General features: G+C 71.9%; 89 protein-coding genes, 1 rRNA gene and 1 pseudogene. 46 read left to right on the top strand and 45 right to left on the bottom strand.

Annotated elements, in window-relative coordinates:
• Window positions 1-2 precede the first annotated feature (2 nt).
• Window positions 3-119, top strand: a 5S ribosomal RNA gene (gene rrf / locus SYYSPA8_RS36335).
• Between the two features lie 165 nt (window positions 120-284).
• On the opposite strand, the gene SYYSPA8_RS36330 is transcribed toward rrf, so the two are convergent.
• The 6 genes from SYYSPA8_RS36330 to SYYSPA8_RS36305 all read right to left on the bottom strand — a co-directional run bounded on the left by SYYSPA8_RS36330 (window position 285) and on the right by SYYSPA8_RS36305 (window position 7,607).
• Window positions 285-1,838, bottom strand: coding sequence for a type IV secretory system conjugative DNA transfer family protein (locus tag SYYSPA8_RS36330; RefSeq protein WP_323451738.1), 1,554 nt, complete (start codon window positions 1,836-1,838; stop codon window positions 285-287).
• Window position 1,839: 1 nt separating this feature from the next.
• Window positions 1,840-3,273 carry an ATP-binding protein gene (locus SYYSPA8_RS36325; RefSeq protein WP_323451737.1) on the bottom strand — a complete coding sequence of 478 codons (1,434 nt, stop codon included), beginning with the start codon at window positions 3,271-3,273 and terminating at the stop codon, window positions 1,840-1,842.
• Between the two features lie 14 nt (window positions 3,274-3,287).
• Window positions 3,288-4,850 carry an SCO6880 family protein gene (locus SYYSPA8_RS36320; protein WP_323451736.1) on the bottom strand — a complete coding sequence of 521 codons (1,563 nt, stop codon included), beginning with the start codon at window positions 4,848-4,850 and terminating at the stop codon, window positions 3,288-3,290.
• The gene (locus tag SYYSPA8_RS36315) at window positions 4,847-6,202 is read right to left on the bottom strand and encodes a hypothetical protein (protein ID WP_323451735.1); all 1,356 of its coding nucleotides are present in this window, start codon (window positions 6,200-6,202) and stop codon (window positions 4,847-4,849) included. Before SYYSPA8_RS36315 ends, SYYSPA8_RS36320 begins: the two co-directional genes overlap by 4 nt.
• Window positions 6,192-7,064 carry a hypothetical protein gene (locus SYYSPA8_RS36310; protein WP_323451734.1) on the bottom strand — a complete coding sequence of 291 codons (873 nt, stop codon included), beginning with the start codon at window positions 7,062-7,064 and terminating at the stop codon, window positions 6,192-6,194. The genes SYYSPA8_RS36315 and SYYSPA8_RS36310 overlap by 11 nt, the downstream gene beginning before the upstream one ends.
• Window positions 7,065-7,298: 234 nt before the next feature.
• Complete coding sequence (locus tag SYYSPA8_RS36305; protein WP_323451744.1) at window positions 7,299-7,607, bottom strand: hypothetical protein; 309 nt, start codon at window positions 7,605-7,607, stop codon at window positions 7,299-7,301.
• Between the two features lie 450 nt (window positions 7,608-8,057).
• Between SYYSPA8_RS36305 and SYYSPA8_RS36300 the strand changes: the two genes are divergently transcribed.
• The 3 genes from SYYSPA8_RS36300 (at window position 8,058) to SYYSPA8_RS36290 (ending at window position 11,033) form a co-directional block, all read left to right on the top strand.
• Window positions 8,058-8,888 (top strand): SAM-dependent methyltransferase, encoded by an 831-nt coding sequence (locus SYYSPA8_RS36300; protein WP_323451733.1) that lies wholly within the window; start codon window positions 8,058-8,060, stop codon window positions 8,886-8,888.
• Between the two features lie 107 nt (window positions 8,889-8,995).
• A complete protein-coding gene (locus SYYSPA8_RS36295; protein WP_407706164.1) occupies window positions 8,996-9,973 on the top strand; it encodes a C40 family peptidase in 978 nt (325 codons plus the stop codon).
• 286 nt (window positions 9,974-10,259) lie between these two features.
• Window positions 10,260-11,033 carry a phosphatase PAP2 family protein gene (locus tag SYYSPA8_RS36290; protein ID WP_323451732.1) on the top strand — a complete coding sequence of 258 codons (774 nt, stop codon included), beginning with the start codon at window positions 10,260-10,262 and terminating at the stop codon, window positions 11,031-11,033.
• 81 nt (window positions 11,034-11,114) lie between these two features.
• On the opposite strand, the gene SYYSPA8_RS36285 is transcribed toward SYYSPA8_RS36290, so the two are convergent.
• Window positions 11,115-11,369 carry a hypothetical protein gene (locus SYYSPA8_RS36285; protein ID WP_323451731.1) on the bottom strand — a complete coding sequence of 85 codons (255 nt, stop codon included), beginning with the start codon at window positions 11,367-11,369 and terminating at the stop codon, window positions 11,115-11,117.
• A 367-nt stretch (window positions 11,370-11,736) separates the two neighbouring features.
• Window positions 11,737-11,922, bottom strand: coding sequence for a hypothetical protein (locus SYYSPA8_RS36280; RefSeq protein WP_323451730.1), 186 nt, complete (start codon window positions 11,920-11,922; stop codon window positions 11,737-11,739).
• A gap of 140 nt (window positions 11,923-12,062) precedes the next feature.
• On the opposite strand from SYYSPA8_RS36280, the gene SYYSPA8_RS36275 reads away from it, so the two are divergent.
• Both SYYSPA8_RS36275 and SYYSPA8_RS36270 read left to right on the top strand, forming a co-directional pair.
• Window positions 12,063-12,992, top strand: a complete 930-nt coding sequence (locus SYYSPA8_RS36275; protein ID WP_323451729.1) for a hypothetical protein — start codon at window positions 12,063-12,065, stop codon at window positions 12,990-12,992.
• Window positions 12,993-13,067: 75 nt separating this feature from the next.
• The gene (locus SYYSPA8_RS36270; RefSeq protein WP_323451728.1) at window positions 13,068-13,259 is read left to right on the top strand and encodes a hypothetical protein; all 192 of its coding nucleotides are present in this window, start codon (window positions 13,068-13,070) and stop codon (window positions 13,257-13,259) included.
• 78 nt (window positions 13,260-13,337) lie between these two features.
• On the opposite strand, the gene SYYSPA8_RS36265 is transcribed toward SYYSPA8_RS36270, so the two are convergent.
• Window positions 13,338-13,709 carry a metal-sensitive transcriptional regulator gene (locus tag SYYSPA8_RS36265; RefSeq protein ID WP_323451727.1) on the bottom strand — a complete coding sequence of 124 codons (372 nt, stop codon included), beginning with the start codon at window positions 13,707-13,709 and terminating at the stop codon, window positions 13,338-13,340.
• 251 nt (window positions 13,710-13,960) lie between these two features.
• On the opposite strand from SYYSPA8_RS36265, the gene SYYSPA8_RS36260 reads away from it, so the two are divergent.
• Window positions 13,961-14,581 carry a DUF47 domain-containing protein gene (locus SYYSPA8_RS36260; RefSeq protein WP_323451726.1) on the top strand — a complete coding sequence of 207 codons (621 nt, stop codon included), beginning with the start codon at window positions 13,961-13,963 and terminating at the stop codon, window positions 14,579-14,581.
• Between the two features lie 5 nt (window positions 14,582-14,586).
• Entirely contained in the window at window positions 14,587-15,585 is a 999-nt protein-coding gene (locus SYYSPA8_RS36255; protein WP_323451725.1) for an inorganic phosphate transporter, read from the top strand.
• Window positions 15,586-15,811: 226 nt separating this feature from the next.
• Here SYYSPA8_RS36255 and pstB read toward each other — a convergent pair whose 3' ends face one another.
• The 5 genes from pstB to SYYSPA8_RS36230 form a co-directional block, all read right to left on the bottom strand.
• On the bottom strand, window positions 15,812-16,588 hold the full coding sequence (pstB, locus tag SYYSPA8_RS36250; RefSeq protein WP_323451724.1) for a phosphate ABC transporter ATP-binding protein PstB: 777 nt from the start codon (window positions 16,586-16,588) through the stop codon (window positions 15,812-15,814).
• 29 nt (window positions 16,589-16,617) lie between these two features.
• Complete coding sequence (gene pstA / locus SYYSPA8_RS36245) at window positions 16,618-17,694, bottom strand: phosphate ABC transporter permease PstA (RefSeq protein ID WP_323451723.1); 1,077 nt, start codon at window positions 17,692-17,694, stop codon at window positions 16,618-16,620.
• Entirely contained in the window at window positions 17,691-18,695 is a 1,005-nt protein-coding gene (gene pstC / locus SYYSPA8_RS36240; RefSeq protein WP_323451722.1) for a phosphate ABC transporter permease subunit PstC, read from the bottom strand. Before pstC ends, pstA begins: the two co-directional genes overlap by 4 nt.
• 107 nt (window positions 18,696-18,802) lie before the next feature.
• Entirely contained in the window at window positions 18,803-19,933 is a 1,131-nt protein-coding gene (gene pstS / locus SYYSPA8_RS36235) for a phosphate ABC transporter substrate-binding protein PstS (RefSeq protein WP_323451742.1), read from the bottom strand.
• A 597-nt stretch (window positions 19,934-20,530) separates the two neighbouring features.
• Window positions 20,531-20,947, bottom strand: a complete 417-nt coding sequence (locus SYYSPA8_RS36230; protein ID WP_407706163.1) for an NUDIX hydrolase — start codon at window positions 20,945-20,947, stop codon at window positions 20,531-20,533.
• A 35-nt stretch (window positions 20,948-20,982) separates the two neighbouring features.
• Here SYYSPA8_RS36230 and SYYSPA8_RS36225 point away from each other — a divergent pair, with 35 nt between their 5' ends.
• On the top strand, window positions 20,983-21,414 hold the full coding sequence (locus SYYSPA8_RS36225; protein ID WP_323451721.1) for an NUDIX hydrolase: 432 nt from the start codon (window positions 20,983-20,985) through the stop codon (window positions 21,412-21,414).
• Between the two features lie 285 nt (window positions 21,415-21,699).
• On the opposite strand, the gene SYYSPA8_RS36220 is transcribed toward SYYSPA8_RS36225, so the two are convergent.
• The 4 genes from SYYSPA8_RS36220 to SYYSPA8_RS36205 all read right to left on the bottom strand — a co-directional run bounded on the left by SYYSPA8_RS36220 (window position 21,700) and on the right by SYYSPA8_RS36205 (window position 24,756).
• Window positions 21,700-22,818: a methyltransferase domain-containing protein gene (locus tag SYYSPA8_RS36220; protein ID WP_407706162.1), complete on the bottom strand. Its 1,119-nt coding sequence runs from the start codon at window positions 22,816-22,818 to the stop codon at window positions 21,700-21,702.
• A 314-nt stretch (window positions 22,819-23,132) separates the two neighbouring features.
• Window positions 23,133-23,390 carry a hypothetical protein gene (locus SYYSPA8_RS36215; RefSeq protein ID WP_323451719.1) on the bottom strand — a complete coding sequence of 86 codons (258 nt, stop codon included), beginning with the start codon at window positions 23,388-23,390 and terminating at the stop codon, window positions 23,133-23,135.
• 86 nt (window positions 23,391-23,476) lie between these two features.
• Window positions 23,477-23,671, bottom strand: coding sequence for a hypothetical protein (locus tag SYYSPA8_RS36210; protein ID WP_323451718.1), 195 nt, complete (start codon window positions 23,669-23,671; stop codon window positions 23,477-23,479).
• A gap of 890 nt (window positions 23,672-24,561) precedes the next feature.
• Window positions 24,562-24,756 carry a hypothetical protein gene (locus SYYSPA8_RS36205; RefSeq protein WP_323451717.1) on the bottom strand — a complete coding sequence of 65 codons (195 nt, stop codon included), beginning with the start codon at window positions 24,754-24,756 and terminating at the stop codon, window positions 24,562-24,564.
• A 131-nt stretch (window positions 24,757-24,887) separates the two neighbouring features.
• On the opposite strand from SYYSPA8_RS36205, the gene SYYSPA8_RS36200 reads away from it, so the two are divergent.
• On the top strand, window positions 24,888-25,718 hold the full coding sequence (locus tag SYYSPA8_RS36200; protein WP_323451716.1) for a helix-turn-helix domain-containing protein: 831 nt from the start codon (window positions 24,888-24,890) through the stop codon (window positions 25,716-25,718).
• Window positions 25,715-25,924, top strand: a complete 210-nt coding sequence (locus SYYSPA8_RS36195) for a DUF397 domain-containing protein (protein ID WP_323451715.1) — start codon at window positions 25,715-25,717, stop codon at window positions 25,922-25,924. Before SYYSPA8_RS36200 ends, SYYSPA8_RS36195 begins: the two co-directional genes overlap by 4 nt.
• Before the next feature lie 316 nt (window positions 25,925-26,240).
• Here SYYSPA8_RS36195 and SYYSPA8_RS36190 read toward each other — a convergent pair whose 3' ends face one another.
• The 9 genes and pseudogenes from SYYSPA8_RS36190 to SYYSPA8_RS36150 form a co-directional block, all read right to left on the bottom strand.
• Window positions 26,241-27,074, bottom strand: a complete 834-nt coding sequence (locus SYYSPA8_RS36190) for a recombinase family protein (RefSeq protein ID WP_323451714.1) — start codon at window positions 27,072-27,074, stop codon at window positions 26,241-26,243.
• 982 nt (window positions 27,075-28,056) lie between these two features.
• The gene (locus tag SYYSPA8_RS36185; protein WP_323451713.1) at window positions 28,057-29,001 is read right to left on the bottom strand and encodes an AAA family ATPase; all 945 of its coding nucleotides are present in this window, start codon (window positions 28,999-29,001) and stop codon (window positions 28,057-28,059) included.
• Window positions 29,002-29,621: 620 nt separating this feature from the next.
• Window positions 29,622-31,313 carry a recombinase family protein gene (locus tag SYYSPA8_RS36180; protein ID WP_323451712.1) on the bottom strand — a complete coding sequence of 564 codons (1,692 nt, stop codon included), beginning with the start codon at window positions 31,311-31,313 and terminating at the stop codon, window positions 29,622-29,624.
• Window positions 31,314-31,353: 40 nt separating this feature from the next.
• Window positions 31,354-31,464, bottom strand: a pseudogene (locus tag SYYSPA8_RS36175) (DNA mismatch repair protein MutT); the annotation flags it as partial.
• A gap of 64 nt (window positions 31,465-31,528) precedes the next feature.
• Complete coding sequence (locus SYYSPA8_RS36170) at window positions 31,529-32,602, bottom strand: CHAD domain-containing protein (RefSeq protein WP_323451711.1); 1,074 nt, start codon at window positions 32,600-32,602, stop codon at window positions 31,529-31,531.
• Window positions 32,589-34,817, bottom strand: a complete 2,229-nt coding sequence (locus tag SYYSPA8_RS36165) for an RNA degradosome polyphosphate kinase (RefSeq protein WP_323451710.1) — start codon at window positions 34,815-34,817, stop codon at window positions 32,589-32,591. Before SYYSPA8_RS36165 ends, SYYSPA8_RS36170 begins: the two co-directional genes overlap by 14 nt.
• 521 nt (window positions 34,818-35,338) lie before the next feature.
• Window positions 35,339-36,262 carry a mycothiol synthase gene (gene mshD / locus SYYSPA8_RS36160; protein WP_323451709.1) on the bottom strand — a complete coding sequence of 308 codons (924 nt, stop codon included), beginning with the start codon at window positions 36,260-36,262 and terminating at the stop codon, window positions 35,339-35,341.
• A gap of 123 nt (window positions 36,263-36,385) precedes the next feature.
• Window positions 36,386-37,759, bottom strand: coding sequence for a serine hydrolase domain-containing protein (locus SYYSPA8_RS36155; protein WP_323451708.1), 1,374 nt, complete (start codon window positions 37,757-37,759; stop codon window positions 36,386-36,388).
• Complete coding sequence (locus SYYSPA8_RS36150) at window positions 37,756-38,985, bottom strand: serine hydrolase domain-containing protein (protein ID WP_323451707.1); 1,230 nt, start codon at window positions 38,983-38,985, stop codon at window positions 37,756-37,758. Before SYYSPA8_RS36150 ends, SYYSPA8_RS36155 begins: the two co-directional genes overlap by 4 nt.
• 501 nt (window positions 38,986-39,486) lie before the next feature.
• Here SYYSPA8_RS36150 and SYYSPA8_RS36145 point away from each other — a divergent pair.
• Window positions 39,487-41,292, top strand: a complete 1,806-nt coding sequence (locus SYYSPA8_RS36145) for a bifunctional metallophosphatase/5'-nucleotidase (protein ID WP_323451706.1) — start codon at window positions 39,487-39,489, stop codon at window positions 41,290-41,292.
• 208 nt (window positions 41,293-41,500) lie between these two features.
• The gene (locus SYYSPA8_RS36140; RefSeq protein ID WP_323451705.1) at window positions 41,501-41,812 is read left to right on the top strand and encodes a nuclear transport factor 2 family protein; all 312 of its coding nucleotides are present in this window, start codon (window positions 41,501-41,503) and stop codon (window positions 41,810-41,812) included.
• A 95-nt stretch (window positions 41,813-41,907) separates the two neighbouring features.
• Here the strand turns inward: SYYSPA8_RS36140 and SYYSPA8_RS36135 are convergent, their stop codons facing one another.
• A complete protein-coding gene (locus SYYSPA8_RS36135) occupies window positions 41,908-42,627 on the bottom strand; it encodes a GntR family transcriptional regulator (protein ID WP_323451704.1) in 720 nt (239 codons plus the stop codon).
• Between the two features lie 187 nt (window positions 42,628-42,814).
• Between SYYSPA8_RS36135 and SYYSPA8_RS36130 the strand changes: the two genes are divergently transcribed.
• A complete protein-coding gene (locus SYYSPA8_RS36130) occupies window positions 42,815-43,435 on the top strand; it encodes a hypothetical protein (protein ID WP_323451703.1) in 621 nt (206 codons plus the stop codon).
• Window positions 43,436-43,463: 28 nt separating this feature from the next.
• Here the strand turns inward: SYYSPA8_RS36130 and SYYSPA8_RS36125 are convergent, their stop codons facing one another.
• The 4 genes from SYYSPA8_RS36125 to SYYSPA8_RS36110 form a co-directional block, all read right to left on the bottom strand.
• Window positions 43,464-44,864 (bottom strand): sensor histidine kinase, encoded by a 1,401-nt coding sequence (locus SYYSPA8_RS36125; RefSeq protein ID WP_323451741.1) that lies wholly within the window; start codon window positions 44,862-44,864, stop codon window positions 43,464-43,466.
• A gap of 5 nt (window positions 44,865-44,869) precedes the next feature.
• Entirely contained in the window at window positions 44,870-45,598 is a 729-nt protein-coding gene (locus SYYSPA8_RS36120; protein WP_323451702.1) for a response regulator transcription factor, read from the bottom strand.
• A gap of 92 nt (window positions 45,599-45,690) precedes the next feature.
• The gene (locus tag SYYSPA8_RS36115; RefSeq protein ID WP_323451701.1) at window positions 45,691-46,689 is read right to left on the bottom strand and encodes a S1C family serine protease; all 999 of its coding nucleotides are present in this window, start codon (window positions 46,687-46,689) and stop codon (window positions 45,691-45,693) included.
• 212 nt (window positions 46,690-46,901) lie between these two features.
• Window positions 46,902-47,561 (bottom strand): polysaccharide deacetylase, encoded by a 660-nt coding sequence (locus SYYSPA8_RS36110; protein WP_323451700.1) that lies wholly within the window; start codon window positions 47,559-47,561, stop codon window positions 46,902-46,904.
• A 270-nt stretch (window positions 47,562-47,831) separates the two neighbouring features.
• On the opposite strand from SYYSPA8_RS36110, the gene SYYSPA8_RS36105 reads away from it, so the two are divergent.
• The gene (locus SYYSPA8_RS36105; protein ID WP_323451699.1) at window positions 47,832-48,110 is read left to right on the top strand and encodes a hypothetical protein; all 279 of its coding nucleotides are present in this window, start codon (window positions 47,832-47,834) and stop codon (window positions 48,108-48,110) included.
• Window positions 48,111-48,181: 71 nt separating this feature from the next.
• Here the strand turns inward: SYYSPA8_RS36105 and SYYSPA8_RS36100 are convergent, their stop codons facing one another.
• Together SYYSPA8_RS36100 and SYYSPA8_RS36095 are read right to left on the bottom strand one after the other, a co-directional pair.
• The gene (locus tag SYYSPA8_RS36100) at window positions 48,182-49,204 is read right to left on the bottom strand and encodes a LacI family DNA-binding transcriptional regulator (RefSeq protein WP_323451698.1); all 1,023 of its coding nucleotides are present in this window, start codon (window positions 49,202-49,204) and stop codon (window positions 48,182-48,184) included.
• Window positions 49,205-49,228: 24 nt separating this feature from the next.
• Window positions 49,229-50,005, bottom strand: coding sequence for a response regulator transcription factor (locus tag SYYSPA8_RS36095; protein ID WP_323451697.1), 777 nt, complete (start codon window positions 50,003-50,005; stop codon window positions 49,229-49,231).
• Window positions 50,006-50,573: 568 nt separating this feature from the next.
• Here SYYSPA8_RS36095 and SYYSPA8_RS36090 point away from each other — a divergent pair.
• From SYYSPA8_RS36090 to SYYSPA8_RS36080, 3 genes are all read left to right on the top strand, one after another.
• A complete protein-coding gene (locus tag SYYSPA8_RS36090) occupies window positions 50,574-50,828 on the top strand; it encodes a MoaD/ThiS family protein (RefSeq protein WP_323451696.1) in 255 nt (84 codons plus the stop codon).
• A gap of 10 nt (window positions 50,829-50,838) precedes the next feature.
• Window positions 50,839-52,374, top strand: a complete 1,536-nt coding sequence (locus SYYSPA8_RS36085; RefSeq protein ID WP_323451695.1) for a hypothetical protein — start codon at window positions 50,839-50,841, stop codon at window positions 52,372-52,374.
• A gap of 143 nt (window positions 52,375-52,517) precedes the next feature.
• The gene (locus tag SYYSPA8_RS36080; protein ID WP_323451694.1) at window positions 52,518-53,267 is read left to right on the top strand and encodes an LmeA family phospholipid-binding protein; all 750 of its coding nucleotides are present in this window, start codon (window positions 52,518-52,520) and stop codon (window positions 53,265-53,267) included.
• A gap of 189 nt (window positions 53,268-53,456) precedes the next feature.
• Here SYYSPA8_RS36080 and SYYSPA8_RS36075 read toward each other — a convergent pair whose 3' ends face one another.
• The gene (locus SYYSPA8_RS36075; protein ID WP_323451693.1) at window positions 53,457-54,095 is read right to left on the bottom strand and encodes a TetR/AcrR family transcriptional regulator; all 639 of its coding nucleotides are present in this window, start codon (window positions 54,093-54,095) and stop codon (window positions 53,457-53,459) included.
• Window positions 54,096-54,358: 263 nt separating this feature from the next.
• On the opposite strand from SYYSPA8_RS36075, the gene SYYSPA8_RS38445 reads away from it, so the two are divergent.
• The 4 genes from SYYSPA8_RS38445 (at window position 54,359) to SYYSPA8_RS36060 (ending at window position 56,259) form a co-directional block, all read left to right on the top strand.
• Complete coding sequence (locus tag SYYSPA8_RS38445; protein ID WP_350962106.1) at window positions 54,359-54,439, top strand: putative leader peptide; 81 nt, start codon at window positions 54,359-54,361, stop codon at window positions 54,437-54,439.
• Window positions 54,440-54,599: 160 nt separating this feature from the next.
• Window positions 54,600-55,445: a sulfurtransferase gene (locus tag SYYSPA8_RS36070; RefSeq protein WP_323451692.1), complete on the top strand. Its 846-nt coding sequence runs from the start codon at window positions 54,600-54,602 to the stop codon at window positions 55,443-55,445.
• Window positions 55,446-55,497: 52 nt separating this feature from the next.
• The gene (locus tag SYYSPA8_RS36065; protein WP_323451691.1) at window positions 55,498-55,785 is read left to right on the top strand and encodes a DUF1416 domain-containing protein; all 288 of its coding nucleotides are present in this window, start codon (window positions 55,498-55,500) and stop codon (window positions 55,783-55,785) included.
• Between the two features lie 213 nt (window positions 55,786-55,998).
• Window positions 55,999-56,259: a DUF3099 domain-containing protein gene (locus tag SYYSPA8_RS36060; RefSeq protein WP_323451690.1), complete on the top strand. Its 261-nt coding sequence runs from the start codon at window positions 55,999-56,001 to the stop codon at window positions 56,257-56,259.
• A 16-nt stretch (window positions 56,260-56,275) separates the two neighbouring features.
• Here the strand turns inward: SYYSPA8_RS36060 and SYYSPA8_RS36055 are convergent, their stop codons facing one another.
• Complete coding sequence (locus tag SYYSPA8_RS36055; RefSeq protein WP_323451689.1) at window positions 56,276-56,638, bottom strand: DsrE family protein; 363 nt, start codon at window positions 56,636-56,638, stop codon at window positions 56,276-56,278.
• Window positions 56,639-57,036: 398 nt separating this feature from the next.
• On the opposite strand from SYYSPA8_RS36055, the gene SYYSPA8_RS36050 reads away from it, so the two are divergent.
• The 3 genes from SYYSPA8_RS36050 to ygfZ all read left to right on the top strand — a co-directional run bounded on the left by SYYSPA8_RS36050 (window position 57,037) and on the right by ygfZ (window position 59,158).
• A complete protein-coding gene (locus tag SYYSPA8_RS36050) occupies window positions 57,037-57,630 on the top strand; it encodes an FABP family protein (RefSeq protein WP_323451688.1) in 594 nt (197 codons plus the stop codon).
• A gap of 106 nt (window positions 57,631-57,736) precedes the next feature.
• Window positions 57,737-58,174, top strand: coding sequence for a Fur family transcriptional regulator (locus tag SYYSPA8_RS36045; protein ID WP_323451687.1), 438 nt, complete (start codon window positions 57,737-57,739; stop codon window positions 58,172-58,174).
• Window positions 58,175-58,192: 18 nt separating this feature from the next.
• Window positions 58,193-59,158 (top strand): CAF17-like 4Fe-4S cluster assembly/insertion protein YgfZ, encoded by a 966-nt coding sequence (gene ygfZ / locus SYYSPA8_RS36040; protein ID WP_323451740.1) that lies wholly within the window; start codon window positions 58,193-58,195, stop codon window positions 59,156-59,158.
• Between the two features lie 33 nt (window positions 59,159-59,191).
• Here ygfZ and dtd read toward each other — a convergent pair whose 3' ends face one another.
• Complete coding sequence (dtd, locus tag SYYSPA8_RS36035; protein WP_323451686.1) at window positions 59,192-59,629, bottom strand: D-aminoacyl-tRNA deacylase; 438 nt, start codon at window positions 59,627-59,629, stop codon at window positions 59,192-59,194.
• A 149-nt stretch (window positions 59,630-59,778) separates the two neighbouring features.
• Between dtd and SYYSPA8_RS36030 the strand changes: the two genes are divergently transcribed.
• From SYYSPA8_RS36030 to SYYSPA8_RS36020, 3 genes are read left to right on the top strand one after another with little or no spacing between them, the layout of a single operon-like run.
• Window positions 59,779-60,570, top strand: coding sequence for an RsiG family protein (locus tag SYYSPA8_RS36030; protein ID WP_407706160.1), 792 nt, complete (start codon window positions 59,779-59,781; stop codon window positions 60,568-60,570).
• 49 nt (window positions 60,571-60,619) lie between these two features.
• On the top strand, window positions 60,620-61,579 hold the full coding sequence (locus SYYSPA8_RS36025; RefSeq protein WP_323451684.1) for an asparaginase: 960 nt from the start codon (window positions 60,620-60,622) through the stop codon (window positions 61,577-61,579).
• A 24-nt stretch (window positions 61,580-61,603) separates the two neighbouring features.
• On the top strand, window positions 61,604-62,848 hold the full coding sequence (locus tag SYYSPA8_RS36020; protein ID WP_323451683.1) for a GNAT family N-acetyltransferase: 1,245 nt from the start codon (window positions 61,604-61,606) through the stop codon (window positions 62,846-62,848).
• An 18-nt stretch (window positions 62,849-62,866) separates the two neighbouring features.
• Here the strand turns inward: SYYSPA8_RS36020 and SYYSPA8_RS36015 are convergent, their stop codons facing one another.
• The gene (locus tag SYYSPA8_RS36015) at window positions 62,867-63,883 is read right to left on the bottom strand and encodes a transcriptional regulator (protein ID WP_407706159.1); all 1,017 of its coding nucleotides are present in this window, start codon (window positions 63,881-63,883) and stop codon (window positions 62,867-62,869) included.
• A 168-nt stretch (window positions 63,884-64,051) separates the two neighbouring features.
• On the opposite strand from SYYSPA8_RS36015, the gene SYYSPA8_RS36010 reads away from it, so the two are divergent.
• The 4 genes from SYYSPA8_RS36010 to SYYSPA8_RS35995 all read left to right on the top strand — a co-directional run bounded on the left by SYYSPA8_RS36010 (window position 64,052) and on the right by SYYSPA8_RS35995 (window position 69,524).
• On the top strand, window positions 64,052-65,329 hold the full coding sequence (locus tag SYYSPA8_RS36010; protein ID WP_323451682.1) for a helix-turn-helix domain-containing protein: 1,278 nt from the start codon (window positions 64,052-64,054) through the stop codon (window positions 65,327-65,329).
• A 923-nt stretch (window positions 65,330-66,252) separates the two neighbouring features.
• Window positions 66,253-66,438: a hypothetical protein gene (locus SYYSPA8_RS36005; RefSeq protein ID WP_323451681.1), complete on the top strand. Its 186-nt coding sequence runs from the start codon at window positions 66,253-66,255 to the stop codon at window positions 66,436-66,438.
• Window positions 66,439-66,484: 46 nt separating this feature from the next.
• Window positions 66,485-67,132 (top strand): TetR family transcriptional regulator, encoded by a 648-nt coding sequence (locus SYYSPA8_RS36000; RefSeq protein ID WP_323451680.1) that lies wholly within the window; start codon window positions 66,485-66,487, stop codon window positions 67,130-67,132.
• Window positions 67,133-67,250: 118 nt separating this feature from the next.
• The gene (locus SYYSPA8_RS35995; protein ID WP_407706161.1) at window positions 67,251-69,524 is read left to right on the top strand and encodes a HelD family protein; all 2,274 of its coding nucleotides are present in this window, start codon (window positions 67,251-67,253) and stop codon (window positions 69,522-69,524) included.
• On the opposite strand, the gene SYYSPA8_RS35990 is transcribed toward SYYSPA8_RS35995, so the two are convergent.
• The gene (locus SYYSPA8_RS35990; protein WP_323451678.1) at window positions 69,514-70,623 is read right to left on the bottom strand and encodes a selina-4(15),7(11)-diene synthase; all 1,110 of its coding nucleotides are present in this window, start codon (window positions 70,621-70,623) and stop codon (window positions 69,514-69,516) included. The genes SYYSPA8_RS35995 and SYYSPA8_RS35990 overlap by 11 nt on opposite strands.
• Before the next feature lie 948 nt (window positions 70,624-71,571).
• On the opposite strand from SYYSPA8_RS35990, the gene SYYSPA8_RS35985 reads away from it, so the two are divergent.
• Entirely contained in the window at window positions 71,572-72,375 is an 804-nt protein-coding gene (locus SYYSPA8_RS35985; RefSeq protein ID WP_323451677.1) for a hypothetical protein, read from the top strand.
• A gap of 157 nt (window positions 72,376-72,532) precedes the next feature.
• A complete protein-coding gene (locus SYYSPA8_RS38440) occupies window positions 72,533-72,721 on the top strand; it encodes a hypothetical protein (protein ID WP_407706158.1) in 189 nt (62 codons plus the stop codon).
• Here the strand turns inward: SYYSPA8_RS38440 and SYYSPA8_RS35975 are convergent.
• Entirely contained in the window at window positions 72,696-73,193 is a 498-nt protein-coding gene (locus SYYSPA8_RS35975; protein ID WP_323451676.1) for a nucleotidyltransferase domain-containing protein, read from the bottom strand. The genes SYYSPA8_RS38440 and SYYSPA8_RS35975 overlap by 26 nt on opposite strands.
• Before the next feature lie 190 nt (window positions 73,194-73,383).
• Between SYYSPA8_RS35975 and SYYSPA8_RS35970 the strand changes: the two genes are divergently transcribed.
• The 4 genes from SYYSPA8_RS35970 to SYYSPA8_RS35955 all read left to right on the top strand — a co-directional run bounded on the left by SYYSPA8_RS35970 (window position 73,384) and on the right by SYYSPA8_RS35955 (window position 75,511).
• The gene (locus SYYSPA8_RS35970; RefSeq protein WP_323451675.1) at window positions 73,384-73,755 is read left to right on the top strand and encodes a VOC family protein; all 372 of its coding nucleotides are present in this window, start codon (window positions 73,384-73,386) and stop codon (window positions 73,753-73,755) included.
• Window positions 73,756-73,860: 105 nt separating this feature from the next.
• Window positions 73,861-74,430, top strand: a complete 570-nt coding sequence (locus tag SYYSPA8_RS35965; protein ID WP_323451674.1) for a helix-turn-helix domain-containing protein — start codon at window positions 73,861-73,863, stop codon at window positions 74,428-74,430.
• 24 nt (window positions 74,431-74,454) lie between these two features.
• Window positions 74,455-75,051, top strand: a complete 597-nt coding sequence (locus SYYSPA8_RS35960) for a hypothetical protein (RefSeq protein WP_323451673.1) — start codon at window positions 74,455-74,457, stop codon at window positions 75,049-75,051.
• 109 nt (window positions 75,052-75,160) lie between these two features.
• The gene (locus SYYSPA8_RS35955) at window positions 75,161-75,511 is read left to right on the top strand and encodes a DUF2516 family protein (RefSeq protein ID WP_323451739.1); all 351 of its coding nucleotides are present in this window, start codon (window positions 75,161-75,163) and stop codon (window positions 75,509-75,511) included.
• 171 nt (window positions 75,512-75,682) lie between these two features.
• Here the strand turns inward: SYYSPA8_RS35955 and SYYSPA8_RS35950 are convergent, their stop codons facing one another.
• The 3 genes from SYYSPA8_RS35950 to SYYSPA8_RS35940 form a co-directional block, all read right to left on the bottom strand.
• Window positions 75,683-76,927 carry a PP2C family protein-serine/threonine phosphatase gene (locus tag SYYSPA8_RS35950; protein ID WP_323451672.1) on the bottom strand — a complete coding sequence of 415 codons (1,245 nt, stop codon included), beginning with the start codon at window positions 76,925-76,927 and terminating at the stop codon, window positions 75,683-75,685.
• 743 nt (window positions 76,928-77,670) lie between these two features.
• Window positions 77,671-78,909: a C40 family peptidase gene (locus SYYSPA8_RS35945; protein ID WP_323451671.1), complete on the bottom strand. Its 1,239-nt coding sequence runs from the start codon at window positions 78,907-78,909 to the stop codon at window positions 77,671-77,673.
• Between the two features lie 224 nt (window positions 78,910-79,133).
• The gene (locus tag SYYSPA8_RS35940; protein WP_323451670.1) at window positions 79,134-79,922 is read right to left on the bottom strand and encodes a class I SAM-dependent methyltransferase; all 789 of its coding nucleotides are present in this window, start codon (window positions 79,920-79,922) and stop codon (window positions 79,134-79,136) included.
• Between the two features lie 384 nt (window positions 79,923-80,306).
• Here SYYSPA8_RS35940 and mshA point away from each other — a divergent pair, with 384 nt between their 5' ends.
• The 5 genes from mshA to SYYSPA8_RS35915 all read left to right on the top strand — a co-directional run bounded on the left by mshA (window position 80,307) and on the right by SYYSPA8_RS35915 (window position 87,324).
• Window positions 80,307-81,653: a D-inositol-3-phosphate glycosyltransferase gene (mshA, locus tag SYYSPA8_RS35935; protein WP_323451669.1), complete on the top strand. Its 1,347-nt coding sequence runs from the start codon at window positions 80,307-80,309 to the stop codon at window positions 81,651-81,653.
• Window positions 81,646-82,221 carry a type III secretion system chaperone family protein gene (locus SYYSPA8_RS35930; RefSeq protein WP_323451668.1) on the top strand — a complete coding sequence of 192 codons (576 nt, stop codon included), beginning with the start codon at window positions 81,646-81,648 and terminating at the stop codon, window positions 82,219-82,221. The genes mshA and SYYSPA8_RS35930 overlap by 8 nt, the downstream gene beginning before the upstream one ends.
• Window positions 82,222-82,397: 176 nt before the next feature.
• Window positions 82,398-84,074, top strand: a complete 1,677-nt coding sequence (locus SYYSPA8_RS35925) for a glycosyl hydrolase family 28-related protein (protein ID WP_323451667.1) — start codon at window positions 82,398-82,400, stop codon at window positions 84,072-84,074.
• 257 nt (window positions 84,075-84,331) lie between these two features.
• Entirely contained in the window at window positions 84,332-85,993 is a 1,662-nt protein-coding gene (locus SYYSPA8_RS35920; protein WP_323451666.1) for an MFS transporter, read from the top strand.
• Window positions 85,994-86,295: 302 nt separating this feature from the next.
• Entirely contained in the window at window positions 86,296-87,324 is a 1,029-nt protein-coding gene (locus SYYSPA8_RS35915) for a trypsin-like serine peptidase (RefSeq protein ID WP_323451665.1), read from the top strand.
• A gap of 98 nt (window positions 87,325-87,422) precedes the next feature.
• Here the strand turns inward: SYYSPA8_RS35915 and SYYSPA8_RS35910 are convergent, their stop codons facing one another.
• Window positions 87,423-88,754, bottom strand: coding sequence for an MDR family MFS transporter (locus SYYSPA8_RS35910; protein WP_323451664.1), 1,332 nt, complete (start codon window positions 88,752-88,754; stop codon window positions 87,423-87,425).
• Window positions 88,755-88,974: 220 nt separating this feature from the next.
• On the opposite strand from SYYSPA8_RS35910, the gene SYYSPA8_RS35905 reads away from it, so the two are divergent.
• On the top strand, window positions 88,975-89,733 hold the full coding sequence (locus SYYSPA8_RS35905) for a phosphoglyceromutase (protein ID WP_323451663.1): 759 nt from the start codon (window positions 88,975-88,977) through the stop codon (window positions 89,731-89,733).
• Window positions 89,734-90,159: 426 nt separating this feature from the next.
• On the opposite strand, the gene phoU is transcribed toward SYYSPA8_RS35905, so the two are convergent.
• The gene (phoU, locus tag SYYSPA8_RS35900; protein ID WP_323451662.1) at window positions 90,160-90,837 is read right to left on the bottom strand and encodes a phosphate signaling complex protein PhoU; all 678 of its coding nucleotides are present in this window, start codon (window positions 90,835-90,837) and stop codon (window positions 90,160-90,162) included.
• Window positions 90,838-91,034: 197 nt separating this feature from the next.
• Between phoU and SYYSPA8_RS35895 the strand changes: the two genes are divergently transcribed.
• Window positions 91,035-92,444, top strand: a complete 1,410-nt coding sequence (locus tag SYYSPA8_RS35895) for a sensor histidine kinase (protein ID WP_323451661.1) — start codon at window positions 91,035-91,037, stop codon at window positions 92,442-92,444.
• The gene (locus SYYSPA8_RS35890; protein WP_323451660.1) at window positions 92,441-93,121 is read left to right on the top strand and encodes a response regulator transcription factor; all 681 of its coding nucleotides are present in this window, start codon (window positions 92,441-92,443) and stop codon (window positions 93,119-93,121) included. The genes SYYSPA8_RS35895 and SYYSPA8_RS35890 overlap by 4 nt, the downstream gene beginning before the upstream one ends.
• Window positions 93,122-93,463 lie beyond the last annotated feature (342 nt).

The raw sequence follows: 93,463 nt of genomic DNA, 5'->3' as shown, positions 1-93,463 counted from the left end.
GTTTCGGTGGTTTTAGCGTTAGGGAAACGCCCGGTTACATTCCGAACCCGGAAGCTAAGCCTTTCAGCGCCGATGGTACTGCAGGGGGGACCCTGTGGGAGAGTAGGACGCCGCCGAACAAATTTTGAGAGAGGCCCCGCACTGTTTGGTGCGGGGCCTCTCTGCTTTGTATATATGGGCCCCGGTTTCCCGGGACTGCCTTCCTTGCATGGAGGGTGGTGTCGGGGAGCCGGGGCCTTTTTCATGCCCACCCACAGGCCCACCCCTCGTCTGCCGGCCTGTCGTCAGCCGGGCAGGGGATCGGTCCAGCGGGCCCGGGCCTGTTCGGGGGAGCGGAGGAGGGCCAGGGCGGGCAGGCCGTACTCATGGCCGGACGCGAGCAGTTCGGGAAGGTGGGGGAACGGCGCGACCGCTGCCACATCGTCCAGGACGAGGGTCAGTGGTGGGTCGAGCCGGCCGGCGGATGACCGTGCGGCCATGCGGCGGCCGTGCTCGACCACGTCTGCTGCCAGTGCCGTGAGCAGTGGCATCGCTCCGGGGCGGGATCGGGGGTCCTCCAGGGACTCTCCCACCAGATAAAGGGTTCCCCCTTCGTCCGCAAATGATTCCAAGGTGAGCGCATCAGTTCGGTTCGGTGTGCACGCTTGGCGGATATGCACCGATGACAGGGCCGAGAGCGCGCGGGCCACGAGCTGCTGGGCGATCTCCCGGCGCTCGGGGTGGGCGGTCAGCGCGGCCTCCAGGAGGCCGGCGAGGCCGGCCGTGGCCCTGGGGTGCGTCCGCAGGATCCGTACGGCCTCCTGGGCTCCGCCGCCCTGGGCCCAGCGGAGAACCTGCCTGAACGGGCGGCCGTCGACGGCCGCCGCGTGCAGCCAGCAGCGCAGCAGGGCCTCGGCGTTGTCGGCCATCGCGGCGTCCAGGAGGGCGCGTGGGCGGACGGGGGCGAGGAGCGCGGTGGCCCGGGTGGCGGCGGTGTCGGCGTTCTCGCAGTGGGCCGTGGGGGACCAGCGCATACGGGCGGGGGTGTCGCAGAGATGGCCGGGATCGTAGACCAGGACGGGGCCCAGCTTGGCCCGCGCGTCCTTGGTGTCCGCCCAGACGCCGGGGTCGGAGGTGATGACGAGCGCGGGGCCCTCGGCGTCCAGGACGGCCCGTACGGCGGCGGGCCGGCGGACGGCCGGGCCCCCGTAGAACAGACCCCGGTCGCGGGGCGGCGGTACGGCACCAGGCGACGGCACAGCGACAGGAGGGGCCGGGACGACCGGCGGTGGTGGGGTCGGTGCCGGGGCCGTCGCCGGTGCGGGCCGTTCGGTCGGGGGGATCCGCACGGCGTCCGGGATGGTGTCGGGCGCGGGTCCGGGCGCGGGTCGTGGCGGGGGTGTCTTCAGCAGCGGGTCGCCGACCGGCGCAGGGGCTGCGGGAGCTGCGGGAGCCTGCTCCGGGCGGTGGTCGGGGCGCTTGTTCCCCCGTACCGCCTTCCAGCGGGCCAGTGTGCCCACCGCGAAGACGCCCAGTACGCCCAGCACCATCAGCTCGCCGATGGCGAGCCCCCAGAAGAGCCCGTACCCCGACAACTCGCCCGCGGGGGTGCCGGGCCAGGCGGCCGGCAGGTCCTGGGGGGCGGTGATCAGGGAGCGGATGGCCGGCGGGGTGTCCATGAAGGCGACCCCGGCGGGCCAGGACCCGTGGGCGAACAGGGCGGCGAGGCCGGTCGCGGTCCAGACGACGAACAGGACGCAGACGCTCAGCGCGAGCACGCCCAGCAGCAGGCCGTCAGGGACGCCCCCGGTTCCGTTCCGGCCGGGGCGGTGCTGCCGATGGTCGTGCCGGTCGTGCATCTCAGGCGACCGTGGACTCGGAGGACGCGGGGTCGGCGGGCCCGTACCGGTGGCGTTCCATCAGGGCGGCCCGCTGTTCGGTCTCCCACTCGGCGGCCTGCAACTCCTCCGGCAGCAGCGGTTCGTCGGGGGTGGAAGACTCGGTCATGGCGCGGTCGGTGAAGACCAGCGGCCGTTCCGCTTCGGTGATGAGGTGTTTGACGACCTGGACATTGCCGTTGACGTCCCAGACGGCGATGCCGGGGGTCAGCGTCGGGATGATCTCCACGGCCCAGCGGGGCAGCCCGAGGACCCGTCCGGTGGCCCTGGCCTCGTCGGCCTTCTGGGCGTAGATGGTCCGCGTGGACGCCATCTTCAGGATCGCGGCGGCTTCCTTGGCGGCGGCGCCGTCGACCACGTCGGAGAGGTGGTGGACGACCGCGACGAAGGAGAGGCCGAGCCGGCGGCCGAACTTCAGCAGCCGCTGGAAGAGCTGGGCGACGAAGGGGGAGTTGATGATGTGCCAGGCCTCTTCGACCAGGAAGATGCGCTTCTTCCGGTCGGGGCGGATCCAGGTGTGCTCCAGCCAGACGCCGACGATCGCCATCAGGATCGGCATGGCGATCGAGTTGCGGTCGATGTGGGAGAGGTCGAAGACGATCAGGGGGGCGTCGAGGTCGATGCCGACGGAGGTGGGGCCGTCGAACATGCCCCGCAGGTCGCCGTCGACCAGGCGGTCGAGGACGAGGGCGACATCGAGGCCCCAGGCCCGGACATCGTCTATGTCGACGTTCATGGCCTCCGCGGACTCGGCCTCGGGGTGGCGGAGCTGTTCCACGATGTCGGTGAGGACGGGCTGCCGGTTGGTGGTGGTCTCGTTCACATAGGCGTGCGCGACCTTGAGGGCGAAGCCGGCGCGTTCGTCCAGGCCGTGGCCCATGGCGACCTCGATGATCGTGCGGAGCAGCGCGAGCTGGCCCGTGGAGGTGATCGAGGGGTCCAGGGGATTGAGCCGGATGCCGCCGTCGAGCGCGGTCATCGGGTCGAGCCGGATGGGGGTGATCCCCAGCTGCTGGGCGACCAGGTTCCATTCGCCGACGCCGTCCTCGCCCTGGGCGTCGAGGACGACGACCTGGCGGTCGCGGAACCGCAGCTGGCGCAGGACGTAGGTCTTCTCCAGCGCGGACTTGCCGTTGCCGGACTCGCCGAGGACCAGCCAGTGCGGGGCCGGCAGCTGCTGACCGTAGAGCTGGAAAGGGTCGTAGATGTAGCCCTTGCCGCTGTAGACCTCACGGCCGATGATCACTCCGGAGTCGCCGAGGCCCGGGGCCGCGGTCGGCAGATAGACGGCCTGGGCCTGTCCGGTGGAGGTGCGGACGGGCAGCCGGGTCGTCTCCACCTTGCCGAGGACGAAGGAGGTGAACGCCTCGGTGACGACGGACAGCGGATCACGCATCAGGATCAGGGCCCCTAACGGCGGATGCCGGTCGCGAACGGCAGGGTGTTCACAAAGGCCCGGTGGTGCTCGCGGTCGCACCATTCCAGCTTGAGATACGACTTTCCGGCGGAGGCCCTGATCGTGCGCTTGTCCCGGGCCAGGGCCTCGGGGGAGCGCGACGACACCGTGATGTACCCGACGAGGTTGACCCCCGCGGCGCCGCTGGCGAGGTCTTCGCCGCGCTGGTCGAGGCGTCCGTGGGCGGCGATGTCGCGGGGGTCGACCGTGCGGTTCATCTTGGCGGCGCGGCTGGCGTCGGCGGCGTCGTTGGTCTTCTCGGTGAGCATTCGCTCGATGGCGACCTCGGTGGGCTCCAGATCCATGGTGACCGCGACCGTACGGATCACATCGGGGGTGTGGACGAGGAGCGGGGCGAGGAAGTTGACGCCGACGGGGGTCATCGGCCACTCCTTCACCCAGGCGGTGGCGTGGCACCAGGGCGCGCGGGTGGAGGACTCGCGGGTCTTGGCCTGGAGGTAGGTGGGCTCCATGGCGTCCAGCTCGGCGGGCCAGGCGTTGCGCTTGGTCATCGCCTGGATGTGGTCGATGGGGTGGTCCGGGTCGTACATGGAGTGCACCAGGGACGCCAGCCGGCTCTGGCCGAGGGGCTGGCGGACGCGGATGTCGGCCTCGGCGAGGCGGGCGCAGATGTCGGTCAGCTCGCGGGCCATGACGACGGCGAGCCCGGCGTCCTTGTCGAGGCGGCGGAACCGGCCGCCGGCGGAGGAGGTGCGGGCGGCGCGGGCCATGGCCTGGGCCTCGGCGGCCAGCTCGCGGGTGTAGTGCATACAGGCGACGAGATAGGCCCGGTGCTGCTCGCTGGAGGTGGAGACCATGGACTGGAGCTGGTCGTAGGAGTCGCGCAGCCACTCGGGGGAGTGGGCGTCGCCGCGCTGGGCGACGTCCTTGGCGTGGGCGTCGGGGTCGGCGGGCAGGGTGCGGGCGAGCATCTGGAGCCGGGTCACGAAGCCGTCGCCGTTGGCGACGTGCTTGAGGAGGGTGCCGAAGCGGTCGACGAGGGCTTCCTGGTCCTCGCTGTCGCGCAGGCCGACGCCGGGGCCCTCGATCTCGATGGCGGCGGTGACGGTGCGGCGGTCGGCGTGCAGGAGGACGGCGATCTCGTCGGGGCCGAAGGGGGCGGAGAGCCAGTTGATGCGGCCGATGCCGGGCGGTGGGCCGATCTCGATCTCGCGGCCGTCGAGCCGGGTGCCGGCCTCGGCGGCGCCGGAGCGGTAGGCGGCGTTGGCGCGGACGGTGCGCTTGAAGCTGCGGTTGATCTCGAACCACTTGTAGAAGGTGCGGCCCTTGTAGGGGACGTACACGGCGGCGAGGCCGAGCATGGGGAAGCCCGTCAGCAGCACGATCCGCAGGGTGAGCACGGGGACCAGCAGTCCGCTCATCATGCCGAGGAACGCGCCGACGACGATCAGGGCGATCTCGCCGGTCTCACGGTTCTTGCCGATGATCGCGTTCGGTCGGGCCCGGCCGATGAGATAGGTCCGGCGGGGCATGAGGGGATGGGACTGGGTCGTCAACGCCCTCCTCCTCCTGTGCTGTTGCGGTTGCTGTGCGGGGTGCCGGAGGTGGGTCCGGCGGTACGGGGCGGGGGCGCGGCGGGGGCGGGTGCGCTGCCGCCGCCGCTGTCACCGGCGCGGCTGCTGTGGGCGGCGACGCCGCCGCTGACGGGGTTGGCCGGGCGGGGGGCGGTGGAGCCGCTGCCTCCGCTCTCGCCCCCGCCGGGGTTGCCGCGGGCGCTGTGGGTCTTGATGCCCTGGGAGACGAGGGCGGCGGGGGAGCTGATGACGGCCGCGGCCCGGTTCTCGACGCCGCCCTGGATGCGGTTGTTGCGGGAGGCGACGATCTCGTCGCCGAAGCCGGGGACGAAGCGGTAGATCATCGCGGAGGCGACGATGGCCAGGATGATGATCGCGAGGCCGGAGACGATGGAGGATATGGCGTCGTTGTCGGCGGAGTTGGTGAGGGCGCCGGCGAGGCCGAGGACGATGGCGATGACCGGTTTGACCAGAATGATCGCGATCATGATGCCGGCCCAGCGGCGGACGTTGCCCCACATGTTCTTGTCGACGAGCCCGGAGTAGACGACGACGCCGAGGAGGGCGCCGACGTAGAGCACGATCGCGCGGATGAACAGTTCGAGGTAGAGGACGCCGGCCGCGACGATCGTGACGAGCGAGACCACGATCTGCATGATCGGCCCGCCGCCGATGCCGTTGCCCTGCTTGAGGGCGGCGGAGAAGTCGCCGAAGAACTGGTCGGTCTGTGCGTCGGTGCCGCCGGTGATGACCTCGGTGACGCCGTCGGTCGCGGAGACCAGCGTGTAGAGGATCAGCGGGGTGAAGGCGGAGGCCAGCACGGTCAGCCAGAGGAAGCCGATGGCCTCGGAGACGGCGGTGGTGAAGGGGACGCCGCGGATGGCGCGCTTGGCGACCGCGAGCAGCCACAGCAGGAGGGTGAGGACGGTGGTGGCGGCGAAGACGACGGCGTACTGGGAGAGGAAGGTGGGGTTGGTGAAGTCGACGGTGGCGGTTGATTTCACGGCCTTGGAGAGGGTGTCGACGGTCCAGGACGCGGCGTCGGTGCAGGCGCGGCCGAGGGCGCCGAGGGGGTCGGCGGCGTCGGTGGGGTTGAGGCCGTTGCTGCGGCTGGTCCCGCCGCCGTCGCCGCAGTACTCGCGGGCGGGGCCCTCGACCAGCTCGCAGCGGTCGTTGCCGCTCGGGCTGGGGCTGGGGCTCGCGCCCGGTGTGGTGCCGGGGGACGGGGTGGGCGTCGGGGCCGCCACGGCCCGGGACGCCAGCAGCACCGCCGTCACCTGGAGGGAGGCGAGTGCGGCGGTGATCGAAAGGACGCGGCGTCGGCTACCGGGCATAGGTGTAACCGCCGAACTGCTGCACGGCATCGGCCATCTCCTTGGCGCCGGATGCGGTCTGGTCACGGCCGACCGGTACGGGGCCGTCCTTCTGGGTGTACTCGGTGACCTTCCAGTCCCCGCCGGTCCAGGTCAGCTGGAAGGTGTACGTGTACCAGCTCTGGGTGACGGGGGTCTTGGACGTCTCGCCGGCGAGGCCGAACAGCGCGGTGTGCCAGACGGAGACGGTCGCCGAGGTGTCGCTGAAGCGGTCGACCTTGGAGCCGAGCGGGGTGAAGCGGCTGACGAAGGTCAGACCGGGCGGGGCCGTGCCGTCCTCGCGCAGCCCGATGTCGGTGAGGAACTGCTCGGTGTAGACCTTGTCCAGGGCGCTGCGGCGGGCTTCGGCGACCGCCGGCGCGTACACAGTACTGACGACCCGTCGGCGCTGGTCCTGGTCGTACATGCGGTCGGAGCCGAGTGCCGCCGTGAAGTTGGCGGCGGCGCTCTGCGCGCCCTGTTCGTCGCGGGCGTAGCCGGTCGGGATGCCCTCGGTCTCGCCCCGCACGGGCTTGACGCCGGTGGCCGCTGTCGCGGCGGCAGCGCCCGGGCGGGGTTTCGCGGTGTCGGAGGGGTCGTCGCCGGTGTCGTCGCCCCGGTTCACGAACGCGATGGCGGCGACGAGCAGGACGACGACCGCCACCACCGCGATCATGGAGCGGGAGCTGCGCGGAGGGCGGCGTCCTGGGTGGTTGTCGGGGTCGGCGGAGTTGGGCAGCCGGGTACGGGTCTGGCCCGTGCCGCCGAAGCCGTCGGGTCCGAGGCCGTCGTGTCCGCGGCCGCCCGCGTCGCCGCGGTATCCGTGCTCGTCACCGAGGCTCATCTCGGGTCTTTCCCCTCGCTCGGCCGGGGCGGAAGCCCTCCCCCGGCCAGGTGCGGTCCCGTGCCGGATGACACGGAGTCATACGACGACGGTAGCCGCGACGCTCGCCGCGCGGGCGCGGTGTGGTGACTCGACATCGGGGAGACGCAACCTCTGGGGGTGGGCCGGGCACACGGCGGGGGAGGAACGGTCGGGGGGAAGGAGGCGGAGGGGGTGGAGAGGGGTGAGGTGCGGTCAGACGGCCATCCCGTACACGATGGTGAAGAGCGTGCCCAGGGATCCGATGATGAACACCCCGGTCAGTCCGGCGACGATCAGGCCCTTGCCCTGTTCGGCGCTGAAGGTGTCGCGCAGTGCGGTCGCGCCGATGCGCTGCTTCGCCGCGCCCCAGATCGCGATGCCGAGGCAGATCAGGATGGCCACGGCCATCACGACCTCGATCATGATCCGGGCTTCGTTGCCCAGGTCGCCGAAAGGCCCCCAATCCGGGGCGATTCCGCCAATGATGGTATTGATGTCGCCCTCTTCGGCTGCCAGCATCATCTGTAACTCACCGCCCTTGTCGGGTTGTTCGCCGCCCGCGCCCCTCGGCATGGGCCATATCTCTCTATCTTCGCTGATGAAACCGCCCGCGTATGCCGACTTGGCGGGTCTCTTTACCCGATCTCCGCACGTATGACCGAACGCGCTGCCCTGACCTGCGGAGAAGTGGGGTCGATCAGTTGCGGGGGGCTCATTCGTCACTCTGTGTATCACGGGGTGTGACTACGGGCAATAACTGTTGTTGTCCCGCCTTTGGGGTGCTCCTCACGTTTCGGGCGCGCTGTGCCCCTGTTGGTGGAGGGTGCGCCCGTTCTGTCCCGGGGTCTTGGGGGTTCTCGGGGCGCCCGCGCCCGGTGGTCCGGGGTGGTCGGTGCCAGTGGGAGGGCGGGGCCGGGCGGGAGGCCGCGGAGTTTTCCCCAACCCCTGTCGCACGGTGCGTAGTTGGATACCGTGATCCGTGTGACTGGTTACGAGGACTTACGGGGCAGGATCGACAGCACCCGCCCGCACACCGCCCGCATCTGGAACTACTGGCTCGGCGGGAAGGACAACTACCCCGTCGACCGCGAGGCGGGGGACCAGATCAGGGCGATCCATCCCGGCATCGGCGCCTACGCCCTCGCCGACCGGCTCTTCCTCGGGCGGGCCGTGCACCATCTCGTCGCCGAGGCCGGCGTGCGGCAGTTCCTCGACGTCGGGACCGGGCTGCCCAGCGCGGACAACACCCACGAGGTCGCCCAGCGGACCGCGCCCGAGGCCCGCGTGGTGTACGTGGACAACGACCCGCTGGTCCTCACCCACGCGCGGGCGCTCCTCGCCAGCACCCCTGAGGGGCGCACCGACTATCTCGACGCCGATCTGCGCGACGTCGACACCATCCTGGAGCGCGCCGCCGGGACCCTGGACCTCTCGCGGCCCGTCGCCCTCATGCTGCTCGGCGTGGTGATCTTCGTCGAGGACCACGAGGAGTCGTACGGCATCGTGCGCCGGCTGATGGACGCGCTGCCCGCCGGCAGCCATCTGGTGCTCTCCCACACGATCACCAGCCCCGCGATGCCGGAGGTGGACGCGGCGGTCGCGTTCTGGAACGAGCACGGCACACCGCGGCTGACCCAGCGCACGCCCGAGCAGGTCGAGCGGTACTTCGACGGGCTGGAGCTGCTGGCGCCCGGGGTGGTCTCCTGCTCCCGCTGGCGCCCGGGGGCCCCGGACGGCGAGGAGCCCGAGGAGCCGGAGGAGGTCGCGATGTTCTGCGGGGTGGCCCGGAAGGCACCCTCCTGACCGGGGGCCTCCCCGACCTACACTGGCGCGGGACGTAACGACTCCCCGGGTGGGAAAGGCGGTTGACGGTGCGTAGGGCGTGGCTGGTCGCGGGTGTGTCCATCGGTATGGCCCTGGCGTTCGTCGCGCTGCTCGTCGTCGGTACCTTCACCGCCGCCGCCGGCCTCTTCGGCACCACCGACGGGCGCAACGGGTCCGTCGGGCTCGCCCAGGGGGCCGTGCCCGCGCGCTACCAGTCGCTGGTGCAGCGGTGGGGCAATCTCTGCCCGGCGATCAACCCCGCGCTGCTCGCCGCCCAGCTCTACCAGGAGAGCGGCTGGAACCCCCGGGCGCAGAGCCCCGCCGCCGCGCAGGGCATCGCCCAGTTCATCCCCGGCACCTGGGCCGTGCACGGGGTCGACGGGGACAACGACGGGGACCGTGATGTGTGGGATCCGGCCGACGCGATCCCGTCGGCCGCGTCCTACGACTGCGCGCTGGCCGGATATGTGAAGAAGGCCCCCGGCGATCCGACGAGCAACATGCTCGCCGCGTACAACGCGGGCCCGTACGCGGTCATCCGGTACGGCGGGGTCCCCCCGTACCGGGAGACGCAGAACTATGTCCGGATCATCCGCACCCTGGAGAAGAGTTTCGCCCGGCCCGTGGGGCGGGTGGAGCCCTCGCGGCAGGCGGCGGGCGCGATCAACTTCGCCCAGCGGCAGCTCGGCAAGCCGTATCTGTGGGGCGGCACCGGGACCGCCGCGCAGGACGGCCGTTTCGACTGCTCCGGGCTGAGCCAGGCCGCGTACCGCGAGGTCGGCATCGAGCTGCCCCGGGTCGCCAACGACCAGTACAACGCGGGGCCGCATCCGGCGCGCGACGAACTGCTCCCCGGGGACCTGGTCTTCTTCTCGGACGACCTCACCAATTCGCGGGCGATCCGGCATGTCGGCATCTATGTCGGCGGCGGATATATGATCAACGCTCCCCGCACCGGGGCCGTGATCCGCTTCGACAAGATCGACACCCCGGACTACTTCGGGGCCACCCGGGTCACCGAGGAAGGCGCGAAAGCGCTGCCCACCCCGCCTCCGGAGGTCTGACGGAGCACCGGCCCGCGGCCGGAGCACCCCGCCCGGCCAGGGCCCTGGAGCCGTCCGGCGTATCTCTCTTCGATAACGTCATGGTGATCGTTCCGTGGAGAGTGGAACGTCTGGGGGAGGAGAGCCGTTCCCTGGACGGAGCAGCCGTGCCGGCGAAGCGGCCGTCGCGGAGAGCGGCGGAGACGGTACGCCTCCAGGAGCGCGGACCGTGCCGGGTGGACCAGGCGCGGGGGCGCGGACGGACACAGCAGTTGTCAGGGCGAACAGAGGCAAGGGGCCGGAGCAGATGGCTGGACTCGCAAGGGGGGCTCCCCCCGCGGAGCCGGGGACAGGGCTGACGCTCGCTGAGGCGGGCGGGGGATCGGGCCCCGATCTCACCCTGCTCTACGAGATCAACGGCCTCTCCAAGGCCGCCCCGCCGTGGTTCGACAAGATCATGGGCTTTGTCGGCGAGTACGGGATCATGCTCGGGCTCGCCGTCGTCGGGCTCTGGGCCTGGTGGAGCGTCCGGCGCAGCGCCACCGTGGACGACGCCGTCGCCTCCGTCGCCGGACTGGCGTGGGCGCCGCTGGCGGCCGCGGCCGCCGTGGTGGTGAACATACCCATCCGGGGCTTCGTGGAGCGGCCGAGACCCTTCGTCGACCATCCCAAGGAGCTGGAGGTCCTGGTCGAGGGGAAGACCGACTTCTCCTTCGTCAGCGACCACTCCACGATGGCCATGGCGCTCGCCGTCGGCATCTTCCTCGTCCACCGCAGGCTCGGCTTCGCCGCCCTCGGGCTCGCCTTCGCCGAGGGCTTCCTCCGTATCTACATGGGCGTGCACTACCCGACCGACGTCATCGGCGGCTTCGCGCTGGGCACGGCGGTGACCCTGCTGCTGGCCCCGCTGGCGCTGGCGCTGCTGACGCCGCTGGTGTCGGCGATCGCCGGGTCGAAGCTGGGGGTGCTGGTCGTGGCGAAGCAGCCGCGCGGCGGCCGGGGCGCGGAGCGGCGCGGTGGCTACGGGGTTCCCGGGCCGCGCAACGAGGACGGCGGCGGCGAGCGGGGACTCGCGGCTTAGGGGCTGTCCGGCAGGACACGTGGCGACGGGCCGTGGGGGCGAACCCCACGGCCCGTCGGCGTACCCGGGGCGGTGGGGTGCTCAGCGGCGGTGGCGATTGCGGCGCTGGTGGCGGCGGAGTATCACGGCGGTACTGGCGGCGGCCAGGGCTCCCGTGCCGAGGACCGACAGCGAACTCTCGATCGGGCCCTCCGGTTTCGCCGGGCCCGCCACGGGGTGCGGGTCGGCCGGGGCGGCGAGGGCCGTGGCGGTGGGCAGGGCGAGCGCGACGGTGAGCGCGGCGGTCGCGGTGACGGCGGCGAGCCGGCCGCCGCCGGCTATGGAACGGTGCGTCATGGCGGTGCTTCCTCGGGGTCGGACGGATCGTTTCCCCCAGCGCACCGCCGCCGCGCCCCGGCGGCCATCCGGACGCCCCCGTACGGGTCATCCAGGCCCCCGCCGGGCCGGTTAGGGGGTGTCTGACGGATCTTGCTGGGGCTCGCGTGCCCTGGCACCGCGCCTCGCCGCGTTGTCGTCGGTCGCCGCTGGCCCCCTGGGCCTGGCGGCCCGGGTGGGGGTGCCACCGGCGGAGCCAGGGGGAGTACCCCCACCGCAGGGACTCCATCCTCCGCCTTGCGATCCGTCCCCTCGGCCCTGGCGGGCCTGGGGAGACCCCATGCACCAGACCCCGCTCCCTGACTCAGCCTGATCCGTCAGACACCCCCTAGCCCTCGATCGGCGCGGCTTCGGGGAGCGTGTGCGTACGGGCGTCCGTGCGGGCCCGTTCCCGGGAGCGGCGGGCCGGGCCGGACCAGCCGCAGGAGCAGCGGGCCAGGGCGAAGGCGCCGCGTTCGGTGGTGACCGTGACATGTGCGGCCGGAGCCGGGCCCGGTCCTGGTGGCGAGAGCACCCCACCACGGTAGCGGGACGGACCCGCCGGGCGGCAGCCGCGTGACGGGGCGCCCGGGATCTCGTTAGGCGGGGCGGGCGGAGCCTCCCGCGAGCGGGAGCCGTACGCGGCAGTGGTCCGGTGTTGGGGGTTGGCAGACGATGGTGGTGCGAGGGCACAGGCCGACAGCCGCGGCGGTCGCCGCCGTGGCCGTCCTCGTCGTGATGGCGGCCGGGGGCTGCGCCGGCGGGGACGGGAACGGCGGCGGGAGCGGCGGCGGCCCCCTGGCGGCCGCCCCCGGCGACGGCGGCCACGGCGACCCCACCGGGACCGCCGCCGCCCGCAGCCGCCCCGACGGGCCCGGGTCCCCGCCCGGCCGCCCCCCGACGGCCCTGGCCGAGGTCCGGGGCGCCGCCGACACCCTGATCGCGCTGGGCAGCGCCCGTACCCGGACCGCCATGGAGACCGCCGCGGGCGGCACCCGGGTCACCATCCGGGGCGAGGGCGGCTACGACTTCCGGCGCCGCATGGGCCGGCTCACCCTCGTACTCCCCGAGGGCCCGGCCGGTACGGACGTCCGCAGCCCCGTCACCGAGCTGCTGACCCCCGGCGCCCTCTATATGAAGAACCGGGGCGCCGGGGTGCCCGCCGACAAGTGGGTCCGCGTCGACACCACGGCGCTCCCGGACGGCAATCTCGTCACCGGGGGTGCCACGGACCCGCTCGCCGCCGCCGAGCTGCTGCGCGGCGCCGGGGACCTGGTCCGGGCCGGGGAGGAACGGTTCGCGGGCATCCGGGTGCGCCACTACCGGGGCACCGCCGACATCGGGCGGGCGGCACGGGAGGCCCGGGAGTACGCGCGGGACGCGCTGAGCGCCGCGGCGAAAGGGTTCACCACGGACACGGTCCCGTTCGACGTCTATCTGGACGAGGAGGGCCGGCTGCGCGGGGTGCGGCACCGTTTCACCTTCGCCCACCGGGGCGGCACCTCGGTCGTCGTCTCGACCACGGTCTTCCACGGCTTCGGGACCCCGGTGCCGGTCCGCCTCCCCGACCGGCGGGACATGTACACGGGAAGGATCAGGGGCTAAATGGTCCGGACGTGCCATGCGCGGCCCGTTCATCACTCCCTACGCTAGGAAGCCGGTACCGGCAGGAAGAGGTGAATGCACGTGGCTCCGCCCAGTACGACATTGGTCCAGGACCACGTGGCACTCGCCGAGATCGAGCTGTGCGGCGATCTGATCATCGCGGCCTCGGACGCGGACGGGGAGCGGCTCAGCTCCGCCCGGATCGACGAGGTGCTGAAGGTGGCGGCGGAGCCCCCGGCGCTGCGGGGCGCCTGCCGTACGGCCTGAGACCCCCCGGGACCGTACGCACGGTCCGCCCCCGTGCCGTCCGGGGAGCCGGGCCCGGACGGCGGGGGCTGTCGCCGCTCAGGTGCGCAGCAGCCGGGCGATCGCCTTCGTGGCCTCCTCGACCTTCGCGTCGATCTCGTCCCCGCCCTTGACGGCGGCGTCGGCGACACAGTGGCGCAGGTGCTCCTCCAGCAGCTGGAGCGCGAAGGACTGGAGGGCCTTCGTGGACGCGGAGACCTGGGTGAGTATGTCGATGCAGTAGACGTCCTCGTCGACCATCCGCTGAAGGCCCCGGATCTGCCCCTCGATCCGCCGCAGCCGCTTGAGGTGCTCGTCCTTCTGGTGGTGGTAGCCGTGGTGCCCGTGGTCGTGGCCCTGCCCGGTGACCGGGCCGTCCGCCGCGGCGGTGGTGTCCGTGACCGGCGCGCCGGCTGCCTCGGTGGTCGTCATCGGTTTCCTCCCGTTGTCCTGCTGTCGTCCTGCGGTGTGTGTCCGAAAATGGTCTGCCCAAACGCCGGGGGTGCATACCCCTCATGGGTATATGGTACCGAACCCCGTGCGACGGGGTCGGCAGATGCCGTCGGGGGCCCCTGCTCATCGGGGCATTCGATGGGCGACACTGAGGAACACCGGTTGGCCGTGGCCGGATGAATGCGCCTAGCATCAGCGTGTCCGAACCCTGAGCATCCTGAGGACCCCACGTGCGATTTCGTCTGACCCCCCGGGAGACGAGCTTCTACGACATGTTCGCCGCGTCCGCGGACAACATCGTCACGGGCTCCAAGCTCCTGATGGAGCTGCTCGGGGCCGAACCGTCCGCACGTGCCGAGATTGCGGAGCGCATGCGGGCGGCGGAGCACGCGGGCGACGACGCCACCCATGCCATCTTCCACCAGCTGAACTCCTCGTTCATCACTCCGTTCGACCGCGAGGACATCTACGCCCTCGCCTCCTCCCTCGACGACATCATGGACTTCATGGAGGAGGCCGTCGACCTGGTCGTCCTGTACCAGGTCGAGGAGCTGCCCAAGGGCGTCGAGCAGCAGATCGAGGTGCTGGCACGGGCGGCGGCGCTGACGGCGGAGGCCATGCCGCATCTGCGCACCATGGACAATCTCACCGAGTACTGGATCGAGGTCAACCGCCTGGAGAACCAGGCCGACCAGATCCACCGCAAGCTCCTCGCCACCCTCTTCAACGGCAAGTACGACGCCATCGAGGTGCTCAAGCTCAAGCAGATCGTGGATGTGCTGGAGGAGGCCGCCGACGCCTTTGAGCATGTGGCCAACACGGTGGAGACCATCGCGGTCAAGGAGTCCTGAACCACGTGGACACGTTCGCCCTGATCGTGACCATCGGTGTCGCGCTCGGTTTCACCTACACCAATGGCTTCCACGACTCGGCCAACGCGATCGCCACCTCGGTCTCCACCCGGGCGCTGACCCCGCGGGCCGCGCTGGTGATGGCCGCCGTGATGAACCTCGGCGGGGCTTTCCTCGGGCAGGGGGTGGCCGAGACGGTCAGCGAGGGGATCATCGCCACCCCCGAGGGCAGCAAGGGGATGGGCATCCTCTTCGCCGCGCTCACCGGCGCGATCGTCTGGAACCTGATCACCTGGTACTTCGGCCTGCCCTCGTCCTCCTCGCACGCGCTCTTCGGCGGCATGGTGGGCGCGGCCCTGGCCGGCGGCACGGAGGTGATCTGGTCCGGGATCCTGGAGAAGATCGTCATCCCGATGTTCGTGTCGCCCGTCGTCGGCCTGGTGGTCGGCTATCTGGTGATGGTCGCGATCCTGTGGATCTTCCGGAACGCCAATCCGCACAAGGCGAGGCGCGGCTTCCGGATGGCCCAGACGGTCTCGGCGGCGGCGATGGCGCTCGGCCACGGCCTCCAGGACGCGCAGAAGACCATGGGCATCGTGGTGATGGCCCTGGTGATCGCGGATGTGCAGCAGAGCGGGGACGAGATCCCGGTCTGGGTGAAGGTCGCCTGTGCGGTGATGCTCTCCCTGGGGACGTACGCGGGCGGCTGGCGGATCATGCGGACCCTCGGGCGCAAGATCATCGAGCTGGATCCCCCGCAGGGGTTCGCGGCGGAGACCACCGGCGCCTCGATCATGTTCGGGTCGGCGTTCCTCTTCCACGCGCCGATCTCCACCACCCATGTGATCACCTCGGCGATCATGGGCGCGGGCGCGACCAAGCGGGTCAACGCGGTCCGCTGGGGGGTCGCGAAGAACATCGTCCTGGGCTGGTTCATCACGATGCCGGCGGCGGCGATGGTCGCGGCGCTGAGCTATGGCGTGATCTGGCTCGTCTTCGGCTGACCGGGACCAATCCCCGTCCGCCCTTCTCTCCCGACCTCGTCTGAGACGGTCCCGGGGCGCTCCCTGGAGCTGTTCCTGCTCCGGACGGCAAACCTCAGCCCCCTGCCCAAAAAAAGGGGGCCCGCCCCCAGGGAGAGGGGCGGGCCCTGCGCCTCGCGGTGGCACCGCCATGCAGCACCGCCAGGACGTGGGTCGGCCGGGGTGTTGTGCCCCGGCCGGGGGTCGGTCAGCCGAAGCGGCCCGAGATGTAGTCCTCGGTGGCCTGCACGGACGGGTTCGCGAAGATCCGCTCGGTGTCGTCGATCTCGATCAGCTTCCCCGGCTGGCCGACGGCGGCCAGGTTGAAGAAGGCGGTGCGGTCCGAGACGCGCGCGGCCTGCTGCATGTTGTGGGTGACGATGACGATCGTGAAGCGTTCCTTCAGCTCGCCGATCAGGTCCTCGATGGCCAGTGTGGAGATCGGGTCCAGGGCCGAGCAGGGTTCGTCCATGAGCAGGACCTCGGGCTCGACCGCGATGGCGCGGGCGATGCACAGCCGCTGCTGCTGACCGCCGGAGAGCCCGGAGCCGGGCTTGTTCAGCCGGTCCTTGACCTCGTTCCAGAGGTTGGCGCCGCGCAGGGACTTCTCGACGACATCGCTGAGCTGGTTCTTCTTGTACGAGCCGTTCAGCCGCAGCCCGGCCGCCACATTGTCGAAGATCGACATGGTGGGGAAGGGGTTGGGGCGCTGGAAGACCATGCCGACCGTGCGGCGGACCGCGACCGGGTCGACCTGCGGCCCGTACAGGTTCTCGTCGTCCAGGAGGACCTTGCCCTCGACGCGGCCGCCGGGGGTGACCTCGTGCATCCGGTTCAGGGTGCGCAGGAAGGTGGACTTGCCGCAGCCGGAGGGGCCGATGAAGGCCGTCACCGAGCGGGGTTCCACGGTCATCGAGATGTCCTCGATGGCCTTGTGGGAGCCGTAGTAGGCGGTCAGTCCGCTGACGTCGATTCGCTTGGCCATGTTCTTAGATCACTTCCAGAGGGCCGCGGTCAGCGGCCGGTCTTCGGGGCCTTCCAGCGGGCGATGCCGCGGGCCACCAGGTTGAGGAGCATGACGAAGACGATCAGGACCAGGGCGGCGGCCCAGGCGCGGTCGTACGACGCCTCGCTGCCGACCCGGTACTGCTCCCAGATGTAGAAGGGGAGCGACGACTGCGCGCCTTCGAAGGGGTTGGTGTTGATCAGCTGGCTGCCGAAGACGAGCAGCATGATCGGTGCCGTCTCGCCGGCGATGCGCGCGATCGCGAGCATCACACCGGTGGTGATGCCTCCCAGTGCGGTCGGAATGACCACTTTGAGGATGGTGCGCCACTTGGGCACGCCGAGGGCGAGCGCGGCCTCGCGCAGCTCGTTCGGCACCAGCTTGAGCATCTCCTCGGTGGAGCGGACCACGACCGGGATCATCAGGATCGCCAGGGCGAGGGCGCCCATCAGCCCGGAGGGCTGGAGCTGGAACATCAGCATGATCGACAGGACGAAGAGGCCCGCGACGATCGACGGGATGCCCGTCATGACGTCGACGAAGAAGGTGACGGCGCGGGCGAGCGCGCCCTTGCCGTACTCGACCAGGTAGACCGCGGTGAGCAGGCCGATCGGGACCGAGATGGCGGTGGCGAGGCCGACCTGCTCCAGGGTGCCGACGATGGCGTGGTAGACGCCGCCGCCCGCCTCGAAGCCGGGGACGCCGGCCATGGAGTGGGTGAGGAAGTAGACGTCGAGGACCTTGATCCCGCGGCTCACGGTCACCCAGATCAGCGAGAGCAGCGGGATGACGGCGAGGATGAAGCAGACCCAGACGATGCTGGTCGCCAGCCGGTCCTTGGCCTGCCGCTTGTTCTCGACGATCGTGGTCACCACGTACGAGATGACGACAAAGAAGAGCGCGGAGACCAGGCCCCACTGGGTCTTGCTGTGCCAGCCGGCGAGGGCGCCCAGGCCGCAGCCGAGGGCGAGCGCGGCGGCGGCGAAGCCGGCGGGGGCCCAGCGGGGCAGCGAGCGGCCGGTCAGCCGGGAGGCCGGGGGCGGCGGAGTGGGGCTCGGCCGGTTCTGTACGGCGGTCTGGCTCATGCGTTGGCCCCCGAGTACTCCTTGCGGCGGGCGATGATGATCCGGGCCGCGCCATTGACCAGCAGGGTGAGGACGAAGAGGACGAGGCCGGAGGCGATGAGGGCGTCCCGGCCCAGCTCATTGGCCTCGTCGAACTTGGCCGCGATGTTCTGGGCGAAGGTGCCGCCGCCCGGGTCGAGCAGATGCAGCGAGATGACGAAGCTGGGGGAGAGGACGGTGGCGACGGCCATCGTCTCGCCGAGTGCGCGGCCGAGGCCCAGCATCGAGGCGGAGATGACTCCGGAGCGGCCGAAGGGGAGCACCGACATCCGGATGACTTCCCAGCGGGTGGCGCCCAGGGCCAGGGCGGCTTCCTCGTTCATCCTCGGGACCTGGAGGAAGACCTCGCGGCTGACGCTGGTGACGATCGGCAGGATCATGATCGCGAGCAGGATGCCCACGGTGAACAGCGACCGCGCGACGCCGACCTCGGTCTTGTCGAAGACGTACGTCCAGCCGAAGTAGGCGTCCAGCCAGAGGTTGAGGCCTTCGAGGTAGGGGACCAGGAAGAGCGCTCCCCAGATGCCGTAGATGATCGAGGGGACGGCCGCCAGCAGGTCGACCACGTACGCGAGGGGCGCGGCCAGCCGGCGCGGCGCGTAGTGGGAGATGAACAGCGCGATGCCGACCGCGATCGGCACGGCGATCACCATGGCGACGAGCGAGCTGACGACGGTGCCGAAGAGCAGGACGGCGATGCCGAAGACCGGCGGGTCGCCGGCCGGGTTCCAGTCGAAGGTGGTGAGGAAGTTGCCCTCGTCCTGGGAGATGGCGATGGACGCGCGGTACGCGAGGAACGCGGCGATCGACGCCATGATCACCAGCAGCAGGATCCCCGAGCCCCGGGAGAGCGCGAGGAAGACCTTGTCGCCCGCGCGGCCGGTGGAGGTGGTCTTCCGCTGCTCCGGGGCCTCATGGGTCCGCGTCGGAGGAGGTGAGTCTATGGGTGTGGTGGATGCCATGGTCTTTCCGGTCTGTGTGGGGGAGAGCGGCGGCCTCCCCTGGCGGCGGTGCACCGGAGGCGACGGGCGGGCGGGAGCCGGTGGGCCCCCGCCCGCCCGTCGCGTGCTTACTGCAGACCCGCGACGGTCTCGCGGACCTTGGCGTTGATCTCGGCGGGGATCGGGGCGTAGCCGTGCTGCGAGAGCACCTGCTGGCCCTCGGCGCTCGCCGTGTAGGTCAGGAAGGACTTGACCGTGGAGAGGGTGTCGGACTTGTTGCCGGTGTCGCAGACGACCTCGTAGGTGACGAGGACGATCGGGTAGGCGCCCTCGGCCTTGGTGGTGTAGTCCAGCTCCAGGGCCAGGTCCTTGCCGGTGCCCTTGACCTTGGCGGCGGCGATGGCCTTGGAGGCGTTCTCGGAGGTGGCGGCGACCGGGGCGGAGGCGCCGGTGGCGATGCTCACGGTCGGGATGGACTGCGAGGTGGCGTAGGACAGCTCGAAGTAGCCGATGGCGCCGTCGACCTGCTTGACCTGGGCGGCGACACCGGAGGAGCCGGACGCGGCCTGGCCGCCGGGGGCGGGCCACTTCTTCTCGGCCTCGTAGGGCCAGTCCTTCTCGGCGGTGGCGCCCAGGTACTTGCCCAGGTTCTGGGTGGTGCCGGAGTCCTCGGAGCGGTGGAACGCCTGGATCGGCTTGTCCGGGAGGTTCTTGCCCTCGTTGAGCTTGGCGATCGCCGGGTCGTTCCACTTCTTGATCTTGTCGTTGAAGATCTTGGCGATCGTGGGCGCGTCCAGGACCAGGCCGTCCACGCCGGAGAGGTTGTAGCCGATCGCGATCGGGCCGCCGACCATCGGCAGGTTGATGCCCTGGCCGGTCTTGCAGATCTTCTTCGACTCCTCGACCTCCTCGGGCTTGAGCGCCGAGTCGGAGCCGGCGAAGCCGACCGTGCCCTGGTTGAAGGCGACGATGCCCTCACCCGACGAGGACGACTTGTAGTTGATCTCCACGCCCGAACACGCGGCCATGTAGTTCTTGACCCACAGGTCCATGGCGTTCTTCTGGGCGCTGGAACCGGAGGCGAGCAGCTTGCCCTTGGCGCCCTCGCACGAGATGTTCGAGGCGGCGGCGGACTTCCCGTTGCCGGTGCCGGCGCCACCGGTGTTGTCGTCGGAGCCGCACGCCGTGAGGACCAGGGCGCCGGAGACGGCGAGGGCGCCGAGGGCGGTGGCGCGAAGCCCGTTCTTGCGCTGAAGCAGCTTCACTTTCCAGTGTTCCTTCCAGAAACCGCCGGGATGCCTGCCCCTGGCCGGGGTGTGCGCCGGCGGCGTGGGTCGGGGGTGGCGGCACCGGCCCGGTGCCGGTTACCGCATAAGGCCGAAATTAAGCAGATCAGGTGACGGGGCTCATGGGGGTGAGTGAACGGCAGGTGAACCGTGTCGGGCGGTCGGGTGCCCGCTCCGGACCGGGTCGAAAACGGGTTCGGTACGGCCTGTGACGGCTGGGGCGGGCCGCCGTGCCCCGGTCCCGAGTGGGGGGTGCGCCCCGGGAGGTCCGGCGCCGGGAGGGGTCGTACGGGCCCTGCGGGCGTGCGCGCCGGGGCCCCGGGTACGGCGGGCGCGTGGCACGGCGGGCGGGCCGGAGCGGCGCCGGCGCGTGCGGCGGGTCCGGCCGGTCTCAGCCGGTGCCGGATATGGGCGGGACCGGGCCCGGACGGTGACCGTCCGGGGCACGCCGGTCCCTGCGGCGGGGGTGACATACGCGCATGACCCGGGACCGTACACCGATCGGACGGGTACGTGGCGCCGCCCGCCCTGCCCCGCGTCCTCTTCGGCCATCGGCCCCGGCAGCCGCCGTCAGTGGGGGGCGGCCCCGGAGTCCGCCGGGCGCAGGGCGGCGAGGAAGGCGGTCACCAGCTCGCGGTCGCGCTGCTGGGTGAGCCGCCCGCGCGCCGCGCCCGGGGAGAGCCACACCACCCGGTCCACCTCGTCGTTGGGGGTGAACGGGGATGGGTCACCGCCACCGTCACCGCCACCGTCGCTGCCGCCACCGCCGGTGGCCTCCGCCGCCCAGTAGCGGACCTCCTTGGGGCGCCCCTCGACCGGATAGCGCACGGTGGGCAGCTCGGGCCCGAGCGCACAGTGGGCCCCGGTCTCCTCCAGCACCTCGCGCCGTGCCCCCGCGCGGGCGTCCTCACCGCGCTTCAGCTTCCCCTTGGGGTGCGACCAGTCCCTGTATGAACACCTATCACAGTGAAGAGACGCCCAGGTCAGAGCAGGACCGGCCCTCTACGGGGTACAGAGCAGGCATGACGGATGCACCGATCGTTCGTGCTGCGGGGTGCGCCCTCTGGCGGCGCGCGTCCTCCGGCCACGGCGTCGAGCTGGCCTTGGTTCATCGGCGGAAGTGGGATGACTGGTCCCTGCCCAAGGGGAAGCTGAAGCGGGGCGAGCCTGCCGAAGCGGGCGCGCTGCGGGAAGTCCTGGAAGAGACGGGGTACCGGTGCGCACTCGGTGCCCCGCTGTCCGAAGCCCACTACACCGACGCGCAGGGGCGGCCCAAGGAGGTTCGCTACTGGGCGGCCGAGGCGACGCACGGTGAATTCGTGCCGAACCGGGAAGTCGATGTCCTTCTGTGGCTCTCCCCCGAAGAGGCCAGGGAGCGCCTGTCGTATACCCGTGACAGGGAACTGGTGCGAGAACTCCTGTCGGTGCTCGACGTGCCGGGGGTGGACCGGTGACTGCCCCGGCAAGAACACAAGGATGGAATGGCCGCGCCACTGTCAGCCTGGACGACTGGATAGCCGCAGAGCTGGAGCGGGCGCCGGAGCCTTCTCCCGCACAGCGGAGAGCCCTTGAGCAGTTGTTCGGGTGGCCGGTAGACGACTCCCCGTTTGGGGGCGATGGCGGGGTCTGAGGTCTCCGCAATCGAGCAAGCCCAGTAGGGCACTGAGAAGCGGCCAGACAGTCACTCTGTCTGGCCGCTCTCGTGTTTCCGGCAGGGCCGCGACCGTGCGGCCCCTCCCTCAGACGGGCCAGGATTGGCCGGGGTCGTCCAGCCATGCGGCCTGTCCGTCCCTGGTGACCGTGAGGCCGAACCGTTCGTGTCCCGGCTTGCCCTCCGCTTCCCACCACTGGTAGGCGGCTTCCGCCTTGTCCCAGAGGCGGCGTGGTCCGGACTGCCAGACGCGCGCCTTGTCTCCGTCCCGGAACATCACGCACGCCCATGAGCGGTCGGTGAGTCCGTAGAGCCACACCGGCCGCGCGCCGTCCCGCTTCTCGGCGATCACGTGGTGGCAGTGCGGCATCCGAAGACTGACGGCGAACCGCTGGGGACTGAACCGCTCCCCCAGGAACGCGTCCTCCGTGAGACCGGTCGATGATGCGTCCCGGGTCTCCGGTCCGCCCGTCACGTAGTCGCTGTGGACGACGGGCGACAGCCGTTGCGCCCGGAGCTTCATGAACTCCACCGGTCCCGTGAAGGACCCTGACGCGCTCTCTCCGTCCCGTGCGACGGCGAGACGGGCGACGGTGTCCCCGTTGCCGTAGTGCGTTCCCCAGGGGGCGACGATCAGCCCACCCGGCCGGGTCTGCTCCACCCAGGCGAAGGGGATGTGACGCACCCCGGCGGTGACAATGATCCGGTCGTACGGAGCACCTTCGGGAAACCCCTCGTACCCGTCCCCGTGGACGACCCGCGCCGCCGTCCCGAACGTTTCCAGGGCGGCCCGTGCCCGTTCGGCGACGGCCCCGTCCACCTCGACGGTGACGACGTTGTCCGCGCCGGTCCGATGGGCGAGGAGAGCGGCGTTCCACCCGGTCCCGGTGCCGACCTCCAGCACCCGGTCACCCGGGCGTACGTCCAGGTCCCGGAGCATCCGGAACACCACGCTCGGCATCGACGCCGACGACGTGGAGACCTGCCCGGGTTCCCGGCCGGTGTGCCGCCCGTCGTCCCACTGGGTGACCACGGGAACATCCGCGTCCGCGTACCCGTACCAAGCGTCCGGATCGTCCGCCCGCGAGACGGCGGCACTCGTGCCCGCGTCCATGTCGAAGGGCCACATCAGGTCGGGGAGGAACGCCGACCGTGGCACGGCCTGGTAGACGGGTGCCCAGTCGGGGGAGAGGGCACCGGCTGACATGAGGACACGCCCCAGCTCTGTGCGGCTGGGGCGTTCCCGGTGTGCGCTGTCGGTCACGGGGTGGCTGCCTGCTTCGGCTTCGGGGGGTTGGGGACCCCGGGGCCACCGTCAGGGGTGGGCGGGGCGGGCGGTCCGGGCCACGGCTGGCCGGGCAGGCCGTCGCCCCCGTCCCCGCCGTCGTTGCTCGGAGCGGTGTGGACCATGTCCTTCTCCTCTGCTCGTCGCTGTCCCCCTCGGCCCGGACGGGCCCCAGGGGTTTCCCCGCCCCGCTGGACCCGCTGTACGCCTGTCTGCGGGGCGGGAAGCCTATGTGTCTACCACTTGCGCCGCCGGGGCCTGAGGCGCTTGTCGCCGGTCTGCTGTGCCCACGCCAGCGCTGCCACCTGAGCACGGGTCCGCCGGGGCACGCCCCAGGCGGCGAGACATCCCGCGAGCCATTCCGGATGCACGCCGTACTCGCGGGACAGCGTGGCCATGGACTCGTTGCCCTGGTACCGCTTGATCACGGTCTCCCTGTCCCTGAGGACGTTTCCCCGTGCGGTGACGGTCTCCGGTGACAGACGGCGTGGCAAGGGTCTTCTCCTTGTGAGTGGTGAGCCCGCCCCCGCTGTGACCACCGTGGGGCGCACGGCCGTAGGTCGGACAGCGGGGGCGGAGATCAGTGGGCGGCGCGTGCCGCCCGGGTCGCTTCGGACCGGTCCCGTACGGGGACCTCCCAGACTTCGAGCGTGGCGCGGAGCCACTTGTGCGAGACGCCGTACCGGGCTGCCAGAGTGCCGAGCGGCACCTTGGCGAGGTAGAGACGGGTCACGGTCTCCCGCGCCTTGTGCACGGCGTCCTGAGCCGCTTCCACTTCCTTGGCCGTCCGCCGGACTGTACGGCCGGCATCGGTTACACGGGGCTTCTTCAGGGCGGGTTCCCGGGCGGCGCTGCGCCCCGCGCTCTCGTGCGCTCTGGCCTCGTGCAGTTCCCGGAGACCCTGAGCGGCGAGCACGCCCTCGTAGTCACCTGCGGCGGCTCTCGCGCGGATTTCCGACCGCACCGCATGGCATGGGGTGCACTGCTCCGACGGCGGCCCTGGCCGTGGGGCGGAGAGTTCTTCGAGGGTGATGGTCATGGTGGTGTTCTCCGGTAGAGGGTGGCCCCGGCCGCGACCCATGGGGGTGCGGTCTGTGGCCGGGGCCGGTCCGCCCCCGCGCCGAACCTGGCCTGGCCGGGGGAGCCGTGGCGAACAGATATCCGGCAGGGGCGGAGTCTTCAGAGGCTGTTCCTCGCGAGCATCACCAGGAGCACGGCGACCGTCGTGTAGGCGGCGGCGTAGCCGAGTGCGACGGCGTAGGAACGGAGTCTGGTCATGTCATTCCTCAGCCTGTGCGGCGGTCATTGTCCGCCCGTACCCGCGCCCTCAGGGCGGTGAGTACGGGACTGTCGGGCGGGGACTCGGCAGGCTCCGGGACCCCCAGGATTTCCGCCGGCTGCGGGGGGCCACGGTCGGGACAGTCCTGGTTGGGGCACTGGCACGGAGGGAACCTGAGGGGGTTGTCGTCGCGGCCGGTACGGCGCTCCCCTTCCGGCCCGCCGGTACGGCGGTGGGGGTGGGTCGCGATGATGCCGCTGAACTTCCGCACCCCCGCGAGATCGCCCCGCTGTCGACACCTGTCGCGTGCGGTATCGGCCGCACCGCACGGCGTGCACCCTTCCACGGGGACGGGCTCCAGTTCGGGGGCGGGTACCGCCAGGGGTTCACTTCTGCTCACGGTCGACCACCTCTTTCAGGTACCGCTGGAGTCCCGCTTCCGTGCGCCTGAGTACGTCGGGTGTCCCGGCGGTCCACCCCTGCATGGGTTCGAGGACGACCCACTGCCAGGGGCCGTTGCCCCGTAACCGGGCGACCATGACGGCGAGGTCTTTGCTCTGCTTCTCGCTGCTGGTCTTCACGGTCGCCGCCCCTTCCCGGCCGGGGTCACTCCTGTGTGTGACTTCCTAGTCACAGGATCGGCGCAGAGGGCTACGCTCAACAGACCGGAACATTGGACAGCCACAACTGTCCAAAGATCGCGAGGGGTTGTATGACCGTCGAATCCGAGAGCGGTGAGCCGATCGACTCCACAGCTTCACCGCTCGCCTACTTCGGGAGCGAGGTCAAGTTGGAGCGGGAAGCGCTGGGCATGTCCCGCATCGAGCTGGGCAAGGAGGTCGCCTGTAGTCAGTGGCTGGTAGCCAAGATCGAGACCGGTGAGCGGGTCCCTCAACTTGCCTTCGCCGAAGCCTGTGACCGAGTCTTCCCCCACTCCCGGGGACGCTTCGCCCGGCTGTGGCCCTTGGCCATGAGGTATGCCTTCCCGCCCTGGTTCCGCAGGTATGTGGAGCTGGAGTGGACAGCCACGACGGTTCGCATGTTTCACCCCCTGCTCCTGCCGGGATTGGTGCAGACGCGGGAGTACGCGACGGCCATACTCAAAGAGGGGCGACCGGAGAACCTGGAAGACCTGATTACGGCACGGCTCGAACGGCAGCACATCTTGCAGCGGGAGCGCCCCGCTCGCCTGTGGCTTGTGCTCCATGAGCGCGCGCTTCGGAACGTGGTCGGGGACAGGGAGGTGATGCGCAAGCAGCTTGGGCGGCTGCGGGAACTTGCCGAGACGCCGACGCATCGAGTGCAGATCATCCCTGACGACGGTCGTCAGCAGGGTCCGATGGCAAGCCCCTTCGGACTTCTTGGGTTCAGCGAGGGGGCAGACGTAGTGCACGTGGACGGCTTTCCCCGGGGGTACGTCCTGGCGGAAGCGCCGGACGTGGCGGAAGCGCACGATGCCTATGATCTTCTCAAGACCATGGCCGCGCCGCTGAGTGAGTCGGCAGCACTGATCGACTCCATTTCAAAGGACTGTTACTCATGATCCTTCCCCCGATTCCCGCACCGGACTGGACGAGTTCGAGCTACAGCCAGGGCAACGGCGGCGAGTGCGTTGAGTGGGCCCCCGGCTACGCGTCCACCACGGGTGTCGTTCCCGTCCGGGACAGCAAGGTGACTGACGGGCCGGTCCTCATGGTGTCCCCCACGGCGTTCGCCGGACTGGTGACGCTCGCCCGGACCCGCATCTGAACGTCCCTCCTGTGGCCCTCACGAGCCCGATGTGAACCCTCGCTCCTTTCCGGGCGGGGGTTCTGTCATGAGGTCGCCCACGGCCCGCCTGCGCCCTCTGTGCCCCTGTGTCGACACGAGGAACGACGGGCCCCGCACGGGATACCCGGGGTCATGATGTGGGCCGGTGAGCCCGGCCGCGCTGGCCGCGTACGTCATCACCCCGACTGGTACGTCTCCCACTTGACGTACGGGCGGCACATGCCCCCGGGAACGACGAACGGCCCCCGGGTGGGGGCCGCTGTCCGTGATGCCGCCAAGGGGATGTGTGCCTGTCTCAGGCGCTTTCTCCCAGGTGGCGGTACAAGGTGGTGCGCCCGATGCTCAGGGCCTTGGCGATGGCGGTGACGCTCTCGCCCTTGGCGTACCGGGCACGGGCCACGGCTAGCTTGTCGTCGTCCATCACGGACGGCCGTCCGCCCACGTTGCCCTTGCGGGCCGCAGTGTCCAGACCTTCAAGGGTCTTCTCCCTGATGCCCTCCCGCTCGACCTCCGCACTGACGGCGAGGACGGCGAACACGATCGCCCCCGCCCCGTTCGGGTCGTACACACCCGTGAGGGGGCCGGAGAGCAGTTCCAGTTGGATGCCGTCCTTCTGGAGCGTGGACGAGAGGGTCATCAGTTCAGCGGCGCTCCGGGCGAGACGCTTCATCTCCACCACGGTGAGGATCACCGGCTGATGGGGGGCGGCGGTCTTGAACTCCCTCGCCAGGGTGAGCGCCTTCTCAAGCTCCGGGCGTTCCTTGATCCGGCTGCTGATCTTCTCTGAGAAGACGCGGGTGCAGTCCGCGCGGGCAAGCATGTCCAACTGGGACTGGAGTTCCTGCCCCACCGTCGAGCAGCGGGCGTAGCCGAGTCGTATGGCTGCGCCCGGTACGGGGGCGGGTGCCTGCACTACGGGTGCGCCATGCACCCACGCCTTGCCCGGGTGCCTGTCGGCAGGGGCCTTCACCGACAGCTCTGCCTTGAGTGAGGGCACCAGGATGAAACGGGCCGTGTGGTAGCTGGTCGCCACCTTGCCCGCACCTGTGCGGCAGGGGCTTCCTGCGGGGGCCGTGCACTTCGGGCAGGGGTGACGCTCGACCTGATCGGCCGGGGTGTTCGTGTTCATGATCGGGACTGTTCCATAAACGTGTACCGAAAGCTAGATCCGGAGAGGATCTTTCGGGACGGGTTTCGGGACGCCAGAGAGTGGGCGAACCGGACATGATCCCGGGGCGTGCCGAGCGTCCCGATAACGAGGGTTTACGGGACACCCCTCCGCGCCTCTTGCTCGTGGTCCTGGTGCTCATCCTCACCACCTCCGAACGGGGGGTGCAGACGCGCCCCCACCTGCACCTCACCGTGAGCCCGTGCGCCTGCCTGAGGGTCCGCCGTACCCCGTCCCACCCTGGCCTGCCGTGTGGACTGTCGGCCCCGGAAAGGGGGGTACAGCCGCATACCTGAGGCGACGGTGGAGAGCAGAAGAGAGAGGGCGAGAGTCCCCGGCCAAGACCAGGGGCGAGAGGCGACGGCGGTAGGGGGTGGGGTATGACCCCCGAAGGGGGCCTTGCCGGACCGCTGTGTCTTAGCAGCTCTGGTTCTGCCACGGTTCCAAGGGTCGCCAGAGCAGCGGCGAACCGAAGTAACGACAGGAGGCCCGCAGGTCACAGCCCTAGAGAAGGCGTGACGCGGCGGCGAGCGACTGCAAAGAATGAGGTGTTTCACCCCTTGCCCCCGCCGGCTGCGGGGCACAGTCAAGCCTGAGTGACGCGACGGCGAAGAGAAGGGGCAAGCGCCAAGCCCAGGGCTTACAGCCTTCCCTCTGCACCCCCGAAGGGGGGTGCCTTCTCGTAGACCCCTTGTCCTTGGGTAAGCCGTCTTCACGATGTCGGCCCCGGAAGGGGCCGCCTTGTCGAAGACCTGAAGACTTCTTCGCCGCTGGAGACTCGCGGGCTTGTAGTCCGCCAGAGGTCTGCGGGCTGGTCGGCCGTAGGCCGCCAGTGCCAGAGGGCTGACGTACTTATGAGGGAGAGCGGAGCGAGGCTTGCCGAGCGGAGCGAGGTTGGTGGTGGTGGTTCTCTCTATAAGGGGGCATCACCACCACCAACTTTTCAGGTCGTCTGCCAGCGCCCTGCGGTGTGCGTCAGCAGGGGCGCGAGGGTCTTGCGGACATAGTCCGGGGTCTTCCCCAGTGCGGGCGCGTAGCGCTTGGCGAGAGCGTTGTGAGTTGTCTCGTCGGGCTGCTCTCTGACGATGCGGGCCGCGAGGTCCGCACTCCACTTGTTCGCTTGTGGCAGGGGGGTGGGCTTGAGCCCTTCCCCTTCTTTCTCCCAGACGGGTACTTCGCTGTCCGTGCTGGCGCGGCGCACGGTGACCCGTAGGTCAAGATCTTCCCTGGCCCGGTTGATCGCGGTCTGTATGCGCCGCCCGTGCTTGGACGACTTCCGCAGGGCGATGACTCCCCGGGCTCCGCCCGCCATGGCACGTCCCCCGATGGGGGCGGACGCGGTCGATGTTCCTTCGCCGGTTCCCTTGGGGGTGTGCGTGATCACGAGGACGGGGATTCCGGCACGGCTGATCGGCTTCAGGTTGTCGATGACGCGCTGCGCGGTGACGGATGAGGCTATGTCCTCCCCGGACGCGAGGGACCCCACCACGTTGTCGAGGACGAAGAGGTCCGCCCCGATGGAGACCAGGTCGTCCAGTACCCCCGCCCAGTAGCCGGGCTCCCCGGTGTGCTCCACGGGGAAGATCGTCACGCTGTTGTCGGGCACGGTGTCGAGGAGACGTTCCTTGAGTTCCTCTTCTGCACCGTCGTCGGTGAGACCGAAGACGACATGCCGCACGGGGCGGTGCACGGGCAGGCCGAGGAACGTGGTTTCCCCGTTCACGAGGGCGGTGACCATCCCGGCGGACAGCAGAGTCTTGCCCGCTTTCGGTTCTCCGGCGAGAACGGTGATCCGGTTGGTGAGCAGGTCACCGATGAGAAAGGCGTCGTTGTAGGAGACGCGGTCGATCTGCTGGAGCTTCCGCCCCTTGTCCCTGATGGCTCCCAATGAATGGGTGTCCTTTCCTGTGTGGCGCACACGGGTACGCCGAATCCCCCGCCGGACGGCGGGCCATGTTTCTCCCTTCTTCGCGGGGTGGACCGGCCATGGGCGGCACGGTCTCTTCACAGGTGTGGCCCGGGGCATGAAGTGAAGCCCCTGACTCGGCCTCTTACGGTCGGGAGGGACTGCGACGGCCTGTCAGGCAGGATACCCACCCGTAATGGATCACCCTCGTCAGGGTGCGCGAGAGGCGCTGTGTGCCCCTGTGAGGCCGCTCAACGGCCGTCAGTGGCGGACAGGTATTACGGAAATGGAAATGCTGGATTTTTGTGGGAGATCTGTCACTCCTGAAATCCAGACTGCATTGCTGCTTTCCCTTGCCGTATTGGGTAGGATCGAAACTGATCGTGCCACCTGTAGGGAAGGTAATCGCTTGGCCGTCAACTCGAATCTTGGATCTGTCCAACCTGTGGGAGATTTTCCCATCGCCCCCGGTGGTGTCGATTGGGGCTTGGAAACGGTGAAGCCCTCCGCCTCGATCGGAGCGAAGGGATTCACCGGTAGATCAACGATGTCGGTTGATGAATGGGCGGCTATGGAGCTGGCATCGGCTCCTGCGCCTGGTCCTAGGCAGCGATCGGAGCTGTGCCGTCTGCTTGGTCTCCAGATTGCTGCGTAGATTTCTGTCCTGCCTCTTTGCGCCATACGGGCTTGAGTAGGGCCGGATTGAATGGCGCCTTATCGCTGACGCCTTGCGGTATGGGCATCACGATCACTGCGGCTAGTACCTGCCCTATTGCGCGCTGCCTCTGCTCGAAGTCGAAGGATTCCCACTTCTCCCGGCTCCAGCCGCGAAGTAGGTTTCGATCCGCCTCTTTCCGCACGTGCTCCTTCTCCTCCTCTTCCAGGGTTTTGATGTTCCGGTTGAGGCGGAGAAGGAGATCGTGCACATCGCCCCACTCGGCCGTTCCGTCGGCGACGGAATCTTTGACAGATTTCCTCTGGACCTTGAGGGCTTTGAGCTTCTCCTTGCCCCTCCAGGGAATGGGTATCGCGACGGTACCGGCGAAGTGCTTCTCAAGGTAGGCGAGGGTCAAGCCGTCAAGGTAGGTGTCCACAGCCTCAGCCTGACGGCTGATGCCTTTGCAATTGGCGTCCCCGCAACGGTAGTGGTCTTTATTCTTCCCACTGCCCTTGTTTCCGGTCATCTTCGAGTAGCACGTTTCGTCGAGTTCGTTGTCACGGCCGCAGCGAAGAAACCCGGAATACTTGTACCTCCTACCCCTGCGGTCATCCTCGGTCGGGTTCCTCTTGGGTTGAGACATTCCCCTGTGGAGTCGATTGGCTTCCACTCCCGCCATGACGACGAGCCACTTTTCGTAAGTGATTTCCTCCGGGGTTTCCCAAGAACCGGTGATGGGATCTCCGGTTTCCTCGTCCACGATGATCTTCCCGTCGAGGACGCGGCCACCCCAAAGAGCGGGATTTGTGACCAGGCTCTTAACCGCCTGCTCCGTCCATCTGTTTCCCCGTGCAGTGAGGACGCGGCGGCGGTTCATCTCTGCCGTGATACTCCGCCATGACTTTCCTTCGTGACGCATCAAGAACTGATCCACCATGTGGGGGAACTCTTTGGGGTCCAGGTATTTGTTTCCCGGACGTCCGGATTCCTTGTCCGCCCCCAGCCATCCGAACCTTCGTGGGCCGCCGTACAGCTTTCCCTCTTCGGCGCGGTCACGGGCATTCCGCGTTGTCCGCTTCCGGATCTTCTTGACTTCGGCTTCGCTACTCCCGGACGTTGCGAGTGCGGCGATGATCGCGCCGTCGTCATTGACGAGGTCGAGCCTGCTTTGCTCCTCGATGTAGATGCCCGTCCCGTTCATGATCAGGGCATCCTGAAAGGCGACGAAATCGCGGGGCATCCGCCACACGCGCTCCCGCTCCACGGCTATGCACCCGTGGACCGGTATACCTGTCTCCTCCTCTTCGCCGTGAGTGATGTCCCGGACCATCTGAATGAACGCGGGGCGCCTGACTTCGCGCTTGGCCGCTGTGATGTTGTTGTCCTCGTAGTGGACGACGACGGCGCACCCGTGCTTGGCCGCGTTCCGAGTGTTGTTCTTGTGCTGGCGCCCTACGCCGATGGCCTCGCCGTCGAGCAGATCGGCGGAGATCCGGGCCATGGACGCGATGGGCGTGCGGCCCGCCAGCCAGCTCTCGACGGAGCCGCCCCCGTCCAGATGGGCCTGGAGCGGGGGCGCTATGTACGAGCGGGAGAAGGTCTTCGACGGCCGGTCAGGGTCCCGTGTATCGATCATGGCAGGACAGCGTAGTGCACCGTGATAGTCGTTGTTACGATTCGTCGTACTTCGGCCGGTGGACAAGACAGATCTCCACGTCACCGCCGCCCTGCGGGGTGCGCCGCCAGAGTACGCACCCGGCCGCGCGGACCGTTCCGTTCGCTGCCATGGGGCCTCCCTTCAGCCCTGGGTCGTGCCGTGTGGTCCTGTGTCCCGTCGTGCGGTCCTGTGTCTCACAGGGCCGCCCGTACCGTGCTGGAGCCCTGCCAGACCTCCTGGAAGGCGAAGCGGGCGGCCTCCACCTCGTGGCGCTGGTCCGCGTGGAGCACCCCCAGCGCGTACGCCGTCGCCGGGGCGATCCGGGGGGTACGGGCCGCTCCGGCGGCGGCGTACGCGGCCTCGGCGGCGTCCCGGTGCCGGTCGAGCAGGCCGCCCGCCTGCCGCAGCAGCGGATCGGTCTGCGGGCCCAGCACCTCCAGGGCGTACCGGTGCAGCCGCAGCAGCCGGCGGACCCGGTGCCAGGGGGCGTCCTGGGCCTCCTCGGCGGGGGCGCCCGCGAGCCCGGAGAACAGGGCCTCCGCGTTGTACGGGTGGCCCGCCCGGCCCAGGGGCAGCGCCGCCACCGCGTCCAGCAGCCGCCGCTCCGCGTCCCCGGCGGCGGTCGGGAGCGTGCCGGGGGCCGGGACCACCGGTGCCTCGGAGGCGAGGACGGCGACGGCGTCGGCGACCGCGTGGAAGCGGGCGGAGCCGAGTGCCTGGAGCGCGGTGGAGTGCGCCCGGGTCCTGGCCAGCGTCAACTGCCGCTCCAGCAGGGCGGCGGCGCGGGCCGCGCCCATCGAGAGCTGGCCGCGCTCCGCCGTGCCGTCCGCCCTGTCCGCCGTGCTTGCTGTACTTGCTGTGCCCGTCGTGCCCGAGAGCCGTGCCAGCGCCCCCAGCAGCCGGGTCAGCCGGACCGTGCAGGCGTACTCCTGCGCCAGCGTGCCGGAGAGCCAGGACAGCTCGGCCCGCAGCCCGTCCGCCCAGACGGGATCCAGCCGTGGCCGGAAGGTGTGCAGCGTCCCCGCGATCCGCCGGGACGCCATCCGCAGCGAGCGGGCGGCCAGGGCCGCCGCCTCCGTGTCCGAGCCGCTCTCCTCGTGCTGCCGCAGACTGCGCAGGAAGTCACCGGCGCGCGCGTGCAGATACCCGGCGAGCGCGTCCCCGGCGGCCGGGTCCCCGCCGGCAAGGTCTCCCGCCGTGGGGAACCCCGCCGTGGGGAACCCGCCCGTCTGCGGCGGGACGCGGAACGGCGGTTCAGGGTTGTGCACGCTTTCGCCTCCGGGCGTCAATGAGCGTCTCCTGGACATTGCGCAGCGGCTGGCCCTCCGCGTCGGTCGCGTGGCGGGTCCAGGCGCCGTCCGGCCCCAGGTGCCAGGACGAGGTGGAGTCGGCCATCCCGGTCTCAAGGAGCCGGGTGAGCGCCGCGCGGTGGGCGGGGTCGGTGACCCGGACGAGCGCCTCGATCCGGCGGTCGAGGTTGCGGTGCATCATGTCGGCGCTGCCGAACCACACCTCGGGCTCGCCCCCGTTGCCGAAGGAGAAGACCCGGGAGTGCTCCAGGAAGCGGCCGAGGACCGACCGGACCCGGATGTTCTCCGAGAGGCCGGTGACCCCGGGCCGGATCGCGCAGATGCCGCGTACCCAGATGTCCACGGGCACGCCCGCCATCGCCGCCCGGTAGCAGGCGTCGATGATCGCCTCGTCCACCATGGAGTTGACCTTGATACGGACATAGGCGGGCCGCCCGGCGCGGTGGTGCGCGGCCTCCTTGTTGATCCGGGAGACCAGCCCGTCGCGCAGCGACTTCGGGGCGACGAGGAGCCGGCGGTAGGTCTCCCGCCGGGAGTACCCGGACAGCCGGTTGAACAGGTCGGAGAGGTCCGCGCCGACCTGCGGGTCGGCGGTGAGCAGCCCCAGGTCCTCGTAGAGCCGCGCGGTCTTCGGGTGGTAGTTGCCGGTGCCGACGTGGGAGTAGCGGCGCAGCATCTCGCCCTCCTGCCGGACCACCAGGGAGAGCTTGCAGTGCGTCTTCAGCCCGACGAGGCCGTAGACGACATGGCAGCCCGCCTCCTCCAGCTTCCGCGCCCACTTGATGTTGGCCTGCTCGTCGAACCGGGCCTTGATCTCGACCAGGACGAGGACCTGCTTGCCGGACTCGGCCGCGTCGATCAGCGCGTCCACTATCGGCGAGTCGCCGGAGGTCCGGTAGAGCGTCTGTTTGATCGCCAGGACATCGGGGTCGGCGGCGGCCTGCTCCAGGAACGCCTGCACGGAGGTGGAGAAGCTGTCGTACGGGTGGTGCAGCAGGACGTCCCGCTCGCGCAGCGCCATGAAGATGTCGGGCGCGGACGCGGACTCCACCTCGGCGAGGTCGCGGTGGGTGCCGGCGATGAACTTGCGGTACTTCAGCTCGGGCCGGTCCAGCGAGGCGATGCCGAAGAGGCCGGTCAGGTCGAGCGGCCCGGGCAGCGGATAGACCTCGGAGTCGGAGATCTTCAGCTCCCGTACCAGCAGGTCCAGGACGTACGGGTCGATCGACTCCTCGACCTCCAGCCGCACCGGCGGCCCGAAGCGGCGCCGCATCAGCTCCTTCTCCAGGGCCTTCAGCAGATTCTCGGCGTCGTCCTCCTCGACCTCCAGGTCCTCGTTCCGCGTCACCCGGAACATGTGGTGCGCGAGCACCTCCATGCCGGGGAACAGCTCCTCCAGATGGGCCGCTATGACGTCCTCCAGCGGGACGTACCGCTGGGGCGAGGCCTCCAGGAAGCGCGAGAGCAGCGGCGGGACCTTCACGCGGGCGAAGTGCCGGTGGCCGCTGACGGGGTTGCGGACGACGACGGCGAGGTTGAGCGAGAGCCCCGAGATGTACGGGAAGGGGTGCGCCGGGTCGACGGCCAGCGGGGTCAGCACCGGGAAGATCTGCTGCCGGAACAGGGTGAAGAGGCGGGCCTGCTCCTTCTCGGTGAGGTCGGGCCAGCGGATGAGGTGGATGCCCTCGTCGGCGAGGGCGGGCGAGACGTCCTGCTGGAAGGTGGCCGCGTGCCGGGCCATCAGCTCGCGCGAGCGGGTCCAGATCAGGTCCAGCACCTCGCGGGGCTGGAGGCCGGAGGCGGAGCGGGTGGCGACGCCGGTGGCGATGCGCCGTTTGAGGCCGGCCACCCGGACCATGAAGAACTCGTCCAGGTTGGAGGCGAAGATCGCGAGGAAGTTGGCGCGCTCCAGGAGCGGCGTCGTGGGGTCCTCGGCGAGTTCGAGCACCCGTTCGTTGAACGCGAGCCAGCTGCGTTCCCGGTCCAGGAAGCGGCCCTGGGGCAGCTCGGTCCCGGGGGCGCCGCGCTCCTCCTCGTACCCGTCGAGGTCCGCGTCGAGGTCGGGCTCCAGATCGGAGACCGTGGCGGCGACGGTGTGCGGTCGGTGCGCGGCTATGGAACCGATGGACGGCTGGGGGTGCTGGACCGATGCCTCGGCAGGCTGCTGACTCATGAACCCATTCTTCCGCGTAAGGGCGGCAACGGGCGCGTCGGAGGGCCCCGAGGCGATCATGCCGATACGGAAGGGGCCGCGCGGGCGGCGGCGGGGTTCCGGGTCGGGCGCGGCGGGCTGCATGGTGCGAGGGTCCCAGCGCCGTCTGAATGGCCGGTAACGACGGGGTGACCGGAAGGAAGCGGGACGGGGTGCGGATGGCGGCTCGGGGGGACGGGGGTCTGAGCTGCGGGGCCGCTGGGAGGGGTGGGACGGCCGGGGAGAAGGGCGATCTTGGGGGTACGGGTCGGGTACGGGCCGGCTGTCCGGAATACGGCGCTGCCGGGCACCTGCCGCGCGGGGCCGGGCCCTGTCCGGGGCGGGACACCGGGTGCGCCGGGTGCGCCGGGTGACCGGAGAGCCACCCGGCGTTCCGGCCGGCGTTTCCCGGCCGCGACCGGCCGGTGGGGTCAGGACTCGACCGGCCGGTGGGGTGGCCGGTGGGGTCGGGACTCGACCGGCCGGTGGGGTGGCCGGTGGGGTCAGGACTCGGTGCGGTACATCAGGTCCACCTCGTACGTGGTGAAGCCCAGCCGCTCGTACACGGTGACGGCGGCCGTGTTGTCGGCGTCGACGTACAGCATCGCGGTGGGCAGCCCCTCGGCGGCCAGATGCCGCAGCCCGATCGCGGTGAGCGCCTTGCCGAGGCCGCCGCCCTGGGCGTCCGGCCGGATCCCGACCACGTACACCTCGCCCAGCTGCTCGGCCGCGTGCGTCTTGGTCCAGTGGAAACCGACGATCTCCCCGTCGCGTTCGGCGAGGAAGAAGCCCTTCGGGTCGAACCAGGGTTCGGCGATCCGGTCGTCCAGGTCGCGCTGGGCGAGGGAGCCCTGCTCGGGGTGGTGGGCGAAAGCGGCGGCGTTCACCGCGAGCCACGCGGCGTCGTCCCGGCCGGGCACGAAGGTGCGGACGGAGACCCCCGGCGGCAGCACCGGCTCGGGGATGCCGAGCGGGGCCAGGGGGCGGCGCAGCTGCCGCAGTTCCCGGAAGAGGGTGAGCCCCAGCACCTGCGCGAGATGCCGGGCTGCGGACCGGCCGCCGTGCGCCCACACCCGCAGCCGCTTGCCCGACGCGGCGAGCAGCGCGCTGCCGAGGGCCCGGCCGTGGCCCCGGCCCCGGTGCGCCGGGTGGACCACCAGCTCGGCCGCCGGTGCCTCGACCGGGTCGGTGTCCTCCAGCTGGGCGTAGCCGGTCAGCTCCCCGCCGGCCGTGAGCAGCAGATGCCGGACGCCCTCGCGCCGGCCGCCCCGCAGCTGGAGCCGGCCCTGCTCGGAGACGGCCTGGGTGCCGTCCGCCTCCGCGGCTGCCGCGAGCAGGTCGAGAACGGCCTCCGCCTGCTCGGCGGTCAGCTCGTCCAGGGTGTCGATCCGGCGGCCGGGCTCCGGGATCACTGCGTCAGTCGTCATGGGGGAAGCCTACGGCGGCGGGCCGGTCGGGCGGCGGCTTGCTGCGCTGCCCTGATCTGGCCGGACGCCCCGGGCGGGGGCACGGGCGGGTGGGCCCGTGGACCCGCCCGGGGCGGGAGCCGGTCAGCGCGTACGGCCCGTGGAGGGGTGGTTCTTGAACGTGTGGTCCTGGGACGTGTGGTCCTGGGACGTGCGGTTCTTGAACGTGTGGTCCGTGGACATGTGGTTCCTGACCGGGCCGGTCTTGGCCGGGCCCGTCTTGATCGAGCCGGTCTTGGCCGATTCCGTCTTGACCGCGCGTCCGCAGAACTCGGCCTCCGCGACGTTCCGGCCCCCGTCGGCCCAGTCGCCGTTGAGGTTGAACGCCAGCTGCCGCCGCCCGTCCTCCGTGGTGTACGCCCCGGAGAGGGAACCGGCGATCCCGCCGCCGTGGGACCACAGCCGGATGCCGCAGCTGGTGTCGGCGCGGGTGATCCCGAGGCCGTAGTGGGCGCCGGCGTTCGGCATCCACACCGTGGTCTTCATCGCGGCGAGCTGCTTCTTCGGCAGCAGCTTCCCCTTCATCAGGGCGCCGAAGAAGCGGTTGAGGTCCCCGGCGGTGGAGATGATGTCGCCGTCGCCCCAGCCCTGCGACCCGTTCATCTCGGTCACGTCGTGGATCTTCGCGTCCGGCCCGGGGAGGAACAGCGTCGAGTACGCCCGGCTGCTCGGCCGGGGCAGGTGGATCCCGTTCCGGGGCTGGCTGGTGCCCCGCAGCCGCAGCGGCTCGATGATCCGCTCGCGCACCTCGTCCTCGTAGTCGCGGCCCGCGACGCTCTCGATGACCAGCGCGGCCAGGACGTAGTTGGTGTTGGAGTAGGAGGCGTCGGCGCCGGGGGCGAAGAGCGGCGGGTGCGCCAGCGCGACCCCCACATGGAACTCCGGCGCCAGGGTGTCGTGGCGGTGGCGGAGGAAGCCGTCGCCGATCAGGTACTTCTCGGCGTACGCCGGGTCCGCCAGATAGTCGAACAGGCCGCTGGTGTGGTTGAGCAGCTGCCGTACGGAGATCTTCCGGCCGTCGTTGCCGTTGCCGTGCACCAGGCCGGGGAGGTGCGTCTCGACGCTGTCGTCGAGGTCGAGCCGGCCCTCGGCCTCCATCTGGAGCAGCACCGTCGCCACGAAGGTCTTGGTGATGCTGGCGATCCGGAACCGGTCCTGCGGGGAGCGGGGAGCGCCCGTCGTGCGGTTGCCGACGCCGACGGTGGTCCGCCAGGTGCCGTGGCGGTCGTCCCGGGTCGCCGCGACGACGCCGGGTATGCCGGCGGCCACGACGGCTTCGAGCGCGCGGCGGGTCTCCTGGTGCCCGGTCGGCGGCCCGGAGACGCTGTCCGTGGCCGAGGGCGGGGCCGGGGCCGCCTGCGCGGGGGCGGTGAAGGCGGTGGCGGTGACGGCCGCGGCGGCGGCCAGGGCGATCACCCCCGTACGGGCCCTGCGGGTGGCCGGTGGGGCGGTCGTCATGCGGCCTTCCTCCCCTTTGCGGCGGCGCCGGTGCCGCAGAACCCGGAGTCCAGCAGCTCCTTGAACCCCTGCCCGCTCCAGTCGCCGTTGAGGTTGAAGGTGAGCTGGCGGCGGCCGTCCTCCGTGGTGAAGGACGCGGACATGCTGCCGATCCAGCCGCCGGTGTGCCCCCAGATCTCCGTACCGCAGCTCGTGGTCTCCTTCCCGAGCCCGAGGCCGTAGCCGGAGGTGCCGTCGTCGGACTGCGGAGTGAGCGCCTTCATCTCCTTGAGCTGCTTGTCCGGCAGCAGCTTCCCCCGCAGCAGGGCGCGGTAGAAGCGGTTCAGATCGTCCGATGTGGAGATCATGTCGCCCTCGGCCCAGGACTGGGACGCGTTCTGGAGGGTGACATCGCGGATCGTGCCGCTGCCGTCCTCGGTGAGCGTGGAGTAGGCGCGGCTGCTCCGCTTCGGCATGGCCGAGCTGTTGCCCGGCGCGCTGGTGCCGCGCAGCTTCAGCGGCTTGACGATCCGCCGGTGGACCTCGTCCTCGTACCGGTTGCCGGTGACCTTCTCCATGACCAGCGCGGCGAGGATGTAGTTGGTGTTGGAGTACCGGTACTCGGCGCCGGGCTGGAAGTACGGGGCGTGCGCCAGGGCGGTGTCGATGGCGATCTGCGGCGGGCGGTAGTCGTAGCGGTGCTTGAGGAAGCCCTTCTCCATCAGGTACTTCTGCCGGTACGCGGGGTCCTCCAGGAAGTCGTAGACCCCGCTGGTGTGGTTGAGCAGCTGCCGGACGGTGATCTTCCGGCCGTCGTGTCCGTTGCCGCGCACCAGGCCCGGGAGGTGTTTGTCGACGCTGTCGTCGAGGTCGAGCCGGCCCTCGGCCGCCAGCTGGAGCATGACCGTGGCGACGAAGGTCTTGGTGATGCTGGCGATGCGGAAGTGGTCGTGGGTGCCGCGCGGCTTGCCGGTGCGGCGGTCGCCGATGCCCGACGCCCCGTTCCAGGCGCCGTGCCGGTCGCGGGCCTGGGCGGTGACCCCGGGTATGCCGGCGGCCACGATGGCGTCCATGGCCCGCTGGGTGGCGGGCCGGGTCGGGGCGTCCGGGGCCGGGGCCGCCTGGGCGGGCGCGGTGAAGACGCCGGCGGTGACGGCGAGCGCGGCGACGCCGACCGCCGTGGCGCGCAGCCGCGGTCGTCCCGTCCGCCGCGCGGCCGCTCTGCCTGCGTCCGTGTACGTGCTCATGGTGGGTGTCTCCTCACTCCGCCCCGCGTGCGCGCGGGTGTTGCCGGTACTGCCGGATGCCGCCGGGCCGCCGTTGTCGGCTGGGTTTGGGGACGAGCGGGAGAAACGGCCGGAAGGTGCCGTGCGGCGTGGTGCTGTTGTGTGCTGTGCGCCGGCCGGGCCCGGTGGTCCGGTCGATCCGGTGGGTGGCTGGTCGCTGTTCGATCGCTGCCGGTCCGGGGCGGTGTGCGGTGAAGGTCCGTGACCGTGGCCGTGACCGCGCGGCCGCTCCGGACCGGCATCGACTGAAGTGACCCCGCACGGCCCCGGCTGGTTGATCGTCCGCACACCGATGGCCGAATATCGCCCTTCGGCCGAAAAGGGCCGCTTTGGGCGGGGGTGGCGGGGGTGGGACAAGCCGACGGCAATCAGGTCGTAACCTCACCCCCCTGTCGCGCTACGCGCGTTGACCTTAGGCTGCGGCTCGCAGCCCGCATATCGGCGCTACCACCAAGGGGAGCGATGTCAGCCAGATCGCACAGCACGCGCAGGACGGGAGGCCGCCGCATACTCGCGGCGGTCGCCGGACTGACCACCATCGGCGCGCTCGTCGCCGCCATGCCCGCGGGGTCCCCCGCCGCCCAGGAACGCAGCCATGGGCACGGCCGGCTGGTCGATGTGCAGCTGCTCTCCTTCAACGACTTCCACGGCCATATCCAGCCGCCGTCCGGCTCCGGTGGGCGGGTCACCCACACCAACCCCGACGGCACCACCCGCACCATCGACGCGGGCGGCGCCGAGTACCTGGCCACCCATCTGCGCGAGGCCCGCAAGGGCGAGCGGTACTCCGTCACCGCCGCCGCCGGCGACCTGATCGGCGCCACGCCGATGCTCTCCGGGCTCTTCCACGACGAGCCCAGCATCGAGGCGCTGAACAAGCTCGACCTGGACGTCTCCTCCGTCGGCAACCACGAGTTCGACGAGGGCGCCAAGGAACTGGCCCGGATCCAGAACGGCGGCTGTCACCCCACCGAGGGCTGTTACGAGCAGGGCCGGAAGTTCAAGGGCGCCGACTTCCCCTATCTGACCGCCAACGTCACCCACGAGAAGAACGGCCGGCCGCTGCTGGACCCGTACTTCGTCTGGCAGAAGAACGGCGTCCGGATCGGCTTCATCGGCGTCACCCTCGAAGGCACCCCCGACATCGTCAACTCCGAGGGCATCAAGGGCCTGAAGTTCCGCGACGAGGTCGAGTCGATCAACAAGTACGCGAAGATCCTGGAGCGCAAGGGCGTCAAGGCGATCGTCGCGCTGCTGCACGAGGGCGGCTCGCCCGCGTCCACCTCGTACAACTACGACTGCGACAGCCCCGGCCCCGGCGACGGCATCTCCGGCCCGATCGTGGAGATCGCCAAGAACGTCAGCCCCCAGGTCGACGCGATGGTCACCGGCCACACCCACCAGGCGTACGCGTGCAGCATCCCGGACCCGTCCGGCAAGCCGCGCATGGTGACCTCGGCCGCGTCGGCGGGCCGGCTCTACACCGACACCACGCTCACCTACGACCGCCGCACCCGTGACGTGGTCCGCACCTCCGTCGACTCGGTCAACCGCGTCGTCACCCGCGATGTCCCCAAGGCCCCCGACCTGACGCAGCTCATCGACCGCTGGAACACGCTGGCGGGCCCGATCGCCGGCCGTCCCGTCGGACACATCTCCGCCGACATCGACAACCCGTTCACCGAGGAGCGCCCGCTCGGCAACCTCATCGCGGACGCCCAGCTCGACGCGCTCTCCCCGGCCGACAAGGGCGGCGCCCAGCTCGCCCTCATGAACCCGGGCGGCATCCGCGCACCCCTGGTCCGCGCGGCGTCCGGCGCCGAGGGCGACGGCGTGGTGACCTACGGCGAGGCGTTCACCGTCCAGCCCTTCACCAACATGATGAACGTGGTCGACCTGACCGGCGCCCAGCTGCTCACGGCCCTGCGCCAGCAGGTCAGCGGCTCCAACCAGGCCTCCCCGAAGATCCTCCAGGTCTCGAAGGGCTTCACCTACACGCTGGACCTGACGAAGGCGGGCGCGGACCGGATCGTCACCGACTCGGTGAAGCTGAACGGCGAGCCGATCGACCCCGCGAAGACCTACCGCGTCGCGATGAACGAGTTCCTGACCGGCGGCGGCGACGGCTTCTCCGTCCTGCGCGAGCACACCAACAAGCTGGTCGGCGCCTCCGACCTGGATGTGTTCATCGGCTACCTCGGCAAGTACTCCACCCCCGCCGCCCCGCTGGCCCCGCCGGCGCTCGGCCGGATCACCGTGGTGAAGTGACGCGCTGAGCCCTCCGGGGTACGCGTGCACGGGGGCGGTGGGTCATGGACCCGCCGCCCCTTCGCTGCGGGTGCGCGACGCCCGGGCCGGCCGTAGGCTCGCAGCGCCGGAGCGCCGAATGCGGCGACCGGTGCGAAATCGTACGCATGCGGCGAGGAACGGAGCGAGACCGATGGCGGAGGACCAGGTCGGCCGCAATCTCCAGGGCATGGACAAGCTCGATTTCACCGGCTGGAACAGGGCCGACTGGGACGGTGTGTTCGCCCACCACCACACCGACGACGTCCTGGTGGACTGGAAGGGCCAGCCGCCGACCCATGGGGTCCAGGCGCACATCGACGCGATGAAGGCCTATGTCGCATCGGCGGGTGGCACGCCGCCGCAGATCGCCTCGCATCCCATTGCCTTCGGGTCGGGTGAGTGGACCTGCGTCATCGGCGAGTTCGAGGGCGGCGGCCGCATGGTGACCGTTGCGAAGTGGCGCGACGGGGCGATCGCGGAGGAGTACATCTGGGCCTAGCGGTATCGAGGGGTACGCGTGGGGGCGGCGGGTTCCGCGACCCGCCGCCCCTTCGCCGACCCTCGGCCCCCTGCCCCGGCGCCCTGCCTCCGGGCTCACACCAGCGGCGTGGACCATTTGAGGGCGGTCGCTCCCGAGGCCACCTTGACCGCGACCTCGATGACTCTGCCGTCCGTGAGGGAGACGGTCCGGATCACCTGGGTGACGATCACGCTGCCGGTGAGGCCGAGTGCCTGCTGCTCCGGCTCCGTGGCGAGTCGTGAGGTGACCTCCTCCAATACGTGCGCCTGCGGCACTCCCAGGCGCTCGGCGGCGAGTTCGCGGGACGCGCCGGTGGAGACCAGTTCCGTCAGCTCCGGAGTGACGCCGACCACGAACGCCGGGTAGTACGACGACGACAGATGCACGGGGACGCCGTCCCGGGAGACGACGCGCCGACGGACATGGACCGGCGTTCCCGGCTCGATGTCCAGCCGTACCGCGATGGCCTCGTCCGCGCCCACGGTCCCGACCTCGGTGATACGGGAGGTCTCCCCGGCGGAGAGGGCCCGCCCGGTGTCGGTGTACGTCCGCACCCGGCCCGCGATGTTGTCGCTGACGGACGCGGCGACCACCGTGCCCACGCCCGGCTTCGGAAGGGTCAGCCCTTCGTTCTTGAGCATGCGGAACGCCCGGTTGGCCGTGGTCTGGGCGACTCCGAAGTCCTCGCACACCTGACGCAGGGACGGCAGTGAGTCGCCGGGCTTCAGAACCCCTTCCCGGATCGTCTGACGGAAGTGCGCGGCGATATCCGCGTACCCGCTCGCCTCGCTCATGAGTGCTCCTCGGTCGTAGTGCCGCGCTCCCTCCGAGCGCGGCTCCCTGCCACAGACGGTAGACCACGGGTGAAAATGAGCGCTACCACTAGCGATTGTAAGGTGTAGTGCTCTACTTTCCGGGGGTGGCCCTTCATGGCCATCAGACTCTCGCCCGGGGCGATCCCCGTCGCGGAAAGGACCCCGTATGCCCTCGCCCGGTTCCTTCCCCCTCTCCCACAAGGGCTTCCCCGTCCCCTACATCACCGCCTGGAGCGCCGAGACCGCCGACGACCGCCCCCTCGTCGCCCACCAGGGCCGTCTCCAGTACCACCCCTCCCTGCCCGGGGACTTCGACTCCCATGGCGTTCTCTGGCTGCACCAGCGCATCGCCCCCGGTGCCGGGACGCCCCTCTTCTCCACCGTGCACACCCCGCGCCAGCGCCGCGCCATGCTCCGGTTCCTCTGCCAGATCTGCGGCGAGCCCGCCGACCGCACGGCCGAAGGCATTCTGTGGCTGCTGCCCGGCCCCATCACCGGGGCCGTCGAGGGGGAAGTCACCACCCACCCTCCCGTCTGTGCCGGCTGTGCGCCCATCGCGCTGGCCCACTGCCCGAGCCTGCGCCGCAACGTCACCGCCCTGCGGGCCCGGCGGCCCGAGGCCGACCATCTCTACGGCACCTTCTACTGCCTCACCCCGGGCGGGCCGGTCGCGACCCGCCATGCGCACACCGTGCGCGAGGGCTACCCCCAGCCCTGGTTCCGGGCCGCGCACATCGCCGTCAGCCTGAACGGCGTCACCCCGGTACGGCTCACCCGGCTGCGCTGAGCAGGCGAACAGGTGAACAGCCGGGTCGTCAGAGCAGCGCGGGCGGCGGCACGGCCGCGCCCGGGAGGGTGATCACCGCGCGGGTGCCGCCGCCGGCGGCCGGTTCCAGGCGGATCTCGCCGCCCGCCTGTTGGACCGTGCGGGCCACGATCGACAGACCGAGTCCGGAGCCGGGCAGCGCCCGTGCCGACGGGGAGCGCCAGAACCGTTCGAAGACATGGGGCAGCTCGTCCGCCGGGATGCCGGGGCCGTGGTCGCGGACCGTCAGCGTCCCGCCTCGCAGCACCACATGGACCGTGCCGCCCGGCGGGGAGAACTTCACCGCGTTGTCCAGGACGTTGACCAGCGCCCGTTCCAGCGCGGCCGGCTCGGCCCGGACGTACCAGGGGGAGAGATCGGTGGCGAAGGTCAGCCCCGGGCCGCGCAGCCGGGCCCGGCCGAGCGCCGTTTCCAGGGTCTCGTGCAGCGGCACCACCGTCAGCGGCCCGCCCTGCGCGGCGTCCGGCCGGGACAGCTCCTGGAGATCGCCGATCAGCGAGGCCAGTTCGGTGGTCTGCGCCTGCACCGACGCGAGGAGGTCCCTGCGGTCGTCGGGCGGGATTGCCCGGCCGGTGCGCTCGCTCCGCGCCAGCAGCTCGATGTTGGTGCGCAGCGAGGTCAGCGGCGTACGCAGCTCATGGCCCGCGTCCGCGATCAGCCGGGCCTGCCGGTCCCGGGAGGACGCGAGCGCGGCGGTCATCGAGTTGAAGGAGCGGGAGAGCCGGGCGATCTCGTCCTCGCCCTCGACCGGGATGCGGACGGTCAGGTCCTCGGTACGGGCGACGTGCTCCACGGCCTCCGTCAGCCGGTCGACCGGCTTCAGCCCGGCGCGCGCGACCCACAGGCCCGCCGCGCCCGCGCCGAGCACGCCGACGCCCGCGAGCCCGGTGAGCAGCAGCGCCAGCCGGTTCAGCGAGGTGGTGATCTCGTCCAGCGGCCGGGAGACGGAGACGGCGACCTCCTGCCCGTCGCCCAGGCTCGTCCGGGTGGTGTGCGTCCGTACGGGGGTGCCGCTGTCGGTGACGCTGTTGTGCAGGGTGCTCTCCAGCAGGCCCCGCGCCACCCCGACGTCCGACTTGTGCACCTTGACCGGGGTCGAGTACGGGGCCACGCACCGGTCCCCGTCGGGCAGGACGACCTGGGCGTACGCGAAGTCGGGACTCCGCACCGTGGTCGGGGCCGGGTCCGGGTCGCAGCCCGCGAGGGCCTGCTTCACCAGCAGCTCGGAGGCGCGGCTGTTACGGAGGGAGGTGTTCAGCTCGTCGTAGAGCTGGCCCCGGGTGAGCAGCCACGACACGACGGCGACGGCCGCCACGGCGACGGCCACCGCCGTCGCCACCAGCAGCGCCAGCCGGGATCTGAGGGGCAGCGTGCGAAACCGGCTCACCAGGCCGGTCACCCCTCACCGCCGCGCAGCACATAGCCGACCCCGCGCACGGTGTGCACCAGCCGGGGTTCGCCCCCCGCCTCGGTCTTGCGCCGCAGGTACATCACGTACACATCCAGGGAGTTCGACGTGGGTTCAAAGTCGAAGCCCCAGACCGACTTGAGTATCTGCTCGCGGGTCAGCACCTGACGGGGGTGCGCCAGCAGCAGTTCGAGCAGGGTGAACTCGGTACGGGTCAGCTCCACCGTGCGCCCGCCCCGGTGGACCTCGCGGGTCGCCAGGTCCATCCGCAGATCGGCGAAGGACAGCACCTCGTGGTCGTCCCCGCCGTCGGTGGCGCCGGCCGCCGACGCGTAGGAGCTGCGCCGCAGCAGGGCCCGGATCCGGGCGAACAGCTCGTCCAGCTCGAAGGGCTTGACCAGGTAGTCGTCCGCCCCGGCGTCGAGGCCGGTGACGCGGTCGCCGACGGTGTCCCGCGCGGTCAGCATCAGGATGGGCACGGTCGAACCTCCGGCGCGGATCCGGCGGGCGGCGGTCAGTCCGTCCATCCGGGGCATCTGGATGTCGAGGACGATCAGGTCGGGCTGGTACCCCTCCGCCTTGGCGAGGGCGTCCAGGCCGTCGACGGCGCTCTCGGTGGCGTAGCCCTCGAAGGCGAGGCTCCGGTGGAGCGCTTCGCGGACGGCGGGCTCGTCGTCGACGATGAGGATGCGTTCGCCTTCACGGGGAGTCGTCATGAATCCAGCCTCGCACGGCTCCGGGCGGCCGGAGCGCGAGTCTCCGGGGGCCTCCGTATCGTCCGTATCGATCATGCCGACCCCGTGCCGGGTCAGGCGTCCCCGTCGCGGAGGTCGTCCAGGACGCCCGCGACGGTGTCGGAGGGGATCGCGAAGCCGAGGCCCACGCTGCCGGCGGCCGAGCCGGTCGCGGCGGCGGGGGAGTACATGGCGGAGTTGATGCCGATGATCTCCCCGCCCATGTTGACCAGCGCGCCGCCGGAGTTCCCCGGGTTGAGCGACGCGTCGGTCTGGATCGCCCGGTACGTGGTCTTCTCCGCGCCGGTGTCGCCGTTGAACTGGCGGCCGCCGAACTCGAAGGGCCAGCTCTCCTGCTGCCGCTCCTCGCGTCCGGGCTCGCGGGCCACGGTCACCTCACGGTCGACGGCGGAGACGATTCCGCTGGTCACCGTGTTGCTCAGGCCCTCGGGCGAGCCGATGGCGACGACCTGCTCACCGATGGCGAGCTTCTCCGAGTCACCGAGGGTGGCGGCCTTGAGCCCCTTCGCGTTCCGGAGCTTGATCAGCGCCAGGTCCTTGCCGGGGTCGGTGCCGATCACGTCGGCGGTGTAGGGGCGGCCGTCGCTCAGCCGTACGGAGACGGTGTCCGCGCCGGAGACGACGTGGTTGTTGGTGATGACCTCGCCGTCCCCGGTGATGATCACTCCGGAGCCGGTGGACCCGCCTCCCGCCGCGTTCGCACGGATCTCCACGGTGCTCGGCATCACCTCACGGGCCACCGCCGCGACGCTGCCCAGGCCCTCGGCGGAGACCGGGGTGCCGTTGACGGACGAGCCCGCGCCGGCCGAGGCGGCGCCGGGCTCACCGGTCGCGCGGTCCAGCACGGTGGCGACCCCGCCACCGAGCGCGGCCGCGAGCACGGCGACGGCGAGCACCAGCGCGACGGGCCGCCGGGCCCGCACCGGAGCCGGCGCGGCCGCCGGGGCGTGCGCGGGCGGGGCCGGCCAGGCGGTGGCGGGGTGGGCCTCGTGGGCCCCGGAGAGGGGGTACGGGGAGTGCTGGTCCGGCTGGTCGCGATAGTGGTCCGTCATGCACACGACTCTCGCGGCCCCGGATGAGAACCGTCTGAGCCGGTGCTGAGAAGGGGCACAGAACCGGGTGGGAAGCTGCTGAGCAGGGACTGACCCGTACCCCCCGGGGGGCCCGGAAGGTACGGGTCGGAGCCGGCGGGTCGGACCCTGGCCGGACCCGGGTCAGAGCCGGCGGGTCGGACCCGGGTCAGAGCGGGCGGGTCGGACCTGGGTCAGACCCACACACTGATGGCTTCGAGACGCCGGTGCTGGCCCGTCGTCCCGACCACCACCGGGTTGCCGTACTGCGTCGCCGTCCAGCCGATGTCCTGCACATGCCCCTGCGCGGCCAGCGGCCCGGTGCCGACCTGGATCCACAGGGCCTCCATCCGGCGGGACTGCCCGGTCGTCCCCACCGTCACCGACGCGCCGTTCCCCGCGCAGTGCGTGCCCTGCCAGCCGTGATCCGCCAGATGCGCGTTGGCGCAGACGCCCCCGGTGTCCGAGGTCGCGATCTCCACCGCCTCGACGGCCTTGTGGTACCCGGCCGACCCGGCGGGCGCCCCGTTGCAGGCCGTGCCCAGCCAGCCGAAGTCCGCGACGTGGGTGCGGTAACAGACCACCCGGGCCCGCACGCCCGCCCCGTCGCGCCGGGACAGCTCGGTTCTCAGCGCCTGGGCCGCCGTGACGCTGGCCGGATATCTGGTCTCGCCGGGCGCGTCGGCCCGCGCCCCGCCGCCCTGGCCCGTGGCGCCCGCGACCGCTCCCGTGCCCTGGGCCTGCGCCGTGCCCATGCCCGCCAGCGTGAACGCGCCCACGGCACCGAGCGCCAGCAGCGCCCGCACTCCCCGCACTCCCCGCCGGACCGTTCCCCTGTTCTCCGTCGTGCTCATGGTGACCCCTCCCGCAGTGCTCCGGATGGACTGCGGAGGTGTCTAGCAAGCGGCCCGGCGGCTGACGAGGGCTGGGTCACCGGCTGTCCTGATGTCCCTGGCGGATGGCCGAAACGGGGGCGGGGGCGCGGATTCCGCACCCGCCCCGCCCCTGTTCCGCACCCGTCCCGCCCCCACCCCGACGAGTGAATGCCGGTCGACCGCCCCGCGCCCGGCCGTCCGGCGGCGCATGATCGGCACCACCCCCGTCGTTCGGCTGAGTGGGTGGAAATGGCCTGGTTCTGTCCCCGGTGCAAACGTCCCGAAGCGGTCGCCCATGTCGAGAACCCGGACGGGCTGCACCCCTTCCCCTGCCTCTTCTGCGACTGCTCCACCCTCTTCGGCCCGGAGCTGGGGACCCGCGAGGCGAGCGGCGTCTGCGCGACCCCCCGGTGCGGTGGGGTGGTCACGGAGGTCTTCGGGTACGACGGGGTGGGGCGGCTGGCCGGTGTGGACCGGCGGGGCTGCCCGCACTGCGGATCGCTGCGGATCGTGGACAGCGGCCTGTGACCCGGCCGGGCCGCCCGTACGGAATCGTACGAAACCGTACGGCCGACTCCCCCGTACGGCCGGCCGGCCGGTCAGCCGCAGCCGCAGGAGCGCCTGATCACCAGTCCGGAGGGGAACTGACGGACCCGCTCGCGCCGTGAGCCGGCCAGCCGCAGGCTCTCGTCCAGGACGAGATCGACGGCGGCCCTGGCCATGGCGGGCCGGTCCGAGGCGACCGTCGTCAGCGGCGGGTCGGTGAGATGCGCTTCCTTGACGTCGTCGAAGCCCGCCACCGCCAGCTCCCCGGGGACGTCGATCCGCAGCTCGCGGGCGGCGCGCAGCACACCGATGGCCTGGTCGTCGGTGGCGCAGAAGATCGCGGGCGGCCGGTCCGGGCCCGCCAGCAGCTTCAGGGCGACCTGGTAGGCCTCGTACCGGTTGAAGGGGGCCTTGACGAGCCGGCCCTCGACCGACCGGCCCGACTCCAGCATCGCCCGCCGCCAGCCCTCGACATGGTCCGTCACCGGGTCGCCGACCGGCGGCGTCGTGTCGGGCCCGCCCAGGCAGAGCACATACGGATTGCCGTGCTCCAGCAGATGGCGGGTGGCGAGCTGGGCGCCGCCGATGTCGTCCGTGACCACCGCGACGTCGTCCACCCCCTCGGGCCGCTCGTGCAGCAGCACCACCCGGGCGTCCCACGCCTCGATCTCCTGCGCCGCCTGCTCGGTGAGGCCCTGGCTGACCAGGATCAGCCCGGCGACCCGCATCCCGAGGAAGGCCCGCAGATAGTGGACCTCGCGCTCGCGGCGGTAGTCCGAGTTCCCGACGAGGACCATCTTCCCGCGCTCGGCCGCCGCCTGTTCGACGGCGTGCGCCATCTCCGCGAAGAAGGGCTGCCGGGCGTCCGGGACGATCATGCCTATGAGGTCGGTGCGGCGGGACGCCATGGCCTGGGCGACCCGGTCGGGGCGGTACCCCAGCTCCTTGATCGCCGCCAGTACCCGCTCGCGCGTGGCCGGGGCGACCGGCCGGGGTCCGTTGTTGATGACGTAGCTCACGACGGCGGTCGAAGTCCCCGCCAGTCGCGCAACATCGTCCCGCGTCACCTTGGCCACGCGCGGCAGTCTACGCGGGGTGACCTACCTCTGGGCAGGGCGTACGGGGGTCTTGTGCCGCCCCGCGCCCTCCGCCGAACGGGCCACGGTCGCCGCCGCCTTCGACACCTCGCGCTCCACCTTCTCCGGCTTCTCCGGCGAGACGAACCGATATCCGACATTCCGGACGGTGCCGATCAGCGACTCGTGCTCCGGGCCCAGCTTGGCGCGCAGCCGCCGGACATGGACGTCGACCGTGCGCGTGCCGCCGAAGTAGTCGTAACCCCAGACCTCCTGGAGCAGCTGGGCCCGGGTGAAGACCCGCCCCGGGTGCTGCGCCAGATACTTCAGCAGCTCGAACTCCTTGAAGGTCAGGTCCAGCACCCGGCCCTTGAGCTTCGCGCTGTAGGTGGCCTCGTCCACCGAGAGATCGCCGTTGCGGATCTCCAGCGGGGAGTCGTCCACGCCGGTCTGCCGGCGGCCCATCGCCAGCCGCAGCCGCGCCTCGACCTCCGCCGGTCCCGCGGTGTCGAGCAGGACGTCGTCGATGCCCCAGTCGGCGGTGACGGCGGCGAGCCCGCCCTCGGTCACCACCAGGATCAGCGGGGAGCCGGGCCCGGTGGAGCGCAGCAGCTGACAGAGGGAGCGCACCTGGGGCAGGTCGCGCCGCCCGTCGATCAGGATCACATCGGCGCCGGGGGTGTCGACCAGCGCCGGCCCCTCGGCGGGGGCGACCCGCACGCTGTGCAGGAGCAGCCCGAGGGCGGGCAGCACCTCCGTGGACGGCTGGAGGGCGTTGGTCAGCAGCAGCAGTGCGCTCATCGCACACCACCCGCCCGGGTCAGGGGCCCGGCCCCGTGGATCCTTCGGCTGTGCACGGTTCGCTCGCCCATTGCGTCGGTTCCTCCTCGGTCCCCGCGAGGACATGGTGCCGCTGGCCCTGCTTCGTACGGTTGGTTCACCTGCCTGTAACAACGAGCAGGAAACACAAAAGGACCCGGGGGCTGCGTCGCCCGGATCCTCTTCCGGCCACCATAACGCAGATGACGTCCCGCGCCAGAGGGCCGATGGGTACTCCGGATCCGGGGGCGCGCCCCGATGGCTCTCCGTACAAACCACTCGTACCACCCTTAATACCTCGGATGACGGCCGGAGCGAAGTGGTCGGCCGGACTCGGACACGGGTGCCCGGTCAGCGAACGGGCCGGGGCCCGGCCGGGGACGGGCCCGGGACGCCCGGCGGTGCCCCGCTCCCGGTCCCGCTCCCGGTCCCTGTCCCGGTCCCTGTCCCGGTCCCTGTCCTGGTCCGCTCCTGGCCCGTTCCTGCCCCGTTCCTGGCCGGGGGAGCGCCGGTGATGGCCCATGATGGATCCCGACGAAGGGAGTCGCGCATGCCGGTGGGGACGATCCGCTACTGGGCCGCCGCCAAGGCCGCGGCCGGTACGGCGGAGGAGCCGTACGCGGCGGGGACGCTCGATGAGGCGCTGACCGTGGTGCGCCGGCGGCACCCCGGGGAGCTGACACGCGTCCTCGCCCGGTGCTCGTTCCTGGTCGACGGGGACCCCGTCGGGAACCGGGCGCATGAGACCGTACGGCTGGCCGACGGCGGCACGGTCGAGGTGCTCCCGCCGTTCGCAGGAGGGTGAACCGCACAGCATGAGCAGCGATCAGCAGTATCCGTACGGCGGACAGTACGACGGACAGTACGGCGGACCGTACGACGGGCAGCCGTCCTACGGGGAACACGGTGAGCACGGGGAGCAGGCACCCGCTCCGGGGCCGTACGACCCGTATCAGCAGCAGGCGTATCCGCCGCAGCAGCCGTATCCGCCGCAGCACCAGCAGCAGCAGCACCAGGCGTACCAGCAGCAGTTCCCGTACGAGGGACAGCGGCCGCAGGGGCCCTACGCGGGGCAGGCACCGGCGTACCCGGCGGGGCCCGGGGCCGGATCCGGCTACCAGGACCCGGGATACCGGGACCCCGGGTACGCCCCGGCCGCGTACCAGGACGCCGGTGCGGCCGCCCCCCAGGACGGAGCCGCCCAGACCTGGGAGGGCGAGACCTGGGACACCTCGTACCAGCCCGTCATCCCGGCGGACCTGCCCGCCGCGCCGCACGGCGCCGAGGAGACCGCGTATCTGCCGCCGGTCCGGGGCCAGGCACCGCCGCCGCCCGCCGGGGCCGGTTACGGGCCCCCGTCGGTGCACGGAGCCACCGCGCCCCGGCCCGCCGCACCCGCCGCGCCTGTCGCACCCGCCCCGCCCGCCGCACCTGCCGTGCACGGGCCCACCGGGTCCGTGCCGCTGCCGCCCGAGGCCCCCGCCCCGCGGCGGCACGCGGCCGCGGCGGCACCCGCCCCGGCTCCGGCCCCGGCGTCGCCCGACGGCGGCCCCGAAGGCTGGAACGCCCCCACCACCAGCGGCAGCGTCCGCCTCACCGCCGCCCAGCGGGCACGGGCCGAGGGCCGTTCACCGATCATCCCGCCGGGCATCGAGCCCGCCGCCGCGACCGCCGGGCTCGCCCTGCTGCTCGCCGGGGGCGCCGCCGTCCACACCTACGCCCTGCTCCTGCCGCTGGTGCTGCTCCAGGCCGTCACGGCGGCCGGCTGGTTCCGGCTCAACGGCATGTGGCCCGCCCGCCAGGGCATCGCGCTCGCCTTCGCGGGCGGTCTCGTCGCCGACGCCGCCCTGCTCGCGGCCGGCCGGGAGAACGCGCCCGGCGCCGTCCTCGGCACGCTCGGCGTCTGGGTCCTGATCACCCTCGTCCTCCAGCTGCGCAGCCGCGCCGGGGCGGACGAGCGGATGTACGGGCTGATGGCGACGGTCGTCTCGGCGGCCCTGGCCGTCCTCGGCGCCGTATATCTCGCGGCCCCCGACGACGCCGTGGTCGCGGGCGCCTTCGCGGTCGCGGGCGCGGCCGTGGTCCGGGCGCTCCCGCTGCCGGGGCCGGTCTCCGTGGCGGCCGCGCTGCTGGCGGGCACCGCCGCCGCGCTGGTCTCGGCCGGACCGCTCTCCCTGAGCGCTTCCGACGGAGCCGTCCTGGGCCTGGCCTCGGCGGTCCTGGCCCTGGTCGGACTGCGGGTGGCGAGCTACGACTACCCGTCCCGGTTCGTCCACTTCACCGCCGGCGTGGCCCTTCCGCTGACCGCCGCCGCACCGGCCGTCTATGTGCTGGGGCGTGTGCTGACCTGAGCGTTCTCCCCCAGGGGCACCGGAACCGCAGCCCCCGTCCGGGCGTCGATGAATAGCGGAAGCGTCGTCGTCCGGATCAGGTCCGGAAGCCGGGGGGAGGGGGCGCGTACACGACGGACGAGCGAGGGTGGGTCCACCGGACGATGCGTGCACTGCGAATAACACTGATCACCGCCGTGGTCCTCGGCGGGCTCTTCGTCGCCGCCGACCGCGTCGCGGTCACGGTCGCGGAGAACGAGGCCGCCGACCGGATCCGCACCACCCAGGGGCTCTCGGCCACGCCCGACGTCTCCATCAAGGGCTTCCCCTTCCTCACCCAGATCGCGGGCAAGCACCTGGACGAGGTCGACATCAGCGTCAACGGCCTCGACGCCTCCGCCGGGGGCCACACGGTCGAGGTCTCCGAGGTCCGCGCGGAGCTGGACGACGTCGAGATCGCCGGCAACTTCACCTCGGCGGTCGCCGCCCGCGCGGAGGGCTCCGCCCGGGTGTCGTACGCGGATCTCACCAAGGCCGCCCCCAAGGGCGCCACGGTCGGCTACGCGGGGCCGGAGCGCGCCGCGAAGGGGCAGGTCAGGATAGACGGCCCGGTGCTCCAGCTGCTGGAGGGCGCGGGCATCGAGGTCCCGGCGCACATCAAGGGGATGCTGGGGGACGAGGAGATCACCGTCCACAGCACCGTCGAACCGGCCGAGGGCGGCACGGTCCGGCTGAAGGCGGAGGACCTGCCCGACATGCCGGTGGCGGGCTTCGACGGCCAGCTGCGGCGGGCCGTCGACTACGACATGCAGATCGACGGGCTGCCCGCCGGGATCCGGCTGGACCGGGCCGAAGCGGACGAGAGCGGCCTGACCTTCCTCGGGACGGGCACGGACGTCTCCCTGGTCGGCTGACGCACCTGCACACACCTGCACGCCTCTGCACGCACCTGACCCGGCTGACTCGGCTGATTCCCGACGGCCGGGAGTCGGCCGTCCCGGGTGGTTTTCACGGCATGAGCACAAAGATCCGTACGAACGCTGCGAACGGACCGGCCACGGCGGGCCCCGGCCACCCGGCTGCCGCCAGGACCGCCGGGACCGTCAGGATCCGGCGGGAAGCCCTCCTCGGAGGCTGAGAGCGATCAGCCGGGCGAGCTGCTCCCCGGCCACCAGCAGCGGGCGCTCGTCGCGGGAGACCTGGGCGGACAGCTCCGCCCCCTCCAGCGTGCAGACGACCATGCCCGCCAGGTCGGCGGCCTCCTCCTCGGCGATGCCGGCCGCGCGCAGCATCTCCGCGACGATCCCCTCCCAGCCGGCGAAGGCGCTGCTCGCCGCCCGCTGGATGTCCGGGAGCCGCCCGGCGGTGCCCAGGGCGGTCGCCGTGACGGGGCAGCCGTCGAGCCAGTCGGAGGCCCGCAGCCCCTCGGCGAGGCTGCGGGTGACGGCGACGACGGCCTCGGCCGGGCCGGGCTCGCCGTCCAGGATCTCCCGCAGGATCCCGGCGAACTCCTCGTCGCCCCGGCGCACCGCCGCGACGGCCAGCTCCTGCTTGCCGCCGGGGAAGAAGTGGTAGACGGAGCCCAGGGTCGCCCCGGCCTCCTGGGAGATCTGCTTGATCCCGGTGCCGTCGTACCCCTGCCGCTGCATCAGCACGGAGGCCGCCCGGACGATCCGCTCACGGGTGCCGGGGGTGGCGTCCTGGTCCTGGCCTGCGGGGTCGTGGCGCGTCCTGGTCTTCATCCCGTCGAATCTACCCGCCCCCGGCGATGTATGGAACGTCCGTTTTAGAACGGGGTACCGAGCCGGTCCGGGGGCTCTCCGGACGGTCTGGCCGCATGGTGAGACGGCTCTGTCCGATGGGCAGGAACGCGCGCCGCGCCGACCCGCGCCGACCCCTTCCCGCCCGGCCCGCACGGCACTCCTTTCCCGTATATTGGACGATCCTGTCTCAGTATCCGACACACCGGTGACATGGCGGCCGAGTCCTCCCTACGATCGGACCCATGAAGCGACAGGCGGATCTCACGAAGCGGCGGGCAGTCGACCTGTGCCGTGTCGCCGCCATGCTCTGTCGCGCCGTCTGAGCGGGACCCCGTACGACGAGCGGGAAGTCCCACGCGCTCTCTCCGTCCCTGGCCCTTCGATCTCTGTTCAGGGCCGTCCCCGCGCGGTACGCCGCTTCTGACGCGTACTCGCGCAGCCTCTACGCACCACCGCCGCATACTGCCCCGGAGGAGAAAAAGCATGAGCCGCAGCGACGTCCTGGTCGACGCCGACTGGGTCGAGGCGCACCTCGACGACCCGCAGGTCGCCCTTGTCGAGGTCGACGAGGACACCTCGGCGTACGAGAAGAACCACATCCGGAACGCGATCCGGATCGACTGGACGAAGGACCTCCAGGACCCGGTCCGCCGCGACTTCATCGACCAGGAGGGCTTCGAGAAGCTGCTCTCCGCCAAGGGCATCGCGAACGACACCACCGTCGTCCTCTACGGCGGCAACAACAACTGGTTCGCGTCCTACGCCTACTGGTACTTCAAGCTCTACGGCCACGACAGCGTCAAGCTGCTCGACGGCGGCCGCAAGAAGTGGGAGCTGGACTCCCGCGACCTCGTCGACGGCGACCAGGTGCCCGAGCGCGCCGCCACCGAGTACCGCGCCCAGCCGCAGAACCTGGCGATCCGCGCCTTCCGTGACGACGTCGTCGCCGCGATCGGCGCCCAGAACCTGGTCGACGTGCGCTCTCCCGACGAGTTCAGCGGCAAGCTGCTCGCCCCGGCGCACCTGCCGCAGGAGCAGTCGCAGCGCCCGGGCCACGTCCCGACCGCCCGCTCCATCCCGTGGTCGAAGAACGCCAACGACGACGGCACCTTCAAGTCCGACGACGAGCTCAAGGCGCTCTACGAGGGCGAGCAGGTCGACCTGGCGAAGGACACCATCGCGTACTGCCGTATCGGTGAGCGCTCGGCCCTGACCTGGTTCGTGCTGCACGAGCTGCTCGGCGTCGAGAACGTCAAGAACTACGACGGCTCGTGGACCGAGTACGGCTCCCTGGTCGGCGTCCCGATCGAGCTGGGCCCGGCGAAGTAGCCCCGTACCCCCGGCACCGCAGAACCGACCCGTTGGACATTTGGAGAACTGTATGTGTGGAGCGAAGGCCGGCGGCCCCGACGCCTCGACGATCAAGCCCGGTGAGACCACGATCCAGGGCCAGGTGACCAGGAACGGCGAGCCCGTGACCGGATACGTCCGGCTGCTGGACTCGACGGGCGAGTTCACCGCCGAGGTCCCGACCTCGGCGACCGGACAGTTCCGGTTCTACGCGGCCGAGGGCACCTGGACCGTCCGGGCCCTGGTGCCCGGCGGCACGGCGGACCGTACCGTCATCGCGCGGACCGGCGGTCTGGCCGAGGTCGCGATCGCGGTCTGATCCGACGGCGCGCGGCCGAGGCCGCGCGGACGCGGACGCGGTCCCATCGGGACCGCCATGAGACGGCCGGAGGGCCGCACCCCCGGGGGTTGGACGCCACTGGATCCGGGGTGCGGCCCTCCGGCTCACTTATGTACGGAGGACGGGGGACGGCGTACGGGGAACGGCGTACGGAACGGGTCCGCCGGCCGCTCCCGGTCGTACGCTGGAGACATGTACGCGCGGCGGCGGCGTGCCTATTTCGTCCTGATGGGCATCTGCCTGTTCCTCTTCGTCTCCGCCTGGTCCTACGTCCGGCTCTTCTCGAACGAGGCGGCGGTGGCGCTGTGCTTTGTCGCCATGGTCATCCCGCCGATCGCGGCGATCGTCGCCAACCGGAGGGGGCCGGACGACCGCTGGTGGGACGATCCGTCCGGCGACCCCGAGTCCGATCGCTGGTGGGACGAGCTGGACGGCAAGAACCGCCGCCCGTAGACGTGGACAGGGAGTGTCAGTAGACGAGGGCCTGGACGCCGTCCGCCATGATCTCGCTGACGAAGACCTGCGCACCGGCGATCCGCACCCCGTCGAGGACATCGTCCTCCGTGATCTCCCGCCGGGCCGCGCACTGCGTGCACAGGGTGATCCGCCCGCCCGCCTGGATCGACTCCAGCAGGTCCGGCAGCGGGGCCGCGTGCGGCAGCTCGAACTCCGCCGCCCGCCCCGGCAGGGCGAACCACGAGGACTCGCCGGTCAGCCAGAGCGAGACCTCGACTCCGCTGGCGACGGCGACCGCCGCCACGGTGAAGGCCTGGGAGCAGCGCTCCGGCGCGTCGGCACCGGCGGTCACCTTGATCACGAGCTTCTTGTCCATGGTCCGCACTGTAGGACCCGCGCGGCCGGGCGGGCGGTCCGGGGCGGAGGTGCGATCACGGCGGCGCGATCACGGCGGCGCGATCACGGCGGCGCCCTCGCCAAGAGCGCCGGGGCCCCACCCATTAGGCTGGGGACCTGGGGCGTACCCGCGCCCACCGCACACCGCCCACCGCTCACCCGAGGAGCACTCCGTGCTTGAGCTTTTCTTCGAAGCCCTGCTGGTTCTGGTCTGCATCGGCGTCGGCGCCTTCGCCCTGCTGACCGTGAAGAAGCTCTACCAGGGTCAGCGCTGAGGTCCGTGGGACGTCCCGTCCGCCGGGCCCCTCTTCCGACACACTGCCTTCCGACGCATCGCTTTCCTACAGATCGCCTTCCTACAGATCGCCTGAGTCGCTCATGATCGAGATTCCGTCCGACCTCAACCCGGACCTGGTCCCCCTCGCCTTCCTCCTCGGTACGTGGGAGGGCGCCGGCGTGTCCGACTTCCCGGGCGCGGAGAAGTGCAACTTCGGCCAGTCCGTCACCTTCAGCCACGACGGCCGTGACTTCCTGGAGTACGCCTCGCACTCCTGGGTCCTCGACGCCGAGGGCAACAAGGTCCGGCCGCTGGAGAGCGAGCACGGCTACTGGCGGATCGACAAGGACCGCAAGGTCGAGATCGTCATGGTCCGCGACCAGGGCATCGTGGAGGTCTGGTACGGCGAGCTGGCCGACCAGAAGCCGCAGATCGACCTCGCGACGGACGCCGTGGCCCGTACCGCCGCCTCCGGCCCGTACAGCGGTGGCAAGCGGCTGTACGGCTATGTGAAGGGCGACCTGATGTGGGTGGGCGAGAAGGCCACCCCCGAGGTCGAGCTGCGCCCGTACATGTCCGCGCACCTGAAGAAGGTCACGGCGACGGAGCCCCGGGTCGTCACCGCGGAAGAGGTCGAGTCCTGGGCGAAGGACCTCGGCGACCTCCCGGACGACGGGATCACGTTCTTCAAGTAGGCCGCGTTCTTCAAGTAGGCCGTGTACGGCACGGTGTCCGGCCCGGCGCCCCGGAGGTCCCCGCGACCCCGGGGCGCGCTTGCTCCCCCCGCCTACACTGGGGGACGTGGTGAGCACCGACTGGAAGAGCGATCTCCGGCAGCGCGGCTACCGGCTGACGCCGCAGCGCCAGCTGGTCCTGGAGGCCGTGGACGCGCTGGATCACGCGACCCCCGACGACATCCTCTGCGAGGTGCGCAAAACCGCCTCCGGGATCAACATCTCCACCGTCTACCGGACCCTGGAGCTGCTGGAGGAGCTGGGCCTCGTCTCCCACGCCCACCTCGGGCACGGCGCCCCCACCTACCATCTCGCCGACCGCCACCACCACATCCACCTCGTCTGCCGGGACTGCACCGGCGTGATCGAGGCGGATGTCGCCGTCGCGGCCGACTTCACGGCGAAGCTGCGGGACACCTTCGGTTTCGACACCGACCTCAAGCACTTCGCGATCTTCGGCCGCTGCCGGGACTGCACGGCTGACGCTTCAACTACCGAGTCGTAGGCTTTGACCATGGCCACTGTGAAGAGCCCTCTGCTGTCCCAGCCCGGCGCGGTCCCCGCCGAGGGCGCCGACGAAGGCGTCGCCGCGCACTACGGCGACCTCTTCCGGGAACAGCGCGCACTCGCCGCCGGCACCGGCCTGGTCGACCTCTCGCACCGCGGAGTGGTCGCCGTCACCGGTGAGGACCGGCTCTCGTGGCTGCATCTGCTGCTCACCCAGCACCTGACCGAGCTGCCGCCGGGACAGGCGACCGAGGCGCTGATCCTCTCCGCGAACGGGCACATCGAGCACGCGCTCTACCTCGTCGACACCGGGGACACGGTCTGGGCCCATGTCGAACCCGGCTCGCAGGAGGCGCTGATCGCCTATCTGGAGTCGATGAAGTTCTTCTACCGGGTCGAGGTCGCGGACCGCACCGGGGACACCGCCGTGGTGCATCTGCCGGCCGGTTCCATCGCGCCGGTCCCCGAGGGGGCCGTGGTGCGCGAGACCGCCCACGGGCGCGACCTCTTCCTCCCCCGGGAGCTGCTGGAGCCGTACGCGGCCGAGCACGGCCCGCTCGCGGGGATCCTGGCGTACGAGGCACTGCGCGTCGAGGGCCACCGCCCCCGCGTCGGCTTCGAGACCGACCACCGGACCATCCCGCACGAGCTGGGGTGGATCGGCACCGCCGTCCACCTCCAGAAGGGCTGCTACCGGGGTCAGGAGACCGTCGCCCGGGTGCAGAACCTGGGCAAGCCGCCGCGCCGGCTGGTCTTCCTGCACCTGGACGGGAGCGAGGTGCACCTGCCGGCGGCGGGCACCCCGGTCCGGCTGGCGGCGGACGGCGAGGACGGGCGGCAGCTGGGGTTCGTGACCACGGCGGTCCGCCACCACGAGCTGGGCCCGATCGCGCTGGCGCTGATCAAGCGGAATGTGCCGGTGGACGCGGCGCTGACGGTGGGGGGCACGGCGGCGGCGCAGGAGACGGTGGTCGAGCCGTAGGGCCCGAAGGGCCGGGGCCGTGGCCCCGGCTTCTCACATCTCCAGCAGTACGGTGAACGGCCCCTGATTGGTCAGGGACACCCGCATACTCGCCCCGAACCGTCCCGTCTCCACCCGGGCGCCCAGCTCCCGCAGCTGCGCCACCACCTCGTCCACCAGCGGCTCGGCCACCGGCCCCGGCGCCGCCGCGTTCCAGGTGGGGCGGCGGCCCTTCCGGGCGTCCCCGTAGAGGGTGAACTGCGAAATCACCAGCAAGGGCGCATTCGTCTCCGAGCAGGACTTCTCACCTTCCAGGATCCGCAGGGTCCACAGCTTCCGGGCGAGCTGCGCCGCCTTCGCCGGTGTGTCGTCGTGGGTGACCCCCACCAGCACACACAGCCCCTCGCCGAAGATCTCGCCGGTGGTCCCGGCGCCGGCGCCCTCCGTCACGGCGACGCTCGCGCCGTCCACCCTCTGCACCACTGCACGCATACAGACCAACCTATCTGGGGCTGAACGGGTGCAGAGCGCCTGCGTCGGGAGCGTCCGGAATGGCACGATGCAGGAAGGCGGTGCGACCCCCGGCCCCTTCGACCCCCGGGGGAGACCCAGGCACCGGTCGAGGGGACGGACGCAGGCATATGAGCACATCTGGAACCGGGCAGCCGGCCGGTCCCGTACCGACTTCCGGGCCCCCGCTGCCGACGGTCCGGGCAGAGCGGCCCGCCGCGCCACAGCCGGTCGTACCGCACGTACTGCCCGTACCGCATGTACCGCCCGTGCCATCCGTGCCGGGCGGCGCCATGACCACGGCCGTCGCGGCGCTCGCCCACGCGGTGACCGGGGCCGCCCAGCGCGCCCCCCAGCAGCGCGCGACCACGGACCAGCGCGTGACAACGGACCAGCGCGCGACCATGGACGCCCTGGCCGATCCGCCGCCGTACGACCTGCGCGCGCTGCGCCTGCCGGAACTGCGCTCCCTGCGCCGGGACTCGCAGCGGGACGAGGCCGACCTCAGCTATGTACGGCGGATGCTGCACGGCAGGATCGACATCCTCCGCGCCGAGCTGGCCCGCCGTACGGACGCTCAAGTTCCGGTGGTGCGCGGACTGGTCGTGGACCGGCTCTCGGAGATCCTCGCGGACCCCCCGTCCCCCCATCGCAGGCCCACACGCCATGTGACGCTCTCCACACCACAGCGTGAGGAGTACCGCCGGATCGCGGCGGACATGCTGGCCGACGTGGAGTTGTCCGACCTGTCGGCGAGGACCGACGACGAGCTGCACACGGGCATGGGACGGCTCGTCCGGTACGAGCGGCAGGTGTCCCGCCGCCGGCAGCTGCTCCAGCGCACGGCGGACGATTGCAGTGCGGAGATTGCCCGCAGGTACCGTGAAGGAGAAGCACATATCGACGATCTGCTGACCCGCTGACCTGAAGCGATCCTTCGGAGCGGGTTCCCCCCACCGCACCCGGAGGCCGATGATGACCCCTGCTGCCGCCATATCCCCGGTCCTCGCCGAGGTCGTACGCTCCGGCTTCGTCGAGGGCCACCACCGGGGCTCGCTGGTCGTCCTCGCGGCCGACGGCAGTGTGGAACTGGCGCTGGGGGATCCGGCCGCGCCCGTCTTCCCGCGCTCCGCGAACAAGCCCTTCCAGGCCGCCGCCGTCCTCCGCGCCGGACTCGACCTCTCCGGCGAACGGCTCGCGATCGCCGCCGCCAGCCACTCCGGCGAGGACTTCCACCGCGACCTCGTCCACAAGATGCTCACCGAGTGCGGGCTCACCGAGGACGACCTCCAGACCCCGCCCGACCTGCCGCTGGACCCCATCGAGGCCGAGCACTACCTCTCCCGGGGGCTGGTCCGCGACAAGGTCACCATGAACTGCTCCGGCAAGCACACCGCGATGCTCGCCGCGTGCGCCGCCAACGGCTGGGACCTGGGCGTCTATCTCGACCAGGACCACCCGCTCCAGCGGCTCGTCCGCACCACGCTGGAGGAGGCGACGGGAGAGCCGGTAGCGGCGGTCGGCACCGACGGCTGCGGCGCCCCCCTGATGGCGATCAGCCTCACCGCACTGGCCCGGGGCTTCCGCTCCCTCGTCCTCGCCGATGAGGGCTCCCCGGAGCGGCGGGTCGCCGACGCGATGCGCGCCCACCCGGAGTACGTGGCCGGCAGCCGCCGCCCCGACACCTGGCTGATGCGCGAGGTCCCCGGGGCCCTGTCCAAGATGGGCGCCGAAGCAGTCCAGGCGGTCGCGCTCGCCGACGGCCGGGCCCTCGCCTTCAAGATCACCGACGGCTCCGACCGCGCCGTCCGCCCGGTGCTCGCCCGGGGCCTCGCGCTCCTCGGCGTCGACTCCCCGGTACTCGACCGGATCGGCCGTACGCCGCTGCTGGGCGGCGGCGCCAAGGTCGGGGAAATTCACGCGACTTTCTGAACGGGGTGCGCCTAGCGTGGGCGCATGAGCCCTGAGATCCGTACGGTCACGGAGTCCGAGTACCCCGACTGGATGCGGGCCCTGGCCACGGGGTTCCTCATGCCGCCCACGCCCTCCGAGCAGGACTTGAAGGTACGGCGCTCCGGCACCGACCTGGACCGTACGCTGGGCGCCTTCGACGGCGGCCGCTGTGTCGCCACGTACCGGACGCACCCGCAGTGGCTCTCGGTCCCCGGCGGCGCCCGGGTCGACGCGAACGCGATCACCAACATCACGGTCGCGTCCACCCACCGCCGGCGCGGACTGCTGAGCCGCATGATGGCCCGCGACCTGGCGGTCGCGAAGGAGCGCGGGGACGTGGTCGCCACGCTGACCTCCGCCGAGTACCCGATCTACGGCCGCTTCGGCTTCGCCCCGGCCACCTCGATGGCCGCGTGGACCGTCGACCTCCCGCGCACCGGCCTCGACCGCCGCGCCACCGGGCCCGCCTGCGGCGGCCGGATCGACCTGGCCGACATGGCGGACATCCGCGCGCTGGGCCCCGCCCTCCACGAGCGGGTCGCGGCGCTCACCCCGGGCATGGTCAGCCGCAGCGAGCGCTGGTGGCAGCTGGCCACCGGGGTGCTCCAGGTCTCCAGCGACCCCTGGACCGAGCCGCTGTCGGCGCTGTACCGCTCGGCGTCGGGCGAGGTCGAGGGCCTGGTCGTCTACGCCGCCGACGGCAAGTGGAACGACGCCCAGCAGCCGCTGAACACCCTGACCGTACGGGACCTGCTGGCGCTGACCCCGGCCGCCGAGCGGGCGCTGTGGCACCACGTCTGCTCCGTCGACTGGGCCACCGGCGTCGAGGTACCGCGCCGGGCCCCGGACGACGTCCTGCCCCTCCTCCTGCCGGACCCGCGCGCGGCCCGCACCACCTCGATCATCGACGGCATCTGGCTGCGGTTCCTGGACACCCCCAGGGCCCTCGCCGCGCGGACGTACGGCACGACGGCGAGCCTGGTCCTGGACATACGCGACGAACTGGGCCACGGCGGGGGCCGCTTCCTCCTGGACACCACCCCGGAGGGCACCACCTGCACGACGACGACCCGCACCCCGGACCTCACCCTGCCCGCGCCGACCCTGGCCCGCCTCTACCTGGGCGACGAGTCCCCGCACCGCCTGGCGGCCCTCGGCCTCCTGGAGGAGAACAGCGCCGGCGCCCTGACCCTGGCGGATCACGCCTTCCGGACACCGCGCCGCCCGTGGTGCCCGGACGTCTTCTGACGGTTTCCGAAGGCCGCGTCAGGCGGCCCGGAGCACGCGCACCCGCTCGGTGAAGTCGGTCACCAGCGGGTGCGGGCCGAAGGGGACCATCCGCCGCTGGACATCCCGTACGGCACCGACCGCGCGGGACGACGCGACCCGCGTGGCGAGACGCAGCGTCCGCACCCCGGCGGCGTGGGCGCCTTCGAGTTCGCCGCGCTGGAGGTACGACACCGCGAGCGCGGCCTGCGACAGCGCACCCCGCCGGGCCCGCCGCTGGGACCGGGCGTGCCGGATGGACTCCCGCGCGTGCTCCGCCGCCTCCGTGGGCCGGCGCAGGTCGCGGAAGGTGTTCGCGTACTCGCCGTGCAGATAGGCGGGGTCGATGAACGTCGCCCAGAGCGGTTCGCGGCCGCCGTCGACCCGCCCGAAGGCCGCCTCGGACGCGCGAACGGCCCGTACCGCCGCCGTGCCCTCCCCGAGGACGGCGAGCGCACGGGCCTCCAGCGCCCACAGATCGGCCTCACACGCGGGCGACTCCACCCGGGCGAGCCCCTGCCGCCCCGCCTGCGCCAGCCTCCGCCCCTCGGCGGGATCGCCGGTCAGGGTGGCCTGATCGGCCAGGCCCGCGAGCACATGCGCCCCGAGCGCCGCGTCGCGCGCTTCCTCCGCCAGCCGCAGGGCCTGGATCAGGAACCGCTGGGCGGTGCCCTGTTCGCCGTCGTCGAAGGCCATCCACCCCAACAGATACGTCTGTTCGGCGGTGGCGGCACAGAGCGCCCGGCGGACCTCCTCCGCGTAGGCGCGCCGCAGCAGCGGGTAGACATGCCCGTTGAGATAACGGGTCAGCATCCGCCGCCCGGCGCCGCCGCCCCGCATGACGTCCGTGTCCTGGAACGTCGCGAACATGTTCCGTACCGAGGTGACGTCTTCGAGCCGCACCCGTGGGCCGGGCGGGGGCTCCTGGTCGAGGGTGTTGAGGAGCCAGTCCCGCGAGGGGCCGATGCCGGCCGATGCGGCGAAGGGGGCCGCTGCCAGGAATTCTCTGCGATCCATGTCCGCTCTCCCGGGTTGGGTGACCGACTCGACCGTCGCCGCCCACGATGCGTGGTGGGCCGAAGCGCGGTCAAGGGCGTACGGGGTGACACGCCGTCCTGAGGTGGGTTCACCGAGTGCTGCGGGTATGACCGGTTCGGGCCCCTGTGGCCCCGGATGCTCCCTACCATGGGCACGGAAGTGGGTGAGGTTGTGTCGACCGAGCTTGCCAGGAATGTGAAGAAGCAGCGCCGCGCTGCCGGGATGACCCAGGAGGCCCTGGCGGAAGCGGCGGATCTCTCCGTCAGTACCGTCCAGAAGGTCGAACAGGGCGGCACGGCACGGACGCAGACCCTCCACGCCATCGCCCGAGGGCTCGGTGTTCCGACCTCGCGGCTGTTCGTGGCGGACTCACCCGCGCCCGTGGTCGACGACGATGCCACCCGCAGGAGTCTGGTGCCGATCCGCATGGCGCTATGCCCCCCCGTCGGGTTGGACGGCGTACTGGCCGGGCCGGGCCTCGTCCCCGACGACCCGGCCGATGTGCGCCGGAAGGTCATCACCGTCCACGACCTCTACCGGGCCGACCAGTTCGGCGAAGTGGCCAAGGCCCTGCCGGGACTCCTGGAGGAGACCGGGGCGGCCCTGTCCGTGGCCCGCGAGGGCGATGAGCGCCGCGCCGCGATGAAGGTGCGCTCGCTCGCGCTCCAGGTCGCCGGGAAGTACCTGACACAGGTCCGGCAGTACGACCTCGCCTACCACGCGGTCGAGGAAGGCATCCGGCTCGCCCGGGAGGCCGGGGCGCGGCGGTACGTCGCCACGGGGATCATCGGACTCGGCTGGGTGCTGCTGCGCCAGGACCGGTTCGACGAGTGCTACCGGCTCGCCGTCACCACGGCGGAGCAGATGGAGCCGAGGATCTCGGAAGGGGACCGGGCGCGGGTCCAGCTCTGGGGCGAACTGTGGATGCGCGCCGCTTCCGCCGCTGCCCGGGACAACCGCCCCGACGACACCCGGGACGCCCGTCGGATGGTGGCGCGCGCGGCGGGCGGAATGGACCGGGAGGACCCCTCGTTCCCCACCACCTGGGGCGGGTTCGGGCCGGTCACCGCCGAGATCAGGGTGATCGAGGACTTCCTGGTCCAGGGGGACTCGCACGCGGACGCGCGGGCCGTGCTCAGCCGGTCCGGCGAGGGTGTGATGGCGGAGTCCGCCCTGAAACGGCTGGGAAGGCCGCAGGGTGCCAACTGGGCCCGCCACAAACTCGACGTCTGCCGGGCCCACGCCCTGCTGGGCGCCCACCAGGACGCCATGGACGAGTTGATCGGCATCAGGTCGCTGTACCCCGAGTGGATCCGGCACCAGGCCCTGGCGCGCGGCATCATGACGGACATTCTCGGGTCCCGTAAGCGGATCCTCACCCAGGAAATGCGGGACATGGCGGCTTATCTGGGGGTTGTGGAGTAGGCCCTGCGTTCCGTACGAGTCCGATCACGTTCCGTGCGGAAGTGGTGTGATCCGCTCGTGGTCCGGCGGGACCGTGCGGCCTACGGTCGTCGTGTCCCGCCCGACGACCCCAGGGGCCACGATGACCAGCCGACGCCGCACCGCCGAGGGTGCGTGCCCTCCGTACCGGGCCGCTGCCTGGGCCACCCCCACCGAACCCCTGCTCCACGAGGTACTGGCCGGACTCCACTGGTGCCGGGCCGCGCTGCCCGGCGGTCGGATATCCCCCACCGCCGCCGGTCGCGGCGACACGTTCCCGTACCCCGAAAATCCCCGTACCCCCACGGAGGTGGGCAGTGGGCCAGCCCCCGCCCCGGGATTCCCGTTACCCGGACTACCCGGACTACCTGGACCACCCGGACCACCCGGACTACCTGGACCGCCCGGAATTCTCCGCGTTCCCGGAAATGAACACCCTCAGATATCCGCCGTGCGCATGCCCGGACCCCGGCTGCGTGCTCAAGACCCCGGCGAATGCGCCGCCCGATTCCCCCGCCCTCGCCCGGCTCCGGAATCAGGTGCGGGCGGATCTCGAAAGGCGCCGGAACTTCGGCACCTTCGGGCGGGACGACTCCTCGCCCGGGCTCTCCGGTCCTGCTTGGTGACGGTGACCGGATTCTCCGCGCTCGGTCTGCTCACCGCGGGCGTCGCGGAACGACTCTGAGATCCCCTCGACCGCCGTCCGCCGCGTACCGGCCCGGGAGTGCGACCACGCCTCCGCGCCCCCGGCGCCCGGCGGACGGCTCCCTCGGCCACCCCCGGGGCCGAGGGGCACGGGCCCCGGCCGCCCCTCCCGCAGGGCGGCCGGGGCTCTCCCGTCCGTACACTCCCTCGAAGGATGTAACGGTGCATCAACGGACACATCGGGCGGATACCCTCCCCGCATGCCCACCATCGAGCCCCCGCGCTGCCCCAACTGCCCGGACCGGCCCTGGGTGTGGCGGGACATGACCACGGCCGTCCCGGAGCGGCCGGACCTCTGGTACTGGTACTGCGCCGGCTGCCGGGGGTACTGGGAGCCGGTCCCCGAGTGCCGGGCGGTGTTCGCGCACGGGGTGCCGGTGGTTTGAGGGGTGGGCGGCGTGCTGAGGGGCCGGGTCGCCGTAGGCTCGCCGTATGAGCGACGGGAGTGACGGGAGCGGCGGCGTCCGGGCGGAAGGGCTGCGGGAGCGCAAGCGGCGGCAGACGCGGCAGGCCGTGTCCGACGCGGCGGTCGCGCTCTTCCTGGAGCGCGGGTTCGACGCTGTCTCCGTCGCCGAGGTCGCCGCCGCGGCGGAGGTCTCGAAGCCGACCCTCTTCCGCTACTTCCCCGCCAAGGAGGACCTGGTGCTGCACCGGTTCGCCGACCACGAGGGGGAGGCGGCCCGGGTGGTCGCCGGGCGTCCGGGCGGGGTGTCGCCGCTGGCGGCGCTGGAGCGGCACTTCATCGAGGCTCTGGACCGGCGCGACCCGGTGACCGGATTGTGTGACGCGCCCGAGGTGCTGGCCTTCCACCGGCTGGTGTACGGGACGCCGAGCCTGGTCGCCCGGTTGTACGCGTTCCAGGGCCGGTCCGAGCGCGCGCTCGCCGAGGCTCTGGGCGGCGGGGTGCCGGCCAGGCTCGCCGCCGGGCAGATCGTGGCGGTGCTGCGGATCCTGGCCGAGGAGAACTGGCGGCGCATCGCGGCGGGGGAGAGCGCGGACCGGGTCCGCCCGGACGCCGGGGCCACCGCCCGGCTCGCCTTCGCCCGGCTCGCGACGGGGATCGACGCCGACAGAAAATGAGACTCGGTTAAAAAAGTTACCGAGTTGCTTTATTCTGGGGAGAGTGAGCGACGATCTCAGCCATGCGCTGACCCAGGAACGCGCCCATGACCGGGCCTGCCGCGCGGCGCTTGCCCGGATGGCCGACGCGGCGGACGACCAGGTCCGCACCGGCGAGCACGCCTTCGCCTCGGGTGCCGACGCCGAAGTGCTCGGCCGCCATCTGCGCGGCCGGGCCAGGGAACTGCGCGAGGAACCCGAAGGGCCGGCCTTCTTCGGCCGGATCGACTTCGCCCGGGACGGACCCCCCGGAGCCGCCGGACCACCCCCGTACGGAGAGATCGGCACCGGCACCGCGGCCCCTACCGGATCCCCTACCGACGGACCGGCAACCGGAGAGATCGGCACCGAGTCCCGTACCGGCCGACCGGCAACCGGAGAGATCGGCACCGAGTCCCGTACCGGCCGACCGGAAACCGGGGAGATCGGCACCGAGTCCCGTACCGGCCGACCGGAAACCGCGGGCCCGGGCACCGCCGCCCCCGCTCCGGACGGCCACCAGGGGCAGAGCTACCACATCGGCCGCCGCCGCATCGCCGCCGATCCCCTCGCCCCGCCCCTCGTCATCGACTGGCGTGCCCCCGTGGCCCGCGCCTTCTACCAGGCCACCGCCCGCGACCCGCTGGGCCTCGCCGTCCGCCGCCGATTCGGCTGGGCCCGGACCGCGCCGGACGGCGGCCACGAGCTGACCGGCCTGGAGGACGAACACCTCGCCCGGGACGGCGGCGCCCCCGCCGGCTTCCTCGCCGAGGAGATCGAGCGCCCCCGCGTCGGCCCCATGCGGGACATCGCCGCCACCCTCCAGCCCGAGCAGGACGACATCGTCCGCTCCGGCCCCGCCGTCTCCCTCTGTGTGCAGGGCGCCCCCGGCACCGGCAAGACCGCCGTCGGCCTGCACCGGGCCGCGTACCTCCTCTACACCCACCCCCAGCGGTTCCACCGCACCGGCCTGCTGGTCATCGGACCCAACCGGGCCTTCCTCGCGTACATCTCCGAGGTCCTGCCCGCCCTGGGCGAGCGGAGCGTCCGGCAGTCCACCCTGGAGGACGAGATCGCCCGCCACGCGGTCCGGGCCCGCGACACCCCCGCCGCGGCCGCCGTCAAGCACGACATCCGGATGGCCGGGGTGCTGCGCCGCGCGCTGTACGCCCGGGTCGTGCCGCCCGCCGGGGGGATCACCGTTCCCGACGGCTCCCACCGCTGGCGGGTTCCGCACGCCGAACTGGAACGGATCGTGGCCGGGGTGCGCGCGGAGGACCTTCCGTACGCGGTCGGCCGCGAACGCGTCCGGGGCCGGGTGGTCCGCGTGGTCAGGGACCTGGCGGAGCGGCGCTCCGGGCCCCGGGGCGAGGGCTGGATCCGCCGGACCGGGCGCACCCGTGCGGTCACCGCCCTGCTGGACGCGGTCTGGCCGCCGGCCCGGCCCGAGGAGGTGCTCGCCGCCGTGCTGACGGACCCGGCGGACGACGCCCTCGCCCCGCACGAGCGGGCGGCCGTCCGCTGGGCCGTGCCGCCGCGTTCGTACCGCACCGCCCGGTGGACCGCCGCCGATCTGGTGCTGCTGGACGAGGTCGCGGGGCTGATCGAACGCCCCGCCGGTTACGGCCATGTCGTCGTGGACGAGGCCCAGGACCTGTCACCGATGCAGTGCCGGGCGATCGCCCGGCGGTCCGTGTCGGGTTCGCTGACCGTGCTCGGCGACCTCGCCCAGGGCACCACCCCCTGGGCCGCGCGCGACTGGGCGGGCCTGCTCGCCCACCTCGGCCGGGCGGACGCCCCCGTGATCCCGCTGACGAGCGGTCACCGGGTGCCGGAGGCGGTGCTGGAGCTGGCCGGGCGGCTGCTCGTGCGGATCGGTGCCGGTGTTCCGGCGGTGCGTTCGGTCCGCCGGGGCGGCGAGGTGACGGTGCGCCGGGCCGACGATCTGGTGCCGGCGGTGGTCGGCGCGGTCCGGTCCGCGCTGGAGCGGCCGGGTTCGGTCGGGGTGATCGCCGACGGTCGGGCCGTCGGCGATCTGTACGAGGCCCTGGCCGCCGGGGGTGTGGCGGCGGCCCGCCTCGGCGACCCGGACGATTCCGAGGACGCCGAGCACGCCGAGGACGCCGAGGACGCCGAGGGCACCGATGCCCTGGGTGCCCGGGTGACCGTCCTTCCCGCCACCGCGGCCAAGGGGCTGGAGTACGACCACGTCGTGGCCGTCGAACCCGCCGCGATCGTGGCGGCCGAGGACCGTGGCCACCAGCGTCTCTACACCGTCCTGACCCGGGCCGTCTCCCGGCTGGACGTCCTGCACCGGCTGCCGCTGCCCGCAGCCCTGGAGCGGCCCCCGGCCCCGGCCCGGGTCAGGCGGTGACCGCCGCCCGGTCCGGGGCCGGGAGACCTGCGGGCGCCGGGCGGACGGCCAGTTCCGGCAGGGACCACCACCAGCCGATGACCGGGATGTCCAGCGGCGCGGTGCCGTCGTCCGACGGTGTGTCGCTGAAGGAGTCCGGCAACGGCGCCGGGTCGTGCGGCGTGGTGTAGCGCAGCGAGCTGATGCCCCAGTCCTGGGAGCCCCGGATGAAATGGGCCAGGCTGTCGAGATACCGCCGCAGCTGCGGGCTCGCGCCCGGTGCCAGTGCCTGGCGCAGCCGCAGGAAGAGGCACAGCACCCGGTCGCGCTGGGCGACGGCCGTGGTCAGGGCGGCCGCCGGGGTGAGGCCGTGGTGGTGTTCGAGGACCCGCAGCACATTGAGCCAGTAGCCCGTGCCCCGGCTCTCCTTGTGGTGGGAGAGGATGTCGTTGTCCCAGGTGATGACGAACGACGCCATCTCGGCGGCGGCCCGGGTCGCGTGGCTGTCGCGCTCGTGCGGCTGGAGTTCGTAGCCGTGGCCCATCTCCAGGAGCGGCAGCACCACCGTGGTCGCGCCGTCGTAGAGGCGCATCAGGGTGTAGTCGGTCAGGTCGGGCACGGTACCGGCGCGCCGGTGCTCGGCCTCCCAGACGACGGAGAAGAAGTACTCGCGCAGGGCGTCGATCCAGCGGGCCGTCTGCCCGTGGGTGCCGTAGCGGGAGACGCGGGCGCGCAGATCGCGTACGCCCATGGCCAGCGGATCGTCGGTGAGCAGCGGGATCTCGGGGTTCTGGGCGATCCGCAGCAGCCGGTGCAGCACCGCGACCAGCTCCCCCGGGCGGTGGCCGATGTCGCTCTCCTCGCAGCAGCCGTCGTCCACGCCGAACAGCCAGAGCACGAAGTCCGCGAGGAGGGAGACGACTTCCTCGCGGCCCTCGGGAAGGATCCTGGCGGAGAAGGTCCCGATGTCGTGGCGGACCAGCCGGGCGCGCAGTTCGTCGTTCCCGATGCCGAGTGCCTCCGCCCAGGCGGCCGTGCGCGCGTCGATCGCGGCGTGCCGGGGATGGATGGCGGGCGGTATCGGGGAGAAGAACGGCGGAACGGTCAGTTCGGGCCCCACCTGCGGCCACCTCTCTGCTTCTCGGACGAACGGTCGGACTGGCCCCGGCGATGTCTGAAGAAACGGTTCTGCATGGACGTCGGCAGCCGGAGGGCTCTGTGCGGGCACGGGCCCGGCGGGGTTCTCGGGGTAGCGCGGACTTTGCGGGATGTGCGGACGGAATCGCCGATGACCGGTGCCCGGACGGAGGGCCCGAGCGGTGCGACCGATCAACTACGGGGGATAGTACTCAGCCGTTATCACCCTTCCAACAGGCCCTTCGCGCCACATGGGACCCGGTGATGGCCCCTCGCACCAGCGTCCGACGGCCTCCGGAGGGGGCGACTCCGACGCCCTTCGTGCTCTCGTGTGCAACGACCTGGAGGCCGGATTCCCTGCTGGCGGGCGGCTGCGCCGGGCCGCCCGGTCGCGACACGCCCGGCGCGTGACGGCGGGTCAACGAGGAGTCAAGAGTGGGTCAAGGAGGGCCAAGGGCGGGAGAGGGGGAGTCGTACGGCAGTGGGCCGGCGCGTGGGACGGATCGGTGCGAATCATGGGGTACGGGGCAACTCGCCGCACCCGTGCCGCTCGCCGCCGCCGCATGTGACGGCGTGTCGCCCTGGTGCGCCCGCCACCGGGTGATCGGGAATGGCTAAAAATCGACGTTTGGCGTGGAGTTGCCGTATCACTGGGTTCGCCGCCGGTGTCGTGTGCCCCGCTTCCGCCCCATCCGCCGGGCTCGCCGGGCCCCATCACGCGGTGATCGGCCCACTCGGGTGATCACCGCGTGATCACCACGTGAGGGAGACCGGCCGGGCCGCTTCACCCATGACGTTCTCGGAATCCGGTACAACCATCTGTCGTCGTCCCCTGTCTGGATGTAAGAGTCGGGCGACTCGACAAGCCCGCCGGGCCCGCGGACCGGGTGCGGACCACCGCACCCGCCGACCCTTCGACACTGGGATGTACATGCGCTCTCGTGTATCGGCCGCCGTTCTGACCGGCGCCCTGGCTCTGGCCGCGCTCGCCGTTCCCGGGGCGCAGGCCGACACCCACCCGGGCGCGCCCCGCCCGGCGAGCGCGTCCGCCCAGCTGCCGAAGGCCTGGGACGTGGTGGTCAACGGAGGCAAGCCGGTCGTGCTCGGGACCACCGCCCCGAAGAAGGTCACCGTCACCTTCAAGGCGTCCCACCCCGACGGTGTCTTCGACGCCGCCGCCGAACTCTGGCACGGCAGGTCCTGGGACGAGCAGGACGTGTCCATCCCGTCCGACGGGTCGTCCGCGTCCTGCACGTCCGGAGCCACGGCCACCTGCCGCGCGACCTTCAGCGTCGACCCGGCCCGGTACATGGACCACAACGGCATCGCCGGCGACCGCTGGAAGGCCGGCCTGTCGGTCGTCGCCAACGGCGGGAAGATCCTCAACCGCCCCGAGGCCAAGGGCTTCGCCATCCAGCGCGCCTCCCGCCTCACCGTCAACGCCGCGCCCGAGCCGGTCCGGGCCGGTGCCGCCATCACCGTCACCGGCGCCTTGACCCGCGCCGACTGGGAGGCGTACAAGTACTCGGGCTACTCCGGACAGCCGGTGAAGCTCCAGTTCCGCAAGGCCGGGACGGACTCGTACACCACCCTCACGTCGGTGCGGAGCGACCGCGCCGGCAAGCTGACGACCACGGTGAAGGCCGTGACCGACGGCTACTTCCGATACAGCTTCGTGGGGACCACGTCCACCACGGGGGTGAACGCGACGGGCGACTTCGTCGACGTTCGCTGAAACTCCCCGGGCCACGGCCCCTGAGCGCGCGGGGGCGTCCAGGGACCGTGGCCCGGGGTTTCTCTTCTTCGGTGACCGGGCGCGCTGCGGCGGCGCCGGTCGTCAGGGCTCCGGTGATTCGGTTGACGCGGCTTACGCGGCTTACGCGGTTTATCCGGTGCGCAGCCGGAACAGCGCCCCCGACGCCCCCACCGGCACCGTGAGGATCCCCGCGCACCACGCCGGCGCCACCCACGGCGCCGAGCCGACGGACACCGACTTCCGGTTCGGCCTCGAACGGATCCTGGACGGGGTGGAGTCGCCGGCCCTGCGGCGCCCCGCTAGCGGTGACTCTCCGGCACGGTGAAGCCGTACGCCGCCGCGAGGGCCCGCACGTCGGCGCGGTCCTTCTCCCGGGGCGGGTAGGCGGTCTTGAAGGCGAACATCCACTCGGGCGCCACGCACGACACCTCCCGCCCGGCGAGGACGCCGGTGCCGGTGAGGGAGCCCCAGGGGTACTCGACGCCGTACACGATCACGCCGTGCTCGTCGTAGGCGTAGACGTGTACGTCGACCGGATCGGCGGAGGCGCCCCGGCCGTCGGTGAGGACGAAGCTCCAGTCCGTCGTATCGCGGTCGGTGCGCACCTCGTACCCCCAGCGCGCGAACAGCTCCCGGAGCCGGCCGGCGTGCGCGCGGTCCACGGCGATGTCGAGGTCGGGGTGGTCGCGCGTCTGCCCGCCGAGCAGCGCGTCGACGCACCAGCCGCCGTCGATCCGGACGGGGACGCCCTCGGCGGCGAGGGCGTCGTACAGCCTCAGAACGTCGGCGGCTTCCATCCGGGCAGCGTAGGCGTAGGAGTGGCGGCCTGGCGCCGTCACCCGGGGCCGGTGGCGGGCCGCTTCGGTCCTGGCCCCGCGACCGGAGACCCGCCCCCCGGCCGGTCATCACGGCAGGTGGGCGACTCCCGTGGGCGGCTGCGTCTAGGGTGCGCATCGCGAAGATCCGTCCAGGCGAACCGGAGGTTCCATGTCCCCACTGCTGAAGTTGAGCGCGATCAACCTGGACTGCCCCGACCCGCTGGCCCTGGCGGCGTTCTACCAGCAGGCCACCGGCCTCGAACCGCACCCGGAGTCGGACGCCGACTTCGCCGGTCTCACCGGCGAGCACGGACTCTTCATCGGATTCCAGCGGGTCGACGACCACCGCGCCCCGAGCTGGCCCGACCAGACCGTCCCCCAGCAGCTCCATATCTGCTTCGACACCGATGAGGACTTGGACGAGGCCGAGGCCCGGCTGCTGGAACTGGGCGCGGGCAAGCCGGAACACCAGCCGCAGGCGGACCGGTGGCGGGTCCTCACCGATCCGGCCGGGCATCCCTTCTGCATCCTCAGGAGCTGACCGGGAAGCCGCCGGGGGTCGGGGCGGGCGGGTGCGTACGTGGCATGGCGCACTTTTGCAAGCGAGTGCTTGCAATAGTTAGCGGGGCTGGGCATCATCGAGGGCATGGCATCACTCAACGTCGGCAATCTCGGTGAGTACCTGCGGGAGCAGCGGCGCACGGCCCAGCTCTCGTTGCGGCAGCTCGCCGACGCCGCCGGGGTGTCCAATCCGTATCTGAGCCAGATCGAGCGCGGGCTGCGCAAGCCGAGCGCGGAGGTGCTCCAGCAGGTCGCCAAGGCGCTGCGGATCTCCGCCGAGACGCTGTACGTGCGGGCCGGGATCCTCGACGAGCGGGACCGGGACGAGCTGGAGACGCGCGCCGTCATCATCGCCGACCCCTCGCTCAGCGAGCGGCAGAAGGCCGTACTGCTCCAGATCTACGAGTCCTTCCGCAAGGAGAACGCCGCCGAGGCGGCGGCCGGCGCGGAGGGGTCCGGCGAGGCGGGATCCGGGCACATAGCGGGCGCCGGAGCGGACTTCCGCGACTCCGGCGACTCCGGCGACTCTCCCGGCACCCGTGGTTCCTTCGAGAAGGCGGACACGGGTACCGATACCGACACCGACACGGACACCACGGCGAGCGGGCCCCGCACCGCGGGCGGCCCCGGCGACGCCGGCGCACCCTCACACTGACCAGCGTTCCCAGGAGGACCACCCATGGCCATCACCGATGACCTCCGCAAGACGTTCACCGACCCGACCCCCCTCTACTTCGCCGCCGGTACGGCCGACCTCGCGGTCCAGCAGGCCCGGAAGGTGCCCGCGCTCATCGAGCAGCTGGCCGCCGAGGCGCCCGGCCGCTTCGAGGCCGTCCGCAACGCCGACCCCAAGGCCGTCCAGGAGAAGGTGACCGTCCAGGCCAAGGAGGCCCAGGCCACCGTCCAGGCCAAGGTCACCGAGGTGATCGGCGGCTTCGACACCGATCTGAAGAAGATCGGCGAGACCGCCCAGGACCTCGCGCTCCGCGGGGTGGGCGTCGCCGCCGAGTACGCCGTCAAGGCCCGGGAGACGTACGAGAAGGTCGCCGAGCACGGCGAGCAGACCGTGCGGGCCTGGCGCGGGGAGGCGGCCGAGGAGATCACCGAGATCGCCGTCGCCGTCGAGCCCGAGGCGCGGGAGCCGAAGGCCGCCGCGAACCCGGGCCGCGCCCGGCAGCCCAGGGCCGCCGCCGACGGTGCCGCCAAGCCGGCCGCCCGAAGGGCCGCCGCCCGCAAGCCGGCCGCGAAGAAGACCGCTCCGCCCGCACAGCAGTAGCGTGGGAAGTACGGGGGCCGGGCAGCTTTCGCAGTGCCCGGTCCGTTGCCCAGGTAACGTGGCTGGGCGGATCGCTCCCCTCACCCACAATGTCTAGGCGGTGCTGACGATGCTGCATCTGGAATTCCAGAACAGCCTGATGCTGATCCTTTCGCTGATCTTCCTCGTCACCTCGGTGACGGCGTTCGTCATGGCGCTCCTCACCCGCGAGGACGCCTTCCGCGCCGCCGACAAGCAGACCAAGCCCTTCTGGCTGATCGTCCTGGGCGTCGCGGTCGTGGTGAATCTGCTGCTCAACATGTTGATCCTGTCCCTGGCCGGGCTGGTCGCCGCCATCGTCTTCTTCGTCGACGTGCGGCCCGCGCTCGCCCGGGTCGGCGGCCGTGGACGCGGTGGGCGTGGCGGGCGCGGCGGATCCAGCAGCGACGGCCCCTATGGCCCGTACAACGGCGGACGGTAGAACCACCGCGCCGCCGGGGGCCGGGGGCAGGGCGCCGCAGAGCGCGGGGCGGCGGGACGGGCGGACGGGTCGACGGGCGGGATTTTTCGGCGATGGCGGCGATGCCGGCGTGGCCGGCGCGGTGCCGGGGCACGCGGCCACGCGGGCCCGGCAGGATCCGCCGGGCAGACCCTAGCCGCGGCTCAGCAGCAGGACCGCCAGGTCGTCGGTCAGCTCCCCGCCGTTCAGCGCCCGCACCCCGGCCACCGCGGAGTCCAGCAGCGCTTCCCCGGCCAGCCCCGCCGCCACCTGCTCATTGACCACGGCGAGCATGCCCTCGTCACCCAGCCGGCCCCGCTCGCCCGGCCCCGAGCGGCCCTCGATCAGACCGTCGGTGTAGAGCATCAGGCTCCACGCGTCGCCCAGCTCCACCTGGTGGCGCGGCCAGCGGACGCACGGCAGCAGCCCCAGCGCCGGGCCGGTCTCGTACGGCAGCAGCCGGGCGGGGCCGCCGTCCCGGGTGAGCAACGGGGAGGGGTGGCCCGCGAGACACAGTTCGGCCCGGTCGCCCTCCGGCGTGATGTCGACCGTGCAGAGCGTCGCGAAGATCTCCTCGCTCTCCCGCTCGTGCTCCAGCACCCGCTGGAGCGTCGACAGCAGTTCGTCCCCGCAGAGCCCCGCGAAGGTCAGGGCCCGCCAGGCTATGCGCAGCTCGACACCGAGCGCCGCCTCGTCCGGGCCATGGCCGCAGACATCGCCGATCACGGCGTGAACCGTCCCGTCGGGGGTGCGGACCGTGTCGTAGAAGTCCCCGCCGAGCAGCGCCCGCGAGCGGCCCGGACGGTAGCGGGCCGCGAACCGCAGCGGGGAGCCCTGGAGCAGCGGCGTGGGCAGCAGACCGCGCTCCAGCCGGGCGTTCTCCTGGGCCCTGAGCCGGGACTCGGCCAGCTTCCGCTGGGCGGTGTCGGCGCGCTTGCGCTCCACCGCGTACCGCACGGTGCGGCGGACCAGCCGGCCGTCCAGCTCGTCGCGGAACAGGTGGTCCTGCGCGCCGAGCCGTACCGCCTCGGCGGCCCGCTCGGCGTCGTCCGACGTGGTGAGGGCGAGGACCGCCTGCCGGTCCGCGAGGCGCAGCACCCGTTGGAGCGGGTCGAGTCCTTCGCCCTCGCCGCCGCCCGTGAGCGCCAGGTCGACCAGGACGCAGTGGACGTCGTCCGTGAGCAGCCGCTCGGCCTCGGTGAGGTTGCGCGCGCTGCGGACCCGGACCCGGGAGCCGGGCGAGTTCAGCAGCTCCGGCACGGCGAAGGTGCCGGCCGGGTCGTCCTCGATCACCAGCAGCGTCAGATCGCCGGTGCCCTGCCCGCCGGTGACGGTCTCCACGGCGGCCTCCACGGCAGCAGCGCTCCGCTGGAGCGGTACGGATACGGGTCCGGGCATGGGTGACGGGTCCTTCCCTCCCCCCGGGGCGCGGCGAGGCGACGATCGACGCCTCGCCCGTCGGGGACCTTAGCGGTAGGCCCGGCCGCAGGGGAACGAGAAGCGGTACCGGAGAGGCGATATGCCGGGCATCGGCAGGCACTTGACGCCCTCGCCATGACGAACATCACGCCTCCGGGACGCTGTGCGGTCGCCCCGGCATCTTCCGTGATGCCCCGGCGAGGTCCCGCGCCCCGCCCCGGCCCACCGTGGCATCCCCCCGTGTCCTTCCACCCCGCTACCGTCCCGTGGGCCGCCTGCCGCTCCCGGCCCGGGGCGTGTCGTATGGATCGTGCCGGGCTCGCGCGCCCCGGTGCTGCACTCCCCCTGGGCCTGGCGGCCCGGCCGGGGGTGCCCCCGGCGAGCCAGGGGAGTCACCACATCCTCCGGCCGTGCGATCCTTCCCCTCGGCCCTGGGGCCTGGGGAGACCCCACCCCCTCGGCCGCTGGGGGCCTGGGCAGACCCCACTCCTCGGCCGCCGGCCGGCTCCGGGGAGATCCCATGGACCAGACCCCGCTCCCTGGATCCAGCCCGATCCACAAGACCCGCCCGCGCGGCTTCGCGAGCCCGTCCCTCCGGCACCCCGGCCCGCACCCCGGTCCCGGCGCCCCGGCCCGGCCTCCGCCCCGGCACCCGGCCCGCAGGCCCCGTCAGGCCTGCGCGGGCTCCGGCCCGGCGCCCCCGGACGTACCCGGCCCGACGGCTACGCGTCCGGGCGGACCACTCCGAGGATCTTCATCGAACCCGCCCCCGCCACGGTGACCGTGCGGCCCGGCCTGGGCGAGTGCACGATCCGGCCGTCGCCTATGTAGATCCCGACATGGCTCGCGTCGGCGTTGTAGACGATCAGATCGCCCGGCCGCAGCTCCTCGACCCCCACCCGGGTCAGCCGCCGCCACTGGTCCTGCGAGGTGCGCGGTATGGTCACGCCCCCGGCCGCCCACGCCTGCGACGTCAGCCCGGAGCAGTCGAACCGGTCGGGGCCCTCGTCGCCCCAGCCGTACGGCTTGCCCAGCTGCGCCTTGGCGAACGCGACCGCCTTCGTGCCCTGCTCGCCGGAGCCCTCGCCCGAGTCCGGACCGTCCGGGCCCGTACCGCCCGTACCTCCTGACGTGGACGGCCGGTCCCCGCCGCCCCCGTCCCCGCCGTCGCTGCCGCCAGTGCCGCCGGTTCCGTCGTTCAGCCGGGTGGTCCGCAGCCACTCGGCCTGTGCCCGCGCGGCCGCCTCCCGCTCCAGGGCCAGCAGCCGCTCGCGCTCCTCCTTCGCCAGCCGGCCCTCCAGCCGGCGGGCCTCCTCGACCCTCGCGTTGATCTCCTGCTTGGCCTTCTCCCGGGCCCGCCGGTCGGCCTCCAGCCTCCGCCACTCGGCGCTCGCGTCCCGGGTGTACGTCTCCAGCTCGGACTGGGCGCGGTCCAGCTCGGTCAGCAGGTCCCCGGTCGCCTTCAGGCTCTGGCGGAACCGGTCGGCGCCGTCCAGGAACATGCCGGGGTCGTCGGCGAGCAGCAGCTGGGCGCTGGAGGGCAGGCCCCCGCCCCGGTACTGCTCGCGCGCGGCCGCCCCCGCCTGTGCCTGGAGCCGGTCGATCCGCGCCCGGCCCCGGTCGATCGCCTCCGTCAGGCGGGCCATCTCCGCCGACTGCCGCTCGGTCCGCTCCTCGGCGCGGTTGTACGCGTCCGTCGCGGACACCGCCCGGTCGTACAGCTCCGCTATCTCCAGCCGCACCCGCTCCAGGGACGACGGCGACGACGGCGAGGTCTCCGGCGGGAGTCCCGGCGGTCCGGGCGGCCCCGGCGGCTCGGGGGCTCTGGGCGCTCCCTGCGGCAGAAGGGCCGAGGCGCCCGGTCCGGCGGGCGGGGCGGCGAGCGCCGTGCCGGGCGCGGCGAGCACGGCCAGGGCGCAGACCACCGTGAGCGCCGCAGTGGCGCAGCGGCGTCGGATCACGACTCGACTCCCCCTCCAGGACCGTGCGGGCTCCGGGGAGCACCGCACGCCAGCCGATCAGCCAGCTGATTTACCGTCAGTAACTTACGAGTGCTGCCGCGATGGTGCCACGGCCTCCTCCGAAGCGACAGGGGCCGTGTGGCCACCGCCTCCATCCGCCCTGACGAACGGATCCGTCCCCGCGTTCCCCGAACGGCCGGTCGAGCCGGGATTCCCCGCCGGATTCACCCGTGTGAGGGAGCGAGCGCCGACCACTCCACGGTCACTTCGCCCTGCCGCCACCGCCGGTGGTCGTCGGCCAGCGGCCAGTCCGTCCCCAGGTCGCGCACGGCCCTGATCCAGCGCTGCCGGGCGCTCAGCGGGGCGTACGGAGCCGCCGCCGCCCACGCCCGGTCGAAGTCGCGCAGGAAGGCGTGGACCGGCTCGCCCGGCACATTGCGGTGGATCAGCGCCTTGGGCAGGCGTTCCGCCAGATCGGACGGCCGGTCCAGGGAGCCGAGCCGGGTCGCGAAGGTGACCGTGCGCGGGCCCCCGGGCCCCAGCGCCACCCACACGTGCCGCCGCCCGATCTCGTCGCAGGTGCCCTCGACCAGCAGCCCGTCCGGCGCCAGCCGCCCGCACAGCAGCCGCCAGACGGCGGCGACCTCGTCCTCGTCGTACTGCCGCAGCACGTTCGCCGCGCGGATCAGCAGCGGCCGCTCCGGCAGCGGGATCTCGAAGCCGCCGTGCCGGAAGCTGAGCCCTTCGCGCTCGTACGGCCGGGCCGCCTCGACCCGCTCGGGGGCGATCTCGATCCCGACCACCGCGCAGCGCGGATCGGCGGTCCGCAGCCGCCGCAGCAGCTCCAGAGTGGTCCAGGGAGCCGCCCCGTACCCCAGGTCGACGGCGAGCGGACGGTCGCCGCGGCGCAGCGCCGGACCGTGGACGGCGGCGATCCAGCGGTCCATCCGGCGCAGCCGATTGGGGTTGGTCGTCCCGCGCGTGGGGGTGCCGACGGGGCGGGAGCGGGTCATGTGTACGAGCCTATGCGCCCCGGACCTGGGCCTGTGCGCCCGTACGCCCCCGCGGACACGCCCCCGATCCGCCCCGATCCGCCCGCCCTCTCCCGTGCCCGCACCCGTGCGCCCGTCCCTCCCGTCACACACCCCCGAACACCGGCCCCGAAGCCGAAGGCCCCCGACCCCGCCCGGCCCCTCATCCCCTCCTTCGGTAACAATTGGGCAAAGTGCCCCACCCCGGGGAAGGGAACCCGGACCTCCGCCGTTGTCTGCCGTGGAGAACGGGCCCGGCGCCGGTGCGGCATGCCCCGAGCCCGCCACCGCCTTGCCCGCCCTGCCCGACCCGCCCACCCGTCCGGCACCCGGCCCCGCCCGGCCGGATCGAGGAGGAACGCCGACGTGAGCCATTACGGCCAGTACGTCTCCCGTCTCGGCACCGGCTTCCGCACGCCCCGTATCTCCTTCCCCGGAGCACCCCGCAGACCACGCCGGATAGCGATGCTCAGCGTCCACACCTCGCCGCTGCACCAGCCCGGCACCGGCGACGCGGGCGGCATGAACGTGTACGTCGTCGAGTCGGCCCGGCGCCTCGCCGCCCTCGGCATCGAGGTGGAGATCTTCACCCGCGCGACCGCCGGCGGACTGCCCCCCACCGTGGAACTCGCCCCCGGCGTCCTCGTCCGCCATGTCGACGCCGGCCCCTACGAGGGCCTGGCCAAGGAGGACCTTCCCGGCCAGCTCTGCGCCTTTACCCACGGGGTGATGCGCGCCTGGGCCCGGCACCGCCCCGACCACTACGACCTGGTCCACTCCCACTACTGGCTCTCCGGCCACGTCGGCTGGCTCGCGGCCGAACGCTGGGGCGTCCCCCTCGTCCACGCCATGCACACCATGGCCAAGGTCAAGAACGCGGCGCTCGCCGAGGGCGACACCCCCGAGCCCCCCTCCCGGGTCATCGGCGAGACCCAGATCGTGGGCGCGTCCGACCGGCTGATCGCGAACACCGCCGAGGAGGCCGCCGAACTGGTCTCCTTCTACGACGCCGACCCGGCGAAGGTCGCCGTCGTCCACCCCGGGGTCAACCTCGACCGCTTCCGCCCCGCGGACGGCCGCGCCGCCGCCCGCGCCCGCCTCGGCGTCCCCCAGGACGCTTTCGTGCCACTCTTCGCCGGCCGGATACAGCCGCTGAAGGCCCCCGACATCCTGCTGTACGCGGTGGCCCGGTTGCTGGAGCGCCACCCGGAGCTGCGTCCCCGGCTCCATGTGCCCATCGTCGGCGGCCCCAGCGGCAGCGGGCTCGCCCGCCCCGAGGGACTCCAGAAACTGGCCGCCCGGCTGGGAATCGCGGATGTCGTCCACTTCCACCCGCCGGTGCGCCAGGAGGCGCTGGCGGACTGGTTCCGGGCGGCCTCCGCCCTGGTCATGCCCTCGCACAGCGAGTCCTTCGGCCTGGTCGCCGTGGAGTGCCAGGCCGTCGGCACCCCGGTGGTCGCGGCCGGCGTCGGCGGTCTGCCGGTCGCGGTGCGCGACGGCGAGAGCGGCATCCTCATCGACGGGCACGACCCCGACGACTACGCCGACGCGCTGCACCGGCTGCTCGCCGACCCCGCGCTGGCCGACCGGATGGGGGCCGCGGCCGCCCGGCACGCCGCGACCTTCGGCTGGGACCGTGCCGCCGAGGCGACCGCCGCCGTCTACACGGCGGCCCTCCAGGAACACCGCCGGGTACGCTCGCACCATGGCTGACGACGCACAGCGGGACGCGCCTCCTCCGGGCAGGGCCATCGCCACCGCCACCGGCAGCGACGGAGTGCAGGCGGTCATCGAGCACACCCTGACCGACGCCGAACTCGTCTGGGAGAGCCCCGAGCCCGGCGCGTACGTCGTCACCCTCCCCGGCACCCGCAAGCTGGCCACCACCTGCTCCCTGCGCGTCGGCCGGCACTCGCTCTCCCTCAACGCCTTCGTCATCCGCCACCCCGACGCGAACGAACCCGCCGTGCACCGCTGGCTGCTGGAGCGGAACCTGAAGCTGTACGGGGTGAGCTACGCGATCGACCACCTCGGCGACATCTACCTCACCGGCCGGCTCCCGCTCGCCGTGGTCACCCCCGAGGAGCTGGACCGGCTGCTCGGCTCGGTCCTCGAAGCGTCCGACGGCGTCTTCAACACCCTGCTGGAGCTGGGGTTCGCGGACGCGATCCGCCGGGAATACGCCTGGCGGCTCTCGCGCGGCGAGTCCACCCGTAACCTCGACGCGTTCACGCATCTGACCAAGCGGCAGCCCGAGCCGCAGCAGACGCCCGACGCCTGAACCCGCTCGTACCGGCCCTCCGCCACCCGCCGTACGACCCCTTCCCGCATGCCCGCCACCCATGGCATGCTCACACCACGCACCGACGCACATATGAACATCGTTCATATCCATGAAAATGGACGTGCGGTCCCCAGGAGAGCAGCAGCCAGGAGAGCGCGGAAGGCGGGCCCGGGATGGAGAACGTTCGGCGCACCCTCAGCAGACGCACCCTGATCGGCAGCGCCACCGCCGTCGCGGCGGCCTGGGTCACGGGGACCCCGCCGGCCGCGGCGGCCCCACCGGGCCGGGCCGGTGCCGAGCCGCCCGTCGCCGCGCTCTGGGAGGAGTACCGGCGCACCCCGTACACGCATCCGCAGATCCCGTACGTCGGACGGGCGGGCAGCCGCAGCCTCCGCCGCCGGCACCGGGCGCGCACGGTGAGCGCGCTCGACCACGGGGCGGTCCCCGGCGGGGCCGTCGACTGCGCCCCCGCGATCAACCGGGCCCTCGCGGCCGTGGGCCGGCGCGGCGGCGGCACGGTCACCCTCCCGCCGGGCACCTTCCGCGTCGACGACGTCATCCGGATCGGCCACAGCGGCGTCGTCCTGCGGGGCGCGGGCAGCGGCCGCACCACCCTGTACGCGACCCGCCATCTGACCGAGCTGATCGGCCCGTACGGCAGCCGGTACGGCGGCGACAAGTCCTCCTGGTCCTGGGCGGGCGGGCTGATCTGGCTCTGCCCCCAGGGCCGCTGGACCTCGCTGACCGACGCGATCAGGGCCCGGGACTGGCCGTTCGAGGGCTGGACCGGCAACCGGCGCGACGAGTGGCGCACCCTCACCGCCGTGCGGCAGGCCCGGCGCGGCGACTGGACCGTCACCGTGGCCGACCCCGGGGCCCTGCGCCCGGGGCGGCTGGTGCTGCTGCGGATCGCCGACGACGACCGGCACACCCTGCTCCAGCACATGGCGGGCGGTGGCCCCGGCCCCGAGGCGTACCAGTGGGCCGACAAGACCAAACTGACCAGTTATGTGCCGTACGAATGGCCGGTACGCGTGGTCGCGGTGAAGGGCGCCCGGGTCACGCTGGAACGCCCGCTGCCGCTGGACCTGCGGCCCGAGTGGGACTCCCGGCTCGTCACCCCCGTCGACCCGCTCACCGACGCGGGCGTCGAAGGGCTGACCCTGGAGGCCGTCGAGACCCCGCAGGCGCCGCACCTCCTCGACCGGGGCTACAACGGCGTCACCTTCCAGTGCGCGTACGACTGCTGGGCCGACGACATCACCGTCCGCCACGCCGACAACTCCTTCGGCCTGGTCGCGGCCTCCGCCTGCACGCTGAGCCGGACCCGGGTCGAGGGCCGGGGCAGCCACCACCCGTACTTCTGCCGGGAGGGCGCGCACGACAACCTGGTCGAGGACTTCACCATCGCCCGCGCCACCGTCCCCTTCCCGGCCGGCACCCAGCTCCACGGCATCAACGTGGAAGGGCTCTCCAGCCACAACGTCTGGTCGCGGGGGGTGATGGAGATGGGCACCTTCGACACCCACCGGGGCATGCCGTTCGCCAATGTGCGCACCGGGATCACCGTCCACAACGACGGCCGGCACGGGGGCGACGCCACCGCCGGACCGCTGTACGGGGCCCGCTTCACCCATTGGAACGTCACCGTCACCAACGGGCGGGCCGGGCTGGTGCGCATCGACGGGGTGGCCCCCTGGAGCGCGACCGTGGCGATCTCCACGGTGCGGGAGTTCGACCAGGTCGACCGGCCGGACTTCACCGGCCCGCTCAACGCGCGGCTGGAGGCGTACGGAGCGCCCGGCGGGGTCCTGCCGTTCAATCTGCACCAGGCGCAACGGGCCTTCTGACCGACCAGGGCCGACCAGGGACCGGCCAGGACCGGCCAGGCGCGGAGTGGCTCGTTCATGACCAGGACCAGCCATGCGCGAGGTGGCTCGTTCACGACCTGGACGGGCTGTGCGCGAGGTGGCTGGTTCACGACCCCGGCGGGCCGTACGCAGGGTCGCCCGTTCGGCGGCGTCCCCCTTCCGCTTCTTCTCCTCGCCGGGTGTGCTCCGGGTGTGCGCCGGCACCCGCCGAGGTGAAGAATCCCACTATGAGTCATATGTCGGGTCAGTCGGGTCAGGTGGGCCCCGAGCCGGGCCGGGACCCCGCGCCCACCCCCGGGAAGCGGGCCCCGGCGCCCGGACCGGCCGGTGCCGCCGCCGGGACCAACCGGACGCTGGCGCTCGCCGCCATGATGTTCGCGGTGGCGATGACCTTCATCGACCAGACGATCGTCGCCATCGCCGCCCCCGACATCACCGACGAACTCGGCCTCACCACCTCCGGTATCCGCTGGGTGGTCAACGCCTATCTGCTCGCCCTCGCGGCCTGCTTCGCCCTCGGCGGCCGGCTCGCCGACATCTTCGGCCACCGCCGGATCACCCTCATCGGGACGCTGATCTTCGTCGTCGCCTCGGTGCTCTGCGGCTGTGTCCCCGCCGGAGACCTCGCCCAGGCATGGATGATCGTCTTCCGGGCGGTCCAAGGCGTCGGCGCCGCCCTCCTCTTCCCCGCCGCGCTCGCCGTGGTCACCGCCGTCTTCCCGGTACGCCGCCGGGGCCGCGCGCTCGCCCTCTTCTTCGGCCTCTCGGGCGCCCTCACCGCCATCGGCCCGCTGATCGGCGGCGTGCTCACCGCCTGGACCTGGCGGGCCATCTTCTGGGTCAACGTCCCGGTCGCCCTGATCGCGGTCGTCCTGACGGTGCTCGCCCGCATCCCCGACACCGGCCGCCGCGAACGCCTCGACATCCCCGGCGCAGCGCTGGCCGCCCTCGGCATGGGGCTGAGCGTCCTCGGCCTCCAGCAGGCCGCCGAGTGGGGCTGGGCCTCCGCCGCCACCTGGGGCTGCATCCTCGCCGGCGCGGCCCTGCTCGTGTTCTTCTGCTGGTACGAACTCCATGTCCCCGACCAGCCGCTGATCAAGCTGCGGGTCTTCCGGGACCGGGCCTTCGCCGTCGACACGGCGGTGCTCTTCTTCGCGATGCTCGCGTTCGTCCCGCTCTTCTTCTTCGCCTCCGTGTACGCGCAGGTCTCGCTCGGCAAGTCCCCGGACGAGGCCGCGCTCTACCTCCTCTACTTCTTCCTCGGCTTCGTGCTCGCCTCCCAGGCCGGCGGCCGGATGCTGGACAAGCGCGGCGCCCGCCCGCCGCTCGTCGCCGGGTCCGTGCTCGCCGCCGCCGGATTCGCCCTCTGGGCGGCGCGGCTGACGGATCTGTCCATCGGGGCGCAGTGGCCGTACGTGGTCCTCTCCGGCGCGGGCATCGGGCTGCTGCTCGCCCCGGCGTCGACGGACTCGGTGAACCGCGCGATCGACGCCTCGTACGGGGAGGTCACCGGCATCACCCAGACCGTGCGCAACTACGCGGCGGCGGTGGGGCTCGCGGTGTACGGGACCGTGCTCAGCCGGATCACCGTCGACCGGGTCACCGGGACGCTGGAGGAGCGGGGCGTGCCCGATGCCGTGGCCGGGGAGGCGGCCCGGGGCATCGCGCAGGCGGTCGCGGGCCACGGCGGCGGCCGGGGGCCCGTCGCGGGGGAGGGCCCGGTGGGGTCGGCGCTGCGGGGCGCGGGGGACGCGATCCGGCGGGATTTCGCCGAGGCGAATCAGTGGGTGCTCTACGGGATGGCGCTCGCGCTGGTGGCCGCGTTCCTCTGCGCGCTCGCCCACCCGGGGACCCGGGTGACGGAGGCCGGTTCCGGCCCCACACCGACGGACGGCTGAAAGTAGCTGATCCCCAACTACCCGGAATCAGACATTCGGATCGGTGTACGGGCCGGTCGTCCTCCGCCGGCAGGGCGTCCGCCCCGGCGGCGGTTTCAGCGCCCCGCACAGGCCAATGCCGTCCGACCAGCGCCAGGCGCCGATTCCTTCAGCTCTGGCGCATACCCGACCCGGGAACACCCGCGCTCTTTACGGCCGTACGCATCCGGTGGACGATCGGTCGCCGACGGGATCCCGTCGTGACGACCAGTGCGACCGAACCCTCTCCTTCCCTCGGCCCTCCGGCCGGAAAGGTGTGCCCTGTGCGCCAGTTACGCCGTACCGCCCTGCTCTCCCTCGCCAGTCTCGCAAGCCTCGCCCTGATCGTCGGATCGGGCGGGGCTTCCGTCGCCCAGCCGACGGGAGGGGCCCGGCCGGGTGGGGCGGACACGGTCGCCTCGGCCGCCCGGCTCTCCGACGGCACGGGCGTCGCCTCCCGCAAGGAGACCGACCGGCTGGAGAGGTACTGGACCCCGGAGCGGATGGCGAACGCGATCCCCGCCGACCTCCGCGGCCCCGCCGCCCGGCTCGCCGGGGACCCGGCCTGGCAGCCGGGCCCCACGGGACGGCCGGGCACCACGCCCGCCGCGGCGCCCGCACGGCGCGACGGCCGGGCGGCCCCCCGGGTCAACGAGTCCGCCGCCGTGGGGAAGGTGTACTTCCGCAATCCCGTCAATGGCCTCGACTACATGTGCTCCGCCGCCGCCATCAACAGCCCGTCCAAGCAGATGGTCACCACCGCCGGGCACTGCGTGAACACGGGCGGCGTGAACGGCGCCGCCGGCCAGTGGATGCAGAACTGGGTCTACATACCCCGCTACCGCTCCGGCGCCCGCCCCTTCGGCACCTACGCGGCCCTGCAGTACCGCGCCTTCACCAGCTGGGTGACGCACAGCGACTTCACCCGGGACGCCGCCATGGTGACCACCTTGCCGCTGAACGGGACGAAGGTCGTCAACGCCACCGGCGGCCACGGACTGAGCTGGAACTTCAGCCGCAACCAGCCCATGGCCGTCATGGGCTACCCCGGCAACCGGGACTCCGGCGAACTCCAGTGGATCTGTCAGGGGACCACCCGGCAGTACGGGTTCTTCGACCCGCGCATCGAGCTTCAGTGCGACTTCGGCGGCGGCTCCAGCGGTGGCCCCTGGCTGCGCGAGTTCAACGCCGCCAACGGGCTCGGCTCGCAGAACGGCGTGATGAGCACCATCGGCGGCGGTGGCTGGAACCAGAGCCCGTACTTCGACGACGCGGTCAAGGCGATGTTCGACGCCCAGGGCAGCGTCACCTGACCTGTCCGGAACCCGCCCGTCTGAAATCCGCGCCCGTCTGAAATCCGCGCTCGTCCGGAACCTGCCTGTCTGGAACCTGCCTGTCCCGAACCCGCCCGTCAGGATCCGGTACGGCTGGATTCGGTACGGGCGGATTCGGCCCGGGGCCGCCGCGGGGCCTCCGTGGCGGCGGACCCCCTGTCGGACCCCTTGTCGTTCCCCTTGCCGGCCCCGCCGGCCACCACGCTCGCGGGCAGATTCCGCATCAGCGCCCAGTACCCGGCACCGGCGACCGTGCCCAGTACCGCGCACAGGGCCCACAGCCACGCCTGACCCCAGGCGTCGATCATGAATCCGGCGCCCAGCGGCGCGACCAGGGTGGCCACCGACCAGGACAGCGAGTACACGCCCTGGTAGCGCCCCCGGCCGTGCACCGGCGACAGCCGCACCACCAGACCGGTCTGCGTCGGCGCGTTGACGATCTCCGCCAGCGTCCAGACGGCCACGGTCACCGCGTAGAAGGCGACCGACCCGGCGAACGCGGAGAGCCCGAAGCCGTACCCCGCGAGCAGCGACGAGACGATCAGCAGCCGGCGCGGGTCGCGGTGCTCGATGAAGCGCGTGACGGGGATCTGGAGCACCACGACGAGCACTCCGTTGAGCGCCATCACCAGACCGAAGTCCGAGGTCGACAGCCCGTCGTCGCCCATCGCCAGCGGCAGGCCTACATGGCCCTGCATGAAGATCAGCGCGATCAGGAACGACAGCCCGACGACGCCCATGAACCGCCCGTCGCGCAGCACGGTCAGCAGACCGGGCTCCGGTTCGACCACGCCGCTCGCCGACAGCTCGCGCTCCGGCCGGGACTCCGGCACCTTCACATAGACGAAGATCGCGCAGATCAGGGTCATCAGGGCCTCGCCGAGGAAGCCCGCGAGATAGCTGTACTCGGCGATGAAGCCGGCCGCCACGGCGGAGATCGCGAAGCCGAGGTTGATCGCCCAGTAGTTCAGGGAGAAGGCCCGCACCCGGTCCTCGGGCGGCACGATGTCCGCCAGCATCGCCTGGACGGCGGGGCGGGAGGCGTTCGTCGCCATGCCCACCACGAAGGCGACCGCCGCGATCGCCACCGGGTGGTGCACAAAGCCGAGCACGGCCACCGAGAACGCGGTCGACGTCTGCGCGATCAGCAGCGTGGGCCGCCGCCCGAGCCGGTCGGCCATCACCCCGCCGCCGAGCGACGCGACGACCCCGCCGAGCCCGTAGAGGGAGACGACCAGACCCGCGTAGGCGGCGGAGTGGCCCTGGTCGGCCGTGAGGTACAGCACCAAAAACGTCGCGACGAAGCCGCCGAGCCGGTTCACCAGCGTGCTGGTCCACAGCCACCAGAACTCACGGGGAAGCCCCGACACGCTCTCTCTCACCGCGCGGCGCAGAGCGGCAGCGGACATGCGATCCCCCCAGGACGTTCACCGGACTGTGCGAGCTCCGGACTGTGTAAGTGGTGCAAGCAGTATCGGCACCTTACGTAGATCACCTTCCGGAACGCCACTGGATTGACGCACTCCGTCAACCGACCGGGAACGGGAACCGGAACCGCAACCGGCACGGAGCGGCACGGCACGGGACCGCGAACCGCGTGCCCGACCCTGTTCGATTAGGCTCTGAACCATGGCCGACGCACCGTACAAGCTGATCCTCCTCCGCCACGGCGAGAGCGAATGGAACGCGAAGAACCTGTTCACCGGCTGGGTGGACGTCAACCTCACCGAGAAGGGCGAGAAGGAGGCGGTCCGCGGCGGTGAGCTGCTGAAGGACGCCGGCCTGCTCCCCGATGTCCTGCACACCTCGCTCCAGAAGCGCGCCATCCGCACCGCCCAGCTCGCGCTGGAGTCGGCGGACCGCCACTGGATCCCCGTCCACCGCTCCTGGCGGCTGAACGAGCGCCACTACGGCGCCCTCCAGGGCAAGGACAAGGCCCAGACGCTGGCCGAGTTCGGCGAGGAGCAGTTCATGCTCTGGCGCCGCTCCTACGACACCCCGCCGCCGCCGCTGGCCGACGGCACGGAGTTCTCCCAGAGCGACGACGCCCGCTACTCCGACATCCCGCCGGAGCTGCGCCCGCGCACCGAGTGCCTGAAGGACGTCGGCGTCCGGATGCTCCCGTACTGGTACGACGGCATCGTCCCGGACCTGCTGGCCGGCCGGACCGTCCTGGTCGCCGCCCACGGCAACAGCCTGCGCGCGCTGGTCAAGCACCTCGACGGCGTCTCCGACGAGGCCATCGCCGGTCTGAACATCCCCACCGGCATCCCGCTCTCCTACGAGCTGGACGCCGACTTCAAGCCGCTCACCCCGGGCGGCACCTACCTGGACCCGGACGCGGCCGCCGCCGCGATCGAGGCGGTCAAGAACCAGGGCAAGAAGTAGCACCCGGAACTGCCGAGGGCCCCTGTCCGTGCCGGATGATCCGGCCGGTCAGGGGCCCTTTCGTACGAGATCGCGCACGGTCGGAGTCGGAATCGGCGCCGCCGCCGGCACGGGTGCCGACCGCGGTCCGTTCGGGCCGGGTGTCAGCCGCAGCCGCCGCCGCACTGGCACGAGCCGCCGGACTGGCAGCCGCAGGAGCAGCCGGGGCCGCACTGGCAGCTGGAGATCGGGGCGAGGCCCGGTGGGGTCTCACTACGGGATACGGATGCGCTGGATTCGGCCATGGGTCCCTCCTCAGGAGCGTATGAGCCATGACGGAGCGGACGGCGGGTGCTTCGGAAGGCCGCCCCTGGCCATTGGACGCCCGGCGCGGCAGGCGCATCAACAGCGCGCGGAGGCATGTGGCCACTTTCCGGTTTGCCGTGGCTATGCGCCCTCCTCCGGGGTGCTCGGCTGGATCTCGTTCGCGTGCTCCCCCGTCACCAGGTACACCACGCGCTTCGCCACCGACACCGCGTGATCGGCGAAGCGCTCGTAGTAACGGCCCAGCAGAGTGACATCCACGGCCGTCTCGATGCCGTGCTTCCAGCGGTCGTCCATCAGATGCTGGAAGAGGGTGCGGTGCAGCAGATCCATCTCGTCGTCGTCGGTCTCCAGCTGGAGCGCGAGATCGACATCCTTGGTGACGATGACCTCGGCGGACTTCGCCATCAGCCGCTGGGCCAGCTGGCCCATCTCCAGAATGGTCGCCTGGAGGTCCCTCGGCACCGGCGAGTGCGGGAAGCGCAGCCGGGCCAGCTTCGCCACATGCTGGGCGAGGTCGCCGGAGCGCTCCAGGTCGGCGCTCATCCGCAGCGAGGTGACCACGATCCGCAGATCCGTCGCCACGGGCTGCTGCCGGGCCAGCAGGGCGATGGCCCGCGCCTCCAGGTCGTGCTGAAGGTCATCGACCTTCTGATCTGCCGCAATGACGCTTTCGGCCAACTTCAGATCCGCGTCGAGCATGGCCGTGGTGGCGCGCCCTATCGCCGACCCGACCAGTCGGGCCATCTCGACCAGGCCCTCGCCGATCGAGTCCAGTTCCTCGTGGTACGCGTCCCGCATCGACTTCCCTTTCGACAGGTGAACGGGTGTCCGGATGGTTCTCGGACCCCACGCTCCCACGGTGGATCCGCAACGCGACCGGGGCCTCCCGGCCAAATGAACCGGCCCCGTCCCCGCGGTGAACTCTGGGCGACGACTCTCCGTGGCGATCCCCGATCGGCTGTGAGCATGTCCGTGGCCCCGCATAACCTGGATGCATGGACGTGAACGCGGCGGTCGCCGCAGTGGCGGCGATCGCCGGTCTCCTGACCGGTGTCATCGCCATGCTGGCGTTCCGCTGGAGCGAACGGGAGCAGCGCAGGCCCAGCCGGACCTCGCTGCACACCGACGCCGTACTGCCGCCGGGCGTCGACACCGTCCTGTCCGTACTGCGCTCCTCCGCCGTCGTGCTGGACGAGAGCGACTCCGTCGTCAAGGCCAGCTCCGCGGCGTACGCCCTGGGGCTGGTGCGTGGCGGAAAACTGACGGTCGACGCGATGCTTCAGATGGCCAGGGACACCCGCCGGGACGGCGAGATACGCCAGGTCGAACTGGATCTTCCGCGCCGGGGCACCGGCCGGGGCGAGGCGCTCGCCGTCTCCGCCCGGGTCGCGCCCCTCGGCTCCCGGCTCGTGCTGCTGCTCGTCGAGGACCTCACCGAGGCCCGGCGGATCGAAGCGGTCCGCCGCGACTTCGTCGCCAACGTCAGCCATGAGCTGAAGACCCCGGTCGGCGCGCTCTCGCTGCTCTCGGAGGCGGTCATGGACGCCGCCGACGACCCGGAGGCGGTCACCCGCTTCGCCGGGCGGATGCAGATCGAGGCCACCCGGCTCACCAATCTCGTCCAGGAGCTGATCGACCTCTCCCGGGTGCAGAACGACGACCCGCTGGAGGACGCCGAGCCGGTCCGGGTCGACGAGCTGGTGGCCGAGGCCATCGACCGCTCCCGGCACCCCGCCTCCACCAAGCAGATCACCATGGTCAGCGGGGGCACCTCCGGGCTGCACATCTGGGGCAACCGCGGCAAGCTGGCCGCCGCCCTGGGCAACCTCGTGGAGAACGCGGTGAACTACTCCCCGGCCCGCACCCGGGTCGGCATCTCCGCCCGCCGGGTCCCCGGCCCGGGGAACGGCTCCGCCGGCTTCATCGAGATCGCCGTCACCGACCAGGGCATCGGGATATCCGAGAAGGACCGCGAGCGGATCTTCGAACGGTTCTACCGCGTCGACCCCGCCCGCTCCCGCGCCACCGGCGGCACGGGACTGGGGCTCGCCATCGTCAAACACGTGGCAGCCTCCCACGGCGGCGAGGTCACCGTGTGGAGCACCGAGGGCCAGGGCTCGACCTTCACCCTCAGGCTTCCCGAAGCGCGCGCGGCCCGGGACCGCGCGACGGGGGAGCGGGACGCACACCCCGCCCCCGACAGACCCGCCGGCCCCGCCGCATCCGCCTCCGGCCCGGACTCCGCCCCCGACCCGGCCCCCGGGCCGGAGGCGTACCCCGCCCCGGCCCCCACCCCGGCGGCCGTCGCCCCCGGGGCCGGCACCCGCTGGCCCCGCCCCGGCGGCGGCCGGCACCAGACCACCGAAACCGAAACCGACATCCCTGCCCCGGAGGTCCTTCCGTGACCCGAGTGCTCGTCGTCGAGGATGAGGAATCCTTCAGCGACGCCCTGTCCTACATGCTCCGCAAGGAAGGTTTCGAGGTCGCGGTGGCGGCCACGGGCCCCGAGGGGCTCGACGAGTTCGAGCGCAACGGCGCCGACCTCGTACTGCTCGACCTGATGCTGCCCGGACTGCCGGGGACCGAGGTCTGCCGCCAGCTGCGCGGCCGCTCCAACGTCCCCGTGATCATGGTGACCGCCAAGGACAGCGAGATCGACAAGGTCGTCGGCCTGGAGATAGGGGCCGACGACTATGTCACCAAACCCTTCTCCTCGCGGGAACTGGTCGCCCGCATCCGCGCGGTCCTGCGCCGCCGCGGCGAACCGGAAGAGGTCACCCCGGCGGCCCTGGAGGCGGGCCCGGTCCGGATGGACGTGGACCGCCACGTCGTCACCGTCTCCGGCGTGAAGGTCGACCTCCCGCTGAAGGAGTTCGACCTCCTGGAGATGCTGCTGCGGAACGCGGGCCGGGTGCTCACCCGGATGCAGCTCATCGACCGGGTGTGGGGCGCGGACTACGTCGGCGACACCAAGACCCTCGACGTCCACGTCAAACGGCTGCGGGCGAAGATCGAGCCGGACCCGGGAGCGCCGAGGTATCTGGTGACGGTCCGAGGCCTGGGCTACAAGTTCGAACCGTAGGCCCGCCCCCACCCGGCCCGCGTCGATGCGGGGTCCCGCGCCTGTACGGGTTCGGCCTTGCGCTGCGGGGCCCGCGTCGATGAGTGCGGGTTGCGCTCGTCCGGGGCCTCGGCTGTCCGGCCCGTGTCGGTACGGGTCCCGCACCCGCGCGAGTCCGGCTTCGCGCTGCCGGACCCGTGTCGGTACGGGGTCCCGCACCTGTCTTTCCCCCCGCCCGGGGGTACCGGCTGCCCTTTGCGTGGTCCGTGGGTGGGGGTGCAGGGTCGCCCCCGCAGGGGATCGGCGGAGGCCGACCCGCACTGAACCTGGTGAGTACGCTCGCCGACCCCGAGGAGGTGAGCC

The organism is Streptomyces yaizuensis, from assembly GCF_034961445.1.
In the GTDB taxonomy this organism is placed as follows: Bacteria; Actinomycetota; Actinomycetes; order Streptomycetales; family Streptomycetaceae; genus Streptomyces; species Streptomyces yaizuensis.
Note: the sequence above shows the minus strand (reverse complement) of the source record. Positions and strands in the feature narration are given on the sequence as shown.

Excerpts from the sequence above, each read along its gene's own strand:
- SYYSPA8_RS36305 (WP_323451744.1), bottom strand. The coding sequence starts at position 7,607 with ATGATGCTGGCAGCCGAAGAGGGCGACATCAATACCATCATTGGCGGA.
- SYYSPA8_RS36190 (WP_323451714.1), bottom strand. The coding sequence starts at position 27,074 with ATGAACACGAACACCCCGGCCGATCAGGTCGAGCGTCACCCCTGCCCG.
- SYYSPA8_RS35950 (WP_323451672.1), bottom strand. The coding sequence starts at position 76,927 with ATGCCCGGACCCGTATCCGTACCGCTCCAGCGGAGCGCTGCTGCCGTG.
- SYYSPA8_RS36110 (WP_323451700.1), bottom strand. The coding sequence starts at position 47,561 with ATGAGCACGACGGAGAACAGGGGAACGGTCCGGCGGGGAGTGCGGGGA.
- SYYSPA8_RS36010 (WP_323451682.1), top strand. The coding sequence starts at position 64,052 with ATGGGCACGGAAGTGGGTGAGGTTGTGTCGACCGAGCTTGCCAGGAAT.
- SYYSPA8_RS36120 (WP_323451702.1), bottom strand. The coding sequence starts at position 45,598 with ATGACGACTCCCCGTGAAGGCGAACGCATCCTCATCGTCGACGACGAG.
- SYYSPA8_RS36275 (WP_323451729.1), top strand. The coding sequence starts at position 12,063 with ATGGTGGTGCGAGGGCACAGGCCGACAGCCGCGGCGGTCGCCGCCGTG.
- SYYSPA8_RS35970 (WP_323451675.1), top strand. The coding sequence starts at position 73,384 with ATGTCCCCACTGCTGAAGTTGAGCGCGATCAACCTGGACTGCCCCGAC.
- SYYSPA8_RS36140 (WP_323451705.1), top strand. The coding sequence starts at position 41,501 with ATGGACAAGCTCGATTTCACCGGCTGGAACAGGGCCGACTGGGACGGT.
- SYYSPA8_RS36085 (WP_323451695.1), top strand. The coding sequence starts at position 50,839 with ATGAGCAGCGATCAGCAGTATCCGTACGGCGGACAGTACGACGGACAG.
- SYYSPA8_RS36265 (WP_323451727.1), bottom strand. The coding sequence starts at position 13,709 with ATGACGACCACCGAGGCAGCCGGCGCGCCGGTCACGGACACCACCGCC.
- SYYSPA8_RS36225 (WP_323451721.1), top strand. The coding sequence starts at position 20,983 with ATGACGGATGCACCGATCGTTCGTGCTGCGGGGTGCGCCCTCTGGCGG.
- SYYSPA8_RS35965 (WP_323451674.1), top strand. The coding sequence starts at position 73,861 with ATGGCATCACTCAACGTCGGCAATCTCGGTGAGTACCTGCGGGAGCAG.
- SYYSPA8_RS36025 (WP_323451684.1), top strand. The coding sequence starts at position 60,620 with ATGATGACCCCTGCTGCCGCCATATCCCCGGTCCTCGCCGAGGTCGTA.
- SYYSPA8_RS36150 (WP_323451707.1), bottom strand. The coding sequence starts at position 38,985 with ATGAGCACGTACACGGACGCAGGCAGAGCGGCCGCGCGGCGGACGGGA.
- pstB (WP_323451724.1), bottom strand. The coding sequence starts at position 16,588 with ATGGCCAAGCGAATCGACGTCAGCGGACTGACCGCCTACTACGGCTCC.
- SYYSPA8_RS36195 (WP_323451715.1), top strand. The coding sequence starts at position 25,715 with ATGATCCTTCCCCCGATTCCCGCACCGGACTGGACGAGTTCGAGCTAC.
- SYYSPA8_RS36295 (WP_407706164.1), top strand. The coding sequence starts at position 8,996 with ATGGCCCTGGCGTTCGTCGCGCTGCTCGTCGTCGGTACCTTCACCGCC.
- SYYSPA8_RS36115 (WP_323451701.1), bottom strand. The coding sequence starts at position 46,689 with ATGACGGACCACTATCGCGACCAGCCGGACCAGCACTCCCCGTACCCC.
- SYYSPA8_RS36005 (WP_323451681.1), top strand. The coding sequence starts at position 66,253 with ATGCCCACCATCGAGCCCCCGCGCTGCCCCAACTGCCCGGACCGGCCC.
- SYYSPA8_RS36330 (WP_323451738.1), bottom strand. The coding sequence starts at position 1,838 with ATGCACGACCGGCACGACCATCGGCAGCACCGCCCCGGCCGGAACGGA.
- SYYSPA8_RS36060 (WP_323451690.1), top strand. The coding sequence starts at position 55,999 with ATGTACGCGCGGCGGCGGCGTGCCTATTTCGTCCTGATGGGCATCTGC.
- SYYSPA8_RS35955 (WP_323451739.1), top strand. The coding sequence starts at position 75,161 with ATGCTGCATCTGGAATTCCAGAACAGCCTGATGCTGATCCTTTCGCTG.
- SYYSPA8_RS36310 (WP_323451734.1), bottom strand. The coding sequence starts at position 7,064 with ATGAGCCTCGGTGACGAGCACGGATACCGCGGCGACGCGGGCGGCCGC.
- SYYSPA8_RS36145 (WP_323451706.1), top strand. The coding sequence starts at position 39,487 with ATGTCAGCCAGATCGCACAGCACGCGCAGGACGGGAGGCCGCCGCATA.
- SYYSPA8_RS35960 (WP_323451673.1), top strand. The coding sequence starts at position 74,455 with ATGGCCATCACCGATGACCTCCGCAAGACGTTCACCGACCCGACCCCC.
- SYYSPA8_RS36180 (WP_323451712.1), bottom strand. The coding sequence starts at position 31,313 with ATGATCGATACACGGGACCCTGACCGGCCGTCGAAGACCTTCTCCCGC.
- mshD (WP_323451709.1), bottom strand. The coding sequence starts at position 36,262 with ATGACGACTGACGCAGTGATCCCGGAGCCCGGCCGCCGGATCGACACC.
- SYYSPA8_RS36325 (WP_323451737.1), bottom strand. The coding sequence starts at position 3,273 with ATGCGTGATCCGCTGTCCGTCGTCACCGAGGCGTTCACCTCCTTCGTC.
- phoU (WP_323451662.1), bottom strand. The coding sequence starts at position 90,837 with ATGCGGGACGCGTACCACGAGGAACTGGACTCGATCGGCGAGGGCCTG.
- SYYSPA8_RS36220 (WP_407706162.1), bottom strand. The coding sequence starts at position 22,818 with ATGTCAGCCGGTGCCCTCTCCCCCGACTGGGCACCCGTCTACCAGGCC.
- SYYSPA8_RS35940 (WP_323451670.1), bottom strand. The coding sequence starts at position 79,922 with ATGACCCGCTCCCGCCCCGTCGGCACCCCCACGCGCGGGACGACCAAC.
- SYYSPA8_RS36200 (WP_323451716.1), top strand. The coding sequence starts at position 24,888 with ATGACCGTCGAATCCGAGAGCGGTGAGCCGATCGACTCCACAGCTTCA.
- SYYSPA8_RS36065 (WP_323451691.1), top strand. The coding sequence starts at position 55,498 with ATGTGTGGAGCGAAGGCCGGCGGCCCCGACGCCTCGACGATCAAGCCC.
- SYYSPA8_RS38445 (WP_350962106.1), top strand. The coding sequence starts at position 54,359 with ATGAAGCGACAGGCGGATCTCACGAAGCGGCGGGCAGTCGACCTGTGC.
- SYYSPA8_RS35925 (WP_323451667.1), top strand. The coding sequence starts at position 82,398 with ATGGAGAACGTTCGGCGCACCCTCAGCAGACGCACCCTGATCGGCAGC.
- SYYSPA8_RS36105 (WP_323451699.1), top strand. The coding sequence starts at position 47,832 with ATGGCCTGGTTCTGTCCCCGGTGCAAACGTCCCGAAGCGGTCGCCCAT.
- SYYSPA8_RS35975 (WP_323451676.1), bottom strand. The coding sequence starts at position 73,193 with ATGGAAGCCGCCGACGTTCTGAGGCTGTACGACGCCCTCGCCGCCGAG.
- SYYSPA8_RS35910 (WP_323451664.1), bottom strand. The coding sequence starts at position 88,754 with ATGTCCGCTGCCGCTCTGCGCCGCGCGGTGAGAGAGAGCGTGTCGGGG.
- SYYSPA8_RS35995 (WP_407706161.1), top strand. The coding sequence starts at position 67,251 with ATGGCCGACGCGGCGGACGACCAGGTCCGCACCGGCGAGCACGCCTTC.
- SYYSPA8_RS36135 (WP_323451704.1), bottom strand. The coding sequence starts at position 42,627 with ATGAGCGAGGCGAGCGGGTACGCGGATATCGCCGCGCACTTCCGTCAG.
- SYYSPA8_RS35985 (WP_323451677.1), top strand. The coding sequence starts at position 71,572 with ATGCGCTCTCGTGTATCGGCCGCCGTTCTGACCGGCGCCCTGGCTCTG.
- dtd (WP_323451686.1), bottom strand. The coding sequence starts at position 59,629 with ATGCGTGCAGTGGTGCAGAGGGTGGACGGCGCGAGCGTCGCCGTGACG.
- SYYSPA8_RS36055 (WP_323451689.1), bottom strand. The coding sequence starts at position 56,638 with ATGGACAAGAAGCTCGTGATCAAGGTGACCGCCGGTGCCGACGCGCCG.
- SYYSPA8_RS35920 (WP_323451666.1), top strand. The coding sequence starts at position 84,332 with ATGTCGGGTCAGTCGGGTCAGGTGGGCCCCGAGCCGGGCCGGGACCCC.
- SYYSPA8_RS36020 (WP_323451683.1), top strand. The coding sequence starts at position 61,604 with ATGAGCCCTGAGATCCGTACGGTCACGGAGTCCGAGTACCCCGACTGG.
- SYYSPA8_RS36000 (WP_323451680.1), top strand. The coding sequence starts at position 66,485 with ATGAGCGACGGGAGTGACGGGAGCGGCGGCGTCCGGGCGGAAGGGCTG.
- SYYSPA8_RS36155 (WP_323451708.1), bottom strand. The coding sequence starts at position 37,759 with ATGACGACCGCCCCACCGGCCACCCGCAGGGCCCGTACGGGGGTGATC.
- SYYSPA8_RS36095 (WP_323451697.1), bottom strand. The coding sequence starts at position 50,005 with ATGAGCGCACTGCTGCTGCTGACCAACGCCCTCCAGCCGTCCACGGAG.
- SYYSPA8_RS36050 (WP_323451688.1), top strand. The coding sequence starts at position 57,037 with ATGATCGAGATTCCGTCCGACCTCAACCCGGACCTGGTCCCCCTCGCC.
- SYYSPA8_RS36070 (WP_323451692.1), top strand. The coding sequence starts at position 54,600 with ATGAGCCGCAGCGACGTCCTGGTCGACGCCGACTGGGTCGAGGCGCAC.
- SYYSPA8_RS36075 (WP_323451693.1), bottom strand. The coding sequence starts at position 54,095 with ATGAAGACCAGGACGCGCCACGACCCCGCAGGCCAGGACCAGGACGCC.
- SYYSPA8_RS36285 (WP_323451731.1), bottom strand. The coding sequence starts at position 11,369 with ATGACGCACCGTTCCATAGCCGGCGGCGGCCGGCTCGCCGCCGTCACC.
- SYYSPA8_RS35930 (WP_323451668.1), top strand. The coding sequence starts at position 81,646 with ATGGCTGACGACGCACAGCGGGACGCGCCTCCTCCGGGCAGGGCCATC.
- SYYSPA8_RS36315 (WP_323451735.1), bottom strand. The coding sequence starts at position 6,202 with ATGCCCGGTAGCCGACGCCGCGTCCTTTCGATCACCGCCGCACTCGCC.
- SYYSPA8_RS35895 (WP_323451661.1), top strand. The coding sequence starts at position 91,035 with ATGGACGTGAACGCGGCGGTCGCCGCAGTGGCGGCGATCGCCGGTCTC.
- SYYSPA8_RS36030 (WP_407706160.1), top strand. The coding sequence starts at position 59,779 with ATGAGCACATCTGGAACCGGGCAGCCGGCCGGTCCCGTACCGACTTCC.
- SYYSPA8_RS36165 (WP_323451710.1), bottom strand. The coding sequence starts at position 34,817 with ATGAGTCAGCAGCCTGCCGAGGCATCGGTCCAGCACCCCCAGCCGTCC.
- SYYSPA8_RS36290 (WP_323451732.1), top strand. The coding sequence starts at position 10,260 with ATGGCTGGACTCGCAAGGGGGGCTCCCCCCGCGGAGCCGGGGACAGGG.
- pstC (WP_323451722.1), bottom strand. The coding sequence starts at position 18,695 with ATGGCATCCACCACACCCATAGACTCACCTCCTCCGACGCGGACCCAT.
- SYYSPA8_RS35905 (WP_323451663.1), top strand. The coding sequence starts at position 88,975 with ATGGCCGACGCACCGTACAAGCTGATCCTCCTCCGCCACGGCGAGAGC.
- SYYSPA8_RS36270 (WP_323451728.1), top strand. The coding sequence starts at position 13,068 with ATGCACGTGGCTCCGCCCAGTACGACATTGGTCCAGGACCACGTGGCA.
- pstA (WP_323451723.1), bottom strand. The coding sequence starts at position 17,694 with ATGAGCCAGACCGCCGTACAGAACCGGCCGAGCCCCACTCCGCCGCCC.
- SYYSPA8_RS36080 (WP_323451694.1), top strand. The coding sequence starts at position 52,518 with ATGCGTGCACTGCGAATAACACTGATCACCGCCGTGGTCCTCGGCGGG.
- SYYSPA8_RS36015 (WP_407706159.1), bottom strand. The coding sequence starts at position 63,883 with ATGGATCGCAGAGAATTCCTGGCAGCGGCCCCCTTCGCCGCATCGGCC.
- SYYSPA8_RS36130 (WP_323451703.1), top strand. The coding sequence starts at position 42,815 with ATGCCCTCGCCCGGTTCCTTCCCCCTCTCCCACAAGGGCTTCCCCGTC.
- SYYSPA8_RS36090 (WP_323451696.1), top strand. The coding sequence starts at position 50,574 with ATGCCGGTGGGGACGATCCGCTACTGGGCCGCCGCCAAGGCCGCGGCC.